The organism is Stenotrophomonas sp. YJH_SMC_94-11 (assembly GCF_059370435.1).
Map to the genome: position 1 here is coordinate 1 of NZ_JCAFTR010000011.1, position 112809 is coordinate 112809.

General features: G+C 67.4%; 101 protein-coding genes, 1 tRNA gene and 1 pseudogene (1 of these 103 only partly in view). 49 read left to right on the forward strand and 54 right to left on the reverse strand.

What is annotated here, in order from left to right:
* Positions 1–301: 301 nt before the first annotated feature.
* Positions 302–1030, reverse strand: coding sequence for a response regulator (locus AC5P74_RS17365; protein ID WP_005418228.1), 729 nt, complete (start codon positions 1028–1030; stop codon positions 302–304).
* A 127-nt stretch (positions 1031–1157) separates the two neighbouring features.
* Here AC5P74_RS17365 and rlmD point away from each other — a divergent pair, with 127 nt between their 5' ends.
* The 9 genes from rlmD to AC5P74_RS17410 all read left to right on the forward strand — a co-directional run bounded on the left by rlmD (position 1158) and on the right by AC5P74_RS17410 (position 8515).
* Complete coding sequence (gene rlmD, locus AC5P74_RS17370; protein WP_005418227.1) at positions 1158–2492, forward strand: 23S rRNA (uracil(1939)-C(5))-methyltransferase RlmD; 1335 nt, start codon at positions 1158–1160, stop codon at positions 2490–2492.
* 34 nt (positions 2493–2526) lie between these two features.
* A complete protein-coding gene (locus AC5P74_RS17375; RefSeq protein ID WP_005418226.1) occupies positions 2527–3012 on the forward strand; it encodes a CYTH domain-containing protein in 486 nt (161 codons plus the stop codon).
* A gap of 113 nt (positions 3013–3125) precedes the next feature.
* Positions 3126–3821, forward strand: coding sequence for a DsbA family oxidoreductase (locus tag AC5P74_RS17380; protein ID WP_346607732.1), 696 nt, complete (start codon positions 3126–3128; stop codon positions 3819–3821).
* 164 nt (positions 3822–3985) lie between these two features.
* Complete coding sequence (nagZ, locus tag AC5P74_RS17385; protein ID WP_005418224.1) at positions 3986–4993, forward strand: beta-N-acetylhexosaminidase; 1008 nt, start codon at positions 3986–3988, stop codon at positions 4991–4993.
* On the forward strand, positions 4993–5547 hold the full coding sequence (locus AC5P74_RS17390) for a hypoxanthine-guanine phosphoribosyltransferase (RefSeq protein WP_053500345.1): 555 nt from the start codon (positions 4993–4995) through the stop codon (positions 5545–5547). Before nagZ ends, AC5P74_RS17390 begins: the two co-directional genes overlap by 1 nt.
* Before the next feature lie 81 nt (positions 5548–5628).
* Positions 5629–6375 carry an S-methyl-5'-thioinosine phosphorylase gene (locus AC5P74_RS17395; RefSeq protein ID WP_346607733.1) on the forward strand — a complete coding sequence of 249 codons (747 nt, stop codon included), beginning with the start codon at positions 5629–5631 and terminating at the stop codon, positions 6373–6375.
* An 88-nt stretch (positions 6376–6463) separates the two neighbouring features.
* Positions 6464–6670, forward strand: coding sequence for a cold-shock protein (locus AC5P74_RS17400; protein ID WP_005410590.1), 207 nt, complete (start codon positions 6464–6466; stop codon positions 6668–6670).
* A 126-nt stretch (positions 6671–6796) separates the two neighbouring features.
* On the forward strand, positions 6797–8065 hold the full coding sequence (locus tag AC5P74_RS17405) for an FAD-dependent oxidoreductase (protein ID WP_053500347.1): 1269 nt from the start codon (positions 6797–6799) through the stop codon (positions 8063–8065).
* Between the two features lie 180 nt (positions 8066–8245).
* Positions 8246–8515, forward strand: a complete 270-nt coding sequence (locus tag AC5P74_RS17410; RefSeq protein ID WP_053500349.1) for a hypothetical protein — start codon at positions 8246–8248, stop codon at positions 8513–8515.
* 23 nt (positions 8516–8538) lie between these two features.
* Here AC5P74_RS17410 and pdeM read toward each other — a convergent pair whose 3' ends face one another.
* Genes pdeM through AC5P74_RS17430 form a run of 4 tightly spaced genes read right to left on the reverse strand, consistent with a single transcriptional unit; the run spans position 8539 to position 14228 of the window.
* Positions 8539–9180, reverse strand: coding sequence for a ligase-associated DNA damage response endonuclease PdeM (gene pdeM / locus AC5P74_RS17415; protein ID WP_346607734.1), 642 nt, complete (start codon positions 9178–9180; stop codon positions 8539–8541).
* Positions 9170–11629, reverse strand: a complete 2460-nt coding sequence (locus AC5P74_RS17420; protein WP_346607735.1) for a ligase-associated DNA damage response DEXH box helicase — start codon at positions 11627–11629, stop codon at positions 9170–9172. The genes pdeM and AC5P74_RS17420 overlap by 11 nt, the downstream gene beginning before the upstream one ends.
* Positions 11626–13233, reverse strand: coding sequence for an ATP-dependent DNA ligase (locus AC5P74_RS17425; protein ID WP_188248850.1), 1608 nt, complete (start codon positions 13231–13233; stop codon positions 11626–11628). Before AC5P74_RS17425 ends, AC5P74_RS17420 begins: the two co-directional genes overlap by 4 nt.
* The gene (locus AC5P74_RS17430; RefSeq protein WP_346607736.1) at positions 13230–14228 is read right to left on the reverse strand and encodes a ligase-associated DNA damage response exonuclease; all 999 of its coding nucleotides are present in this window, start codon (positions 14226–14228) and stop codon (positions 13230–13232) included. The genes AC5P74_RS17425 and AC5P74_RS17430 overlap by 4 nt, the downstream gene beginning before the upstream one ends.
* 113 nt (positions 14229–14341) lie before the next feature.
* Here AC5P74_RS17430 and AC5P74_RS17435 point away from each other — a divergent pair, with 113 nt between their 5' ends.
* Positions 14342–15979 carry an acyl-CoA dehydrogenase family protein gene (locus tag AC5P74_RS17435; RefSeq protein WP_346607737.1) on the forward strand — a complete coding sequence of 546 codons (1638 nt, stop codon included), beginning with the start codon at positions 14342–14344 and terminating at the stop codon, positions 15977–15979.
* A gap of 279 nt (positions 15980–16258) precedes the next feature.
* Here the strand turns inward: AC5P74_RS17435 and AC5P74_RS17440 are convergent, their stop codons facing one another.
* From AC5P74_RS17440 to AC5P74_RS17450, 3 genes are all read right to left on the reverse strand, one after another.
* Positions 16259–16669, reverse strand: a complete 411-nt coding sequence (locus AC5P74_RS17440; RefSeq protein WP_005418205.1) for a hypothetical protein — start codon at positions 16667–16669, stop codon at positions 16259–16261.
* Positions 16670–16823: 154 nt separating this feature from the next.
* Positions 16824–17165: a hypothetical protein gene (locus AC5P74_RS17445; RefSeq protein WP_005418203.1), complete on the reverse strand. Its 342-nt coding sequence runs from the start codon at positions 17163–17165 to the stop codon at positions 16824–16826.
* A 124-nt stretch (positions 17166–17289) separates the two neighbouring features.
* Positions 17290–18465: a thiolase family protein gene (locus tag AC5P74_RS17450; RefSeq protein ID WP_005418201.1), complete on the reverse strand. Its 1176-nt coding sequence runs from the start codon at positions 18463–18465 to the stop codon at positions 17290–17292.
* Between the two features lie 182 nt (positions 18466–18647).
* Here AC5P74_RS17450 and AC5P74_RS17455 point away from each other — a divergent pair, with 182 nt between their 5' ends.
* A complete protein-coding gene (locus AC5P74_RS17455; protein ID WP_495205005.1) occupies positions 18648–21491 on the forward strand; it encodes a S8 family serine peptidase in 2844 nt (947 codons plus the stop codon).
* A gap of 47 nt (positions 21492–21538) precedes the next feature.
* On the opposite strand, the gene AC5P74_RS17460 is transcribed toward AC5P74_RS17455, so the two are convergent.
* A complete protein-coding gene (locus AC5P74_RS17460) occupies positions 21539–22636 on the reverse strand; it encodes a Glu/Leu/Phe/Val dehydrogenase dimerization domain-containing protein (protein WP_004153019.1) in 1098 nt (365 codons plus the stop codon).
* Positions 22637–22913: 277 nt separating this feature from the next.
* On the opposite strand from AC5P74_RS17460, the gene AC5P74_RS17465 reads away from it, so the two are divergent.
* Positions 22914–23990 (forward strand): HDOD domain-containing protein, encoded by a 1077-nt coding sequence (locus AC5P74_RS17465; RefSeq protein WP_065185469.1) that lies wholly within the window; start codon positions 22914–22916, stop codon positions 23988–23990.
* A gap of 3 nt (positions 23991–23993) precedes the next feature.
* Here the strand turns inward: AC5P74_RS17465 and AC5P74_RS17470 are convergent, their stop codons facing one another.
* From AC5P74_RS17470 to AC5P74_RS17480, 3 genes are all read right to left on the reverse strand, one after another.
* Positions 23994–25550 carry a phospholipase D family protein gene (locus AC5P74_RS17470; protein ID WP_346607738.1) on the reverse strand — a complete coding sequence of 519 codons (1557 nt, stop codon included), beginning with the start codon at positions 25548–25550 and terminating at the stop codon, positions 23994–23996.
* 165 nt (positions 25551–25715) lie between these two features.
* Positions 25716–26414 carry an RNA pseudouridine synthase gene (locus AC5P74_RS17475; protein ID WP_206620987.1) on the reverse strand — a complete coding sequence of 233 codons (699 nt, stop codon included), beginning with the start codon at positions 26412–26414 and terminating at the stop codon, positions 25716–25718.
* Positions 26415–26461: 47 nt separating this feature from the next.
* Positions 26462–26962: a M48 metallopeptidase family protein gene (locus AC5P74_RS17480; RefSeq protein WP_053499398.1), complete on the reverse strand. Its 501-nt coding sequence runs from the start codon at positions 26960–26962 to the stop codon at positions 26462–26464.
* 63 nt (positions 26963–27025) lie between these two features.
* Here AC5P74_RS17480 and AC5P74_RS17485 point away from each other — a divergent pair, with 63 nt between their 5' ends.
* Complete coding sequence (locus AC5P74_RS17485; protein ID WP_005418186.1) at positions 27026–27583, forward strand: DUF2058 domain-containing protein; 558 nt, start codon at positions 27026–27028, stop codon at positions 27581–27583.
* 170 nt (positions 27584–27753) lie between these two features.
* Positions 27754–28020 (forward strand): DksA/TraR family C4-type zinc finger protein, encoded by a 267-nt coding sequence (locus tag AC5P74_RS17490; protein ID WP_005418184.1) that lies wholly within the window; start codon positions 27754–27756, stop codon positions 28018–28020.
* Positions 28021–28539: 519 nt separating this feature from the next.
* Here the strand turns inward: AC5P74_RS17490 and AC5P74_RS17495 are convergent.
* Positions 28540–29133: a mechanosensitive ion channel family protein gene (locus AC5P74_RS17495; RefSeq protein ID WP_005418176.1), complete on the reverse strand. Its 594-nt coding sequence runs from the start codon at positions 29131–29133 to the stop codon at positions 28540–28542.
* Positions 29134–29168: 35 nt separating this feature from the next.
* A complete protein-coding gene (locus AC5P74_RS17500; protein WP_206620988.1) occupies positions 29169–29348 on the reverse strand; it encodes a hypothetical protein in 180 nt (59 codons plus the stop codon).
* A gap of 126 nt (positions 29349–29474) precedes the next feature.
* Between AC5P74_RS17500 and AC5P74_RS17505 the strand changes: the two genes are divergently transcribed.
* The 3 genes from AC5P74_RS17505 to AC5P74_RS17515 are packed head-to-tail and all read left to right on the forward strand — an operon-like array spanning position 29475 to position 31476.
* Positions 29475–30053 carry an RNA polymerase sigma factor gene (locus AC5P74_RS17505; protein ID WP_346607739.1) on the forward strand — a complete coding sequence of 193 codons (579 nt, stop codon included), beginning with the start codon at positions 29475–29477 and terminating at the stop codon, positions 30051–30053.
* On the forward strand, positions 30050–30583 hold the full coding sequence (locus AC5P74_RS17510; RefSeq protein WP_495205007.1) for a hypothetical protein: 534 nt from the start codon (positions 30050–30052) through the stop codon (positions 30581–30583). The genes AC5P74_RS17505 and AC5P74_RS17510 overlap by 4 nt, the downstream gene beginning before the upstream one ends.
* 11 nt (positions 30584–30594) lie before the next feature.
* The gene (locus AC5P74_RS17515; protein ID WP_053499406.1) at positions 30595–31476 is read left to right on the forward strand and encodes a DUF4097 family beta strand repeat-containing protein; all 882 of its coding nucleotides are present in this window, start codon (positions 30595–30597) and stop codon (positions 31474–31476) included.
* A gap of 49 nt (positions 31477–31525) precedes the next feature.
* On the opposite strand, the gene AC5P74_RS17520 is transcribed toward AC5P74_RS17515, so the two are convergent.
* From AC5P74_RS17520 to AC5P74_RS17530, 3 genes are all read right to left on the reverse strand, one after another.
* Positions 31526–31708 carry a hypothetical protein gene (locus AC5P74_RS17520; protein WP_005410566.1) on the reverse strand — a complete coding sequence of 61 codons (183 nt, stop codon included), beginning with the start codon at positions 31706–31708 and terminating at the stop codon, positions 31526–31528.
* 11 nt (positions 31709–31719) lie between these two features.
* Positions 31720–32013 carry a YkgJ family cysteine cluster protein gene (locus AC5P74_RS17525; protein WP_080104338.1) on the reverse strand — a complete coding sequence of 98 codons (294 nt, stop codon included), beginning with the start codon at positions 32011–32013 and terminating at the stop codon, positions 31720–31722.
* 229 nt (positions 32014–32242) lie between these two features.
* Positions 32243–33604, reverse strand: coding sequence for an Hsp70 family protein (locus AC5P74_RS17530; protein WP_495205008.1), 1362 nt, complete (start codon positions 33602–33604; stop codon positions 32243–32245).
* A gap of 179 nt (positions 33605–33783) precedes the next feature.
* Between AC5P74_RS17530 and AC5P74_RS17535 the strand changes: the two genes are divergently transcribed.
* Entirely contained in the window at positions 33784–34119 is a 336-nt protein-coding gene (locus tag AC5P74_RS17535; protein WP_010482882.1) for a zinc ribbon domain-containing protein YjdM, read from the forward strand.
* Between the two features lie 7 nt (positions 34120–34126).
* Here the strand turns inward: AC5P74_RS17535 and AC5P74_RS17540 are convergent, their stop codons facing one another.
* Complete coding sequence (locus AC5P74_RS17540) at positions 34127–35278, reverse strand: transglutaminase-like domain-containing protein (protein WP_065179251.1); 1152 nt, start codon at positions 35276–35278, stop codon at positions 34127–34129.
* A gap of 229 nt (positions 35279–35507) precedes the next feature.
* Here AC5P74_RS17540 and AC5P74_RS17545 point away from each other — a divergent pair, with 229 nt between their 5' ends.
* From AC5P74_RS17545 to AC5P74_RS17560, 4 genes are all read left to right on the forward strand, one after another.
* On the forward strand, positions 35508–36110 hold the full coding sequence (locus tag AC5P74_RS17545; RefSeq protein ID WP_329843649.1) for an HD domain-containing protein: 603 nt from the start codon (positions 35508–35510) through the stop codon (positions 36108–36110).
* 49 nt (positions 36111–36159) lie between these two features.
* Positions 36160–36333, forward strand: a complete 174-nt coding sequence (locus AC5P74_RS17550; protein ID WP_049415754.1) for an oxidoreductase-like domain-containing protein — start codon at positions 36160–36162, stop codon at positions 36331–36333.
* Positions 36330–36947, forward strand: coding sequence for a DUF998 domain-containing protein (locus AC5P74_RS17555; protein WP_005418159.1), 618 nt, complete (start codon positions 36330–36332; stop codon positions 36945–36947). The genes AC5P74_RS17550 and AC5P74_RS17555 overlap by 4 nt, the downstream gene beginning before the upstream one ends.
* 78 nt (positions 36948–37025) lie before the next feature.
* Positions 37026–38372, forward strand: a complete 1347-nt coding sequence (locus AC5P74_RS17560; protein WP_346607742.1) for a virulence factor family protein — start codon at positions 37026–37028, stop codon at positions 38370–38372.
* A gap of 82 nt (positions 38373–38454) precedes the next feature.
* On the opposite strand, the gene mprF is transcribed toward AC5P74_RS17560, so the two are convergent.
* Positions 38455–41019, reverse strand: coding sequence for a bifunctional lysylphosphatidylglycerol flippase/synthetase MprF (gene mprF, locus AC5P74_RS17565; protein WP_495205009.1), 2565 nt, complete (start codon positions 41017–41019; stop codon positions 38455–38457).
* A 193-nt stretch (positions 41020–41212) separates the two neighbouring features.
* Here mprF and AC5P74_RS17570 point away from each other — a divergent pair, with 193 nt between their 5' ends.
* On the forward strand, positions 41213–41560 hold the full coding sequence (locus tag AC5P74_RS17570) for a RidA family protein (protein WP_005418155.1): 348 nt from the start codon (positions 41213–41215) through the stop codon (positions 41558–41560).
* 50 nt (positions 41561–41610) lie between these two features.
* Here the strand turns inward: AC5P74_RS17570 and rnfB are convergent, their stop codons facing one another.
* The 9 genes from rnfB to AC5P74_RS17615 form a co-directional block, all read right to left on the reverse strand.
* Complete coding sequence (gene rnfB / locus AC5P74_RS17575) at positions 41611–42024, reverse strand: Rnf electron transport complex subunit RnfB (protein ID WP_005418154.1); 414 nt, start codon at positions 42022–42024, stop codon at positions 41611–41613.
* A 24-nt stretch (positions 42025–42048) separates the two neighbouring features.
* Positions 42049–42639, reverse strand: a complete 591-nt coding sequence (locus AC5P74_RS17580) for an HAD family hydrolase (protein WP_005418147.1) — start codon at positions 42637–42639, stop codon at positions 42049–42051.
* Between the two features lie 78 nt (positions 42640–42717).
* Positions 42718–44796 (reverse strand): methionine--tRNA ligase, encoded by a 2079-nt coding sequence (gene metG / locus AC5P74_RS17585; RefSeq protein WP_329843652.1) that lies wholly within the window; start codon positions 44794–44796, stop codon positions 42718–42720.
* Positions 44797–44895: 99 nt separating this feature from the next.
* Entirely contained in the window at positions 44896–45339 is a 444-nt protein-coding gene (locus AC5P74_RS17590) for a DUF2147 domain-containing protein (protein ID WP_065179246.1), read from the reverse strand.
* Positions 45340–45815: 476 nt separating this feature from the next.
* Positions 45816–46220 carry an SMU1112c/YaeR family gloxylase I-like metalloprotein gene (gene gloA2, locus AC5P74_RS17595; RefSeq protein ID WP_053498965.1) on the reverse strand — a complete coding sequence of 135 codons (405 nt, stop codon included), beginning with the start codon at positions 46218–46220 and terminating at the stop codon, positions 45816–45818.
* A complete protein-coding gene (locus AC5P74_RS17600; RefSeq protein WP_053498963.1) occupies positions 46217–47287 on the reverse strand; it encodes a serine hydrolase domain-containing protein in 1071 nt (356 codons plus the stop codon). The genes gloA2 and AC5P74_RS17600 overlap by 4 nt, the downstream gene beginning before the upstream one ends.
* A 16-nt stretch (positions 47288–47303) precedes the next feature.
* Positions 47304–49244, reverse strand: a complete 1941-nt coding sequence (locus tag AC5P74_RS17605) for a DUF885 domain-containing protein (protein WP_495205010.1) — start codon at positions 49242–49244, stop codon at positions 47304–47306.
* 94 nt (positions 49245–49338) lie between these two features.
* Positions 49339–50127, reverse strand: coding sequence for a queuosine precursor transporter (locus AC5P74_RS17610; protein WP_065185485.1), 789 nt, complete (start codon positions 50125–50127; stop codon positions 49339–49341).
* The gene (locus tag AC5P74_RS17615) at positions 50124–50807 is read right to left on the reverse strand and encodes a DUF502 domain-containing protein (protein ID WP_005418129.1); all 684 of its coding nucleotides are present in this window, start codon (positions 50805–50807) and stop codon (positions 50124–50126) included. The genes AC5P74_RS17610 and AC5P74_RS17615 overlap by 4 nt, the downstream gene beginning before the upstream one ends.
* Positions 50808–50883: 76 nt before the next feature.
* Between AC5P74_RS17615 and AC5P74_RS17620 the strand changes: the two genes are divergently transcribed.
* Positions 50884–52200, forward strand: a complete 1317-nt coding sequence (locus tag AC5P74_RS17620) for a hypothetical protein (protein WP_495205011.1) — start codon at positions 50884–50886, stop codon at positions 52198–52200.
* A 137-nt stretch (positions 52201–52337) separates the two neighbouring features.
* Here the strand turns inward: AC5P74_RS17620 and AC5P74_RS17625 are convergent, their stop codons facing one another.
* The 4 genes from AC5P74_RS17625 to trxA all read right to left on the reverse strand — a co-directional run bounded on the left by AC5P74_RS17625 (position 52338) and on the right by trxA (position 57172).
* Entirely contained in the window at positions 52338–52790 is a 453-nt protein-coding gene (locus AC5P74_RS17625) for a DUF4442 domain-containing protein (RefSeq protein WP_053498955.1), read from the reverse strand.
* Between the two features lie 97 nt (positions 52791–52887).
* Positions 52888–54510 (reverse strand): CHASE2 domain-containing protein, encoded by a 1623-nt coding sequence (locus AC5P74_RS17630; protein WP_171957211.1) that lies wholly within the window; start codon positions 54508–54510, stop codon positions 52888–52890.
* A complete protein-coding gene (locus AC5P74_RS17635; protein WP_495205012.1) occupies positions 54507–56207 on the reverse strand; it encodes a FecR family protein in 1701 nt (566 codons plus the stop codon). Before AC5P74_RS17635 ends, AC5P74_RS17630 begins: the two co-directional genes overlap by 4 nt.
* A 107-nt stretch (positions 56208–56314) precedes the next feature.
* Complete coding sequence (gene trxA, locus AC5P74_RS17640) at positions 56315–57172, reverse strand: thioredoxin (RefSeq protein ID WP_053498949.1); 858 nt, start codon at positions 57170–57172, stop codon at positions 56315–56317.
* A gap of 49 nt (positions 57173–57221) precedes the next feature.
* Between trxA and AC5P74_RS17645 the strand changes: the two genes are divergently transcribed.
* The 9 genes from AC5P74_RS17645 to AC5P74_RS17685 all read left to right on the forward strand — a co-directional run bounded on the left by AC5P74_RS17645 (position 57222) and on the right by AC5P74_RS17685 (position 64321).
* Positions 57222–57401, forward strand: a complete 180-nt coding sequence (locus AC5P74_RS17645; RefSeq protein WP_141750768.1) for a hypothetical protein — start codon at positions 57222–57224, stop codon at positions 57399–57401.
* 28 nt (positions 57402–57429) lie between these two features.
* A complete protein-coding gene (locus AC5P74_RS17650; protein WP_049459673.1) occupies positions 57430–58029 on the forward strand; it encodes a DUF998 domain-containing protein in 600 nt (199 codons plus the stop codon).
* 105 nt (positions 58030–58134) lie between these two features.
* The gene (gene leuS, locus AC5P74_RS17655; protein ID WP_005418117.1) at positions 58135–60777 is read left to right on the forward strand and encodes a leucine--tRNA ligase; all 2643 of its coding nucleotides are present in this window, start codon (positions 58135–58137) and stop codon (positions 60775–60777) included.
* A gap of 137 nt (positions 60778–60914) precedes the next feature.
* Positions 60915–61499, forward strand: coding sequence for an LPS-assembly lipoprotein LptE (locus tag AC5P74_RS17660; protein ID WP_005418114.1), 585 nt, complete (start codon positions 60915–60917; stop codon positions 61497–61499).
* A 12-nt stretch (positions 61500–61511) separates the two neighbouring features.
* Positions 61512–62549 carry a DNA polymerase III subunit delta gene (gene holA, locus AC5P74_RS17665; RefSeq protein WP_049414424.1) on the forward strand — a complete coding sequence of 346 codons (1038 nt, stop codon included), beginning with the start codon at positions 61512–61514 and terminating at the stop codon, positions 62547–62549.
* 3 nt (positions 62550–62552) lie between these two features.
* A complete protein-coding gene (gene nadD / locus AC5P74_RS17670) occupies positions 62553–63218 on the forward strand; it encodes a nicotinate-nucleotide adenylyltransferase (RefSeq protein ID WP_005418110.1) in 666 nt (221 codons plus the stop codon).
* 58 nt (positions 63219–63276) lie between these two features.
* A complete protein-coding gene (gene rsfS / locus AC5P74_RS17675) occupies positions 63277–63687 on the forward strand; it encodes a ribosome silencing factor (protein WP_005418109.1) in 411 nt (136 codons plus the stop codon).
* Positions 63688–63751: 64 nt separating this feature from the next.
* Entirely contained in the window at positions 63752–64222 is a 471-nt protein-coding gene (rlmH, locus tag AC5P74_RS17680) for a 23S rRNA (pseudouridine(1915)-N(3))-methyltransferase RlmH (RefSeq protein WP_005418108.1), read from the forward strand.
* Positions 64223–64244: 22 nt separating this feature from the next.
* Positions 64245–64321, forward strand: a tRNA-Asn gene (locus AC5P74_RS17685).
* 101 nt (positions 64322–64422) lie between these two features.
* Here the strand turns inward: AC5P74_RS17685 and AC5P74_RS17690 are convergent.
* The 4 genes from AC5P74_RS17690 to AC5P74_RS17705 all read right to left on the reverse strand — a co-directional run bounded on the left by AC5P74_RS17690 (position 64423) and on the right by AC5P74_RS17705 (position 70597).
* Positions 64423–65844, reverse strand: coding sequence for a basic amino acid/polyamine antiporter (locus AC5P74_RS17690; RefSeq protein ID WP_053498946.1), 1422 nt, complete (start codon positions 65842–65844; stop codon positions 64423–64425).
* A 164-nt stretch (positions 65845–66008) separates the two neighbouring features.
* Positions 66009–68798, reverse strand: coding sequence for a TonB-dependent receptor (locus AC5P74_RS17695; protein WP_053498944.1), 2790 nt, complete (start codon positions 68796–68798; stop codon positions 66009–66011).
* A 195-nt stretch (positions 68799–68993) separates the two neighbouring features.
* Positions 68994–69644: an energy transducer TonB gene (locus AC5P74_RS17700; RefSeq protein ID WP_070488904.1), complete on the reverse strand. Its 651-nt coding sequence runs from the start codon at positions 69642–69644 to the stop codon at positions 68994–68996.
* Between the two features lie 215 nt (positions 69645–69859).
* Positions 69860–70597: an SIMPL domain-containing protein gene (locus tag AC5P74_RS17705; protein WP_070488908.1), complete on the reverse strand. Its 738-nt coding sequence runs from the start codon at positions 70595–70597 to the stop codon at positions 69860–69862.
* A gap of 130 nt (positions 70598–70727) precedes the next feature.
* Here AC5P74_RS17705 and AC5P74_RS17710 point away from each other — a divergent pair, with 130 nt between their 5' ends.
* The 4 genes from AC5P74_RS17710 to tldD are packed head-to-tail and all read left to right on the forward strand — an operon-like array spanning position 70728 to position 78208.
* Entirely contained in the window at positions 70728–71336 is a 609-nt protein-coding gene (locus AC5P74_RS17710) for a Maf family nucleotide pyrophosphatase (RefSeq protein WP_065179231.1), read from the forward strand.
* Entirely contained in the window at positions 71329–72816 is a 1488-nt protein-coding gene (gene rng / locus AC5P74_RS17715) for a ribonuclease G (RefSeq protein ID WP_005418079.1), read from the forward strand. Before AC5P74_RS17710 ends, rng begins: the two co-directional genes overlap by 8 nt.
* A gap of 30 nt (positions 72817–72846) precedes the next feature.
* Positions 72847–76704 (forward strand): YhdP family protein, encoded by a 3858-nt coding sequence (locus AC5P74_RS17720; RefSeq protein WP_495205013.1) that lies wholly within the window; start codon positions 72847–72849, stop codon positions 76702–76704.
* Positions 76705–76762: 58 nt separating this feature from the next.
* Positions 76763–78208 carry a metalloprotease TldD gene (gene tldD, locus AC5P74_RS17725; protein WP_070488914.1) on the forward strand — a complete coding sequence of 482 codons (1446 nt, stop codon included), beginning with the start codon at positions 76763–76765 and terminating at the stop codon, positions 78206–78208.
* Positions 78209–78249: 41 nt separating this feature from the next.
* Here tldD and yjgA read toward each other — a convergent pair whose 3' ends face one another.
* Entirely contained in the window at positions 78250–78837 is a 588-nt protein-coding gene (gene yjgA, locus AC5P74_RS17730; RefSeq protein WP_005418075.1) for a ribosome biogenesis factor YjgA, read from the reverse strand.
* A gap of 68 nt (positions 78838–78905) precedes the next feature.
* Here yjgA and pmbA point away from each other — a divergent pair, with 68 nt between their 5' ends.
* Positions 78906–80273, forward strand: coding sequence for a metalloprotease PmbA (pmbA, locus tag AC5P74_RS17735; protein WP_070488917.1), 1368 nt, complete (start codon positions 78906–78908; stop codon positions 80271–80273).
* Positions 80274–80360: 87 nt separating this feature from the next.
* Positions 80361–80732: a DUF4870 domain-containing protein gene (locus tag AC5P74_RS17740; protein ID WP_005418071.1), complete on the forward strand. Its 372-nt coding sequence runs from the start codon at positions 80361–80363 to the stop codon at positions 80730–80732.
* A gap of 75 nt (positions 80733–80807) precedes the next feature.
* Here AC5P74_RS17740 and AC5P74_RS17745 read toward each other — a convergent pair whose 3' ends face one another.
* From AC5P74_RS17745 to AC5P74_RS17765, 5 genes are all read right to left on the reverse strand, one after another.
* On the reverse strand, positions 80808–81686 hold the full coding sequence (locus AC5P74_RS17745) for a polyprenyl synthetase family protein (protein WP_053498934.1): 879 nt from the start codon (positions 81684–81686) through the stop codon (positions 80808–80810).
* Positions 81676–81936 carry an exodeoxyribonuclease VII small subunit gene (locus tag AC5P74_RS17750; RefSeq protein WP_005410522.1) on the reverse strand — a complete coding sequence of 87 codons (261 nt, stop codon included), beginning with the start codon at positions 81934–81936 and terminating at the stop codon, positions 81676–81678. The genes AC5P74_RS17745 and AC5P74_RS17750 overlap by 11 nt, the downstream gene beginning before the upstream one ends.
* 36 nt (positions 81937–81972) lie before the next feature.
* Positions 81973–83259 carry a tRNA lysidine(34) synthetase TilS gene (gene tilS, locus AC5P74_RS17755; RefSeq protein WP_495205014.1) on the reverse strand — a complete coding sequence of 429 codons (1287 nt, stop codon included), beginning with the start codon at positions 83257–83259 and terminating at the stop codon, positions 81973–81975.
* A gap of 541 nt (positions 83260–83800) precedes the next feature.
* Complete coding sequence (locus AC5P74_RS17760; protein ID WP_495205015.1) at positions 83801–84346, reverse strand: WG repeat-containing protein; 546 nt, start codon at positions 84344–84346, stop codon at positions 83801–83803.
* Positions 84343–86049 carry an alkaline phosphatase gene (locus AC5P74_RS17765; protein ID WP_495205016.1) on the reverse strand — a complete coding sequence of 569 codons (1707 nt, stop codon included), beginning with the start codon at positions 86047–86049 and terminating at the stop codon, positions 84343–84345. The genes AC5P74_RS17760 and AC5P74_RS17765 overlap by 4 nt, the downstream gene beginning before the upstream one ends.
* 154 nt (positions 86050–86203) lie before the next feature.
* Here AC5P74_RS17765 and AC5P74_RS17770 point away from each other — a divergent pair, with 154 nt between their 5' ends.
* Positions 86204–87538, forward strand: a complete 1335-nt coding sequence (locus tag AC5P74_RS17770) for a dicarboxylate/amino acid:cation symporter (protein ID WP_053497131.1) — start codon at positions 86204–86206, stop codon at positions 87536–87538.
* A 325-nt stretch (positions 87539–87863) separates the two neighbouring features.
* Here the strand turns inward: AC5P74_RS17770 and AC5P74_RS17775 are convergent, their stop codons facing one another.
* Both AC5P74_RS17775 and AC5P74_RS17780 read right to left on the reverse strand, forming a co-directional pair.
* Entirely contained in the window at positions 87864–88637 is a 774-nt protein-coding gene (locus AC5P74_RS17775; protein WP_053497133.1) for a C40 family peptidase, read from the reverse strand.
* Positions 88638–88768: 131 nt separating this feature from the next.
* On the reverse strand, positions 88769–89308 hold the full coding sequence (locus AC5P74_RS17780; RefSeq protein ID WP_005418044.1) for a C40 family peptidase: 540 nt from the start codon (positions 89306–89308) through the stop codon (positions 88769–88771).
* Between the two features lie 111 nt (positions 89309–89419).
* Between AC5P74_RS17780 and AC5P74_RS17785 the strand changes: the two genes are divergently transcribed.
* From AC5P74_RS17785 to AC5P74_RS17815, 7 genes and pseudogenes are all read left to right on the forward strand, one after another.
* Positions 89420–89902, forward strand: coding sequence for an FKBP-type peptidyl-prolyl cis-trans isomerase (locus AC5P74_RS17785; protein ID WP_005418041.1), 483 nt, complete (start codon positions 89420–89422; stop codon positions 89900–89902).
* A 99-nt stretch (positions 89903–90001) separates the two neighbouring features.
* Positions 90002–91246 carry a DUF418 domain-containing protein gene (locus tag AC5P74_RS17790; protein WP_005418032.1) on the forward strand — a complete coding sequence of 415 codons (1245 nt, stop codon included), beginning with the start codon at positions 90002–90004 and terminating at the stop codon, positions 91244–91246.
* A 26-nt stretch (positions 91247–91272) separates the two neighbouring features.
* Positions 91273–91434 (forward strand): annotated as a pseudogene (locus AC5P74_RS17795) (amino acid dehydrogenase); the annotation flags it as partial.
* Positions 91431–92789, forward strand: a complete 1359-nt coding sequence (gene gorA, locus AC5P74_RS17800) for a glutathione-disulfide reductase (RefSeq protein WP_005418027.1) — start codon at positions 91431–91433, stop codon at positions 92787–92789. The pseudogene AC5P74_RS17795 and the gene gorA, both read left to right, overlap by 4 nt.
* Before the next feature lie 160 nt (positions 92790–92949).
* Positions 92950–93870, forward strand: coding sequence for a DMT family transporter (locus AC5P74_RS17805; RefSeq protein WP_053497135.1), 921 nt, complete (start codon positions 92950–92952; stop codon positions 93868–93870).
* Positions 93777–94205 carry an MGMT family protein gene (locus AC5P74_RS17810; protein WP_425604922.1) on the forward strand — a complete coding sequence of 143 codons (429 nt, stop codon included), beginning with the start codon at positions 93777–93779 and terminating at the stop codon, positions 94203–94205. Before AC5P74_RS17805 ends, AC5P74_RS17810 begins: the two co-directional genes overlap by 94 nt.
* A gap of 93 nt (positions 94206–94298) precedes the next feature.
* The gene (locus tag AC5P74_RS17815; RefSeq protein WP_005410509.1) at positions 94299–94973 is read left to right on the forward strand and encodes a rhomboid family intramembrane serine protease; all 675 of its coding nucleotides are present in this window, start codon (positions 94299–94301) and stop codon (positions 94971–94973) included.
* An 89-nt stretch (positions 94974–95062) separates the two neighbouring features.
* Here AC5P74_RS17815 and AC5P74_RS17820 read toward each other — a convergent pair whose 3' ends face one another.
* The 7 genes from AC5P74_RS17820 to AC5P74_RS17850 all read right to left on the reverse strand — a co-directional run bounded on the left by AC5P74_RS17820 (position 95063) and on the right by AC5P74_RS17850 (position 110116).
* The gene (locus AC5P74_RS17820; RefSeq protein WP_053497241.1) at positions 95063–96646 is read right to left on the reverse strand and encodes a phytoene desaturase family protein; all 1584 of its coding nucleotides are present in this window, start codon (positions 96644–96646) and stop codon (positions 95063–95065) included.
* Between the two features lie 73 nt (positions 96647–96719).
* Positions 96720–97214 (reverse strand): VOC family protein, encoded by a 495-nt coding sequence (locus tag AC5P74_RS17825; protein ID WP_053497139.1) that lies wholly within the window; start codon positions 97212–97214, stop codon positions 96720–96722.
* Between the two features lie 123 nt (positions 97215–97337).
* Positions 97338–99347: a M13 family metallopeptidase gene (locus tag AC5P74_RS17830; protein ID WP_005418018.1), complete on the reverse strand. Its 2010-nt coding sequence runs from the start codon at positions 99345–99347 to the stop codon at positions 97338–97340.
* Between the two features lie 216 nt (positions 99348–99563).
* A complete protein-coding gene (locus tag AC5P74_RS17835) occupies positions 99564–101666 on the reverse strand; it encodes a M13 family metallopeptidase (protein WP_346607927.1) in 2103 nt (700 codons plus the stop codon).
* A gap of 172 nt (positions 101667–101838) precedes the next feature.
* The gene (locus AC5P74_RS17840) at positions 101839–103866 is read right to left on the reverse strand and encodes an alpha/beta hydrolase family protein (protein ID WP_053497143.1); all 2028 of its coding nucleotides are present in this window, start codon (positions 103864–103866) and stop codon (positions 101839–101841) included.
* A 94-nt stretch (positions 103867–103960) separates the two neighbouring features.
* A complete protein-coding gene (locus AC5P74_RS17845) occupies positions 103961–106939 on the reverse strand; it encodes a TonB-dependent receptor plug domain-containing protein (RefSeq protein ID WP_014647913.1) in 2979 nt (992 codons plus the stop codon).
* Positions 106940–107326: 387 nt separating this feature from the next.
* The gene (locus AC5P74_RS17850) at positions 107327–110116 is read right to left on the reverse strand and encodes a TonB-dependent receptor plug domain-containing protein (RefSeq protein WP_329842420.1); all 2790 of its coding nucleotides are present in this window, start codon (positions 110114–110116) and stop codon (positions 107327–107329) included.
* A gap of 214 nt (positions 110117–110330) precedes the next feature.
* On the opposite strand from AC5P74_RS17850, the gene apbC reads away from it, so the two are divergent.
* Together apbC and dcd are read left to right on the forward strand one after the other, a co-directional pair.
* Positions 110331–111185, forward strand: a complete 855-nt coding sequence (gene apbC / locus AC5P74_RS17855; protein WP_005418013.1) for an iron-sulfur cluster carrier protein ApbC — start codon at positions 110331–110333, stop codon at positions 111183–111185.
* A gap of 79 nt (positions 111186–111264) precedes the next feature.
* On the forward strand, positions 111265–111837 hold the full coding sequence (dcd, locus tag AC5P74_RS17860; RefSeq protein ID WP_005418012.1) for a dCTP deaminase: 573 nt from the start codon (positions 111265–111267) through the stop codon (positions 111835–111837).
* A 106-nt stretch (positions 111838–111943) separates the two neighbouring features.
* Here dcd and AC5P74_RS17865 read toward each other — a convergent pair whose 3' ends face one another.
* The 3 genes in view from AC5P74_RS17865 to AC5P74_RS17875 are tightly spaced (at most 15 nt apart) and all read right to left on the reverse strand, a layout consistent with a single transcriptional unit that may run on beyond the window.
* Positions 111944–112111: a LiaI-LiaF-like domain-containing protein gene (locus AC5P74_RS17865; protein WP_005418011.1), complete on the reverse strand. Its 168-nt coding sequence runs from the start codon at positions 112109–112111 to the stop codon at positions 111944–111946.
* Between the two features lie 15 nt (positions 112112–112126).
* Positions 112127–112549, reverse strand: coding sequence for an HIT domain-containing protein (locus AC5P74_RS17870; protein WP_049414742.1), 423 nt, complete (start codon positions 112547–112549; stop codon positions 112127–112129).
* Positions 112546–112809, reverse strand: partial view of a dienelactone hydrolase family protein gene (locus tag AC5P74_RS17875; RefSeq protein ID WP_346607929.1) — the 3' end only. Its footprint extends 408 nt past the window's final position; 264 of the gene's 672 nt are visible here — the last part of the coding sequence; its start codon lies beyond the right edge, outside the window; the stop codon is at positions 112546–112548. Before AC5P74_RS17875 ends, AC5P74_RS17870 begins: the two co-directional genes overlap by 4 nt.

Here is a 112809-nt window from a genome sequence, read left to right on the forward strand (position 1 = left end):
GCCCGAGCGACTCGGCCAACTCCACGGCTTGGTGCTTGAACTCATCGGTGTAGCTACGACGGGTGATACGGGACATAAGGGACCTCCAAGTGCGATCAAAGTATCGCTTCTTGGCGTCCGCTGACGGGGGGCCAGATCAGTCAGCCGCATGGATGCGGCTGCCAAGCCCCCATGGACGGGTTTACGGCGTCCCCGCACTCCGATACCGCCCCGCCAACCCACGGGATGCCAGCTTTTGCTTTTGCTGTTACCTTGGCTTGAAGCATCTGCGGGTGCAGGGCGCAGCCCTGCCGAGCAACCCTCAGTGCAGCAGGGCAGCCACCGCGTCGCGGAACCCCGCCTGGGCCTGCCCGGACTCGGGCGCATGATGCAGCTGGCGCACCGCCCGTCCCAACCGTGCCGCCCCCACGAAGCCACAGCTGGCCTGCAATCGGTGCAACTGGCTGCGCAACTGGCGCTCGTCGTGCTGGTCGACCGCCTGCTCGACCGCGTCGCGCACGCCCGGCAACTCGGCCAGGAACAGTTCGCGCAGTGCGATCAGGTGGTTGCGCTGGCCATTGAGCGCTGCCAGGGCTGCGGTCTCGTCCCAGTCCTGTACGGCCAGTTCGACCGCGGCCGGGGCCTGTGCCACGAAGATCCCCGCCGGGCTGTTGACCAGCGCTCGGCGCACGGCCTTCAGCAGCTGGTCGCGGCCCAGTGGCTTGACCAGGGTGTCGCTGAAACCAGCTTCGCGCAGGCGGGCGTGAATGGAGGCATCGCCGTCGGCGGTATGTGCCAGCGCCGGCGTGTCGGGATGTGAACGGCGCAACTCACGCAACAGCTGCGCGCCATTGCCGTCCGGCAGGTTGACGTCGATCAGCCACAGGTCATGCGAGCCGGGCTCGGCACTGGCCAGGGCACTGGCCAGTGAATCTGCGGTGTCCACATCCGCCGGTAACGTTTCCAACGCCGCCTTGAAAAAACCGCGGCTGATGATGTCGTCCTCGACAAGCAGGAAGCGGGGCCGTGCGGCCCGCGGGGTCATCTGCATCAGGGCTGCCTCCATGTCAGCTGTCCCAATCATCAAGCACGGCGGCCACGGGCGCAAGCGGGTCCGGGCCCCATCGGTCAGGATCTGCGACAATACGCCCCCATTTTTGCCCGCAGCCTGTTGCCACGTGGCCCGATCCCGCTCCCGCACCGACCGTACCCCGTTCCAGACCGAGATCCTCGACCTCAGCCATGATGGTCGCGGTGTCGCCCGCCGTGAAGGCGAGGGCGGCAAGGTCACCTTCGTCAGCGGCGCCCTGCCCGGTGAGGTGGTGATGGCTGAACAGACTGCCCGCAGCCGCCATTTCGACGAGGCGCGCACGCTGGAGGTGCTGCAGGCCTCGCCGCAGCGGGTGATCCCCAAGTGCCCCCATTTCGGTACCTGCGCCGGCTGCGTGCTGCAGCACCTGGACGAAGACCAGCAGATCGTCGCCAAGCAGCGCGTGCTGATGGATAACCTGGAGCGGATTGGCCATGTGAAGCCGGGCACCGTACTTGCGCCGCTGGTCGGCGAGAGCTGGGGCTACCGCCGCAAGGGCCGCTTCTCGGTGCGCCGGGTCGAGAAGAAGGACAAGACCCTGGTTGGCTTCCGTGAACAGGATCCGCGTTTCGTCGCCGACCTCAGCCAGTGCCTGACCGTGATTCCGGAGATCGGCACCAAGGTCGAGGCGTTGTCCACCTTCATCGAAACGCTCGATGGCAAGCGTGACATCCCTCAGATCGAATTCATCGCCGGTGACCAGGCCGTGGTCCTGACCGTGCGCCACCTGCAGCCACTCAGCGATGCCGACCGCGCGGCCTGGGCCGCCTTCGGCCAGCAGCATGGCTTCGTGATCTACCTGCAGTCCGGTGGCGTGGACACCGTGCAGCCGCTGGACGGGCAGGGCGTGGCGCTGTCGTTCCGGCTGGCGCCGTGGGATGTCGAGCTGGCGTTCCGCCCGCTGGATTTCATCCAGGTCAATGCCAAGCTCAACGAGAAGATGATCGCCCACGCCCTGGACCTGCTGCAGCCGGGTGAGGACGAGCGCGTGCTGGACCTGTTCTGCGGCCTGGGCAACTTCACCCTGCCGTTGGCCCGCCGTGTGCGTGAAGTGGTGGGTGTGGAAGGCGATGCCGGCCTCGTCGCGCGTGCGCGTGAGAACGCGGAGCGCAACGGCCTGGCGAACGCGCAGTTCTTCAGCGCCGACCTGACCCAGGACCAGCGCAGCACGACGTGGATGCGCCAGGGCTTCGACAAGCTGCTGCTGGATCCGCCGCGCTCGGGCGCGATCGAAGTGCTGCAGCAGCTGCCGCTGAAGCAGTTCAAGCGCATCGTCTACGTCAGCTGCCACCCGGGCTCGCTGGCGCGCGATGCCGGCTATCTGGTCAACGAACAGGGCTTCACCCTGGTCAGCGCCGGTGCCATGGACATGTTCCCGCACACCGCGCACGTGGAAAGCATCGCGGTATTCGAAAAGCGCTGAGCAGCTGTCATCACCCGTGGCGCATAATTGCGCCATGGGCATCGAAATCGAACGCAAATTCCTGGTCAGCAGCGATGGCTGGCGCACCGCCGCGCATCGGGTGATCCCGATGGCGCAGGGCTACATCAACGACATGGGCGCGCTCGACCGCGGCACCCAGAACGCCTCGGTGCGCGTACGCATCGAAGGCGACCACGCCGCGCTGAACCTGAAGTCGCGCACCCTCGGCCATACCCGGCAGGAGTTCGACTACCCGATCCCGGTGGAGGACGCGCGCGCACTGCTGGGGCTGTGTGTCGGCGGCCTGATCGACAAGCGCCGCCATCTGGTCGAACACGCCGGCCTGACCTGGGAAGTGGACGAATTCCTCGGTGACAACGCCGGTCTGGTGGTGGCCGAAGTCGAACTGGAAAGCGCCGATCAGGCCATCGACCTGCCGGACTGGGTCGGCGCCGAAGTGACCGATGACGCCCGCTACTACAACGTTGCCCTGGCCAGCCGCCCGTATTCACAGTGGTGAACCCCCAAAAAGGGGACGGAGGGGATTAAGTCGTCTTTACCCCGCCCGTGCGGAAAGCGACTTAATCCCCTCCGTCCCCTTTTATCGAGGAAGGCGGTCCCCATGTCGTGGACATGAGAATCGACATCTACTCCGACGTGGTCTGCCCCTGGTGCTGGATCGGCAAGCATCGTTTCCAGCAGGGCGTGCAGTTGCTGGGCGCCAATGCGCCTGAACTCGATATCCACTGGCAGCCGTTCCAGCTGGACCCGGATGCGGACGACACCCCGGTGCCGCTGCGCGAGGCCTATGCGCGCAAGTTCGGGGGCGTCGAGCGCACCGAGCAGATCCTCGGCCAGACCCAGACCACCGCGCGCGCGGAGGGGCTGTCGATGGATTTCAACCAGGGCCAGGTGCGGGTGACCACACTGCCGGCGCATCGGGTGTTGTGGCTGGCCGGCCAGCATGGCGTGCAGGATGCGGTGGGTGAAGCGCTGTTCCGCGCCCACTTCGAACATGGCCAGAACCTGGCCGACAACGCTGTACTGGTGAAGGCCGGCGTGGCGGGCGGCCTGGACGGTGGTGAAGTCGCGCAGATGCTGGCCTCCGACCGCGGCCTGGCCGAGGTCGAAGCCAAGCTGGCGCAGGCCCATGCACTGGGCATTTCGTCGGTGCCGACCTTCGTGATCGATGGGAAGTGGGCGATTTCCGGGGCGCAGCCACCCGAGGCGTTCGCCCAGGCCCTGCGGCAGATCGCGGCAGAACAGGGCGCCCCGGCTACCCCGGCTGACGGCGACGAGGCCTGCGGCCCGGACAGCTGCAAGGTCTGACCGGCTCCTCAAAAGGGGACGGAGGGGATTAAGACGTATCCAGCCCCTTGGGGCCGATTGCGCCTTAATCCCCTCCGTCCCCTTTTTCTGACCACTGCGCCTGTCGGCCGGTTCTGCGACAATGCGGCACTGCGCCATGCGGGCGCGCGCTGTGGAGATCGACCATGCTGCTGATCGGCGTTGCCGGCACCGAACTGACCGCCCAGGAACGTGACTGGCTGCAGCACGACGCCGTGGCCGGAGTAGTGCTGTTCAAGCGCAACTTCGCCTCGCGCCAGCAGGTGACCGATCTGAGCGCGGCCATCCGTGCCGCTGCCCCGCGCCCGCAGCTGATCTGCGTGGACCAGGAAGGCGGCCGTGTGCAGCGCTTCCGCGAGGGTTACAGCGATCTTCCGCCGCTGCAGGACATTGGTGCCCTGTACGCCACCGACCCGCAGCGGGCCCTGGCGCTGGCCGAGCAGCATGCCTGGCTGATGGCCAGTGAAGTCCGCGCCAGCGGCCTGGATCTCAGCTTCGCCCCGGTGGTCGACCTTGGCCGCGGCAACCGCGCCATCGGCAACCGCGCCTTCAGTGAAGACCCGCAGGTCGTGGCCGCGTTCACTGCAGCCTATGTGCGCGGCATGCACGCGGTCGGCATGGCCGCCACGCTCAAGCATTTTCCTGGTCACGGCACCGTGCTGGAAGACACCCACGTCGATACCGCGATCGACCCGCGTGCGCTGGACGAGCTGCGCGCGCAGGACCTGGTGCCGTTCCAGGCCGGCATCGCCGCCGGTGCCGATGCGGTGATGATGGCGCACGTGATCTATCCGCAGGTGGCAGCGGAGCCCGCCGGCTATTCCCCACGCTGGATCCAGGACGTCCTGCGCGGCGAACTCGGCTTCCGCGGCGTGGTGTTCTCCGATGACATCGGCATGGCCGCCTCGCACAGCGCCGGCGGCGTGCCGGCACGCGTGCACGCGCACCTGGACGCCGGTTGCGACGTGGTGCTGGTCTGCCATCCGGAACTGGTCGATGAAGCCCTGCATGCGGTGCAGGGACGCTCTCTCAATACTGCTGCGCTGCTGGGCCTGCTCGGCCGCGGCGCGCTCGGCTGGGACGGCCTGCTGGCCGATGCCCGCCATGGCGACACCCAATCCCGTCTGCTTGAAACCCTTGGAAGAACCGTCTGATGCCCAACCTCACCATTTCCCAGGCCCTGGCCCAGGCTGACCTGCTGGTCGACCGCCCCACCATCGACAAGGCCATCGCTGCTATCGCCGACGCCATCGCGCGCGATTACGAGGGCGAGGTGCCGTTGTTCCTGTCGATCATGCATGGTGCGCTGCCGTTCGCCGGCCAGCTGGCGCTGGAACTGGGCGCGCGCGGCCAGGACGTGCAGTTCGATTACCTGCACGCTACCCGTTACCGCGGTGAAACCACCGGCGGCGACCTGGTCTGGAAGCACAAGCCGGCCACCTCGCTGTTCGGCCGCCGCGTGCTGCTGGTCGACGACATCCTCGACGAGGGCTACACCCTGCAGGGCGTTCGCACCTGGTGCCTGGAACAGGGCGCGACCGATGTGCGCATCGCTGCGATGACCGTGAAGAAGCACGACCGTGCGCTGCCCGATGTGACCGCCGACTACGCGGGCATCGAGCTGCCGGACCGCTACGTGTTCGGCTTCGGCATGGACGTCAACGAGACCCTGCGCTGCGTGCCGGCCATCTACGCAATGAAGGAATAACGGCGCGGCCGCCCGCGGCGCGTTTTTTCCATCGCCGGCATCCTCGGGTGCCGGCGTTCGTCTTTTCATGGAGTGCTTCTAATGCAACAGATCGCCCTGGCCGTGATCGGCGGTACCGGTGTCTACAACCTGGCCAAGCTTGACGACGTGCAGACCCACGAGGTCGACACCCGCTTCGGCCGCCCATCGGGCCCGGTGCGCGTGGGCACGCTGCTCGGCCATCGCGTGGCGTTCCTGGCGCGGCATGGCGAGGGGCATTCGCTGCCGCCGCACAAGATCAACTACCGCGCCAACCTGGCTGCGCTGCAGCAGCTGGGCGCGCAGCGGGTGCTGGCATTGAACACGGTGGGTGGCATCAACGAGAACTTCGGTCCGCGCGTGCTCGCCTGCCCGGACCAGATCATCGACTACACCTGGGGCCGCATCAGCACGATCTGTGAAGAAGAAGGCTCCGACGTCGTCCACGTCGATTTCGGCCATCCGTACACGCCGATGCTGCGCAGCAAGATCCTGGCGGCAGCCAAAGTGACCGGTGTCACGGTCCATGACGGTGGCTGCTATGGCGCAACGCAGGGCCCGCGCCTGGAAACCATCGCCGAAATCGCCCGCATGCGCCGCGACGGTTGCGATCTGGTGGGCATGACCGGCATGCCGGAAGCCGCACTGGCGCGGGAGCTGGGGCTGGATTATGCCTGCCTGGCGATCATCGCCAACTGGGCCGCCGGCTGCGGTGATGGCGAGGAGATTACGATGGCCGAAGTGCTGGCCAATGTGCAGGCGGCCAGCAACGGACTTCCGGAACTGGTGGGCGAATTGGCGCGGGGGTGATTGTCTTCCCCGAGCAAGCTTTGCATACTCAGCTTGTGCGCGGGTTCAGCGTACACCACCCATTCATTGCATAAGGTCTCGCATCACCATGCCGAACGGTACCGTCAAGTGGTTCAACGACGCCAAGGGATTTGGCTTCATCTCGCCGGAGGATGGCAGCGCCGACGTGTTCGCGCACTTCTCCGCCATCAACTCCAAGGGCTTCCGCAGCCTGCAGGAAGGCCAGCGTGTCACCTATGACGTGACCCAGGGCCCGAAGGGCGCCCAGGCTTCGAACATCACGCCGGCCGAGTGATCCACTCGACAGTGCGTTGAAAACCCCGCTCCGGCGGGGTTTTTTTTTGCGCTGCGACAAGAATTGCGCTGCCGTGGGCGGAGGCCCCGCTGGGCATCCGGATTTGCGCTCGGGCACAATGCGCCCATGAAGGAACGACTGCGCATCGCCGTGATCGGCTACGGCACCGCTGGACAGGCATTGTCCATCCTGCTCTCCCGTGATGGCCACGAGGTGGAGATCTTCGAACGTGTGCCCACGCCGGGACCGGTTGGCGCCGGTTTCCTGCTGCAGCCCAGCGGCCTGCAGGTGCTGTGGCAGATGGGCCTGCTTGACGCCGTGCGCGCGCATGCCGCGCCGGTGCATCGCCTGTACGGCGATACGCCGTGCGAACGCGCAGTGATGGACATGCGCTACGCCGGCCTGGACGCGCGCCTGCACGGCCTTGGCATGCAGCGCGGCGCCCTGTTTTCGTTGCTGGATGATGCGCGTGCTGGTGCGGGCCAGCTGCATGCCGGCGTCAGCATCGCTGCAGTGGATGCCGAGCAGGGCCGCCTGCGTGACAGCGAAGGGCGCCTGCACGGTGCGTTCGACCTCGTGGTGGCCGCCGATGGTGCGGCCTCGACGCTGCGCGGCACGCTCAAAGACGGTAACGGATTGGATCGCGTGTATCCGTGGGGTGCGCTGTGGTGCCTGTTGCCAGCCGAAGACTGGCCACACCTGCAGGAGCTGCGGCAGCGCTACGTGGCCGCACGCAAGATGATCGGGCTGTTGCCGGTCGGTACGCGGCCCGGTGATGACACGCCGCGCCTGAGCTTTTTCTGGAGCCTGCCACGCGACGATTTCGAACGTTGGCAGGCCGACGGCATGACGCCCTGGCTGGACGAACTGCATGCGCTGTGGCCGCAGGCCAGTGCACGCTTCGCGCATCTGCGTGACGCCGGCCAGCTGGCACGGGCCGTCTACCGCGACGCGGTGATGACGCGCTGGTATCACGGCCGCATGGTGCTGGCCGGCGATGCCGCGCATGCGATGAGCCCACAGCTGGGCCAGGGCGTGAACATGGCGCTGCTCGATGCGCTGGCGCTGCGCGATGCCTTGCGCGCGCATGGTGGCGGTGCCGCGGCATTGCAGGCCTACCAGGCGCAGCGCAGGGCGCACGTTGCGGTCTACCAGCGCTGGAGCCGTTGGCTGACGCCGCTGTTCCAGTCCGATCGCGATGCCTGGGCCAAAGCGCGCGACGTACTGCTCGGCCCGATGGGGCGCCTGCCGGGTGGGCGTGGTCACATGCTGCGTGTGCTCAGCGGTACCCAGCATGGCTGGTTCGGTTCGCTCGCGTTGGATCCGGCTTTCGTCGACGCGCTGGCCACTGCGGCGCAGGTGCCTCGCATCAACGCGATCACGGCCACTGCGTGAAACGCGTCGTCACGTGAATTAACGGTTGCCTCACTGCGCATATGCGAGAAGTAGGTTGCACGCGATTGCGCGTCGCCCGTTTTCCTTTCCGTGATCAACATCGCGCGTGGCCCGGGAGGCGCTGCCGTCGCCGCCTGTTGCGGCCCGGATGTGCCGCCTGTTGTCGAAGAGGAGGGTGCCATGTTGTTCGCGGTCGAGGAGCTGGAATCGGAAATCTGCAAGCTGCGCGGTCTGTTGCAGATGCTGCACGAGGACCAGCCCGACGTACTGGAGGACGTGTTCGAGTTCCATGTCGGCAGCCTGATCAGTCATGCGTCGCCGGAGCACCACACGCGCATCCGCACCTGCGCGCAGGAGATGCTGGCGGCGATCCAGGCCCTGCCGCGGCGCCGGGAAGAGGACACGCCTGAGTTCCAGCTGATGCCGCAGCTGGATATCCGTCCGGCCTGATTCAAGCCAGGGGCAGCACCACTTCAAGCCAGGGGCAGCACCACCAGGCCGTTGTCCACGCAGGCGACCATCTGCTCGCCGGCAGCGGGAACAGGAACGATTCCGGCGGTGAACGCGGAGAAGGCCGGCACGAGCGTCATCCTGTCACGCAGCCAGAATGCGGGGAAGCGCCGTCGCAACGCAGGCAAAGCGATCTGTGGGTGCAGATGCCCGGCGATCACATGCAGCTCCGCATCGGGCACCGGCTCATGCCGAAGCAGGAACGGTGGCAACCGTACCTCGTCGTGTATCTGCACCTGCAGCTCGGCATGCGGCAGCTGCCGGTCATGATTTCCGCGCAGGACATGCACGTCCAGTGCGGCATTGCGTTCGCGCCATGCCAACCATTGCTGGTACCACGCAGCGCGATGCGCCGGGCCATGCAGGATGTCGCCCAGGATCCACAGCTCGCGGCAGGCATGCCTGTCCAGCAGCCCCTGCAGGCGTTGCAGGTCCTTGCCGGTACCGCCGCTGGGCAGCGCGATGCCTGCGCGGCGGAATACATCGGCCTTGCCCAGGTGCAGGTCGGCGAGCAGCAGTGCCTGCCGCGCGGGCCAGTACAGTGCACGCGCGCCAAGCAGAACCAGCGACTCGCCTGCGCGCAGCAGCGGCAGTTCATCGGCCATGCCGACGCTCCAGCTGCTGGGCCGCGCGTTGCACCCGGGTACGCCAGTCTTCGTTGCTGAACTGCCCGCGCAGGCGTTCGGCCCACAGCGGGAAACCCAACGGCGTGAGTGACGCCGGGCGCTGCACCGAGAGGGTCTGCATCCGAATCCTGGCCAGTACCTGTTGCAGCCCTGGCATGTCGAGGCTGTCATTCAGCACTTCCTGTTCCGCCAGCGCCAGCAGCAGGTGATCCGGGTCGTGCTCGCGCAGTACGTCGTAGAGCAGTCCCGCGGATGCCTGCAGCTGGCGCAGTGCCCGTGGCATGCCACCGGGCAGGCTGGGGACCAGCAGGCCGGCGACGCGTGCGATGCCGCGGAACTGGCGACGCGCCAGCTCGCCCAGGTTCACCGCAGCACGCAGATCATCCAGCAGCTGATCGGTGGAGAACAGCGCCCGCCATTGCGCCGCATCCAGATCGATGGCCTGTGCCGGTGCCAGCACCAGGCCGTGATCGTTCACCGCATAGCCGATGCTGTTGCGCTGCCGGCGGGTACAGCGCAGCGCCAGCAGGGCGGCCAGCGCCTCATGCACGTGGCGGCCGGCAAAGGGATAGACGAACAGGAACTGGCCTTCGCGACGACGCACATCCTCCACCAGCAGATGGGTTGGGCCGGGAAGCGCCGACAACCGCTGCTGCAGTGCCAGCAGGGGTGACAGCCAGCGTGACTCGGCGCTGTCGTCAGCACCGGACAGTACCCACTCCAGCTCGCGGCCCAGCGGCATCGACAGCGGCAACTGGCCGCCCTGCCAGCGCGGCACGATCCCCTCACCGCGTCCTCGTGCCAACCGGACGAAGGCAGTCATGTCGCGCAGCTGCACCAGCTCCAGCAGGCGCCCGGCGAACTGGAAGCGGTCGCCACGGCGCAGGCGGCTGGCGAACTGTTCCTCCACGGCGCCCAGGCTGCCGCCGCGCAGGAACTGCACGCGCACGCTGCCATCGCTGCTGATGGTGCCGATCGACAGCCGATGACGCAGCGCCTGGCGACGGTCGTGCATGCGGTACCACCCATCGGCATCACGCACGACCTTGTGGAAATCGGGGTACTGGGCCAGCGCTTGGCCACCCTGCACGACGAATGTGAGCACGGCCTGCCACTGGTCGTCGCCGAGCGACGCGAAGGCATGGGTACGCCGCACCTGCGCCAGCAGGTCGGCGCTGTCGAAGCCGCCCGCCAGGGCGCGGCTGACCGCATGCTGGGCCAGCACATCCAGCGGCAGCGTCGGCGGCCTGCGCGCTTCGACCACGTTCCCGGCCAACGCACGGCGCACGGCGGCGTACTCGGCCAGTTCCAGCGCATGGCTGGGCACGCACAGGATGGAACCGCTGGCACCCGGGCGGTGCCGTGCGCGTCCGGCGCGCTGGCGCAGTCGCGCCACGCCCTTCGGGCTGCCCAGCTGCAGTACCTGCTCAACCTCGGGGAAGTCGACGCCGAGGTCGAGGCTGGAGGTGGCAACCACGCAGCGCAGCGCGCCCGCGCGCAGGCCATCCTCCACCTGCTGGCGCAGCACCGGGTCCAGCGAGCCGTGGTGCAGCGCAAGCGTGTCCGGTTCTTCCGGCCAGACTGCAGCCAGCGCCTGATGCCACAATTCAGCTTGCGCGCGCGTATTGGTGAACAGCAGGCTGCTGCGTGCCTGCATCAGTGCATCCAGCACGCGTGGCAGCTGCGCCAGGCCCAGATGCCCGGCCCAGGGGAAATGTTCGCCAGGGTCCGGCAGCACGCTGCGCACGCTCACTGCGCGAGGGCGTACGCCCTGCACGATCGGTGCATCCGGTTGCCCGGGCAGCAGTACATCGCGCGCCTCATCCAGATTGCCCAGCGTGGCCGACAGTCCCCACAGCTGCGATGCAGGCGCGGCCTGGCGCAACACTGCCAGGTTCAACTGCAGCAGCACACCGCGCTTGTTGCCCAGCAGTTCGTGCCATTCGTCCACCACCATGCAGCGCAGCCGCTGCATGCGCGGCAGCGTATCCGGATAGCTCAGCAGCAGCGCCAGTGATTCCGGCGTGGTCACCAGTACGTCGATGCGGCCCTCGCGCGCCTGGCGCCGCTCGCGGTTGCTGGCGTCACCACTGCGCAGGCCGACACGCCAACCCAGCCCCAGCCCATCGACCACGGTCTGCAGCGCGCGCGCGGTGTCGCTGGCCAACGCGCGCAAGGGGGTCACCCACAGCACCTGCAGCGGGCGGACCGCGCTGGCGCGGCGGGGGGAGGGTGGCGGGTCGATCATGGCCTGCAGCAGCGGCCCGCCGAACATCGCCAGTGTCTTGCCGCTGCCTGTGGGTGTATGCAGCAGCCCGGATTCGCCGGCGAGATAGTGACGCCACATCGCGCGCTGGAACGGCAGTGAGCGCCAGCCTCTGGACGCGAACCAGTCTTCCAGCCGGCGCAGTGCCTGGCTGCGGTTCATCGTGCCAACGCCTGCAGCGTGGCCAACTGATCGGCTTCGCTGGCGGGCTTGTCGTGGCGCCAGCGCAGGATGCGCGGAAAACGCACGGCGATGCCCGACTTGTGCCGGCTGCTGCGGTTGACCGCCTCGAAGCCCAGCTCGAAGACGTGTTCGGCGCGAACGCTGCGCACCGGGCCGAAGCGCTCGCGGGTGTTGGCGCGGATCCAGCGATCAAGCGCGAGGATTTCCTTGTCATCCAGGCCCGAATAGGCCTTGGCGACCGGTACCAGCGTGTCGCCGTCCCAGACGCCGAAGGTGTAGTCGGTGTACAGCGTGCTGCGCCGCCCATGGCCGGCCTGCGCGTACAGGAGCACCGCATCGATGGTGAGCGGATCGACCTTCCATTTCCACCAGTCACCGCGGCGGCGTCCGGCCTGGTAGGGCGAGGCATGCCGTTTCAGCATCAGTCCTTCCACGCCGCGTTCGCGTGCCACGTCGCGCATTGCCGCCGCCTGGAGCCAGTTGTCGGCGTCAACGCCCGGTGAGAGCTGGATCCGTGCATCGCTCAGTGCACCGACGACCTCGGCGAGACGCGCGCGCCGCTGCTGCAGCGGACGTTCGCGCAGGTCTACGCCATCGAGTTCAAGCAGGTCATAGGCGAGCACCCGCACCGGCGTGTTGCGCAGGGTGGCCGCACCGGGTTTTCGGCGCTGGATGCGCGTCTGCAGCGCAGTGAAGGCACGCGGCAGGTCCGCGGCTTCGTCCCAGGCCAGCAGCTCGCCGTCCAGCACGCAGCCATCGGGAAGCGCCATCGCTGCCTGTTCGATCTCGGGGAAGCGGCCATCCAGCCGCTCTTCGCCGCGTGACCACAAGGCGACCTCGCCGCGCCGGCGCAGCAGCTGCAGGCGGATGCCATCCCACTTCCATTCCAGCAGCCAGTCATCGATCGGGCCGAGTCGTTCGGCAGGGGATCCCTCCAGTGGCGAGGCCAGGAAGAACGGATAGGGCTGCTGCCGGTCCAGCGGCAATTCATCCGGCGACAGCAGCTGGGCCAGAACGCCGGGCGAGGGCACCCACTCGCCCAGCATGCGCTGGGCGATGCGTGCGATGTCCAGGCCGGACCACTCGGCCAGTGCCTGCTGCACCAGTCGCTGCGACACGCCAACGCGCAGGGCGCCGGTCAGCAGCTTGTTGAATACCAGGCGTTCGCCGCTGCACAGTTGCTGCCAGCCGGCGACGATCGCCGCGCGACGCACCGCCTCGGGTTGGTTGGCGACCGCCAGCAGGTGCTGTTCGATCCATTCGGCCAGGGGCCGGTCAGGCGAGGGGTGTGGTGGGTCGTCCAACAGCAGGGTCAGCGTTTCGGCCAGGTCACCCACCTGCGCATAGCTGTCTTCCACCAGCCACGGTGGCAACCCTGATTGCTCGGCGATCCACGCGCGCAGTTCGCCACTGGCGGCGATCTTCCTGCGCGCGCCGCCCACCTTGCCACCACTGAGCAGGTACAGCGCCCACGCCGCATCGTGTGCGCCTGCCTGGCGGAAGTAGTCGACCAGCGCTGCGCGCTTGTCCAGCGTGGCAGTGCTGCGGTCCAGGCGTTGGTAGAGCGCTGCGAAGGACTTCATTCCTCGCTCCCGAAATCGGTACGGAAGGCTTCGGCAGCCACGCCGCGCTCGCGCAGGAACGGAATCAACGCATCGGTATTGCCATGGGTGGCGATCACCCGCTGCGCGCCGGTCTGTTGGATCGTCTGCAGCAGTGCTGGCCAATCGGCGTGGTCGGAAATGACGAAGCCTCGATCGACGTTGCGGCGGCGACGGTTGCCGCGCAGTTGCATCCAGCCCGAGGCGAAGCCCAGCTGGTGACGGCCGAAGCGGCGCATCCAGGGCGTGCCCGCAGCCGAGGGCGGAGCCAGGATCAACTGGCCGGCGGCATCGGGCTGGCGGCCCTGTTCGGCCACGGTGAGCGTCTCCAGCATCGGTACGCCGGCCTGCCGGTACACCGCCACGCCATTGGCGATGGCGCCATGCAGCCAGGCCGGCCGATCGTCCAGTGGCCGCAGCTCTGCCAGCACCCGCTGTGCCTTGCCCAGCGCATAGCACAGCAGGATCGCAGCCTCGCCGCGTTGTTCGCATTCGCGGCGCCACGCCACGATTTCGGCGGCGACGGCCGAAGTGTCCGGCCAGCGGTAGATCGGCAGGGCGAAGGTGGCTTCGGTGATGAAGGTATCGCAGGGCACCACTTCGAACGGCGCACAGGTTGGGTCAGGCTCCCGCTTGTAGTCGCCGGAGGCGACCCAGACCTGCCGCCCGTCGTCGATGCGCACCTGCGAAGATCCCAGGACGTGACCGGCTGGATGCAGCGATACCTGTACCCGGCCCAGGCGGAACGGCACGCCCTCGACGTGCGCCTGCACCGGAACATCGCCCAGGCGCCAGCGCAGGATCGGCAGGCTGCCTTCGCTGCAGTGGTACTCGCCCATGCCCGGGCGGGCGTGATCCCCGTGGCCATGCGTGATGACCGCGCGCGCTACCGGTCGCCAGGGATCAATGTGGAAATCGCCGGCGGCGCAGTACAGCCCTTCCGGGCGCAGCACCACCAGATCGTCGTTGGCTGCCATGCGATCACTGTGGCCTGCTGCTCGTGCAGACGGTGAGAACCGGCCTGAACACGGGCTTGGCAAGTCATGCGGCACAATCGGACCGCATACCTCTTGCCGCCAGGATGGACCGGATGAGTGGACCAAGCTTCAGCAGCGACGCGCCCTACGAAACCCATGTGGTGTTGAACCAGCCGCCACCGTTCGCGGGGCGCCAGTTGTGGACTGACGACGTGGCGCTGATGGAAGCCGTGCAACGCGAAGGCGCTGGCAGCTTCGCGCCACGCCTGGCGGTCTATGGCGCGCTGGCCGGCGACGAGCTGTACCGGCTCGGCTTCGATGCCAACCGCGATCGCCCACGCCTGCGCACGCATGATGCGCAGGGTCATCGCATCGATACGGTGGAGTTCCACCCGGCCTATCACCAGTTGATGGAGACGGCGAAATCGCACGGTGTCGCCGGCTTGTCCTGGCATGAACCGCAACCCGGCGCGCATGTCGCGCGTGCGGTGTTGAGCTACCTGCACCACCAGGCCGAGGCCGGCACCAGTTGCCCGTTGACGATGACCCATGCAGCAGTAGCGGTGCTGCACACGCAGCCGCATCTGGCCGAGTGGGCACGCAAGGCCGCAGCGCCGGTCTATGACGCGCGCGACGTGCCGGTGGCTGACAAGGTCGGCATCACCCTGGGCATGGGCATGACCGAGAAGCAGGGCGGCTCGGACGTGCGCTCCAACAGTACGCGCGCCGAACCGATCGATGGTGAGCGCTATCGCCTTGTCGGCCACAAGTGGTTCTTTTCCGCACCGATGTGCGATGGCTTCCTGGTGCTGGCGCAGGCGCCGGGAGGACTGACCTGCCTGCTGATGCCGCGCCGGCTGGCCGACGGTGACCGCAACGCATTCCGGTTGATGCGGTTGAAGGACAAGCTCGGCGACTGGGCCAATGCCTCCAGCGAAGTCGAGTTCTGCGGCGCGCAGGCATGGCGGGTGGGCGAGGAGGGGCGTGGCGTGGCCACCATCATCGGCATGGTGATGATGACCCGCCTGGATTGCATGCTGGGCGCAGCGGCGGAAATGCGCATGGCGTTGGCGCAGGCGTTGCACCACGCACGCCATCGCCGCACCTTCGGCAAGCTGCTGGTCGAGCACCCGTTGATGACCAATGTGCTGGCCGACCTGGCACTGGAATCGGAAGCGGCCACGGTACTTTCGATGCGCATCGCACGCGCGGTGGATCGCGCCGCCGTGGATGCCAACGAAGCTGCGCTGGCACGGGTGGGAACGGCGCTGGGCAAGTACTGGCTGTGCAAGCGCGCGCCGGCCTTCGTCAACGAAGCGCAGGAATGCCTCGGCGGCGCAGGCTATGTGGAGGAATCGATGCTGCCGCGGCTGTACCGGCAGGCGCCGTTGAATTCGATCTGGGAAGGCAGTGGCAACATCCAGTGCCTGGACGTACTGCGCGCGCTGGCACGTGAACCGGAGGCACTGGCGGCGCTGCGCGCCGAGCTGGCAGCGGTGGCCGATCATGATGCGCGCTACGCGGCGGCGCTGCAGCGTTGGGCAGCGGCGCCGGCACCGGATGAGTCGCAGGCGAGGCTGTTCTGCGAGCGCACTGCGCTGCTGTTGCAGGCAGCGTTGATGTTGCGGGCGGGCAGTCCAATGGCTGAAGCGTTCGTGTGCAGCCGGCTGGAAGGGCAGCATGGGCTGGTGTTCGGGACGCTGCCGGCGGGTGTGGATCTGTCGGCAATGCTGGCGCGCGCGCTGCCGTAGGGCGGCCAACGGCGAAGCCCCTCGTGGTGGCCGCTGATACTGATGGGTGGGCCGCGCGGGTAGGTCGCGCAGGGGGCGCCGTGAATACGTCCTTGTAGGCTCGGGCGCGCCATCCATGGCGTTACGCCCCTGCGCAACCTACCCGCGCGGCCTTGGACACTTTCCGTACGCGTCCAGCACGGAATCAACAGAAAGAGCAGAGAGCGAAAAGCAGAAAAGCCGCGGCAGTGCCGCGGCTTTTCCTGTAGCGCCGAGACGATGCCCGGCTGCCGGTAGGCCTTAGTGCTTGGCTTCTTCCTTGGCGGCGTTGGCCTTGGCGTCATTGGCGACATCACGGGCCTTGTCAGCAACCTTCTGTGCGGCGTCCGCAGTGGCGTCGCTGGCATGTGCAGCGGCGTCGGTGGCCGCAACCTTGGCCTTGTCTGCGGCGTTTGCGGTGGCGTCTGCGGCCTTGTCCAGTGCCTGCTGGGTATCGGCGGCGGCCTGCTCGGAAGCGGCAGCAGTCTTGTCGGCAGCGTTGCGGGTGGCTTCGGCGGCCCTGTCCACGGCGTCACGGGCGGCAGCGCCGGCGCTGTCGGCGGCCTGCTGCGCGTCCTGCTTGGCCTGTTCGGCTTCCGGACCCTTGCAGGCGGCCAGGGCCAGCAGCAGGGAGGCGGCCAGCAGCGTGGTGGTGATCGGGCGAATCTTCATGGCGGTCTCCGGTACTGCAATGGATGGGGACGCCAGCCTATTCATGCCGTTGTGAAGACGGGGTCGCGATCCGAGGCGCGCGCAGGCAGCAGGCCAAAGAAAAAGCCGCTGGCGAACCAGCGGCTTTTCCAGAACAGCCTGAAGAAAGAAGTTATTACTTCTTGGCTTCTTCAGCAGCGTCCTTGGCCTGCTCAGCGGTAGCTTCGGCAGCCTTGGCAGCGTCCTTGGCTTCGCCAGCAGCAGCGTCGGTCGCGGCAGCAGCGGTGTTGGCAGCAGCGTCGGTCGCAGCGTCAGCAGCGGTGGCGGCGGTGTTGGCAGCCTGCTGGGCAGCGTCGGCGGTCTGGGCGCCGGCAGCGGCGGCCTGGTCGGCAGCAGCCTGGGCTTCGGTGGCGGCTTCGTTGGCCGAAGCAGCGGCGTCCTGGGCAGCTTCCTGCTTCGAGCAGGCGGCCAGGGCCAGAGCCAGGGACATCGCGACCAGCAGCTTGTTGATGCTCATTGTGTAAATCCTCGTCGTTAGAATTAGGCAACGCGCATGCTGCGCGCCGACAACATGATGACAAGCCAAGATTGGGTGTCAAGCGATCCCGCATTCATTTTTGCGAAATCGTCGTTAAATCTTTTTAAATCAATTCGATGGCGATGGCTGTTGCTTCACCACCACCGATGCACAGGGTGGCAATGCCGCGCTTGCCACCGCGCGTGCGCAGGGCGTTGACCAAGGTCACCACCAGGCGTGCACCGGAGGCACCGATGGGATGGCCCAGTGCGCAGGCCCCGCCATTCACGTTGAGCTTGTCGTGCGGGATGCCCAGTTCACGCATCGGTGCCATCGCCACCACGGCGAAGGCCTCATTGATTTCGAACAGGTCGATCTGGTCCAGCGACCATCCGGTCTTGGCCAGCAGTGTGTGGATCGCGCCGATCGGGGCGGTGGTGAACCATTCCGGTTCCTGCGAATGGGTGGCGTGGCCGACGATGCGCGCCAGCGGGGTAATGCCACGTGCGTTGGCGTCTTCCTCGGTCAGCAGGACCACCGCAGCGGCGCCGTCGGAGATGCTGGAGGAGCTGGCGGCGGTGACGCTGCCGTCCTTCTTGAAGGCCGGGCGCAGGGTCGGGATCTTGGCGATGTCGGAGCGGCCGGGTTGCTCATCGGTGGCGACCTCGACCTCACCCTTGCGGGTGGCCACCTTCACCGCGACGATCTCGTCGGCGAATGCCCCATTGGCCTGTGCGGCCTGTGCGCGCTTGACCGATTCGATCGCGTAGGCGTCCTGTTCCTCGCGGCTGAACTGGTACTTGTCCACGGCGCATTCGGCGAACTCGCCCATGGCCTTGCCGTCGTAGGCGTTGACCAGGCCGTCGTGGGCCATGTGGTCGATCGCCTGGAAGTTGCCGAAACGGTTGCCCGTGCGCGAGTTGGGCAGCAGGTGCGGGGCGTTGGACATCGATTCCATGCCGCCGGCGACCACGATGCTGGCCGAACCGGCCTTGATCAGGTCATGGCCGAGCATGATGGTCTTCATGCCCGAGCCGCACACCTTGTTGAGGGTGGTGGCACCGGTCGACAGCGGAATGCCGGCGGCGATCGCCGCCTGGCGGGCGGGCGCCTGGCCGAGGTTGGCCGGCAGCACGCAGCCCATGAGGACTTCAGAGACGTCGCTGGCCGGCACTCCCGATTGTTCCAGGGCGGCCGCGATGGCGGCCGCGCCGAGGGTCGGGGTCGGCACGCCGTTGAACTGGCCGAGGAAGGAGCCGATGGCGGTGCGCTTGGCGGCGGCGATGACGATGTTGGACATGGCAATCTCGTTGATGCGTAAGCAATGTTCGGAAAGGAGACCGAGGACGTTGGAAGCGCCGCGATTTCCCGGCAGACTGCGTGGGGGTCGACCCAAGTATAGAGGGTCGGGGAGGGCCGCCGCTGGGCGGCACCGCACGCCTGCCGGGATGTAGGCAGGCCAACGTTCATGGGAAGGAATCGATGGAACGCACGATGATGGTGAGGTCGGCGCTGGCGTCGGCGCTGGCGATGGCATTGACGGCATGTGGTGGCGGCGGAGGCGGCGGCAATGTCCGCATAGATCCCCCCCCGACCACCCCGACGCCCCCGACCACGCCCCCGCCGACCACACCGCCTCCGGCCAAGCCGCAGGAGCCGGCCTTCGACGCGCACCTGTCCGTGACCAATGCGCGTGCCGCACAGGCCGCCGGCCTGACCGGGCAGGGGGTGCGCATCGGCATCGTCGATTCGGGCGTGCAGCGCAACGCAGTGGCGCTGAACGGGCGCGTGGCCGCCAACCTCAACTACATCGACCCCGCCCGCAACAACCTGCAGGTGGACGACGTGGTGGGCCACGGCACGGCGGTGGCCAGCCTTGCCGCGGGTGCTTCGGTGGGATCCTGGCCGGGCGGCATCGCCCCCGGCGCACAGATCGTTTCGGCGCGGATCATCGCCGACAAGCCGCCCGTCGATGACGGCAGCGGCAAGGGCAATTCCTTCAGCGGCCCATTGGGCGTGGCGCAGGTCCACCAGGACCTGATCAGCTACAACGTGAAGGTGATGAACAATTCGTGGGGCGGCCTGTACTGGACCGACCTGCCGACCACCGCGCAGGTGGCGGCCGAGTACCGGCCGTTTGTCATCAACCATGGCGGCCTGGTGGTGTTCGCGGCCGGCAACGATGCGCGCCCTGAGCCTAGCAGCCTGGCCGCGCTGCCCAGCCAGCTGGGCGTTGCCGGCTCGCTGCCGGCGGCCGACCTGGAGCGCGGCTGGCTGGTGGCCACTGCGGTGGATCCGTATGCACCGGGCACGCTGGCCAGCTACGCCAATGCCTGCGGCCAGGCTGCGCGCTACTGCCTGGCGGCGCCGGGCAGCGCGGTCTATCCCGATGCCAACGGCGGCAGCTATTACTGGAACTACGGCACGTCCTTTGCCGCCCCGCTGGTTTCCGGCGCCGCCGCCCTGGTCTGGCAGCGCTACCCGTACTTCGACAACAACCTGGTGCGGCAGACCCTGCTGGGCACCGCCAAGGACATCGGTGCGCCCGGCGTGGATGCGGTGTTCGGCTACGGCCTGCTCGACATCTCGCGGGCGATCAAGGGGCCGGGGCGCTTCGACTGGGGCGATGTGGTGGCCAATGTCGATGCGCCATCGAGTGGCTCGCTGTGGAGCAATGACATCGTCGGCAGCGGTGGCCTGGTCAAGCAGGGCGGGGGAACCCTGGTGCTGGGGGGCAACAACAGCTACAGCGGTGCCACCCGCATCGAGCGCGGCATCCTGTCACTGCAGAACGGCAGCGTGATCCGCTCCAACGTGACGATCCTGGCGCAGGCCGATCCGGATTCAACCGGCCTGCAGTTCAATGGCGGTACGCCGCGCGTGATCGGCAATGTGGTCAACGGCAGCAGCGTGTTCCTGACCACCGGCAACACCACCGGCACCATCGAGGGCAACTACACCCAGCAGGCCGGCGCGCAGCTGATGATCGCGCTCGGTGCCAATGCGCTGCAGGTCACCGGCAACGCCACGATCAACGGGGGCGTGCGCGTGCACGGCTTCGTCTCCGGCTATGTGCCGCAGAACGGCAGCCGCCAGGACCTGATCCACGCCGCCGCCGGCCTCAGCGGCACCTTCAGCAGCCCGGCCACCTCCAGCGGCCTGCAGGGCCTGTCGCTGCTGCAGAGCAGCTATGGCTATGACAGCAACAACGCTTGGTTGAACCTGACCCAGGTCAGCGTCACGGCGGCCGCGACCGGGCTCACGGCCTCGGCGCAGTCGGCTGCGCAACGCGTGGACAGTGCGTTCAGCGCACTTGATGGCGATACGACGCTACAGGGCTCGGCCTTCGGTACGGCCGCCGGTGCGCTGCAGTGGACCGGCGGTGGCAGCAAAGGCCTCGAGGCCAGTTTGCAGAGCCTGTCCGGACAGGCGCATGCGCGGGCCGAGTCGGCCACCTTCGACAGCATCGACATGTCACGCCGCGCGATCGCCGAGCGCTTTGATCGCGTGCAGGCGGCGCCGCGCCTGCGCGGGGCCTGGCAGAGCGCGCTCGGCGAAGCCGGGCAGGGCAGTTTCGCCGGCAATGCCGCCGACAGCCGCGGTTGGATGGCCGGCCAGGACCTGCCACTGGGCAGCAATGGGCTGATGGGCGTGGCCTTTGGCGAAACCCGCAGCAATGGTGGCAGCAGCGTCGGTGGTGATCGTGGGCGTGATCGCCAGGCGCAGGCGCAGCTGTATGCCGGCTGGAACCTGGGCCGGGGCTATGCGCTGGCGCAGGTCGGCAGCGGCCAGTTCACCCGGGCGCTGGATCGCCAGTTGCTGCTGGGCGCCGGCGCCTACGGTGTCTCTGCACGTTACGGCGGACGTTTCAGCAGTGCCAGTGTCGAAGGCGGCTATCGTTTCGGCCGCGCGGGTGCGTCGTTCACACCCTACGTGGGCGCCAGCAGCACGCGCGTGGATACCGATGCCTTCAACGAACTGGGCGGGTTCGGCTTCGGCCTGCGTGGCGATGCCAACCGCGTACAGCGCAGCCAGATGCTGGCCGGTATCCGCGGCGAACGTGGCTGGGGGCGCTGGACCCTGCGCGGGCATGCCGAATGGCAGCAGCGGCTCGATGGTGCCGATGCGGACTGGCAGGCCAGTTTCGTCGGCGTTGATGCATGGGCGCCACTGGCGGGCTGGAACGCGCCGCGTGGCAGTGCGCTGTTCGGCGTGGCGCTGGAGTCGTGGTGGGGCCGCAACGGCCGCCTGAGCTTGGGCTTCGACCAACGCGTCGGCGGCGAAGGCGCGCGCCAGGCGGCGTTGCGCTACAGCACCGGGTTCTGAACGGGCGGTCGCGCCGGGTCGAAAGGCCCGGCGCGACATCGGCAGGCTCAGCCGCCGCGCAGGTTGCCCAGGCGCGGGGTGCTGCGACCCAGCGGCATCTTCAGCTTGCCGATCGACAGGATACGGCTTTCGGCGATGCGGTCGGCTGCCCGCTGCGGCGCGATGTTCTCGCGTTGCGACAGTTCGAAGATGCGGGTGAGGTTGTGGTAGATGCTGCGGATCAGGCGCATCGCGCGTTCGCGGTTGTAGCCATCGATCTCCAGCGACACGTTCATCACGCCGCCCGCGTTGACCGCGTAGTCAGGTGCATACAGGATGCCGCGCGCATGCAGTTCATCGCCGATTTCCAGGCTCGACAGCTGGTTGTTGGCGGTACCGCAGATGATCTTCGCCTTGATCCGCGGCAGGGTGTCGGCGTTGATCGCGCCTTCCAGCGCACACGGTGCGAACACATCGGCGTTCACTTCGTGGATCTCGTCTGGCTTGACCGCTTCGGCGCCGAAATCGCTGACCGCGCGATCAACCAGCGCGCTGTCCAGGTCGGTGACATACAGTTTGGCGCCGCGATCGCGCAGCAGCTTGACCAGCTCCATGCCGATGTGGCCCAGGCCCTGCACTGCGATGCTGGTCTTGCCCACTTCCTCATGGCCGAACTTGAAGCGCATCGCCGCCATCAGCGCCTGCAGCGCACCGTAGGCGGTGAACGGGGCCGGATCGCCGGATCCGCCATGGACCTGGTGCACGCCGGTCACGAACTGACTCTCCAGGTAGATGTTCTCCATGTCGTTGACGTCGGTACCGACGTCCTCGGCGGTGATGTAGCGCCCTCCCAGCGAGTCGACATAACGGCCGAAGGCGCGGAACAGTACTTCAGTCTTGTCCACCTTCGGGTCGCCGATGATCACTGCCTTGCCACCACCGACGTTGAGGCCGGCCAGCGCATTCTTGTAGGTCATCGTCCGGCTCAGCCGCAGCACGTCGGCCAGCGCCTCGTCGGTGCTGGCATACGGACGCATGCGCACGCCACCCAGGGCCGGGCCCAGGGTGGTGTTGTGGATGGCGATGATCGCCTGCAGGCCGGCATCGTGGTTGTGGCAGAACACCACTTGTTCGTGGCCGGTGGTGGCGAGGGTTTCGAATAGCATGGCGTCTCCGATGGCGCGATCAGCGGCGAACTGCAGCGAACGGCCAGTGAACGGTAGGGTCCCAAAACAAAAAAAGCGACGTCGTCATGGCTGGGGGACGGGTCGCGCGGCGCCATTCTAGTCCATTCCCCTGGCCGGTGCCGTCGACATCGCATGCCTTCCGGTTAAAGAAGATGAAAGTGCGGCCGATGCTGCGACGACGGCGGGTGGCCGGATTGGCGTGAAGAGGCGGGCGGTCAGTGACGGCAAGGACATTGCAACGACAGGGCGGGCGGCGATGACAGCGGCCTGGTGGCGATCGCTGCGCGGCTGGCTGGCGCGTTCGACCGGGGCGGCACCGTCGCGGCTGGTTGCTGCGTCCCGCCAGGCGGTGGCCGCCGCAGCGGCGAGCCTGCAGGGCGAGGCGCTGCCCCCGGCCGAGATCGCTGCACATCTGCAACGTGGCCTGCATGCGCTGGCCCTGTACCCGCGTCTGGCCGGTGAATCCACGCCGGTGCAGGCCGCAGGGCTGGGCGAGGCGGTGGCGCGCGCGCTGCAGGACCGCAACTGGGCGGCCAGGCAGCTGCCCCGCCGGCCGCAACTGCTGCCGCAGCTGATCCAGACCGTCAACGACGATGCCGCCTCAGCGCGGGTGATGGCCGCGATCATCGGTCAGGACCCGGTACTGACCGGCAACCTGCTGCGCATCGCCAACAGCCCGGCCTACAAGGTGCATGAGCGTCCGGTCGAAAGCCTGCAGCGGGCGGTGACACTGGTGGGTACCGAAGGCGTGCGGCAGATCATCAGCGCGGTACTGGTGCAGCCGGTGATGCAGGTGCAGTGCGAAGTGTTCCCGCAGTTCAGCACGATCATCTGGGAGCACGCATTGCTGGCCTCGCGCGCGGCTGCAGACCACGCACGCACGGTTACCTTCGGTGATGCTTTCGCCGCGCAGTGGCTGGGCCTGGTGCAGGGACTGGGCGCGTCACTGGTAATGCGCCAGCTGCTGCAGGAAGCGCAGGCCCGCGGCGAGGCCGTGGAGCCGGCGTTGGCCCTGCAGATGTTGCAGCAGTGGTCGTTGCCGTTGGCGCAGCGGGTCGCCGCCGCATGGGAGCTGCCTGAGCCGGTTCACCAGGCCCTGGCGGTGGATGCAGAAGGGGCGCTGGCCGACAGCCTGCGCCTGGCCAGCGCCGCCGCAGCGGCCAGCCTGTTGTGCCGCCATGGGCATGCCAGCCAGAGCCGCATGCTGGCGCTGCTGGAGCAGCTGCCTTCAGCGCCGCCGCATGCATTGCGCTGGATCTGGCGGCGCCTGCATGGGCGCAGCGTGGAGACGCTGGATGATGCCGGACAGGACCAGGCCGGCCCGGCGGCCTGAGTACTACAGCTGCGATTCGACCGGCAGCCAGCTGATGGCCCGCGCGGTCCAGCGCTTGCCCAGGCTCGCGCCGGGTTCGGCCTCCACCCAGTGCGGTGGCGGTTCACGCTCCAGCCAGCGTAGCCGGCCTCGGTCGTCCAGCGCCAGCCACCAGCTGTGCCTGGGGTCCGCCAGGCGCAGGTACTCATCGCGCAGCTGCGCCCCCAGCACCGGGTCGTCGAACAGTACGCCCATTTCGGTGTTGAGGTAGGCGGAGCGCGGGTCGAGGTTGAACGAGCCGACGAAGCCGCGGCGGTCGTCGACCACGAACGCCTTGGTGTGCAGGCTCGCGCCGCTGCTGCCGAACATGCCGGCATCGCCGGACTGTCCCTGCGCCTTCAGTTCGTACAGGTGGACGCCCGCTTCGAGCAACGGCACGCGGTAGCTCATGTAGCCGCCGTGCACGGCGGCGACGTCGTTGGCAGCCAGTGAGTTGGTCACCACGCCGACCTGCACGCCCCGCCCGGCCATGGCCGAAAAGCCATCCAGGCCTTCGTTGCCTGGCACGAAGTAGGGTGAGATCAACAACGCTTTGTGCCGGGCGGCCTGCAGCTCGCTGATCAGGGTCGACACCAGCCAGGCAGCGCGATCATCCCTGCGATGCTTCATCGGCGGGTCCGAGACGATGCGCACTGCACTGCTCCAGTGCAATGGCTCGGGACTCGGGCGCTGCCGCTGGCGCGATTCGGCCACGCGCGCAAGGTAGGGCCGCGCCACGTCCCGCTGCGCCTCATGATCCGATTCGCGCACCAGCAGGCGCAGCTGTGCATCGGTATGGAAGGCAAGCGCGGATACCGGAATGGCGGCCTCGCTGTTCCAGTAGTCGTCGAAGATCCGGTTGGCCTGCTCCACGGCAGGGCCGGCGACCAGCAGGTCCAGATCCTGGAAGTTCACATCGGTGCGCGCGCTGAAGTACTCCTCGCCGATGTTGCGGCCGCCGACGATCGCGACGCGGCCATCGGCGATCCAGCTCTTGTTGTGCATGCGGTGGTTCACGCTGAAGAAGCGTTGCACCATCTCCACCACGCGCAGGATGCCGGTCCGGTTGCGGAACGGGTTGTAGAGGCGGATTTCAATGTTGGGGTGCCGGTCCAGCGCCATCATCAGCGCGTCCTTGTCCTTGGCGTTCATGTCGTCGAGCAGGATGCGCACGCGCACACCGCGCTCGGCGGCGTCATGCAGCGCCTTGGCCATCAGGTGGCCGATCAGGTCGTCGTGCCAGATGTAGTACTGCAGGTCCAGGCTGCGGCCAGCGTGCGCGGTGATCATCGCGCGCGCGGCGAAGGCATCCATGCCATCACTGAGGAACGCTACGCCTGACTGCCCGGGATGCGCGTCCTGCAGCGGCACGATCTGCTGGTCGATGCGGGTCTGCGCCGGCTGCAATGGCAGTACATGCGAGGGCGCGCCCTGTGCCTGTGGCGTGAGATGGTCGGCCAGCAGCAGCCCGGACAGGACCAGCAGCAACAGCGCGGCGAGGACGATTGCAGCGACGCGCAACAGGCGTCGCCCCAGGGGCATGGGCAGGCTCATGCCTCGATGGTAGATCCACGCCCTGCGTGAAGGAATGCCTGCAGGATCGATAGGGCGTCAGCGCCCTTGCCTTCGGCAAGGGATCCGACCCCGCGGGCGTCACGGATGGGGGGCGGACCCGTTTCTGCAGGAAAGGGCCCTGACCCGCAGGCCTCAGAACCGCTCGTCGCTGCCCAGGTAACGCCACTGCGCCGGCGGCAGCGGCCCCAATGCCACCCGGCCGATGCGCAGTCGGCGCACGGCCAGCACCTGCAGCCCGGCGGCGGTCACCGCCACGCGCAGGCCCTTGACGGTCAGCCCCTTGCCGGCAAAGCGCAGGCGCTGCTCGCTTTGCCAGCTGACCTTCGCGCCGCCGGATTCCTGCTGCAGCCGCGCCAGCAGCCACGGTCCTCGCTCGGGGCCGCCTTCGGCCACTTCGATCAGGTATTCCTGTTCGGTGCGGCCCAGATTGCGCTGTAGATGGGCCAGCGTGGCCGGATCCTGGCTGACCACCACCAGGCCGCTGTCGCTGGCCGGAAGTGCAGCGGCCAGCTGCAGGCCGTGGAAATGGCGCTGCAACGGACGGATGTCGCTGGCATCAAGTTCGCTGCGGCTGTCACTGCTGACCAGCGCACACAGGGTCTCAGCAGCAACGCCGGCCGGCTTGTGCAGCAGCATGCTGACCCGCTCGGCCTTTTCATCACTGGCCTGCTCGGCCACGACGATCACCACGCTGTCATCGACCGGGCGCTGTGGCTGTTCCACCACTTCGCCGTCGACCGTTACCCAGCCGCCTTCGATATAGCGCCGCGCTTCGCCGCGGGGGATGCCGAGCAGGGCGGACAGGCGTTTGTCGAGACGGATCGGTTCCATGGCGGGCAGGTCGGGCAGGGGGCGCGCAGTGTAGCTGCTGCGGCCGGTCAGCGCTGGCTGCGGTTGGCCAGCTCGGTCAGGTACAGACGGGTATCGAACTCCAGCTGCAGGTAATCCGGTTCCATGTGCTGGCACAGCTGGTAGAAGGCCTTGTTGTGGTCGGCTTCCTTCAGGTGGGCCAGCTCATGCACCACGATCATGCGCAGGAACGCCGCTGGCGCCTGGCGGAATACCGTAGCGATGCGGATCTCGCGGCTGGCCTTGAGGCGGCTGCCGTGCACGCGGGAAATGGCGGTATGCGTACCCAGCGCGTGCTTGATCACTTCCAGGGTGTTGTCGTAGCAGACCTTGTTGAGCGGCACCGACTTGCGCAGGTAGCGATCTTTCAGCGCCTGGGTGTAGTCGTACAGCTGGCGGTCGCTGCGCACCTCGTGCGGGTCGGGATAGCGCTGCTGCAGCCAGGGGCCGAGCTTGCCCTGCGCCAGCAGTTCGCTGACCTGGGCGACCAGGGGTTCGGGGTAGCCGGTGAGGTACTTCAGGACTGCCATGCAGGGGCGGCGGGGCGTCGGTAGAATGGAAGCATCCAAGATTACACGCGGTATGTACCAACCATGGCAAAGCCCAACGCGCTGCAGGAACAATTGCTCAAGGCCGGTCTGGCCAAGAAGTCGCAGGCCAGCGCCGCCGCGCGGGAGCAGGCCAAGGCCCGCCAGGGCAAGGCCGAATCGGCCTCGGCCGAGGTCCAGCGTGAGGCTGAACGTGCCCGTGCCGAGAAGGTCGAGCGTGACCGCGCGCTGGCCGCCGAGCGCAATGCCCAGGCCAGGCAGGCGGAACAGAAGGCACAGGCGAAGCAGATCATCGCGGCCCATGCAGTACCCCACAAGGGCGATGACGAGTATCGCTTCAGCGATGGCGCGGCGATCCGCACCCTGCTGATCGACCCCAAGCTGCGCAAGGCGCTGTCGGTGGGCGTGCTGGTCATCGTCGCCAATGGCGAGGGTTACGCCCTGCTGCCGCGCGCCGCCGCCGAGAAGGTGCGCGAGCGGGCCCCGGAGGCGATCATCGTCGACCACGGCCAGCCGGGCTCGACTGCTGAGATCTCCACCGGCAACGCCGAGGACGACGCCTACTACGCCCAGTTCCAGGTGCCGGACGACCTGATCTGGTAAGCAAAAAGGGGACGGAGGGGATTAAGTCGCGATCGCCCCGATTGGATCCGTTGGCGTTCTGCTCAGCTTGCTGAAGGCGCACCGGGCACGGCTCGGCGCAACACTGGCCTGCTCCTTTGTGGGCGGGTGTATCGTCCCCATATCAGGCGACACACCTGCGGAGGAAGACCATGGCCACCGGTTGGGCGGGAGATGGCGCGGTCCAGGACCAGATCGACGCCACCGTCGACGATGCGATCGCCCGCGCGCGCCGCCAGCTGCGGCAGGGCCCGGGCCTTGAGCACTGTGAGGAATGTGAAGCGCCGATTCCGTTGGCGCGACGTCGTGCTGTGCCGGGAGTTCGCCTGTGCGTGGCGTGCCAGCAGGCGCATGACGAAGAAGAGCAGGCGCATGCCGGTTACAACCGGCGTGGCAGCAAGGACAGCCAGCTGAGGTAAAGGGTGTTCGGCAGGGCTGCGCCCTGCACCCGCCGAAGCCTTCAAGCCAAGGCAACAGCAACAGCAAAAGCAAAAGCTGGCATTCCGTGGGTTGGCAGGGCGGTGTCGGAGTGCGGGGACGCCGTAAACCCGTCCATGGGGGCTTGGCCGCGGCATCCATGCCGCGGACACCCCGCACTCCGACATCGCCCCACCTCTGACAGATTCCGTGCGCTGTTGGCGGGTGCCGACCGTTAGTCGGCACATCTGTCAGATATCGAATGAATTCATTCGTGCCGACCAACGGTCGGCACCCACCAAAGCAGAACGCCGTTCCGACAGTTCGCGGAAAACTGTCGAAGGCGGGGTGGGTCCGGTTGAGGGGGCGTGAGCCGCATGGATGCGGCGACCGAGCTTACATGGACGTACTTGCAGCGTCCCCCTCAACCGGACCCAGCCCGCCAACCCACGGAATGCCCGCCTTTGACGTTGACGTTGCTTCGGCAGGTGCAGGGCGCAGCCCTGCAAAGGAAGACCCCCTCAGCCGTCGCCCTGGATGCCGCCGGGGGCCTGCGCCGGGTCGCGCCAGCGGCGCACCGTGCGCTGGAAAAACAGGTTGTTCGGCAGCTGCAGCACCGTACCCTCATGGCCGTCGCCGGTTTCCTGCAGCGTGGTGTAGATCAGGTTCACGTCGATCACCCGCCCCTTCAGGCCCGGCTTCTCGCCGTTCTCCAGCACTTCGATGTAGTCATGCAGGCGGAACGGGCGAGTGGTGAAGATCAGCAACGTGCAGAAGATGTTGGACAGCACGCTCCAGGCCGCGAAGAAGGCCACTGCGCCCACGGCGGCGAAGCCGGTGAACGCGGTCCACAGCACTGAAGGCTTCGCGCCGAGCAGGCTGAGGATATACAGCAGGGCGCTGAAATAGACCACGAAACTGGTGATCCGGCGCGCGCCCATCACCATTTCAGGTGGCAGCGTGTAGTGCTCGGCAAAGCGCCGGATCAGGCGACGGGCCAGTACCCGCAGCAGCCAGGCGACCAGCAGCACCAGCACGATCTGCAGGGCCACGCCCGCGTAGTTCAGCCATGGGTGGCTCCAGGCCGGCAGGTGATCCTTCAGCGACAACATCATGGGGGCGAAAACAGGTGGCGGGAACGGCCTCGATGTTACCCGGCGCGTGCCGGGGTTTCGACCATCGGCGACCACGCCAGGCAGACCAGCTCCTGTCGATGCTGCTGCAGGCAGGCGCGGCCGTTGTCGGGGCACAACCGCAAGGACAGGCCCGATGCCTGCAGCACGACGCAAGCGACGACTACCAGCAGGGCGGCGCAGGACGGGCTGGACATGGCGGAACTCCCTGGAGGTGTTTTCTCGAATGACCTTCCATGGATGCAGCCATCGTCGAAAAGGTTGCATGGCCTTGATCGGCGATCGGCTCTAAACCTTTTTCCGGGTCGCCGCATCCAAGCGATATGCTCGACACCACCATGCCAGCGCCGCCTGCCGCCCACGCCCCTGTCGACGAGCCCGCCCTGGTGCGGGCGGCCGCCGCCGGTGACACTGCGGCCTACGAACTGCTGTACCGGCGCCATGCGCCGCGCGTGTTCGCCGCACTGTGGCGCCTGTGCGGGGGCCAGCAGGCGCGTGCCGAGGATGCCCTGCAGGAAGCGTTCCTGCAGGCATGGAAGGCGCTGCCGGGGTTCCGGTTCGAAAGCAGCCTGTCGACCTGGTTGCACCGGTTGGGCGTCAACGCTGCACTGATGGAACTGCGCGGGCGCGCCGCCGGGCAGGACCACGACAGTCTGGAGGAGGTCGACGGCGGCCTGCAGGAGCTGGCGGTGCACGACCGTTGTGCCGGTACCGAGCGCGACCTGGAGCGCGCACTCGCGACGCTGCCTCCGAGGGCGCGTGCGGTACTGGTACTGCACGACATCGAAGGCTGGAAGCACCAGGAAATCGCCGAGCAGCTGCAGATGGCCGTCGGCAGTTCAAAGGCACAGCTGCATCGTGCGCGCGGCCTGCTGCGCGCACGGCTGGGAGACATGACATGAGTACACACGAACACGATTCCGATCACGATCTGCTGGCCCGGCTGCGCGCGTTGCCCAGCGAGCGAGATGTTCCCGCCGATGGCTGGGCGCGCCTGTCGGCGCAGCTGCCGCCGCGCGAGCCGCAGGCGGCGCCTGTGCCGGCCGACAACGTGGTGGTGCTGCCAGCGCGTTCGCGGCGTCGCGGGTGGTTGCCGGCCGGCGCTGTCCTGGCGGCCAGCCTGGCGCTGTACGCGGTGGCGCCATGGCGCCACGTGCAGCCGGATGCGCCGATGCCGTCTACCCTGCAGTTGCAGGCTGCGGCGATGACCGAGCAGTACCGGCAGGCGGTGGCCGCGCTGCCCGCAGGCCGGGCACCGGAATGGCAGCCGGCGCTGCACGAACTGGATGAAAGCGCGGCACAGATCCAGGCCGCGCTGGCGCAGGACCCACGTGCGCCTCACCTGCTTGGCCAGCTCAAGCGCACCTATGCGCTGCGGCTGGAACTGACCCGGCAGGCGGCCTATGCCGCCGAGTCCGGCCTGACGACCTGAGGAGACCCCCGATGACACGAACCCTGATGACCTGCTGCGCCGCGCTGTTGCTGCTGCCCGCGGTGGCCCTGGCTGACACCCGGATCGACGAACGCCACAACCTGGCCGCCGGCGGCCGCATCGAACTGAGCAACGTGGCCGGCAAGGTGACCGTGCGTGGCTGGGACCGCAACGACGTGCAGCTCACCGGTACGCTCAGTGATGGCCTGCAGCTGCGCCAGGAAAAGAGTGCCAACCGCGTCCGCTGGGAGATCGAATATCCGCGTCGCAGCAACAACGGCGGCGCAACGCTGGTGCTGAACGTGCCGCGCTCGGTAGAGCTGCTGCTGAGCACGGTCAGTGCCAACCAGGACATCAGCGGCATCGATGTGCGTCGCCTGCAGGCCGACACGGTCAGCGGCAGCCTGAGCGCCTCCGGTCGCAGCGGCGACAGCAAGCTCAATACGGTCAGTGGCGGTGTCAGCGCGCGCCTGCAGACCCCGAAGCTGGATGTGAACACGGTCAGCGGCCGGATCGAAGCCGGTGGCGGCGTGTCCGGTGACATCGGTGCACAGACGGTATCCGGCCGGGTCGAGGTCGATGCCGGGCGGGTGCAGCGGTTGGCGGTGGAAACCGTATCGGGCAGCATCGATCTGTCGGCGGCCGGGCTGGCGCCGGGGGGCCGGATCAATGTCGAATCGGTGAGTGCGTCGGTCAACCTGCGCCTGCCACGCGCGGTTTCGGCGCAGCTGTCGGTGAACAGCTTCAGCGGGTCGATCAACAGCGATGCCGGCCAGGTGGAGCGGCCGCGCTACGGCCCGGGCAGCCATCTTGATACGCGGCTGGGCAGCGGCGACGGTGATATCCGCATCCAGTCGCATTCGGGCAGTGTTCGGGTAAGCCTGGATCGCTGAGCGCGATCCGGCAGGCCGCGGCGGCAGCGCCGCCGCGGTCGGTACGGGGTCAGCTGGCTTTCTTCAGCGCCCAGGTGGTGCCGAGGACTTCGATCTTGCCACCGGCCTTGCGGAACGCTGCCAGGTCCGAAGCGATCGAATCGCTGCTGACCACGGTGCTGGCGGCCGCGCCCTTGCGTTCGCTGCGGATGCTGTTGCTGGCCTTCGCGGGGGTCTTTGCCTTGCGGGGCATGGTTGCTCCTGTCAGGTGGAAGGGGAGGAAAGCGCCCAGGCATCGGCCTGGCGCAGGTAGTCCTGCCGCTCACGGCGGCAGTCACTGCCGCCCATCGAGAACTGGCGGCAGATCGCCGGGCGCTGCGAATAGATCGTGCAGCGCAGGTGATAGGGATCGATCGCCGCACACCAGCCTTCCTCGTTGCGCGCCATCACGGCACGGCCGTGGGTGTCGCGTGACAGGAACTGGCCGGGCACGTGGTCGCCGGGCTGCAGCAACACGGGCAGCCGGCAACAGACCGCGTCACAACGGCGGCAGTCGATGGGTGCATGTGCTGCGTCAGGTTGTAAGGCCTCAGGGGCCTGGCGGGTGCCCAAAGCGGGTCTCGATGGCGGCTCCGGTGGTACGCGGACCATGAACGAGCCAGGAAGGCATGGCCGCTAGGCCCGCAGGGCGGGCCAGGCTGCACCGTGGACACACACCGGCGTGGCCGGTGGAAGGTGCAGCAGGGTTCTAGCCGACCAAGAGTAACTTAGATCGCGTAACGTTTTGTTAATCCTGGCTTGCTGCCGCCAAAGCAAGGCCCTGGACCACGCCCAGCGAGGGCTCGCCGTGGACCATGCGGGCGCCCGGGAAGGCCTCCGCAACGGCCTGGCGCAGATACCCGGCGCGGGACATGCCGCCGGTCAGGAACACCGCGTCCGGGTCGCCGCCGATGTCGCTGCGGACCTGGGCCAGCAGCTCCCGGAGCTGCTCCAGATAACCATGCGCGGCTGCGGCCAGGCCGTCGGCGCTGCTGTCGGCATGCAGGTCGCGGGCGATGTAGTCCAGCGTGCTGCGATGTTCGCTGGCGGCGCTGAGGGCGATCTTGGCGCGCTCGACGTCGCGGTACAGGCGGGCGGTATTGCCGGTGTCCTGCAGGGCCTGCAGGCGCGCGCCCCACGGATTGTCGACATGGTCATACTTGTGCTGGCGGAAGTCGCGCTGACGGGTCATGTCCTGCACGGTGGCCGCTTCCACATAGTGGTGGGCGGGCACGCGGGTGATGCCGCGGCCGAACAGCGGCATGTAGCTGGACAGGCTCAGCGCTAGGTCGATGTCGGTACCGCCGCGGGCGATGCCCCAGGCGCGGTGGATGCGCGGGGCGTCGTCGCCGCCGACTTCGGCGTGGGCGATATCGGTGGTACCGCCGCCGATGTCGACGATCACGGCCTGGTGCCGTTCGCGGCTTTCGGCGTGATAGTGCATGGCCGCCGCGGCCGGTTCCTCGAGGAAATCGATCTGGTCGAAACCGGCCTGGCTGGCGGCTTCGCGCAGGATGTCCAGCGCCTGGTCATTGCCGGCCGCACCGATCGAGCTGCGGAACTGCACCGGACGCCCAAGCAGGGCCGCTCTCAGCGGCTGGCCGAGCTGGGCGCTGGCGGCCAGGCGGATGTGTTCGAGGATGTGCGCGGCGATGCCGGTGATGGTCTGCTTGGCGCGCGGGTGCAGGTTGTAGCCGAGCATCGATTTCGGGCTCTGCACCAGGTTGCCTTCGTGTTCCTCGAAATAGGCTTCCAGCGCTTCGTCACCGTAGACCGCATTCTGCAGCAGGTCGCTGGCACTGCGTTCCTTGCCGGCACGGGCTTCCATCCATTCCCGGCGCAGCGCGCGCAGGGCTTCGCGGCGCAGCGCCTGCGGCGTGCGTTGCTGGCCGGCGGCGCGCGCCGCACGCGCAGCGCTGTCGATCATCTGCTGCAGCTGGTGCTCCTGGCCGTCATCGAGCTGGAAGTCATCCGGGTCGGGCACCACGCCGGGGAAGTACACGCTGGTACGGAACTGCTCGGCGTCGCCGAAGCGGATCGGCAGCAGTTTTCCTTCATGCACGATGGCGGCGGCGGAGTTGCTGGTACCGAAGTCGATGCCGAGGCGCATGGGGAGTTCCGGGGGCGATCAGGGGCCGCGCACTCTGCTGCAGTTCGCCGCTGACTGCAAGGTCCCGCGGTTTCCTGTTCCGGGCCGGGTCAAGGAGGTCGCGGCGTACTGCCCGGAAAATGCCGGGGGAGCCGGGCGGTTACAATGGCAGCTGTTGATTCACTTTGAGGTACTTGCTGATGTCTTCTGCCCCTGCCTGCCCGCAGTGCACCCTGGAAAACACCTACGCCGATGGCGCGCTGTGGATCTGCGCCGACTGCGGCTTCGAATGGACCGCCGAGGAAAGTGCCGGTTCGACCCTGGTCGTGCGTGACAGCAACGGCAATACCCTGCAGGCCGGTGACACCGTCACCGTGATCAAGGACCTGAAGGTGAAGGGCTCCTCGATCCCGCTCAAGCAGGGCACCGTGATCCGCAACATCCGCCTGGTCGAGGACGATGCCGAGCACATCGAAGGCAATTCGGACAAGATCAAGGGCCTGGTCCTGAAGACCTGCTTCCTCAAGAAGGCCTGACCGGCCTTCAGCGCCGGGCCTGCTGCTGTGCGCGCCAGCGGGCCAGGCTGTCCAGCTTGGCCTGGTAGCGCGCCTGCTGCGGCGCCCCGCCCAGTTCCTGTGCACGCAGCAGCTCACGATCGGCGTGCTTGAGCTGGCCCGCCAGGAAATAGACCCGCGCCAGCCCGAAGTGGAACTGGTGCGCGGTGTCGTACAGGCGCACGGCCTGCCGGTAATAGCGGATCGCCTGCTGCAGTTGCCCGGCGCGTTCGGCCTCGGCACCGAGCATGTACTGCGCGAACGGGTCTTCGCGCTGCACCGATTGCAACCGCTGCTCCAGCGCCTGGGCCTGCGCAATCATGCCGAGCTTGCGGTAGAGGGCGCTGGCGTTGGTGAGTGCAGCATCCTGCCGGCCGTCCAGTCGCAGCGCCCTTTCCAGAGCCCGGCGTGCAGCGGCGGTATCGCCCGTGCGGTTTTCCAGCACGCCCAGGTTGTTCCAGGTGGCAGCGAAGCTGCCGTCCTGCGCCAGCGCGGTATCGAAGAAGGTACGTGCGCCCGCCAGGTCGCCGCTGGCCATGCGTTCGGCACCGCGATTGTTGTAGAAGTGCGCCAACGCCCGCGCCTGGCTGATCGGCAGCGGCCCGCGGCGGTCGTACAGCACATTGCGATCCAGATCGACGGTGGCGAAGCGGCCGGCAAAACCGACCCCGGCATTGACGTGGCCTACGCTGTAGACCAGGCCCTGGGCCTGGTCCTGGTACCACGACACCACCTGGCCAACTTCCTGCACGCGCGCCTGGATGCCGGCTTCGCGTGCCAGTGCCACGAACATCAGGGTAAAGGCCAGGCAGTTGGCGCGTCGCTGCTGCCAGATCTCGCTGACAGTAAGGGTCGCGTCGGCGTCGTACTGCAGGTCCATGCCATGGCGGTCGAAGATCATCTCCACCAGCGCCTGCAGGCGCTGCTCGCGCGAATAGCTGCGACGGGTCACCTGGGTGTGCAGCATATCGAGCATGGCCGGTGGAATCGCGAACACCTGCTGCGGTGTTGGAATCGTCGGCGCGGTGGTGCTGGCAGCGACCGCAGGGGCTTCGCTCGCGTCAGGGTTCAGTGCGATCGCGGAGGGTGCCGCCAATGCGGCCAATGCGAGCAGAACGGATCGGGCGGCAGGACGGTACATGACGGCTCCCGGCAGCGGCGGGCGCTCCCGCCTGAGGCGAGTGTAGACCTGTGCGCGCACCCCTGCAGTGACCGCTGGTCGGTCCGCGCGTTCATCCACAGCCGGTGTGGACCAGCGCTCGACAAAGCTGTGGACAACCGCGTTGGGGCCCCGTGCGGAGAGCGTTGTAAGGGTGTGGTGAAAAAATGGCCGGCTTGCCCGCTACCGGCGCAGGCGGGATGATCCGGTCATGGACTTCTCCCCGCTGACGCTCGCTCCGGCGCAGTGGCAGGCGCTGCAGGACAGCTATGCAACGCCACCACGTGCCTACCATCACTTCGGCCACGTGCGTGCGGTGCTGCAGCACTGCCAGGAGGTTGCCGACGGTCCAGGCTGGCAGCAGCCGGCCGAGGTCTACCTGGCCGCGCTCTACCACGATGCGATCTATGTGGCGGGGCGAAAGGACAACGAAGCGCGTTCGGCGCAACTGGCCCTGCAGGCGATCGCACAGGCGCCGGAACTTGCCATGGTCGACGCGGCCCGGGTCGAGCAGCTGATCCTGCTGACTGCCCGCCATGGCGAGCTCGCCCCGGACGATGTCGATGCCGAGGCCGCGTTGTTCCTGGACTGCGACATGGCGATCCTGGCCGCGCCGGAGCCGGTGTTCAGCGCCTATGACTGCGGCGTGGCCGAAGAGTACAAGGGCGTGGTGCCAGGCTTCCTGTATCGCGCCGGCCGCCGCCGTTTCCTGCAGGGCCTGCTGCGTGCACCGCGCATCTTCCTCAGCGAATTCTTCCACCAGCGCCTCGACTCTGCCGCGCGCGACAACCTGCGCCGGCAGCTGGGCCGCTGAACCAGCCCGGTACACTGGGGCCCGTTTCCACCGATTGCCGCTTCCAACCGTGTCCGTCCCTGATCCCGATCCCCGTCCGCTGCCGCCGGAAGAGCCCGGTCCGAACGAATGTTGCGGCAGCGGTTGCCCGCTGTGTGTGCTGGACCTGTATGCCGACGAGCTGCAGCGCTATCGCAAGGCGTTGGCCGAATGGCTGGCGCGGCACCCGGAGGCGTCCACATGAGCCGCGCGCGCCCAGCGGCACTGCTGGCGCTGGCGGCGTTGCTGCTGTTCGTGGCCACCGCGCTGTGGACCCAGTTCGCACGCACCGATCTGGACTGGGTGCGGGCCACGCTCAGCCTCTATCTGCACGGGCCGTGGGGGCTGGCGTTGCGCGCGGCCTACTGCCTGCTGGCATTGGCGATCGCCCTGCTCGGCATCAGCCTCTACCGGGGCAGCGTCGGCCCGCGGCGCAGCGCGGCGGCGCCGCTGCTGTTCACGGTCTCGGCACTGGGCCTGGCCACGGTCGCCATCGGTGACAGCTGGCTGCCGGAAGCGACGCCGCTGCTGGCACCGTTCATCCATGGGCTGGCGGCCAACACGGCGTTCCTGTGTGCCAGCGTCGGCATGCTGCTGCAGGCCTGGTACCTGCGCCGCGAACCGGGTTGGCAGTCCGCCGCGAGCCTGCTCTGGGGCTGGGCCTGGCTGGCGTTCGTACTGTTGTGGCTGCACGTGTTGTGGCGCGCCGGTCCGCCGCGCGGGCTGGGCCAGAAGGTCGTGATCGTGGTGATCGTAGGCTGGCTGCTGTACCTGGCGCTGGCACTGTACCGGCGCAGTCGGCGTACCACGGCCGACTGAATCGCCAACGGCCTGCACCGGTACGTGCCGTGCACGCGGTGGCGGCGTATCGTGTGCGCATTCCATCGGGGATGCGATATGAAGCGTGCAGGGCTGGGCAGGGCAATGGGTGTGGTTCTGGCGCTGGCGACGCTGCCGGCAATGGCGGCGGCCAACGTGCAGCAGTTCAGCCACGGGCGGTTCGAGCAGATTCCGGTGCACATGCCGGCCGGCACGCCGCAGCGGGTGGTGATCTGGTTCCACGCGCCCACCCCAGGGGGTGACACCAGCCGCCTGCCGGTCGAAGCCCTGCGTGCCGACGGCGCCATCGTTGCCGCTGTGGACATCGCGCACCTGCGCGGGGTGCTCAAGCGCGAGGGTGATCCGACCTGCTCGTTCGGCGCCGGTGACGTCGAGAACTTCTCGCGCTGGCTGCAGGCGTCCCTGCATCTGCCCGGCTACCACCTGCCGCTGGTCGGCGGTGACGGCGAGGGTGCCGAGATGGCCTATTCGCTCGCAGCGCAGGCCGACACCCAGGTGTTTGCCGGCCTGCTGACCACCGGCTTCTGCCCGGACCACAACCATGAGCGCATGGTCTGCGGCGATGGTGTGAAGCACAACACGCTGCAGCCCGCCGAACTGAATTTTCCGTGGTTGAGTGCCGCTGGCGATCACGGCTGCAAGGTGGGCGAGGCCAGTCGGTTCGTTCAGCAGGTCGCCATGGCACGCGAATTCAAGCGAACCGCGCGCGGTGATGCCTCACCCGGTCTGGTGGCCGCGGCGCGGGTGATCGGCGCGCAGGCCGGGGTCAGTCTGGCACCGCCGCCGGCCGCGCTGAAAGGCCTGCCGGTGGTGGAAGTACCGGCGACCGGTAGCGGCGATACGCTGGCGGTATTCGTTTCCGGCGATGGTGGCTGGGCCGGCCTGGACAAGGACGTGGCGTCGTCGCTCAACGAGCACGGCGTGGCCGTGGTCGGCATCGACTCGTTGCGCTACTTCTGGAGCGAGCGCACGCCGAAGGGCTTCGCCGCTGACCTGCAGAAGATCATCGACCACTACCGCCAGCAGTGGCACCGCGACAAGGTGATGCTGATCGGTTTCTCGCAGGGTGCCGACGTGCTGCCGGCCACCATCAACCAGCTCGACGCGGGTACCCGAGAGGCGCTGGACCGCATCGTGCTGCTGTCGGTAGGCAGGAAGGCCGACTTCGAATTCCATGTCAGCAACTGGCTGGGCGGCGGCGGCGATGGCCTGCCGATCGCTCCGGAAGTGGCCAGGCTGCCGGCGGAAAGAACCCTGTGCGTATATGGCGACAAGGACGAGGACGCACTGTGCCCGGACCTGCCGGCCAATGACGGCGTGAAGCGGGTGAAGCTGCCGGGCGACCACCATTTCGGCGGTGACTATGATCGGCTGGCCGAGGTGATCCTCAAGGGCGGGGCGTGAACCGGAGAGCGTGCGAACCAACGGTTCGCACCCACCAGGACGAGCCGCGGTAGCGCCGGGCCATGCCCGGCGGATCGCGTCCTCAGTTGCGCCGCGGGTCCAGAGAGATCAGGCGCGTGGCGTCCAGCAGCGCCGCCGGCAGGTGCATGCCGCCGGGCGCAGCGAGATAGCGCGGCCGCCACTGCGGATCGAACTTCGACTTGAAGCGGCGCAGGCCACTGAACCCGTAGAAACGTTCGCCATGCCGCGCCAGCAGGCCGGCCAGCCGGTTCCAGCGGCCAGCCAGACGATGCTGTGCCAGCCCGGAAAGCGGCGCCATGCCCAGCGAGAAACGTGCATAGCCCTGTGCGCGGCCCCACAGGAACAGCTCGATGAAGAGGAAGTCCATCGTGCCCTTCGGTGCTTCGCTGACGTGGCGCATCAGGTCCACCGACAGCTCGGCGCCGGCCGGTGCCTGCCACAGGTTGGCGAAGGCCACGATCTGGCCTTCGGCCTCGACCAGCGCCACCGGGAAGCGCACCAGGTAATCCGGGTCGTAGCTGCCGAGCGAGAAGCCCTTTTCGTCGCCGGCCTTGTCTTCCAGCCATGCGTTGGAGATCGCGTGCAGGCGCGGCAGCAGGCTGGGAATTTCCTCCACGGGCGCCACGCGGAAGGACAGGCCACCCCGCTTGCCCCGGTTCCAGGCCTGGCGCAGGTCGGCGCGCTCGCGCCCTTCCAGGCCGAAATCATGCAGCGGCACCATCGCTTCTTCGCCCAGCTTGACCAGCCCCAGGCCAAGGTCGAGATAGGTCTGCCAGTAAGTCTCGCCGACCTGGTAGAAGACGGGGCGCAGGCCGAGGCGGTCGGCTTCCTCGCGGAAGCGCCAGATCAATGCGCGGGCGACGTCCGGCGGGCCGACCGGGTCGCCCATCGCGATCAGCGAACCCCCATAGCGCTGCATCATCACGAAGCCGAGTTTCGCTTCATCGCGCAGCACTGCCTTGTCCGCGGTCAGCACCAGGCAGGCCTGGGTGTCGGTGGCACCGGCCAGGACCGGCGCCAGCGATTGCAGCGTCGCTTCATCGGCGGCGGGCAGCGGGCTACGCGTGCTGTGCAGCAGCCGCGCCAGGCCGAACATCACCAGCGCGATGGCCACCACCAGCAACGCGCGCAACGCGCGCGGTGCGTTGCCGGAGACCGCGAACTGCCACCACAGCTCGTTCTGGTATTCGACATGGCTGTAGGTGAAGAACAGCAGCCAGGTCACCGCCACCAGCACCAGCCCCAGGTTGCGCAGCCACGGCCACGACCAGGCTTCATCCAGCAGCGCACCCTGGCGGTAGAACTCGCGGCGCGCAGCCCACAGCGCCATCGCCACCAGCACCGCCGAGACGGCGATCAACGGTTGGCCACCGCGCAGCCACAGCGGCAGCGGGGTGACCACGCACACCGCCATCGCCAGCATCCACGCCGCGTGGCTGCGACGGGCCAGGCCCTGCCCGATCAGCAGCAGCGCGACACCACTGAGGCTGCCGATCAGGTGCGAGGTTTCCAGGATCGGCAGCGAGGCATTCACCAGGTGCCGGCGTGGCGTGGGCAGCGTGCCGTCGATGACCAGCGCGGCGCCGATGCTGAACACCGCCAGCGCGATGATCTGCGGCAACCATGGGCGCAGTGCGTTCCAGCCGGCGCGGGTTGCCCCGGCACTGGCCTGCAGCGGCTGGCGCAGCGCGGGCGCAAGGGCGAGCAACGTGGCCAGCACCAGCGGTAGTACGTAATAGGTCACGCGGTAGATCAACGCGGCCGCCAGCACCGCCGCCGGTGCCACCTGGGGCAACAGCTTCAACAGGCTCCATTCGAACACGCCCAGGCCGGCCGGCACGGTCGAGACCAGGCCGGCCAGTACCGCGACGAGGTACAGGCCGACGAAGCCGGGCAGGCCGGTGGGCGTCGAGTCCGGCAGCAGCACATAGAACGCGGCGCTGGCCAGCACCAGCTCGATCACGCTGAGCACGGTGACGCCGAGCATGGTGCGGCGGTCGGGTAGCCACAACGCATGGCCGAACACGCTGAACTGCCGTCCATCGCGGCCGACCAGCAGCACGGTACCCAGATAGGCGAGCAGGGCGATGATGCCGACGATGCGCACGGCATCGGGATTCAGTGGCAATGCCAACGCCGTTGCCGCCGGTTCCATGCAGAGCGCCACGCTGATCAACAGCCACGCACCGAACACGAAACCGAGCGTGCTCATCAGCACCACCTGGCCGATCTGCGCCAGGTCCAGGCCGGCGCCGCGGTAGCCACGCAGGCGCACTGCGCCACCGGTCAACGCGGCAAAGCCCACCGTCTGGCCCAGCGTATGCGCAAGGAAGGCGGTAATGCCGATGCGTGCCGGATGCACGCGGATGCCGCTGCGGCGCAGGCCGATGGCATCGAAGCCGATCAGGCAGGCGTAGCTGGCCAGGCCGAGCATCACGGTGAGCGTGATCTGCAGGCCACTGAGCTGGCGGAACGCCTGGCGGATGGCGCGGTAGCCGTGCTCATCGAATTCACTGGCCAGGCCATGCAGGGCCAGCGAGAGGATCAGCAGGGGAACGGCAATGGTGAGGACCCGCTTCCATGCCGGGGTGGAGGAAGCGGCGGCGGGGTTGGTGGCTGCGGTCATCGGCGCAAGGGTGCGTCAGGAGGGGCGAGTGCGGTGTCAACGCGGGGCGTGGCGCATCGTGCGCCTGTCGCCGCCATTTGACCAGCAGATGTGTCGGAGCCCGGTAGTGACGCGTCGCGCGGGGGACCCGTGCACCCACCGTTGACCGGATTGGAGGACAATGCGGGCCTGATCACCCGCAGGAGCCACGCCCATGATGGAGCGTTACGACGTCGGACCGCGCATGTCCGAAATGACCGTGTACAACAAGGTCGCCTACCTCTCCGGCCAGATTCCGGAAGACACCAGCCAGGACATCACCGGCCAGACCCGGCAGGTGCTGGCGGAGATCGACAAGCTGCTGGCGCTGGTCGCCAGTGATCGCCAGCACGTGCTGCGTGCGGAAGTGTTCCTGGCCGACATCGCCGACTTCGACGGCATGAACAAGGCGTGGGACGAGTGGGTGGTCGAGGGCGCGACCCCGGCCCGCGCAACCTTCGAAGCCAAGCTCGCCCACGCCGAGTGGAAGGTCGAGATCGTGGTGACGGCAGCGGTGCCGTAACTGCGGGATGGGGTCAGATCCCTTTCCTGCGGAAAGGGATCTGACCCCTGTTACAGGCGCACCAGCTCGATGCAATCCACCGGGCACGGGGGGATGCACAGCTCGCAGCCGGTGCACAGGTCGGCAATGACCGTGTGCATGTATTTGGCGCCGCCGACGATGGCGTCCACCGGGCAGGCCTGGATGCACTTGGTGCAGCCGATGCAGTCGGCTTCGACGATCAACGCCACCTGGGCCGCCTTGTGCTCGCCGCGCGAACGATCGAACGGAATCGCCGGTACGCCGAGCACCTGTGCCAGCGCCCGTGCACCGGCGTCGCCACCCGGCGGGCAGCGGTCCACACCGGCCTCGCCACGTGCCATTGCCTGCGCATACGGGCGGCAGCCGTCATAGCCGCATTGCCCGCATTGGGTCTGCGGCAGCAGGCGGTCGAGGCGTTCGGTCAGGGGCGGGATCAGGCTCATGCGTGGCGAAGGCTGCGCGTTGGGTTATTTCAGGGGCTTGCCGCGGAACCAGCGCTCGTGGGCCAGCGCCAGCATCGGCTTGTCTTCGGAACTGTCACCGTAGGCATGGATGCGCACGTAGCGCGACAGATCGAACTGGCGGCGGATGTGCTCGACCTTGCGCGGGCCGCAGTCGCCACCAGCGTAACGGCCGGTCAGGCGGCCGTCCTGGCTTTCCAGCCGGTTGCATATCAGCTGCAGGCCCAGCTGCTCGCACCACGGCCGCAGGTACAGGTCCAGCGAGCCGGACACGATCACGACGGTGTGCTGCTGTTCCTTGTGCCAACGGATCTGCTCCAGCATTTCCGGGCGCACCACGTCGGGCAGGAACTCGCGCGAGAAGCCTGCGGCCAGCGTGGCGATGTCATCGCTGTGGCGGTCACTGAAGGTCAGGCGGGTGACGCGTGCACGGATGCGTTCGGCCGAGATCAGCTTCAACCTGTACGCGGCCAGCCACGGCCCGACTTTCCACCATGCCTGTGCCAGCTGTTCGGCGGTGGCCACGCGGCGCAGGAAGCGGCCATAGGTATCGCAGGTGGTCACGGTGTGGTCGAAGTCGAACAGCGCCAGTTCCATTGCGTTGCTTCCCATCGCGTTGCCTCCCGGGGCCGGAGCTGCCGGCGGGCGTGGCCGTAACCACGCCCGCTGCAGGCATCAGCGAACCGGCATGCCCGGCTGCGCGCCGCTGTCGGCGTCCAGCAGCGCCAGTGCGCCACCGTCGAAGCCGGCCGACAGGATCATGCCTTCGCTCAGGCCGAAGCGCATCTTGCGCGGGGCCAGGTTGGCGATGAACACCACGCTGCGGCCCACCAGCTTCTCCGGTTCGCCGTAGCTGCCACGGATGCCGGAGAAGATCTGGCGCTTGCCCAGCTCGCCGGCGTCCAGTTCGAAGCGCAGCAGCTTGTCCGAACCTTCCACGAACTCGCAGACCAGCACCTTGCCGATGCGCAGGTCGAGCTTGGCGAAATCGTCGATGCCGATGTAGGCCGGGGCGTCGGCGCTCTTTGCTTCGTCCTTGGCCGGGGCCGGGGCCGGGGACGGGGCGGCCGGCTTGGCAGCGGGGGCAGCGGCAGCCGCCGGCTGCAGGGTGTCCTTGGAGGCGTCGATCATGGCGTCAATCTTCTTCGGGTCAATACGGGTGAACAGCGGGGTGTACTCGGTGATGCGGTGTCCCAGCAGCGGTTGCGCCAGCTCGGTCCAGTCGTTCACCGGCGCGGCCAGGAAGGCCTCGGCCTGCGCGGCGGTGGCCGGCAGCACCGGCTTCAGGGCGGTGACCAGCACGCGGAACAGGTTCAGGCCCTGGCTGCACACGGCCTGCAGCTGTGCGTCGGCACCTTCCTGCTTGGCGATGACCCACGGCTTGACGTCGTCGATGTAGCGGTTGGCTTCGTCAGCCAGGGTCATGGTCAGGCGGATCGCTGCGGCCGGGTCATTGCGCTCGTAGGCTTCACGGATCGGCGCCAGGCCATCGACGAAGCGCTGGTATTGCGCCGCATCGGGCAGCTGCGCGGCCAGCTGGCCGTCGAAGCGCTTGCTGATGAAGCCGGCGCAGCGGCTGGCCAGGTTGACGAACTTGCCGACCAGGTCGGCGTTGACGCGGGCGATGAAGTCGCCCAGGTTCAGGTCGAGATCGTCGACGCCACCGCCGGACTTGGCGGCGTAGTAGTAGCGCAGCGCTTCCGGCTCCAGGCCGGCATCGAGGAAGGTACGGGCCATCACGAAGGTGCCGCGCGACTTGCTCATCTTGGCGCCGTCCACGGTCAGGTAGCCGTTGACGTGCAGGCGGGTCGGCGCGCGGTGGCCGGTTCCGTGCAGTACCGCCGGCCAGAACAGGCCATGGAAGTTGACGATGTCCTTGCCGATGAAGTGGTGCAGTTCGGTGGCGGTGCCGGCACGCAGGTGCGCTTCGAAGTCCTCACCGATCCTGCCGCACAGGGTCTGGAAGCTGGACAGGTAGCCGATCGGTGCATCCAGCCAGACATAGAAGTACTTGCCCGGCTGGCCGGGAATCTGGAAGCCGAAGTACGGCGCATCACGCGAGATGTCCCACGCGCGCAGGCCACCTTCGGCATTGAGCCATTCACCCAGCTTGGCCTTCACGCCCGGCAGGGCGACATCGCCGGCCAGCCATTCGCGCAGGAACGCATCGAAGTGGCCCACCTCGAAGAAGAAGTGCTCCGAATCGCGCATTTCCGGCGTGGCACCGGAGATGACCGAACGCGGTTCCTTCAGGTCGGTCGGTGCGTAGGTCGCGCCGCAGACTTCGCAGTTGTCGCCGTACTGATCGGGACTGCCGCAGTTCGGACAGATGCCCTTGACGTAGCGGTCGGGCAGGAACATGCCCTTGGCCGGGTCGTAGAACTGCGCGACCGAACGGCGGCTGATGTGGCCGGCCGCTTCCAGCTTCAGGTAGAACTGCTCGGTCAACGCCTTGTTGGCCGCCGAATTGGTCGAGTCGTAGTGGTCGAAGGCCACGCCGAAGGCGGCGAAGTCACGTTCGTGGCTGGCCTGGATGTTGGCGATGAAGGTTTCCGGGGTGACCCCGGCCTTTTCCGCGGCCAGCATGATCGGTGTGCCGTGGGTGTCATCGGCGCAGACGAACCAGGTCCTGCCGCCGCTCATTCGCCGCGCACGTACCCAGATGTCAGCCTGGATGTAGCCGACCAGGTGGCCCAGGTGCAGCGGGCCGTTGGCGTAGGGCAGGGCGGTGGTGACGAGCGCGGTACGGGTCATGGTCGCGGGTGGATCCGAGGGGAACCGCAGATTATCGCATGCCCGCAACGACGTGACCCGGCCGGGGCCGGGTCACGGGTTGACGGAGGTGCGGGGCGCTTATTCGCGCTGCCAGGTCTGCGCGCGGCAGATGAAGGCGATGCAGCCGGACACGTCCAGCCGGGTGCCGCCGGGCTGCAGTTCCATCTTCGACTTGTAGGTCTTGCCGTTGGCCGGGTCGAGGATGGTGCCGCCGGACCACTTGTTGGCGCCGTCGGCCTTCAGGTTCCAGAGGATGGTCATGCCCTTCACCGGCTTGTTCCTGTTGGCGCCTTCACAGCCGTCACAGACCGGGTTCGGGCCCTTGTCCGAGTGCAGGATGTCGACCACCTTGCCGGTCAGCGTGCCGTTGGGGGCCTGGGTGATCTCGACGATCGACTTCACCTTGCCGGTCTTGTCGTCGATGGTCTTCCAGCGGCCGGCGGCGCCGTCGGCGGCCTGCGCCGAGAGTGCGGCCAGGCACATCGGCAATGCCAGCAGCAGGGTCTTGAAGGTCTTGCGCATGGTCCCCTCCCAGGGTTCATTCCGGCACGGTGCCGGCATGGGTCGACTGTATACCCATTCGGCGGAGTATGGGGAAGGGGGGGGCGTTGCAGGGTTGCGCCCTGCACCTGCGGTAGTGCCGGCCGCTGGCCGGCAACCTCAACGGCAACGGCAACGGCAACGGCAACCGCAACGGCAACCGCAACGGCAACCGCAACGGCAACCGCAACGGCAGCGGCGGGATTCCGTGGGATGGCGGGGCGGTGTGGGTGGGCAGGACACGCCGTAAACCCATCCATGGGGGCTCGATGGCGCCATCCATGGCGCCAACGGTCCTGCCCACCCACACCGCCCCACCTCTGACAGATTTCTGCGGCTGTGGGTAGGTGTCGACCTTGGTCGACACAGATCCATGCCATGCGTGGATGACGTTTCCGGTGGCGGCGATGGGGTCAGACCCCTTTTCCGTCGGAAAAGGGATCTGACCCCCAGGAACGTCAACCGACTTCGTACAGCTCCAGCGGCAGGCCATCCGGGTCGGCGAAGAAGGTGAAGCGGCGGCCGGTGTATTCGTCCACGCGGATCGGTTCGCAGTCCACGCCGTGGCTGGCCAGGCGTTCTATGAACGGCTCCAGCGCAGCGACCCGGAACGCGAGGTGGCGCAGGCCCTGGGCCTCCGGGCGGCTGGGGCGGGGCGGTGGCGAGGGGAACGAGAACAGTTCCAGCTGGCTGCCGTCGGGCAGGGCCAGATCCAGCTTCCAGGAGTCTCGCGCGGCGCGGTGGTTCTCGGCCAGTACGCGCAGGCCGAGGATACGGACGTAGAAGTCTTTTGAACACGCATAATCGCTGCAGATCAGTGCCGCGTGGTGGATGCCCAGCAGGGCGTCGGAACCGGTGTTCATTGCAGGGTGTCCAGCCAGCGCTGGGCGATCTTCTGCGCCAGCGGGTACGGTTCGGGATCGTTGCGATTGGTCAGCACGATCACGGTCAAGTGCTTTTCCGGGTATCGCACGATCACGTTTCGAAAGCCGATGCTTTCGCCACTGTGCCATTGCACCGGGCCGTTCAGGCGCCATCCGAAGCCGTAGTGCGGCACATCCGGTTCGGATGTCGATGTGGCCGGGCTGAACATCGCGCGGCGCGAGGCCTTCGACAGCAGGCGGTCGTCGTACAGCGCCGCATCCCAGCGGGCGAGGTCGTCCAGCGAGGAGTAGATCCCGCCATCGCCGAGCACGGCACTGGTGGCGCTCTGGTCGGTGCGCTGCCAGCGGCCATCGATCCAGCTGTAGCCATAGGCGCGTGCGGCGATGGTATCGATGCCGTCCTGATGGGCCACGGTGTGGGCCATGCCTAGCGGGCGGAAGATGCGCTGTTGCAGGAAGGCTGCGAAATCCAGGCCGGAGGCGCGGCCGACGATCAGTGCCAGCAGCGCATAGCCGCTGTTGCTGTAGTGGTACTGCGTGCCCGGCGCGAAGTTCAGCCGGTCCTGGCGCGACAGCAGGGTCAGCACATCGGCGTCATGCACCTGCCGAGTGTCAGCCGGATCCATCAGGTCTTCGTAGTCGAGCAGGCCGCCGGTGTGCGAGAGCAGCTGGCGGATCGTGATAGCCGCGGCAGCCGGGGGCAGTTCGGGCAGCCACTGCCGGGCAGGTTGATCCAGCCCAAGCCGGCCATCCTCCACCAGCAGCAGCACCGCCGCAGCGGTGAACTGCTTGCTGACCGAGGCCAGCCGGAAGTTGCTGGCCGGGGTGACGGCGGTGCCGTCCTCCACCACCGCCAGGCCGTAGCCACGGCGGAACACCGCTTGCCCGTCGTGCAGCACCAGGACTGCAGCGCCGGGTACCTGGCCGTCGTAGGCCTGCATCAGCCCGTCGATGCCCGCATCCGGTGGTTTCAGCACCGGTGCGGCGATACCCGTTGAAGGCAGCAGGCCCAGCACGACGGCGAACAGGGCGACGGCAGGGCGCATGACGGCTCCGGAGGGGTCAAGGTGAAGGCGTGGGCGTAGTGCTGGCCGGCTGCACCATCCAGCGTTCCATCTTACGGTCAAGCACGTCCAGCGGCATCGAGCCGTCCTTCAGCAGTTCGGCGTGGAAGCGGCGCAGGTCGAAGGCGGCGCCCTGGCGCGCCTTGGCCTTGTCGCGCAGGGCAACGATGGTGGTCAGGCCGGCGACGTTCGACAGTGCCTGGCCGGGCTGGGCCATGATCCGCTCGACTTCGGCACTGGCGTCGTCGCTGCTCATGTCCACGGTCTTCTGCAGGTAGGTGACAGCCTGCTGCTTGCTCCAGCCCTGGGCGTTCACGCCGGTATCGGCTACCACGCGGGCGGCGCGCAGCAGGCGCGAGTACAGGTAGCCGATGCGGTCGTAGGGATCGGTGTAGATGCCCAGGTCCTCGCCCAGCGTTTCGGCGTACAGGCCCCAGCCTTCGACGAAGGCGAGATCGCCACCGAGGCGGCGGAAGCGTGGCAGCTTGGCCAGCTCCTGCTGCAGGCCCAGCTGCACGTGGTGGCCCGGGATCCCTTCGTGCAGGTACTGCACCGGCACGTTCCAGCGCTTGCGGCTGGGCAGGTCGCGGGTGTTGATGTACAGCACGCCCGGTTGCCCGGCCGCCGACGGCTGATAGGCGGCAGCGGCGGCGGTCAGTGCGCGCTCCGGCTCCACCGCACGGACCTCCAGCGGTGCCTTCGGCAAGGTATCCAGCACCTGCGGCAGGCGTGCGCTGACCTGCTGCTGCACCTGGCGGTAGCGGTTGATCAGCGTGTTGGCGTCGCCGTACTGGAACTGGCGGTCGTTGCGCATGCTGCGCAGCAGCTTGGTGGGAGAGCCGCGCAGCTTGGCATCCTTCATCACCGTGGCGATCTGCGCCTGCAGTTCCTGCACGCGCTGTTCGCCCAGCGCATGCAGTTGTGCGGCGGTCTGGTCGCTGGCGGTGGTCTGCACGATCAGGTTGGCGTACCAGGCCTGGCCATCGGGCAATGCGCCCAGGCCGCTGCTGGTGCGTGTGGCCGGCAGGTATTCGGTGGCGATGAAGCCGCGCAGGGCGCGGTAGGCCGGCATGATGCGCAGCTCGATCATGCGCTTGTATTCGGCACTGATGCGCGCCTTGTCCTCAGCCGGGATGGTGTTCGCCATGGTGCGGATCGGCGACCAGAAAATGCTCTCCTCGGCGGTCGGCTTGATCACCGCATCCAGCTGCGGCAGCACTTTTTCCATCAGGTCGCGTGGTTGCACCACGCCGGCCTTCATGCCCTGGCGCATGTTGTCGATGGCCTGGTCGAACAGCTCGGGAATGCCCAGCGAACGGCGTGACCAGGTGTCGTAGTCCTGCACGGTGTTGAATGGCTGCGCGCCCGCACCGGAGCCGAGGATCGCCATGATGCTGCCGATGTTGTAGTACTGGCTGATCGGCATCATCCAGCTCGGGTAGCGCTCGGCGGCCAGCGATGCGCGCGCGTCGCGCACGAAGATCTCGTAGCTGAGCAGGTCCTGGCCCTGCAGGCCGTCACTGCCGAGCTTCTCGACCTTGCCCAGCCATTGCGTGGTGAAGTCGTGCGACTGCTGGCGCCAGGCGGCGGACAGGATGTTGGGCAGCTGGTCGTTGTAGCGGGCCTCGCCTTGGAAGGTCGCCTGCAGCGGATTCAACCGCATCGAGGCATCCCAGTATTCGTCGTACAGGCGCTCCAGCTGCACCTGCTTGGGTACGGCCCGGGCCGGGGCGACCGGGCGGGGCGCGGCGCGGCGCGCCGAGCTGCCACGCGCCGGCGCGGTGGCGCGGGCGGGCCTGGCCTTGGGCTTGGCAGCCTGGCGGGTCTGCGCAGCGGCAGGGCGGCTGGCCTTTTTCTTCGCTGCTTCGGCCGACGGCATGGCACTGAACAGGAACAACGCGGCAATGGCGGCGGCCAGGGCGCGGGTGGGATGCGGCATCAGGAGCTTCCGTGGAACACAGACCGTGGAGCTTGCACGATCCGGCCGCGTACGGCCAGCGTGAAGGCGCAGTCAGCTTTTTGCCGCTGGGGCTTCAGTCAGCCGCGGCCGCGGCGCGCAGGGCGGCGGCCCTGTCGGCGCCCAGGTAGCGGGTGATCGCGCGCCGCATCAGGTACAGCAACGGGATCAATGCGATCGCAAAGCCCATCTTGTAGATGTAGTTGACGCTGCTGACGGCCAGGAACAGCGACGTCGGCCAGTGCTGTGGGCCGAGCACGAAGGCGATCCAGATCACCACGAAGCTGTCCACCACCTGGGAGATCGCGGTGGATCCGGTCGCACGCAGCCACACGTGGCGCTCGCCGGTGGCCTGGCGGATGCGATGGAACACGGCCACGTCGATCAGCTGGCCGAGCAGGAAGGCCACCAGCGAACCGGCGATGGTCCACATGCCCTGGCCGAACACCGCGGCGAATGCCGCCTGGTAGTCCGGCACGCCGTGGCCGTCCATCGAGGTGACCCACCAGCTGGCCGGAGCCAGCGAGATCGCTGCGAAGGCGAACAGGAAGCCATAGGCGATCAGCACCACGGCCAACCACGAGATGAAGCGCACGCCGCGCTTGCCGAAAAACTCGTTGATCGTGTCGGTCATGATGAACACCACCGGCCACAGCAGGGTACCGGCGGTGAAGCTGAGCGAGCCGGTCTGGCCAAACAGGTTCCAGTTCAGCGGATCGATGCCGAGGGTGTCTTCCAGCGCGAAGATCTTCACCCCGATCAGTTCGGCCAGCACGGCGTTGCCGCAGAAGAACGCGGCCAGCACGATGAACAGCAGGACCGCGCGGTCCTGCAGCGGGCGCTCGATCGGCGCCGCGGTTGTCATTCGCTGCGTTCGCCTGCGCGCGTGAACGGAACGCTGGACGGTGCGACGGCACCGCCGGAAATGATGAAGCTCATGGCCTGGTCGACGGTCCAGTCGGTCGGGGTCAGCAGCTCCACCGGCACGATCTCCAGGTAACCCGAGGTCGGGTTCGGTGTGGTTGGCACGTACACCGCGGCCAGTTCACGGTCGGTACCGTGCTCCTTGATCACGCGGGTGACCAGCCCGACCGACTTCATGTCGCGGTGCGGGAAGTCGATCAGCACCACGCGCTGGGTGCTGCCCGGTTCGGTCTGCAACATGTCCAGCAGCTTCTTGGCGCTGTCGTAGATGATGCTGGCCAACGGAATGCGCTTGATCACCGCGCCGACCCAGCGCAGCAGGCGCTGGCCGAGCACACGGCGGCTGGCCACGCCCACCGCCAGGATCACCAGCAGGGTGGCCAGCAGGGCGATGGTGTTCTGGATCCACTCGGCACGGACCCAGCCGAGGTAATGCGGGAAGCTTGTCGCGATCTGCTCGGAAAGCGGCACCACCAATGGGCTGGAAATGCCCGAAAGCAGCACGAACACGAACTTGACCACGACCCAGGTCAGCCAGATCGGCAGCAGGGTCAGCAGGCCGGTCAGGAACAGGCGCTGCAGGGAGGGGCGGGGGACCAGGGCGGGGGCTTCGAGCGACATGCGCGCATTGTAGCGGCCACGGCCGGTCGATTACGCTGGGGGATCGACTGCGGCAACGATGCATGGAAGGGAAGCTGTGTTGAAGATTCTGCGCGGACTGGGCTGGGCCCTGGCAGGACTGCTGGTGCTGGCCATCGTGGTGTGGTGCGCCTCGCGCATGTGGCCGGTGCCGGAATCACGGCTGCAGGCCCAGCAGCGGTTGCAGGCCCGCCTGCCCGCTGATGGCCGCAACGGCTTTGCGCTGCTGTGGACACTCGCGTTCGACGATCTCGACCCGGACCAGCGCGATCAGGCGTTGGCCCGGGATGTACAGCGCTGGGAGGCGGATCCGCGCGGCAATGGCGGCGCCCGTCCGCAGCTGGCAGAAGACCACGTCGAGCTGCATTCACGGCCTTCGGCCAGCTGCGGACCGACCGCCAGTGACTGCCTCGGCCAGGTACGTGCGGACCCGCAGCGCTTCGTCGATGCCCACGCTGGCCACCAGCAGCTGCATGCGCGCCTGGACCAGCTGGCCGATGCGGATCACTTCGTGTCGCCGTTCCGGCCAAAAGGGGAAGGCATCCTGGTGCCGATGCCGGCCTATGGTTTGGTGATCGACGCCACCAGCGCACGCGCGCTGGCGTATGTGCAGGGTGATATCGACGGTGCGCTGCGTGGCAGTTGCCGGGGGCTGCAGCTCGGCCGCCGGCTGGTGACGGGCGGCAGCTACCTGGTGGAGAGCATCATCGGTGCCAGCCTGGTGCAGGCCAATGCCCAGCTGCTGGCCGACATGCTGGTCGAACTGCCGGCCGACCAACCGCTGCCAGCGGAATGCGAGCAGGCGATGAAGCCGATGCTGGCCGCCGAACAGAGCCTGTGCCGTGCGATGCAGGGTGAGTATGCGATGAGCAGGGCTGCGATCGAAACCTCGGCGCAGGAGTTCGGTGGTGTGCTGGTACTCGATCGCAGCAGCACCCTGGCGCGTGCGGCGGGCAACCTGGGCTGGGCCTGTGGTGCGGCGGCGATGACCGCGCTGGAGGGGGATCGTCCGCTGCCGGTACCGGCACCGCCGCAGCATGACTTCGGCTGCCTGTCGAACATCATGGGGTGCGTGCTGGCCGATATCGCGGGCCCGGCCTATCCCGCCTATTCGTCACGGCCCCAGGATGCCGCCGCGATGGTGCGGCTGATCGGTGCGCAACGCTGGCTGCGACAGCAGGCCGAGGACCCTGTGGTTGCGCTGAAGCGCTTGCCTGCCCAGTTCCGCTCGCAGGTGCGGGCACCGCAGTTGTCGGCCGATGGCCGCCGCCTGCAGGTAGCGCGGCGCTCAGCGCCGCGCAGCACCGACGAGAGCCCATGGTTGTCGGTACCGATGGTGGCGGGGGACGCCCCGCCCGCCGCCGCGCGCGACTGAGCAACGGTGGCCAGTGCGCGCTGTCCTCGTCATCCTCGCGGCTGCCTTCGCTCCGCGTCGCACCGCACAGGCATACGCGCATACGCGCGCATCGGAGCCTCCCTGGCAGGGCAGCAGAGTACAGCGCCCGCGCCGGATCAGCGCGCGTGTGGCTTCAACCGCAGATAGACCTGCTTGCGCACCTGGGCGACCACCTCGCCGCTTTCGTCGACGACGTCGTTGCTGAACCAGCGCAGCACCTTCTCGCCGCCCGCTGCTTCGGCACGCAGTTCGGCCAGCAGCGCATCGTCGATGCGGAACGAGGTGCACACCGTGCCCCGGCCAGGCTTGAGGAAATCGATCGCACCGGCCCGGTCCCACACGTAGTAGTCACGGCCGAGGATGTGCAGCAGGCCCAGCATCCAGAACGGGTCGGTCATCGCGAACAGGCTGCCGCCGAAATGCGTGCCGACGTAGTTGCGGTTCCACGGCCGCAGCCGCAGCTCGACGTCGATCTGCCGGTAATCGGGCGTGATGCGGGTGACATGGATGCCGGTGAACAGGAACGGCGGCCACAGGTTGATGCCGAAGCGGAACAGGCGGGCGTTCATGCGGGTCCGGGGCGCGAGGCGAGGCGTCCAGTCTAACCATTCGCATGCGTATGTTGCACCCCGGGCGTGTGTGCAACGGCGGCGTGCATGTCCTGCCTCATGGGCCGTCGATCATGTACCCGTCGCGGCCGTTGGCCTTGGCCTGATAAAGGGCGGTGTCGGCGCCTTCCACGAAATGGTGGGGCTGCAGTTCGCCGTCGGGCACGCGGGTGAATACGCCGATGGTGAGCGTGACGGTATCGTCGCTGCCATCGCCCGGCGCCGGCAATGCGCGCACGCAGGCAATCAGGTCCTCAATCACCTGGCGTGCGCCCTCGGCCGGTGTATCCGGCAGCACCAGCGCGAATTCGTCGCCACCGTAGCGTGCGGCCATGTCGCGCGGGCGGCGCGCATGGGCGCCGATCAGGCGGGCGACATCACGCAGCACGCGGTCGCCGACCTGGTGCCCGTGGCGATCGTTATGGCGCTTGAAGTGGTCGACGTCGATCAACGCCAGGCTCAATGGCTTGCCGCTGCGCCGCGCTGCATCGCATTCCTGCTGCAGCGACTGCTCGAAGCGGAGGCGGTTGCCCAGGCCGGTAAGGGCGTCGCGGTTGGCCTGGCGGTGCCAGGCCGAGATCCGCCACACCGCCCAGACCAGCAGTGCCAGCGTCACGCCCAGCATCGCGCTGGCCGGCGCCCACCACAGGTCACTCGTGCGCAGCAGCAGCCAGCTCAGCAGGGCAGGCATCGGCAACGAACACAGCGCGACCAGCCAGGGCAGGCGCAGGCCGAGCAGGATCACGCACAGCGCCACCAGCACACCGCTGATGGCGTGCTGCCAGGCATGCGGTAGAACATCGATCTGCTTGTGCTGCAGCAGCATCGAGGTGATGTTGGCCTGGTACTCGCTGCCGCTCATCCAGAACTCGCGGGTGGTCGGGGTCAGCAGGCGGGGCGCGATGCCGCTGGCCGTCATGCCAACGACGATGCGGCGGCCATGCAGCATCGCCATGTCCACGTGGCCATCGAGAACGTCCGCATAGGACACCTGTGGCAGCCGCTCGGGGGGGCCGGCGTAGCGCACGCGAACGTAATCGTCGCGACGCCATTGATAGGGCGAGCCCAGTTCCGGGTCGGGATCGGGCAGGCCGCGTACGGCACCGGCAGGCAGGTCGGCCAGTGCCAGGCCCAGTGCCGGCCAGTGCGGCTGGCCGATACCTGCGTGCAGATAGACGCCACGGGCGACGCCGTCGCCATCCACCTCGACATCGGTGTGGCCAATGGCGGCAGCACTGGCAGCGATCTGTGGGATCGGCAGCATTTCCTCGGCCATGCGGTCGCCGGCCGCCGGTGCGGCCAGCACCGGCAGCACCACCCGGCCATTGCGTCGGATGGCGGCCGCCAGCTGATCATCCTGTCGGCTGTCACGGCGATCCGGTTCGGACAGCATCAGGTCCAGCGCGACGCGTTCGGCGCCGGCATCGGTCAGGCGGTCAAGCAGGCGTGCATGCACCGAGCGTGGCCAAGGCCACTGGCCGATGCGCTGCAGGCTGCCTTCGTCGATGGCGACGATCAGCACGCTGGGATCGGGGCGGTACTCCCAGTTGCCGACCAGCGCATCATAGGCCGCCTCGTCCTGCCGCCACAGCCATTGTCCCTGGCTGGCCACGACGGTCAGCACGCCGGCCAGCAGGGCCAGCAGGATCCGCTTCGACCATGGCAGCGGCGAGCGCCTCACAACAACAACCAGAGCAGCAGGGCACCGCCACCCGCGCCGTAGCACAGGCGGCACGGCAGCGGGACCTGCTGGGCAGGCGAGAACGCGCTGGCGTGGCCGTCATCGTCGATGTACTGCACGCGTACATGCAGGGTGCCGCTCCACGGGCGCTTGAAGCTCACCTGCGGATGATCCACGGTTTCGTCGACCAGCGGTGCCTTGAAGTCGCCGCGGCGATCCACCTGCACCCGGTAGCGTTGGCCTTCGCTGCCGGCCTGCCAGCGCAGCGTCAGCTCGCCGTGTGCGGCCTCGGGCGGTTGCAGTGCCGGGTCCACTGGTTCATTGCTCAGCTGCAGCGGCAACGCCTGGCCATAGCGGCCCTGTCGGCCTTCGCCATCGCGCGAAGCCACGCGCCAGTAGTACTGGCCGGGCGGCAGCGGTCGCGTCAGGCGCAGGTCGGTCGCATGGGTGGCCTGCTCCTGCAGGGGCTGCAGGAAGCTGGGCTCGGTGGCGATCTGCAGGACGCTGCTGCGCGCACCGGGGGCCTGGCTCCAGCGGAAACGCGGGCGGTCGCTGTTGATCGTCTGCCCATGCAGCGGCGATACGGTCAGTGGCGGTGGTGGCTGGTCACCGAGCTCGAAATCGGCGCTGGCATCCAGGCCTTCGACCCCCTGGGCGTCGACCGCGCGCAACAGGATGCGCAGCTGGCCAGGCGGCAGGTCGCCGATCGCCAGCCGGGTGTCGGCGGTGGTGGCGGCGAACAGGAGGATCTCCGGCGTTGCCGCCTGCACCACTTCCACCCGGTAATGATCGGCGCCATTGACCGGTTCCCAGGCAAGCAGGGTCGGCAGCGGCGCCAGGCGCAGCGCGTCATTGCGCAGCGCCGGCGCCGGCAGCAGTGCAGAGACCGCAGCGGGCGCCGCATCGGCACTGCTGCTGCGGGTGGCCTGGCCCGGCCGGACCAGGCGCTGGCCATGGGAGTTGCCGACCTGCACCTTGCCCTGCAGGACCTCGGTGGCACCGACGTGCCCGTCATCTCCGGCGCTGACCCGGAACACCGTGCCGCGCACGCTGCTGGTCGCGGTGGGCGCATCGATGATGTAACGCGAGGCGGGACCGCGCGCCGGCGTCACCCGGTTGCTGGCTCGCCCCTGCTGCAGGCGCAGTCGGGTGTCGACCATGCCGGTGTGGCCGTAACGGCTCAGCTGATCCAGGCGCAGGCGCGAGTACTCGCGCAGCTGCAGGCGCGAGGCATCGGCGAATTCCAGGGTGATGCTGGAGTCGCCTTCGGTCTCCACGGTGTCACCGATATGCAGCTGTTCGCCGGCCTGGAGCGCGCGGGTCGCCGTGCCATCGGCGCCTGCCAGCGCGACCTTGCCGCGCACGGACAGCACCCGGGCCGGCGCCGGTTCGGTGCGCAGCCAGCTGATCGGGAAGCGCAGCAGCTGGCCCGGCGGCAACTGGTAGGGGTTGTCGATGCGGTTGTGCTGCTGCAGCTGCTGCCAGCGTACCGAGGGCTTCAGGTAGAGCCCGCCCAGGTCCCACAGGGTATCGCCGGGCCGGACCCGATAGTTCCAGTCCTGAGCGCCGGCAATGGCGGGCATCAGGAAGAGGGCGCAGAGCAGAGCGCCCGTTAAATGCATGGCGAACGACAGAGAGCGGACGACGGTCACAGTTTGCAATCCCGGCAATGCGGGGGTGCAGCTGCAAGACCCCATGGCCCCGACCTCATCCCCCCGAACGGATCGTGGCAACCGCGTGGCCACCAGCGCGGGCATTATTGCCCGCGTTCAGTGCAGGAATTCTGAACGGAGCGGGTTCCCGTTCAGAACAGCAGCGACGCCATCCTGCGGCGGTACTGGCCGACCAGGTCCTCGTCGGAGATCACATTGAAGGCGTCGATCAGGGCCTTGCGCGGCAGGCCTTCCTCGAATCCGCGGTCGATCCGCAGCATTTCCAGGAACTGGGCCAGCGCGGCCTCGTCATGACCGCCGAGCAGCAGTTGCACGCCACGCAGGTGGCGGGCCTTGAGGTCCTTGCCGTCAGCGGCGATGCGTGCCTCCAGCACCTCGGCGGCCGGGGCATCTTTCAGCGCGGCGGCGAAGGCCAGGCGGGCGCGGGCACGCACGGCGCGGTCGTCGGTAGCCAGATTGGCGGGCAAGCCGTCGATCAGGGTGCGTGCCTCGTCCACGCCACCGATCTGCAGCAGGGCCAGGGCCAGGTCGAGCTTCAGTTCATCCTTGTCCGGCTCGGCGGCGATCTGCGCACGCAGCACATCGACCTGCGCCTGCGGATCCAGCGGGGCGTCATCTTCGGGGGCAGCATCGCCCACATCGGCCGGTACGATGCCGTGCTGGGCCAGGAACTCACGCAGCTGGCCTTCCGGAATGGCGCCGGGGAAGCCGTCCACCAGCTGGCCGCCCTTGACCAGGAACACGGTGGGCACCGAGCGGATCTGGAAGGCCGCAGCGATCTGCTGTTCCTTGTCGACATCGACCTTGGCCAGCTCGAACGCACCGTTGTACTCGCCAGCCAGCTTTTCCAGCATCGGGCCCAGGGTCTTGCACGGCCCGCACCAGGTGGCCCAGAAGTCGACCAGCACCGGCGTCTGCAGCGACTTCTGCAGGACTTCGGCCTCGAAGGTCGCAGTGGTGGCGTCGAATACGTAGGTCGTCTCGGTCATGGGGAAAGCATCGCTTGGCATCTGGAGACCGATTCTATGGTGACGATCGATGTCCGTCTCAACCCTGCCGTCACATCGCGCGCGACGGCCTCGGGGGCGTGGCACGCAGCACAGCCCGTGGATCACCCGCTTTCCGGAGCTGACCGGCGTGCTGGCCGAGGTGCGCCGGAAGTACCCGGCCTCGGCCGCGCGCTTGGCGCACTGCGTCACTGCCGCGACAATGCGTTGATCCATTCTTTTCCGGGTGACTGCGCGCAATGTCCATGGTCCGGCTTGATCGTTGGTTGGGACTGCTTGCTGCAGTCGTGTTCGTCCTGGCTGTGTCTGGCTTCGGTGCCGGCCTGGAGGGCTATGCACAGGCCCGCCACCCGGTGGCGCTGCTGGGGGCGCGGGGCGTACCGCATGCGCTGGCCTTCAATCTGCTTGGCTTCGTGCTGCCCGGCGTGCTCGCTGCGGTGGTGGCTGAGCGCCTGCGCCGCAGCCTGCCCGCCACTGCCGGCTGGGCACCGAGGGTCGGCAGCCAGATGCTGCTGCTGGCTGGCCTGGGCTTTGCCGCGATGGGCTTGCTGCCGCTGGACGTGGACGATCTGCATGGGCCCGCCAGCCAGCTGCATGCCAGTGCCTGGATGATCTGGGTGCTGGGCTTCGTCGCCGGAACCCTGTTGCTGGGCACGACACAGCTGCGTCAGGCGCATGGCCGCGCCCTGGGCGCCCTGGCCCTGGGCTGCGGCGTGCTGGCTGCGGTGGCCGCGTTTGCCCTGCAGGGCGTCCTGCCGGCGCCGCTGGCACAACGGCTGGCGTTCGCCTGCTGGGTGGCCTGGCTGGCCGCCGCACTGCCGCTGTCGCGCCAACGCTGAGACGGCTCCCGGGGCATCGCGGCGCCCCCCCCAGGCAGGCAGGATTGGAGACGTTTGCCGCACTGCGGTACGCTGTACCGCTTTGCCGCCGCATCCGCGTGTTCCATGACCAGCGCTGAAACCAACGCCTACGACCCGCAGCAGGTTGAATCCGCCGCCCAGCAGTACTGGGACGCCACCCGTGCCTTCGAGGTCGACGAGACCTCGGACAAGCCGAAGTACTACTGCCTGTCGATGCTTCCGTACCCGTCCGGTGCGCTGCATATGGGCCACGTGCGCAATTACACGATTGGCGACGTGATCAGCCGCTACAAGCGCATGACCGGCCACAACGTGCTGCAGCCGATGGGCTGGGACGCGTTCGGCCTGCCGGCGGAAAACGCCGCGATCAAGAACAAGACCGCGCCGGCAGCGTGGACCTACAAGAACATCGACCACATGCGCAGCCAGCTGAAATCGCTGGGCTATGCCATCGACTGGTCGCGCGAGTTCGCCACCTGCCGTCCGGACTATTACGTCCACGAGCAGCGCATGTTCACCCGCCTGATGCGCAAGGGCCTGGCCTATCGCCGCAACGCGGTGGTGAACTGGGACCCGGTCGACCAGACCGTGCTGGCCAACGAGCAGGTCATCGACGGCCGCGGCTGGCGCTCCGGTGCGTTGGTGGAGAAGCGTGAGATCCCGCAGTGGTTCCTGCGCATCACCGACTACGCCCAGGAACTGCTGGATGGCCTGGACGAGCTGGATGGCTGGCCGGAATCGGTCAAGACCATGCAACGCAACTGGATCGGCCGCTCGGAGGGCCTGGAAATCCAGTTCGACGTGCGCGACGTCGATGGTGGCGTGCTGGATCCGCTGCGCGTGTTCACCACCCGCCCGGACACGGTGATGGGCGTGACCTTCGTGTCGATCGCCGCCGAACACCCGCTGGCGCTGCACGCAGCGAAGAACAACCCGGAACTGGCCGCGATGCTGGCCGACCTGAAGCAGGGCGGTGTATCCGAGGCTGAACTGGAAACCCAGGAAAAGCGCGGCATGGATACCGGCCTGCGCGCGCTGCATCCTGTCACCGGCGAGCCGGTGCCGGTGTGGGTCGCCAACTTCGTGCTGATGGGCTACGGCACCGGCGCGGTGATGGCCGTTCCGGGCCATGACCAGCGCGACAACGAAGTGGCCAACAAGTACGGCCTGCCGATCAAGCAGGTGATCGCGCTGAAGGATGCGCGCACCGACGAAGAGCGCAACTGGGACGGTAGCCGCTGGCAGGACTGGTACAGCGACAAGAGCCGTGCGTTCGAGCTGGTGAACTCGGCCGAGTTCGACGGCCTGGATTTCCAGGGGGCCTTCGAAGCCCTGGCCGAACGTTTCGAGCGCAAGGCCCAGGGCCAGCGCCGCGTCAACTACCGCCTGCGCGACTGGGGCGTGAGCCGCCAGCGCTACTGGGGCTGCCCGATTCCGGTGATCTACTGCGACAAGTGCGGTGCGGTGCCGGTGCCGGAGGAGCAGCTGCCGGTGGTACTGCCGGAGGACGTGGCGTTCTCCGGGACCGGTTCGCCGATCAAGACCGACCCGGAATGGCGCAAGACCACCTGCCCGGAATGCGGTGGCGCCGCCGAGCGCGAGACCGACACCTTCGACACCTTCATGGAGTCGAGCTGGTACTACGCCCGCTACACCTCGCCGGGTGCCCGTGACGCTGTCGACAAGCGCGGCAACTACTGGCTGCCGGTCGATCAGTACATCGGTGGCATCGAGCACGCGATCCTGCACCTGATGTATTTCCGCTTCTATCACAAGCTGCTGCGCGACGCGCGGATGGTGGACAGCAACGAGCCGGCGCGCAACCTGCTGTGCCAGGGCATGGTGATCGCCGAGACCTACTACCGCCCGAATCCGGACGGTTCGAAGGACTGGATCAACCCGGCCGATGTGGAAGTGCAGCGTGACGAGCGCGGCCGCATCACCGGCGCCACCCTGATTGCCGACGGCCAGCCGGTGGTGGTCGGTGGCACCGAGAAGATGTCCAAGTCGAAGAACAACGGCGTGGACCCGCAGGCGATGGTCGGCAAGTACGGCGCCGACACCGTGCGCCTGTTCTCGATGTTCGCCGCGCCGCCGGAGCAGTCGCTGGAGTGGAACGAGGCCGGCGTGGACGGCATGGCGCGCTTCCTGCGCCGCCTGTGGGCCCAGGTGCAGAAGCATGCTGCCGACGGTGCCGCCCCGGCGCTGGACGTTGCAGCACTGGATGCCAACCAGAAGGCGCTGCGCCGCAAGACCCATGAAACCATCGGCAAGGTCGGTGACGACTACGGTCGCCGCCACAGCTTCAATACCGCCATCGCAGCGGTGATGGAGCTGATGAACGCGCTGGCCAGGTTCGAGGACGACAGCGAGCAGGGCCGCGCGGTGCGCCAGGAAGCGCTGCAGGCCGTCGTGCTGCTGCTGAACCCGATCACGCCGCATGCCAGCCACGCCCTCTGGCAGGTGCTGGGCCATGGCGAGACGCTGCTGGAAGACCAGCCGTTCCCGCAGGCCGACAGCAGTGCGCTGGTACGCGATGCCCTGACCCTGGCGGTGCAGGTCAACGGCAAGCTGCGCGGCACCATCGAGGTGGCGGCCGATGCCGCGCGCGAGCAGGTCGAGGCGCTGGCGCTGGCCGAGCCCAACGCGGCCAGGTTCATGGAAGGCCTGACGGTGCGCAAGATCATCATCGTCCCGGGCAAGATCGTGAACATCGTCGCCGCCTGATGTACCTCGCACCGGCCACCCGCGCGGTGGCCGATGCCTTTCCAGAAGCAGGGCCGGGTGCTTGATGGCCCTGCATTCACGCGGCTTCGGGCACGCTGTGTGTTGCCGTGATCGCCCGGCTCCGCCAGACTGTCTCCATGACCCGAATCCTGCTTGCCCTCGTTCTTGTCCTCGGCCTCGCCGGCTGCGGCTTCCATCTGCGCAACAAGCTGATGCTGCCGACCGACACCGCCCCGGTGAAGGTGGTATCCACCGCCCCGTACAGTGAACTGGTCAAGCTGCTCAATCGCAGCCTGCTGGCCTCTGGTGCCAGGCTGGCCGATGAGGACAGCAAGGAACCCAGTACCCAGCTGCAGGTGTTGTCCGAGCGCTGGGGTGACCTCCCGATCGCCATCGACTCGCAGGGTCGTGCGCAGGAGTACAGCCTGCGCTATGCGGTGATCTTCATCTTCCGCCGCGAGGATGGCAGCGAACTGGTCCCGCAGCAGGTGATCGAACTGTCGCGCGACTACGTGTCGCCGCCAACCGACGCCACCGGTACCACCACCGAACGCGAAATCCTGGCCACGGAGCTGCGCCGGGAAATGTCCGCCTCGATCATCCGCCGTATCGACAGCGTGGTCCGCGCCGAGATCGAGAAGGGGGGCAGCCTGTCCGCGCCGAAGGCCAAGCCGATCGAGGGCGCGGTGCCGGCAGAGCCTGCCGCCGCCGTCAAGCACTGAGCGGCAGCGACGATGGAACTGCGTCCGGAGCAGCTGGCCAGCCAGGGCGCTGACACCGCGTTGGCGCCGGTGTACCTGATCGCAGGCCCGGAAACACTGCGCGTACTGGAAGCCGCAGATGCCATCCGCGCGCGTGCGCGCGCCTCGGGCATCGGCGAACGCGAAGTGTTCGATGCCGACGGGCGTGATTTCGACTGGAACCAGCTTGACGCCAGCTTCAATGCGCCAAGCCTGTTCAGCGCCCGCCGCCTGGTCGAGGTGCGCCTGCCCAGCGGCAAGCCGGGCAAGGAGGGCGCCGAGGTCATCAGCCAGTTCTGCGCCAACCCGGCGCCGGACGTGGTGTTGATGATCACCGCCAATGAATGGAGCAAGGCCCACCAGGGCAAGTGGGCCGAGGCGGTCAGCCGCATCGGCGTGCTGTCGGTGGCATGGGCGATCAAGCCGCACGAACTGCCGGACTGGATCGAGCGCCGCTTGCGCGGCAAGGGCCTGCGTGCCGACCCTGCTGCCGTGCAGCGCCTGGCTGAGCGGGTGGAGGGCAATCTGCTGGCCGCCGCCCAGGAAATCGACAAGCTGGCGCTATTGGCCGACGGCCAGCCGTTGGATGTGGAACGGATGGAGTCGCTGGTGGCTGACGCTGCCCGCTACGACGTGTTCCGGTTGGTGGAGGCGACGTTCTCCGGCCAGCCGCCGGCGGTGCTGCGCATGCTGGCCGGCCTGCGCGGTGAAGGGGAGGCGGTGGCCGCATTGATGCCGATCGTGATCCGCGAACTGCTGGCGGGCGCAGGCCTGGCCCGCGTGCAGGCGCGTGGTGGCAACCTGGCCGCTGAAATGAAATCGCGCGGCATCTGGGAATCGCGGCAGGCGCCTTACAAGCGCGCGCTGCAGCGGCACCCGGAAGGCAAGCGCTGGGAGCGCTTCGTGGCCGAGGCGGGGCTGGTCGACCGCATTGCCAAGGGGCGCGCTGACGGCGACGCCTGGCTGGCGCTGGAACGCCTGCTGGTGGCCGTGGCCGAGCCGCGTGCCGTGCGCCTGCTGGCGCGGGCCTGAGTGATGAGCCTGCGGATCTACTACGGGGGCACCTTCGATCCGGTGCACCTCGGGCACCTGGCGATCGCGCGTGCGGCCCGTGATGAACTGCAGGTCGCCGTGCGCATGCTGCCGGCCGCCGATCCGCCGCACCGCGCGGTGCCCGGCGCCACCGCTGAGCAGCGCTGCACGATGTTGTCGCTGGCCATCGGCGACGAGCCGGGGCTGCTGCTGGACCGTCGCGAACTGGATCGTGCCACCCGCTGCCCCGGTCGCCCGTCGTACACCGTCGACACCCTGCGCGAGCTGCGTGGCGAGCTGGGCCCGAGCCGGCCGCTGGCCTGGCTGGTGGGCGCCGACAGCCTGCTGGGGCTGTCCGGCTGGCACGAATGGGAGGCCCTGTTCGATCTGGCCCACTTCGTGGTGGCCGAACGGCCGGGCAGTCCGTTGCAGGCGTCGATCGATGGCGAGCTGGGGCGTGCCCTGCAAGGGCGCTGGGCCGACAATGAGCAGGCCCTGTTCGCCAGCCCGGCCGGGCGCATCCTGCGCCTGCACCACCCACTACGCGGGGAATCGGCCAGCGCAGTGCGCTCGCAGATTGCCGCTGGCGGTCCCTGGCGCGCACTACTGCCCCCGGCCGTGGCCGACTATGTCGCTGCACACGGGCTGTACCGCCCGGCCACGGCGTGAATGGCGCGGCCGCGCCATCCCCGTATAATCGCCCCCACGTTTATCGAGTCGATCCACTTTGAGCAACCAGACCCAGCCCCAGACCATCAAGGTCGATCTGCCCAGCCCGCCGCCGTCCGTGCCGGAACTGCTGGCCAGCGTCCGCCAAGCCACCGAAGACCTGAAGGCCAAGGACCTGGTCGAGATCGACGTGCGCGGCCGGTCCAGCGTTGCCGACTACATGATCGTCGTTTCGGGCACCTCGACCCGCCACGTCAAGTCGATTGCCGATGAAGTCGTGCGCTTCGCCAAGAACATCGACGTGATGCCGCTGGGCGTTGAAGGCGAGCGCGAAGCGGAGTGGGTGCTGGTCGATCTGGGCGACGTGATCGTCCACGTGATGCTGCCGCGCGTGCGTGAGTTCTACGCGCTCGAGCGCCTGTGGACCGTCGGCGACCAGCCGCCGTCCAGCGACGACGAAGTGGCCTGAGCCGCACGTTGATGCATCCCTTCGACGGCGCCGATGGCGCCGTCGACGTTTTGGAGGACCATTGATGAAAGCCCGCCTGATCGCCACCGGTGAACGCGCGCCCAGCTGGGTCGCGCAGGGGTTCGCCGAATACCAGAAGCGGCTGTCGCATTGGCTGCCGTTCGAGCTGGTGGAAATCGAACCCGGCCTGCGCGGCAAGGGGCGCGATCCGCGCCGTGCCACCGAGGATGAAGGCAAGCGGGTCATCGCCGCGCTACCGAAGAACGCTTACGTGGTGGCACTGGACGTGCCGGGGCGGCAGTTGAGTTCCGAGCAGCTGGCGCAACGCCTGGAGCATTGGCGCGGGCAGGGCCGGGACCTGGCGTTCCTGATCGGTGGCCCGGAAGGGCATTCGCCAGAGGTCTCTGCGCTGGCCGACGAAAAGTGGTCGATCGGACCGCTGACGCTGCCGCACATGCTGGTGCGTCTGGTGGTGGCCGAGCAGCTGTATCGGGCTGCCGCAATGATTGCCAATCACCCCTACCATCGCGCGTGAAGAGTGGTTATACTAGTCGTCTGCCCGAATAGCTCAGCCGGTTAGAGCACTTGACTGTTAATCAGGGGGTCGTTGGTTCGAGTCCAACTTCGGGCGCCACCTTGAGAAACCTGCATCGCGAGATGCAGGTTTTTTTTTGCCGTGTTGTGGCGGCGAGCCCATGCTCGGCTGCATTCTCCAAAGCGGGCACGCGCTCGCCGCTACAGCGTGATCCGGCCCTTCCAGAACGCTACCAGCGTGGCAATTGCTACAGCCAGGATCGCGCCGAACAGCGCCCACTCCCAGCGCGTGAAAACCGGCTCGCCGCGCTGGCGCCGGGTCTGCGCAAACAGAACAACGCCGGGCACGTACAGCAGCACCGACAGCAGCAGGTTGTTCAGGCCGCCGGCATACACCAGCCACAGCGCGTAGGCGCTGGCCAGCAGCGCGACCACGAAATCGCGCCAGCGCACGCGTGGCTCACCCGCGTAGGACTGTCCGCGCCAGGCCAGTTGCACGCCGAACGCGGTGGACAGGAAGTAGGGCACCAGGCTCATCGATGCGGCCAGCAGCACCAGGCCGGTGTAGCTGCCCGCATTGAACAGCACCAGCAGCAGGAACAGCTGGATCAGCCCGTTGCTCAACCACAACGCATTGGCCGGCACGCCACGCGCATTCTCGCGTCCCAGGAAGGCGGGCATCGTGCCGTCGCCAGCGGCGGCATACAGCACTTCGGCACACAGCAGCACCCAGGCCAGCAGCGCGCCCAGCACCGAAATGATCGAACCGGCGATGATCACCGTCGCGCCCCATTCGCCGACGATGGCGCGCAGCACGTAGGCCATCGACGGGTTGGGCAGCCCGGCCAGTTCGGCCTGCGACAGCACGCCCATCGACAGCAGGCTGACCAGGACCAGCAGCAGCCAGACCCCCAGGAAACCTATCACCGTGGCACGGCCGACGTCGGCACGGCGCGCGGCACGCCGCGAATAGATGCTGGCGCCTTCGATGCCGATGAACACCCACACGGTGACCAGCATCATGCCGCGCAGTTGCTGGCCGAGGTCGCCGAGCGCAGGCGTGCCGAAGAAGTCGGCGCGGAACACCTCCATGCGGAACGCGCCGGCGGCCAGCACCAGGAACAGTGCGATGGGCAGCAGCTTGGCCACCGTCACCAGGCCGTTGACGATGGCTGCCGTGCGCAGGCCGCGCAGCACCAGCAGGTGGACGGTCCACAACAGTACGGACGAAGCGGCCACGGCGGCTGGCGTGTTGCCTTCGCCGAACACCGGCATGAAATGGCCCAGGCCGCTGAAGATCAGCACGAAGAAGCTGGCATTGCCCAGTACCGAAGCGACCCAGTAGCCCCACGCCGCGGAGAAGCCGATGTAGTTGCCGAAGCCTTCGCGTGCATATGCGTAGATGCCGGTGTCCAGGTCCGGACGGCGGTTGGCCAGGGCCTGGAACACGAAGGCCAGCATCAGCATGCCCGCACCGCTCAGCGCCCAGCCGATCATCGCGGCGGCCGGGCCGGCACTGCGGGCAACGTTCTGCGGCAATGAGAAGATGCCGGCGCCGACCATCGAGCCCACCACCAGTGCAATCAACGCCGGCAGGCCGAGGCGTTGCGATGTCGTGGCCATTGAAATCCCCAGCGGGCCGGATGCCGCGAGCACACCCTAGCCATGTGCTCGTGAACATGGCTGCAAGGCCGGGTGTGCGGGAACCGGCATGGACAACGATCAGCCAGGAAACGACGAAGGCCCGGGCAACAGCCCGGGCCTTCGAAGCAAACACAGCAGCGGGATTACTTGAACGTGTACTTGGCGCCGACAGTGAAGTACCGGCCAATCGCACCACTGAAGTGCAGCGGGTTGTAATTGACTGCACCATAAGTGCTCGGGTCGAGCGGCGCGATGCGGTCAAACACGTTCTGCACCGAAGCGTTCAGCTCGAAGGCTTCGGTGATGTTCCAGCGGCCGGACAGATCGAAGGTGGTGAACGAGGAGATCTTCTCTACCGGCTCGCCATCTTCATAGAAGGCCAGGTAGTCACCGCCGCGGCGGTCCTTGTTCTCCAGCTTGCTGACGTAGTTGGCCACGCCGCTGATGCTCCACGGGCCCTGCTTCCAGGTGGTGCCGAAGTTGATGCGGTCCTTCGGCGTGCCGATGCAGTTGGTCACGTCGCAGTTGCCGTGGGTGCCCACATAGTCGACGGTGGTATCACCCTCGGTGCGCTCGAACTTGAGCACGTGGCTCCACTGCAGGTCCATTTCCAGCTGGCCCGGGCCGATGTCGAAGGTCTGGCGGATGTCGGTGTCGATGCCGCGGACGCGCGAGGAGTTTGCATTCACGTAGGCGGTATTGACGGCCAGGATGGTGCCGCTGTTGGCGACTCCGCCAATGTTGTTGGCATCGCGGAGAACGTTGCCCGCGGCGATGGCGTCGGCCGTGCTGCCCTGCGCGATTTCGTTGGTGCGCTTGATTTCCCACGCATCCACGGTCAGCGAGGTGGTCGAGGTTGGCTGCAGCACGATGCCCACCGAGTAGCTCTTGGACTCTTCCGGCTTCAGGTCCTTGTTCGGCCGCGTGATGATCGCCACCGAGCGCGCGGTGCATTCGTTGGCCGGGTCGATGGCGCAACGCACCGGATCGCGGGCGTTGGAGAAAGCGGCCAGGCCACCGTCACCGTTCTCGGCCGGGTTCGGCGCACGGAAGCCTTCAGCGTAGCTGGCGCGCAGTGCGATCCAGTCGGCCGGGGTCCACTTCACGCCCAGTTTCGGCGTGGCCTTGCCTTCGCCGCTTTCGTACTTGTCGTAGCGGACCGCAGCGCTCAGCTCCAACTGCTCCAGCACCGGTGCGGACAGTTCGGCGTAGCCGGCATACACATTCTGCGTGCCGTCGTAGGCCGAGTAGCCCAGGCCGATGATCTGGCCGATATCGGTGAAGGTCTGCGGCGTCAGGCTGTTGCTCGTCTTGCGCCACTCCGTACCGAAGGCCAGGCCCAGCGGACCGCCCTTGAGATCCATCAGGCTGCGCGAGATGGTGAAGTCGAACATGTCCAGGCTCGACTTGGCACGCGCGCTGATGGTCGGGCTGATGGCATCGTAGACCGACTGCGGCGTCTGCGAGGCATTGTCGCCGATGCGCCAGGTGCCATAGGGGCAGGCCGGATTGCCCAGCACGCAGCGTACTGCGTCATAACGCAGGAAACCCGTGCGCTTGTTGACCAGGTCGGTGCCGGAATGCAGGTAGGCGGTGTCGTAGCTCCAGTCGCCCCAGTTGCCCTTGACACCCACCAGGAAGCGGTTGAACTCATTGGTATTGTCGGTCACGCGCGGGCCCACGTCCCACGCGCTGTAACGCAGGCGGGCCGCGGTGGGCAGCGGGTTGTCCGGATGACCTGCATACAGCTGGGTCGCACCGGCACCGCTGTTGGCGTTGACCGGGCCGCCAGGGTAGCCCCAGCCGCCGGATACGCCGGATGGCGTATTGCTGAAGATCGTTTCCTTCTTCGAGTAACCGATCTCGGTATAGACCTCGCCGCCTTCACCAAACGCGAAGCTGGCGCGGCCGAACACGTTCACGTACTTCTCTTCCGGGCTCAGGTCGCGGTACTGCTGCGCCGGATCCCACAGGCAACCCTGGGCCTGCGCGGTCGCGTCACTCTGCCCGGGAATCGTGGTCAGCCCGGCGCAGCCCGGCAGGGCAACCAGATGGCCGGTGGCATCGAACACCGAACCATTGGGACCCACGCCGCCGGCGGTACCGCCCGACAGGTAGGCGCCGCCCAGGAACTGCGCGTCTGCAGCGTCGTAACCCCAGCGCCGGATATCGCCGGTGCCGATCCACTTGCGGTTCTTGCGGTCGCTGATCTTGATCGCGTCGGTCTTGCCGACGTCCAGGCTGAAGAACGCATTCCAGCCATCGCTGGACAGGTCGCCGGTGCCGGCAGTAAGGGTCGCCTTCTTCGCATCGCCATCGCCGTCACCGGAAATGCCGTAGGAACCGCGCAGGATGGCGCCTTGGAAGTCGCTGCGCAGGATGATGTTGACGACGCCGGCGATGGCGTCGGAGCCATAGATCGCCGAGGCGCCGTCCTTGAGCACTTCCACGCGCTCGACGGCATCGAGCGGGATGGTGCTGAGGTCGGTGAAGACCTTCTGGCCGTCATCGGCCAGGCCGTAGGTGGCCATGCGGCGGCCGTTCAACAGCACCAGCGTCGAGCCGGCGCCCAGGCCACGCAGCGAGATGCCGGCGCCGCCACCGGCGAAGCCGTTGCCGAAGGTCTTGGGAATGGAGCCTGCGCCGTCGGCGGTCAGGGTCTGCAGGTACTCGGCGACCGTGGTCTTGCCGGTGCGGTCGATTTCCTGGCGGGTCACCACCTGCACCGGCGACGGTGTCTCGGTGTTGGTGCGCGGGATGTTGGAGCCGGTGACCGTGATGCGGTCGAGGTTGGTGGCCTGCTCCTGTGCAAAGGCTGAGGAAGAAGCCACGGCGCCGACCAGCAGCAGGGTGCTGCCAGCAAGGATATGGGTGATGGACGATGCCAGGGTGGTGCGGCGGCGGCTGGCGGGCCGTTGGATCGGGTGTTTCACAGCTTCTCTCCTAACTGGAAAACCGTAGCGTTGAGGGCTGTCGCCGGATCGATACCGGGACGCGCCAATCTAGGTTTCCAGCAGGTGACGAAGACGTGAATTTTTGCTTAATCAGTAACGCTTGGCCCTGGCATGTCCGCATTTGCCGGGCAGTGGCAGGGGCCGGCCCGGCGCGCGGCCGGGCCGGTGGGACGCTCAGTCCGGCAGCGAGAACTGCACCGGCACCATGCCGATGGCCGGAACCGCCACGCCGTCACGCTGGGCAGGCTCGAAGCGCCAGTGCTTGAGCACCTGCTGGCGGGCGGCCTGGTCCAGGTTGCGCGAGCCGCTGCTGCGCTCGACGCTGACCGCGACCGGCTGGCCACGGGTGTCCACTTCCACCCGCAACAGCACCGTGCCCTGTTCGTGGTTGCGCAGGGACTGGATCGGATAGGTCGGCGGCGGAGCGCTGCGGTACTGCAGCTGGGCGCCGGCCAACGGGGTGGAAGTGTCGATGCTGGGCGCCAGCTGCGGCGGAGCCGGTTCGGCGGCCGGCAATGCGATGCCCTGGGTCTCTTCCACGGTCGCGGTGGGTGCGGGCAGTGGCGGTACCACCGGCTGCGTCCGGGGCTTCGGTACCACCTGGACGATCTCTTTTGGCGGGACCGGAACCGGCGGCGTCGGCGGTGGCGGGATCTTCTCGATCAGCCGCACCGGCGTCTTTTCACGCGGGGCCTGCACGGCCTGGTAGGTCGCAGGGATGAGCAGCAACAGGAAGGCCAGCAGGTGCAGGGCGATCGCTGCACTCCAGGCGGCGACGCGGGCGGGGTCGAAGTGCGGGGATGCAACGGGATAGGTACGAACCATGATCCACCTCCATGCCAGTGACGAAGTCCTCAACGCACCAGGGTCCGTGGCGGGGTTGCCGCACGCGGCTGGCAGTCCATCAGTAGCGCGGCATGGCGGCCACTGCCTAGAGGCAGGGGCATGCGCGTTGGGCTGGCCTTCAGCCAACGCCGCCGGAATACACGAAAAAGGCGGGCCCCTGCGGGACCCGCCTGTGTCGGCCGTGCCGGGCGCGATCAGCGGCCCAGTTCGAACACCACGTCCAGGTTGACCGAGACGGTCGATTCACCCGGTGCGACCGGGGTGGCCTTGTCCATCGACGCGCCGGCGGCCATGGTGCGCATCATCGGCATCGGGCGGAAACCGCCGTTGCTGTTCTCGGAAATGCTGACGATGCGGCGCACCTGCAGGCCCAGCGACCTGGCATAGGTCTGGGCGCGGGCCTGGGCCTTCTTCAGGGCGGCCAGGCGGGCTTCGTCATAGACCGGTTCGGGCTGGTCGATCTCAAACTGCGGACCGTTGATCTGGTTGGCACCCTGCGCGGCCAGCGCGTCGAGCACCTTGCCGAGCTTGGCGATGTCGCGGACCTTCAGGCTGACCGTGTTGCTGGCCTGGTAGCCGGTGATCTTCGGTGCCTCATTGTCGGCATAGCGGTACTGCGGGTTGAGGCTGACGCCGCTGGTCTGCACGTCGCGCTCGGCGATGCCGGCGGCCTTGATCGCGGCCAGCACCTTGTCCATCTGCTGGGCGTTCTGGCGCATGGCGCTGTTGCCGTCGGCTGCCTGGGTGACCACACCGGCCGACAGGGTGGCGACGTCCGGCACGCGGGTGGCCTCGGCATTGGCCGAGATGTTCAGCAGGGTGCCTTCGGCCGCGGCGGCGATCGACGGCGACGACGGAGCGGCATGAGCAGTCATCGAGGTTCCAAGGGCGAGGGACAGGGCAAGCAGCAGCGGGGTGGCGGTCAGGCGCATGGGATCTCCTTGTTGTGCCGGTGAGGGTGGTGTCGTAGCGATGAACGCGCTGTGAGCCTGATCGGGGTTGTACGCGTTCCGTAACGGGTTGCCGACGATTCAGGTGGCGGCCTCAGGTTATGCTGTGCCGATGCTCTATCTTGCTTCCCGCTCCCCCCGACGCAACCAGCTGCTGGCCCGACTCGGACGCCCCTTCCAGGCCCTTGACCTGGAGGTCGTCGAGCAGCGCGCGGCCACTGAAAGCGCCGAACAGTATGTATGCCGGGTCGCCGCCGACAAGGCGCGCGCCGGACTGGCCCGGGTGCTGGCCGACGACCCGCAGGCGCGGGTGCTTGGTTCGGATACCGAGGTCGTGCTGGATGGCGAGGTCTTCGGCAAGCCGGTCGATGCCGCTGACGCGCGGGCGATGCTGGCGCGGCTGGCCGGGCGCACCCACCAGGTGATGACCGCCGTGGTGGTGGTCGGTGCGGGCGGCCTGGACAGCGAACTGGTCATTTCCGAGGTGACCTTCGCCCCGATCGACGCCGCCGACATCGCCGCCTATGTCGCCACCGGCGAGCCGCTGGACAAGGCCGGTGCCTACGCCATCCAGGGCGGGGCCGAACGCTGGATCGAACATCTTTCCGGCAGCTACTCCGGCGTGATGGGGCTGCCGCTGCTGCATACCGATCGTCTGCTGGCGCGCTGTGGCGTGCCGGTCCCCACTGCCGATGCCGCCAGGGAGGCTGCCGATGTCTGAGGAAATCCTGGTCAATGTGACCCCGCGCGAGACCCGGGTCGCGGTGATCGAAAACGGCATGCTGCAGGAACTGCACATCGAGCGCGGTTGGCGCCGTGGCGTGGTCGGCAACATCTACAAGGGCAAGGTGCAGCGGGTCATGCCCGGCATGCAGGCCGCCTTCGTCGAGGTCGGGCTGGAGCGCGCCGCGTTCCTGCACGCCAACGACGTGGTGCGCCCGGCACCGGTGGCCAGCGCCGACACCGAGAACACCACCCTGCCGCCGCCGGCCAGCGTGCCGATCGTCGAGCTGCTGCGTGACGGCCAGGACATCGTGGTGCAGGTGGTGAAGGACCCGATCGGCACCAAGGGCGCCCGCCTGACCACGCAGATCAGCATTCCCTCGCGCTACATGGTGCTGCTGCCGCAGTCCAAGGTAGTGGGCGTGTCGGCGCGCATCGAGGACGAAACCGAGCGCGCCCGGCTGAAGGCGCTGGTGACCGAACTGTCGGCGCAGCATGGTGGCTACGGTTACATCGTGCGGACCAACGCCGAAGGGCAGCCGGCCGAGGCCATCGCCGAGGACATCGCCTACCTGTCGCGCGTGTGGAACGTGGTCGAGCGCCGCGGCCGCGAAGCGCCGTCGTGCAGCATCATCTATGAAGACCTGAGCCTGCCGCTGCGGTCCGTGCGCGACCTGATCCGCAAGGACGTGGACAAGGTGAAGGTGGACTCGAAGGAGACGTTCGGCCAGTTGCAGGCCTTCGTCGCCAAGTACATGCCGGTGCTGGCCGAAAAGCTGGAGCTGTATTCCGGCGACCGCCCGATCTTCGACATGTTCGGCGTGGAAGACGAGATCGGCCGCGCGCTGGACAAGCAGGTGCCGCTCAAGTCCGGTGGCTACCTGGTGATCGACCAGACCGAGGCGATGACCACCATCGACGTCAATACCGGCTCGTTCCTCGGCCAGCGCAACCTGGAAGAGACGGTGTTCCGCACCAACCTGGAAGCGGCGCAGGCAGTGGCGCGTCAGCTGCGGCTGCGCAACCTGGGCGGCATCATCATCATCGACTTCATCGATATGGATGATGCAGAGCATCGCCGCCAGGTGCTGCGCACGCTGGAAAAGGCGCTGGCCCGCGACCATGCCAAGACCACGGTGTACGACTTCTCGCCGCTGGGCCTGGTGGAGATGACCCGCAAGCGCACGGTGGAAAGCCTGGAGCGCCAGCTGTCGGAGACCTGCCCGCAGTGCAGTGGCCGCGGCAGCATCAAGACCACCGAGACGGTGACCTACGAGATCTTCCGCGAGATCACCCGTGCCGTGCGCCAGTTCGATGCCGCGCGCCTGCTGGTGATCGCATCGACCAAGGTGGTCGCGCGCATCACCGATGAGGAATCCTCGGCGGTGGCCGAGCTGGAAGAGTTCCTCGGCAAGAGCATCCGCTTCCAGGCGGACGAGCAGTACCTGCAGGAGCAATTCGATGTCGTTCTGCTCTGATCCTCGCCGGCTGCAGGCCGGCGGTGGCCGATGAGCGCGCCGCCGCGCCTGCGACTGCGAAGGATCCGCCGTCATTTCATTGCCGCCTGTGCGGTGGGCCTGGTCGGGCTTGCACTGCTGGTGGGTACCTTCAGCCAACTGCTGCCGCTGGCCGAGCGTCATCCCGACAGGATCGCCGCCTGGCTGAGTGAGCGGGCCGGCCAGCCAGTGCGTTTCGAGCAGCTGCAGACGGCTTGGACCCGTCGTGGCCCGCTGCTGCAGCTGAAGGGCCTGCGCATCGGCGCCGGACAGGGCCTGGCGATCGGCGAGGCCGAGGTGCTGGTATCGATGTACAGCGGGCTGCTGCCCGGGCGCTCGCTGACCGAACTGCGCCTGCGTGGCCTGGCGCTGGACCTGCAGCAGGGCGAAGACGGACGCTGGTCGGTGCGCGGGTTGCCGCAATCCGACAACGGGGGGGATCCGCTGGATGCGTTGCGCCGGCTCGGCGAGCTGCAGGTGATCGGCGGCCGCCTGGGCGTGCACGCGCCGGGGATCGGCATCGACACCACGCTGCCGCGCATCGACCTGCGCATGCGGGTCAATGGCGATCGCCTGCGCGTGGGTGTACGCGCCTGGGCGCAGGCCGAAGCGCTGCCGCTGACCGCGGTACTGGACGTGGACCGCATGCGCGGCAACGGCCAGGCCTGGCTGGGTGCCGACCCGGTCGATTTCCATGCCTGGTCGCCCTTGCTGGCGGCCGGCGGCGTGCGCCTGCGCGAGGGCAAGGGCGAGCTGAACCTGTGGCTGACCCTGCGTGATTTCGCGCCGGTCGCGCTGACCACCGATTCGGACCTGCGGGACGTGCGCGTCGACGGTGTACCGATGCCCGGCGTGGCAGCGCCGCAGCTGCAGCTGCAGCGGCTGCAGGCCCGCCTGCGCTGGCAGCGCCAGGCCGATGGCTGGGCGTTGCAGGTGCCGCGCCTGCGCCTGAAGACCGAAGATGGCGCACATCAGCTCGATGGCCTGCAGCTGCAGATTGGCAAACAGCTGCGGGTGAACGCCGGTGCGGTGCAGGCCGGCATCGCACTGCGCGGGCTGGCCCTGAGCAATCTCCTTGAACCGGGTCTGCGTCGCTGGCTGTTCCTGTCCAGGCCGCAGCTGGAGGTGCGCCGATTGCAGCTGGCCGGCGAACGCGATGGCCCGTTGCGGGCACAGGGCGAGCTGCAGTCGCTGGGCTTTGCCAGCGTCGGTGATTCTCCGGGCCTGCGCGGCCTGGGTGGACATTTCGAAGGCGATGCCGATGGCTTCAGCCTGCAGCTGCAGCCGCAACGGCAGCTGCAGTTCGATTGGCCGACCGGCTTTGGCGTGCGGCATGACCTGCATCTGGCCGGACAGGTCGTGGGGTGGCGCGACGAGGGCGGCGGTTGGCGGATCGGAACGCCGGCGATGCGCGTGGAAGGCACCGACTACGCGGCCGACGTGCGCGGCGGCGTCTGGTTCCAGGGCGACGGTACGCGGCCGTGGCTGCAGCTGGCCGCCAAGCTGGACGACGTGCCGATGACGGCGGCCAAGCGCTTCTGGATCCACTCCAAGATGAGCAAGGGCGCCACCGACTGGCTGGACATGGCACTGGCCGGCGGCCAGGTGCGTGGTGGTGTCGGCCTGGTCACCGGTGACCTGGACGACTGGCCGTTCGACAACAATGATGGCCGCTTCGAGGCCACCGGCCACATCACCAATGGCGACATCCGCTTCCAGCACGACTGGCCGCTGATGCGCCAGGTCGACGCCGACATCGCCTTCATCGGCCCTGGCTTCGACATGCGTGGACGGGGTGATCTTGCCGGCGTGGCGGTACAGAAATTCGAAGCGGGCATTCCGGACTTCGGGCATCAGCCGTTGTACGTACGTGCCGACGCGCCGAGCGAGGCCGGCAAGCTGCTGGCGATGCTGCGCCAGAGCCCGTTGCACAAGGATTACGGCGATACGCTGGACAACCTGGCTGCCAGTGGTCCGGCCCATGTGACCTTCGATCTGCTGCAGCCGCTGCATCAGGACGAGGGCGAGGGCCACCTGCAGGGCACGGTCGATCTGGCCGGCGTGAAGCTGGTCGACAAGCGCTTCCAGCTGGCCTTCGACAACATGCGAGGGCAGGCGCGCTACAGCAATGGCGGTTTCGGCGCCGAGGACCTGGCGGTGCGCCACCTCGGCCAGGAAGGACGGCTGAGCCTGCGTGCCGGCGGCTACGTGCACGACAGCACGCGGGCCTTCGAATCGCAGCTGACGGCCCGCCTTGATGCCGGCGTGCTGATCGACCGCGCACCGGAAATGACCTGGCTCAAGCCCTACATCACCGGCACTTCTGCGTGGACCATCGCGGTCAACCTGCCCAAGGTGGCCCCGGGCGCGCCCGCGCCGCCGAGTGAACTGCGGTTGAGTTCGGACCTGGTCGGCACCCGGCTGGACCTGCCGGCACCGCTGGACAAGCCGGCCGCCGAACCGCTGGCGACCACGGTGGCCGCGCAGTTGCCGATGGGCGCCGGCCGCATCGATGTGGCCTTCGGCCAGCGCCTGGCCCTGGCCGCACGCAGCCACAACAACCAGACCGGCGTGCAGGTCACGCTGGGCAGTGATCATGTTGATCGTGAGCCGCCGCCGAGCGGGCTGACGGTCAATGGCCGCAGCGCGACGCTGGATGCGCTGGAGTGGATCGGCCTGGCGCGGGGTGGCGGGGACGACGATGCGATGCCGCTGCGAGCGGTGGACGTCCAGGTTGGCCAGTTGAAGCTGATCGGCGGCGTGTTCGAGCAGACCCGGCTGCAGCTGCACCCGGGCCCACAGGCACTGGATGTGCGGCTGGACGGCCCGTCGCTGGCCGGACGCCTGACCGTCCCCAATGCGGACGGTGGCACGATCAGTGGCCAGCTTGACCGCGTGCACTGGCAGTCACTGCCGGCGGCACCGGGCGCGCCGGTTGCACCGGCGCGGGTACAGGCCGGTGCCAACGACATGGACCCGGCCAAGCTGCCGCCGTTCGCGCTGGACATTGCCGACCTGAAGTTCGGCAAGGTGGTGCTGGGCCAGGCGGTGCTGCGCACGCGACCGTTGGCCAATGGCCTGAACGTGGATGCGCTGCGTTTCCGTGCGCCGGACCAGGAGATCGACATCAGCGGTCGCTGGCTGGGCCGGACCGGTGGTGCCCGTACCGAGTTGACCGCACAGGTGCGCAGCGAGGATCTGGGTGGGTTGATGCAGAATCTTGATTACGGTGGCCAGTTGCGCGGCGGTTCCGGCCAGGCGCAGTTGCAGGCCTCGTGGAGCGGAGGCCCGTCGGACTTCCAGCTGGGCAACCTGCAGGGCAGCCTCGACCTGCACGCGCGCAATGGCCAGCTGCTGGAGCTGGAGCCAGGCGCCGGCCGCGTGCTGGGCCTGCTCAGCGTCGCGCAGCTGCCGCGGCGCCTGATGTTCGACTTCCGCGACTTTTTCTCCAAGGGCTTCGCGTTCAACCAGATCGACGGCAGCATGCAGTTCGGCCAGGGCATGGCGCGCACCGACAAGGTGCTGATCGAAGGCCCGGCGGCCAACATCACCATCCGTGGCCAGGCCGACCTGCGCAACCAGCGGTTCGACCAGACCATCGACGTCAACCCGCGCGCGGGCAACCTGCTGACCGTGGTCGGTGCGGTGGCCGGCGGCCCGGTGGGGGCCGCGCTGGGCGCGGCCACCAATGCGGTATTGTCCAAGCCGCTGGGCGAGATTGGCGCCCGAACCTACAAGGTGACCGGTCCATGGAAGGAGCCGAAGGTGGAAGTGATCGAGCGCAGCCGCGACAAGTCCCCATCACCGCCCGAGCCGGCGTCTGCACCGGCCATTCCGCCGACCGTCACCGACCTGCCGCCCTCGCGCTGAGCGCGGTTCCCTGTTCACGGGGCTTGCCTGAGCGCCCCCGCACCCCCAGATCGAAACCATGACTGATATCGCCCTGACGCTTGCCCAAGACCGCCTGCTTCGCCCCGGCGGCCTGGATACCGCTGGCCTGGAGCGCACCTTCGGCCAGTTGCTCGGCCCCGGTGTCGACTTCGGCGACCTTTATTTCCAGCACGCCCGCCGCGAGAGCTGGAGCGTGGAAGACGGCATCGTCAAGGACGGTGCCCATTCCATCGAGCAGGGTGTGGGCGTACGTGCGATTTCCGGCGAGAAGACCGGATTTGCGTACTCCGATGACATCCATGCCGACGCGCTGCTGGCGGCGGCGCAGTCGGCGCGCGCGATCTCGCGTGAGGGCGGTGCGCAGTCCGGGCGATCGCTGCTGCGCGGCAATGCGCGCGCACTGTACCCGGCGCTGGACCCGATCGATGGTATCGGCAACGAAGCCAAGGTCGAGGTGCTCAAGCGCCTGGATGGTTACCTGCGTGCCGCCGACCCGCGCGTGAGGCAGGTGATGGTGAGCCTGTCCGGCGGCGTCGATACGGTGCTGATCGCCCGCAGCGACGGTGTGCTGGCGGCCGATGTGCGTCCGCTGGTACGCCTGAATGTGCAGGTGATCGTCGAGCACAACGGCCGTCGCGAGTCCGGCTATGCCGGTGGCGGTGGCCGTTATGGCTACGAAGACCTGTTTGCCAGCGCCCGGCCCGAAGCCCTCGCCCAGGAAGCGCTGCGCCAGGCGCTGGTGAACCTGGAAGCAGTGCCGGCGCCGGCCGGCATGATGCCGGTGGTGCTCGGCCCGGGTTGGCCGGGCGTGCTGCTGCACGAAGCGGTCGGGCACGGCCTGGAAGGCGACTTCAACCGCAAGGGCACCAGCGTCTACGCCGGCCGCATCGGCGAGCGTGTGGCGGCACCGGGGGTGACCATCGTCGACGACGGCACCCTCGACGGCCGCCGCGGTTCGTTGAACATCGACGATGAAGGCCACCCCAGCCAGTGCACCACGCTGATCGAGGACGGCATCCTGGTCGGCTACATGCAGGACAGCCTCAATGCGCGGCTGATGGGCATGGCCCCGACCGGCAACGGGCGCCGTGAATCGTTCGCGCACCTGACCATGCCACGCATGACCAACACCTACATGCGCGCCGGCGAGCACGATCCGCAGGAGATGATCCGTTCGGTGAAGAAGGGCCTGTACGCGGTCAACTTCGGCGGTGGCCAGGTCGACATCACCAGTGGCAAGTACGTGTTCTCGGCCACCGAGGCCTACCTGATCGAGGACGGCCGCATCACCACGCCGGTGAAGGGCGCGACCCTGATCGGCAACGGCCCGGAAACCATGCAGAAGGTGCGCATGGTCGGCAATGACCTGGCCCTGGACGAGGGCGTGGGCATCTGCGGCAAGGACGGGCAGAGCGTGCCCGTGGGGGTCGGCCAGCCCTCGCTGTTGATCGAGGGCATCACCGTCGGCGGTACCCAGGCCTGAGCGTGGCGATGGCCACAGCAACCGCCCGGGCCGACGCGGACTCAGTCCTCGTCGGCTTCGCCGGTCCCGATGTGGTCGGTGTCTTCGGCGCCGGCCTTCAGGCCCAGCGCGGCCGGCAGCATCAGGCCGCGCAGCACCTGGAAGATCTCGCGGTAAGCGCGCGGCGGCTTGTTCCTGGCCTTCTCGGCCTGCGCGTTGCGTACCAGCGTGCGCAGCTGCTGGCGGTCCGCCTGCGGATAGTCATCGAGCAGAGCGGCCAGCGCCTTGTCACCCTCGGCCAGCAGGCGGTCGCGCCAGTCTTCCACGCGGTGCATCATCGCCACTTCGCGGCGGCCGGTTTCGCTGTTGGCGTCCAGCGCATCGCGGATCGCATCCAGCGTGGCCTCTTCTTCGCGGCGCATGTGCTTGGCCAGGAACGCCAGTTGGCGCTTGTGGGCGATGTGGGCGGTGATGCGCTTGCACTCGGCGATGTGCGGCAGCAGGTCTTCCGGAATCGGCAGGCGCGCCAGCTGGGCCGGGGTCAGCGACACCAGCTTCTCACCCAGGGCCAGCACGTCGAGTGCATCGCGCCGGTTCTGGCTGCGGCTCTTGTCGTGGAATTCACCGGTTTCTTCGTCGCGTCCGCGCATCGTCCCTACCTGATTTCAAAAAAAGTCGCCCGGCGTGATGCCGGGCCCAACCCGTACAGGATAAAGCATTGAACGTGATCGCCCCTGAAGTGGCCGTCGGCGACGACAGCCTGGCCCGGCTGGAACGGCTGGCCGACCTCTCCCAGCAGCTGCTCGACCGCGCCCGCGCGCTGGGCGCCAGCCAGGCCGAGGTCAGCTGCAGCGAGGACCGGGGCCTGGAGGTCAATGTCCGCCTCGGCGAGGTCGAGACTGTGCAGTCCACCCGTGACCGTGGCATCGCCGTGACCGTCTATTTCGGGCAGCGCAAGGGCAGTGCCAGCACTGGCGACCTGAACGAGGCCAGCCTGGCCGCTACGGTCGAGCAGGCCTGCGCGATTGCCCGGCATACCGAGGATGACCCGGCCGCCGGCCTGGCCGAGGCCGCGCTGATGGCCACCGACTTCCCGGACCTGGATGGCTGGCACCCATGGGCGCTGCAGGCCGATGAGGCGGTGGACCTGGCCCTGGCCTGCGAGGCCGCTGGCCGCGAGGCCGATGCGCAGATCCGCAATTCCGATGGCGCTTCCGTATCGAGCATGCAGAGCCTGTCGGTGTACGCCAATTCGCATGGCTTCTTCGGTCGTGAGCGAGGCACCCACCATTCGGTCGGCTGCGCGCTGATCGCCGGGCAGGGCGACGGCATGCAGCGCGATGGCTGGTATACCAGCGCGCTGGCGCAGGGGGACCTGGAAGACGTGGGTCTGGTCGGCCGCCGCGCCGCCGAGCGCACCGTGGCCCGCCTGCAGCCGCGTTCGTTGGCCACTGGCAGCATGCCGGTGCTGTTCGCCCCGGAAGTGGCGCGCAGCCTGGTCGGCCACCTGCTGTCGGCAGTGTCCGGCGGCGCGTTGTACCGCCAGGCCAGTTTCCTGCTGGACAGCGTCGGCCAGCGCCTGTTCCCGGAGTGGATGCAGATTGACGAACTGCCGCACCTGCGCCGCGGCCTGCGCTCGGCCGCCTTCGACGGCGACGGCGTGGCCACCCGTGCTTCGGCGCTGGTCCGTGACGGCGTGCTGCAGCGCTATGTGCTGGGCAGCTATTCGGCGCGCAAGCTGGGCCTGCAGACCACCGCCAATGCTGGCGGTGTGCACAACCTGCAGCTGGCGGCCAATGCCGGCTCGCTCGAAGAGATCGCCCGACAGATGGGTGACGGCCTGCTGGTGACCGAGCTGATGGGGCAGGGTGTGAACGGGGTGACCGGCGACTATTCGCGCGGCGCCGGCGGCTTCCGTGTCGAGAACGGCGAGATCCAGTACCCGGTGGACGGCGTCACCATCGCCGGCAACCTGCGCGAGATGTTCAGCAGCATCGAGGCGGTCGGCAGCGACGTCGACCCGCGCTCGCACATCCGGACCGGCTCGATCCTGCTGGGGCGGATGACCATTGCCGGTAATGATTGATGGCGTCGATGGCGTAAGCTATGCCCGCCTGACGCAACCAGCTTGGTGCTGGTGGGTCAAGACCACCCAATGAAAAGGAGTTTTGTCGTGAGTGAATTCGATAACGTCCCGCCGCCGCCGGCAACCACCAATGCCCCGGCCGACCAGCGCACCATGGCGCTGGCCGCGCACCTGCTGGGCATCTTCACCTGGTTCATCGGCCCGCTGATCATCTGGCTGATCAACAAGGATGACGCCAGCAAGTCCTTCGTGACAGACCAGGCCAAGGAAGCGCTGAACTTCCAGATCACCATCACCATCGCGATGCTGATCTGCATCGTGCTGACCATCGTGATCATCGGCGGCATCCTGGCGCCGATCGTCGGCATCCTGAACCTGGTGTTCTGCATCATCGCCGCCGTGAAGGCCAACAACGGCGAAGCCTACCGCTACCCGTTCGCGCTGCGCCTGGTCAAGTAATTCCGGCCGCACGCGCAAACAGGAACGCCCGGCATTGCCGGGCGTTCCTGTTTGGCGGCAGCATCACGCCAACGATCAGTGATCGCGTTCCACCGCCAGCGTGGCCAGCGCGCGCAGCGCGTCGGCCTCTTCGCCATGGCCGGCCAACGTAGCCTGCATGCGTGCGGCCAGTTCGCGCAGCTGCGCCTTCGCACCGTCCATGCCGAGCAGCGCGGGGAAGGTGCTCTTGTCCTGAGCCTGGTCCTTGCCGGCGGTCTTGCCCAGCTGTTCGGAACTGGCTTCGACATCGAGGATGTCATCGCGGACCTGGAAGGCCAGGCCGAGCGCGTCGGCGAAGCCGTCCAGCTGGGCCAGCTGTGGTTCGTGGGCCTGGCCGCACAGCGCTCCCATGCGCACCGCTGCACGGATCAGCGCGCCGGTTTTCAGCGCGTGCATGCGGGTCAGTGCCGCCAGCGTCTGCTGCTGGCCGGTGGCATCGATGTCCAGCGCCTGGCCGCCGCACATGCCGGAGGCACCGGAGGCGTGGGCCAGGGTCTGCAGGCAGGCCACGCGCAGCGTGGCGGGCAGTGGCGCATCAGCCAGCAGGCCGAAGGCTCGGGTCTGCAGGGCGTCGCCGGCCAGGATCGCGGTGGCTTCGTCGAAGGCGATGTGGGTGGTCGGCTTGCCGCGGCGCAGCGCGTCATCGTCCATGGCCGGCAGGTCGTCGTGCACCAGCGAATAGGCGTGGATGAGCTCGACGGCCATCGCCGCTGCGTCAAGGCTTTCAGGCTGCGCGCCGAACAGGTGCCCGCTGGCATACACCAGCAGCGGGCGCATGCGCTTGCCACCGCCCAGCACCGAATAGCGCATGGCCTGGTGCAGGCGCTGCGGTGCTTCGGCAGGCGAGGGCAGGGCAGCGTCGAGCTGGCTTTCGATACGGTCGCGCCAGCGCGCGAACAGAACCTCAGCCGTCATGGCTGGGCGGATCGAAAGGTTCGGATGCTTCCGGCTGCGCCGGATCGCTGAGCAGGCGCACGCGCAGTTCGGCCTGTTCCAGCGCCTGCTGGCACTGGCGGTACAGACCGACGCCACGTTCGTAAGCACTGAGCGACGCTTCCAGGCTCAGCTCGCCGGTTTCCATCTGCTCCACCAGCTGCTCCAGCGATTCGAGCGACTGCTCGAACTGGGCGACCGGGGAGGCGTTTTCGGGGGACTTCTTGGCCATGCGGCAAGTGTGGACGGGCTGCGCGCGGGGGTCAATTCACCAGCCGCCGGGACGCCACTGCAGCTGCGCGTCGTGGGCCTGCAACCAGGCCTGCAGGGGAGCTGCGATGACCACGTCGGCGGCGGCAAGCAGCTGGGGGCCATCGAAGATCAGCGGCAGCTGGGCGCGCCGCCAGGGGGCAAGGTGCTCGCGTTGCAGGCAGTCCTTCAGCGCATGCGAATGCGGGCGGCCGGGCAACATGATGCGCTCACCACCCACGCGTGCACGGATCTGAAGCGGGCGTTCGAAGGCCACGGCGCCCTGCAGGCGCAGTTGGCCACCATCGGGCAGCGGCAAGGGGGCATGCCCGTCCCATTCGGCCTGCCATCCGCGGGGCAGCGATGGCAGCTGCGCGGGCAGCAGATAGGCGTGCTCGCGCCATTGCTGGATGGCATGCTCGTGCCAGCGCAGCCGCGCCTGGCGATCGTTGCTGGCCGGCAGCAGTTCGTGCAGACCCTGCTGCAGTACCGTGGCCGGCAGTGGGGCGGCACCGTGGCCGATCACCCAGGCGCGCAGCACGCGCGCGGCACGCCCCGGTGACACCTGGCGCAGCAGCTGCAGCGAAAGCACGCGTGGTGCCACTTCCAGGTGCGCGATCAGCTCGGCGTCTTCCTCGTCCAGCAGAGCACGGGTCTGCCCGCAGTGCATTGCGCTGCCCGCCAATGCTGCAGCCGCATGCGGCCAGCGCTGGCGCAGCAACGGCAGCACCTGCAGGCGCAGGAAGTTGCGATCGGCGTGGTCGTGGCCATTGCTGGGGTCTTCGATCCAGCGCAGCGCGTGCTGCCGCGCGTAGTCGAGCAGTGCGCTGCGTGGCACCGCCAGCAGCGGCCGCCATAGAGGCTGTTCGCCAAGGCGGCTGTGTGCGGACATCGCGGCAAGGCCATCGACGCCGGATCCGCGCAGGGCCCGCAGCAGGAAGGTCTCGGCCTGATCGTCCTGGTGCTGCGCCAGTGCCAGTGTTTCGCCGTCGCGCAGTTCGGCGGCGAACGCTGCACGTCGTGCCTGCCGCGCCGCGCCTTCAAGGCCGAGGCCCGCGCGCTTGTCGACCTGCACGTGATGCACGGCCAGTTCAATGCCCAGTGCCGCGCATTGCTGCTGGCAATGCAGCACCCAGGCGTCCGCATCGGCCTGCAGGCCATGGTGTACGTGCACCGCACGCAGCGCCGTGCCGGAGGCCTGTGCGCAGCGCCACAGCCAGTGCAGCAGCACGGTCGAGTCGACACCGCCGCTGTAACCCACCAGCAGCGGCGCATTCAGCGGAACGAGGGCAGGGAAGGCAGTCACGGCGGCAAGTATAGGGTTGCTCGGCAGGGCTGCGCCCTGCACCCGCTACGATCCAGAGCAACAGCAACAGCAACAGCAACAGCAAAAGCTGGTTTCCTGAGGGTTGGCGGGGTGGGTCCGGTTGCGGGAGACGCCGTTAACCCGTCCATGGGGGCTTGGCCGCGGCATCCATGCCGCGGACACTCCCGCAACCGGACCCACCCCGCCTTCGACAGTCTCCTGCGGTCTGTTGGACATGCCGATGGGGTCAGATCCGTTTTCCGCAGGAAAACGGATCTGACCCCGATTTATTTCGATATCTGACAGATCTGATCCACGCATGGCGTGGATGGTCCAACCGTCACCGGAAATCTGTCGGGGGGGGGGGCGGTGTGGGTGGGCAGGACCGTTGGCGCCATGGATGGCGCCATCGAGCCCCCATGGATGGGTTTACGGCGTGTCCTGACCACCCACACCGCGCCCCCCAACTCACAGAAAACCAGAGCCGCTTTTGATTTTGATTTGGCTTCGGCAGGTGCAGGGCGCAGCCCTGCGGAAAAAACTACTTCACCCGGCGGCCCGAGCGGTCGATGCGGAACCGCTCTCCGCCTTCCATCGGCGTGTGGCCATCGGCATCCGGCATGCCACGCCGGCAGCCGTTGCAGACCTCGGCCACGCCATCCTGGAACGGCCAGGCGAAATCGAAGGTGCCCGGCACCACCTGGCGGAATTCCAGATCGAAGTAGCTCACGCGATTGCCGACGCGGCCGCGCAGCAGGCCTTCCTGCGGCGTTTCCGGGCCGTTGTCCCAGGTAAGCACCGGCAGGCTGTGGCCCGTGCGGTCGACGTAGTGGAAGCCCTGGTCGGCATACACCACGGCCAGGCCGTGGTCGTCGTAGTTCAGGTCCTTCAGCGTATCGGCGCTGATCTTCAGCCGGTGATCGACCACCTCGCAGTTGGGGAGCGGCCAAAACCCGTGTTCGTCGGTCAGCAGCTTGCATGCCGGTGCCTGTGCCTGTGCATTGGCACTGACCAGCACGCCAAGCATTGCCAGCGACCGCGCAAAGCGGCCGCTGGCAGGGGCAGGGCGGGCCTGCGGCGCGATCACTTGGCCTCGGCCTTGCGTTCGAAGGCCGTCGGTGCCGGCAACTGCACAGGGACGCCCTTGTCATCGCAGGTGCCGGCCTGGCACAGGCGCTCGCGCAGGGCTGGGGTGGCCTGCACGATCATGTGGTAGATCGCGTTCTGTTCCAGCGTGCCGCGGATCGCCTTGCTGCCCGGGCCACGTGCCCAGATGCCGACGTCCTCACCACCATGCGATTCGGACTTCATCGGCACCAGCGCTTCCTGCATGTAGTCCGGATGCTCGGTGTCGACCTCGCGCAGGTTCGGGCGACCGTTGGCCGGTTCGAAGCTGCTTGGGTTGTGCGGGTAACGCTTCGGCCCGGCCGGCTGCTGGTTGCTGCTGCCGGTGTGGCCTGGGCCGTTGGCGTAGCTCAGCGTGGTGTACGGCTGGCCGGTGCCGTCCAGGGCGTAGTCCAGCTTGCCGGCGCCGTCTTCGCCGCCCTTGTCCTTCACCTTGCCCAGGATCGGGTTGCCGCGTGCCGGGTAGCCGACGAAGTTCAGCGTGTGCGAGTGGTCGGCGGTGACGATGATCAGGGTGTCGTCGGCCGAGGTCAGCTCGTTGGCCACGCGCACCGCATCGGACAGCGCCACGGTCTCGGTCAGTGCACGGTAGGCATTGCCGCTGTGGTTGGCGTGGTCGATGCGCGCGCCTTCGATCATCAGCACGTAGCCTTCCGGGTGCCTGGAAAGGTTCTTGATCGCTGCAGCCGTCAGTTCGGCCAGGCTCGGCTCACCGCCCGGATCCTGCGGGCGCTCGTACTCGTAGCGCATGTGGTCCGGTTCGAACAGGCCAAGGATGGCCGGCGCATTGGCGGCCGCGGCCAGCTGCTTGCTGTTCCAGACATAGGCACCCTGCGGATGCGCCTGCTGCCATTCCTGGACCAGGCTGCGGCCGTCCAGGCGCTGGCCGACCTTGTCGTCGTATTCCGGGTCGCGCTCTTCCACGGTGGTGAACTCACCACGGCCGCCACCAAGGGCGACAAGCGGGCCGCGCCCATAGCGCAAGGTCGACAGCAGCTGCTGGGCGATGTCCTTGCAGCCGGCCGCCTTGGCCGCTTCAGTCAGGTCGGTGTCGTTTTCCCAGTTGCGCTCGGGCGAGTGCGCGTAGGTGGCAGCCGGGGTGGCATGGGTCAGGCGTGCGGTGGAGACCACGCCGGTGGCCAGGCCGGCGCTGTCGGCCAGCTGCAGCCAGGTCAGCAGGCCCTTGGACAGGCTGTCGGCACAGTCGGTGCGGCTTCCGGCACTGACGCCGATCGCGCCCATGTGGGTCTTCACGCCGGTGGTGATGGCGGTCATGGTGCCGGCCGAATCAGGCGTCTGCGAATCGGTGTTGTAGGTCTTGCTGAACGCCGTGGCCGGGAAGCGTTCCCAGGACAGCAGGTTCTCCTCGCCGGAGCCGCCCTTGCGCTGGCCCTCGTAGATGCGCGAGGCGGCCACAGTGGTCAGGCTCATGCCGTCGCCGAGGAACAGGATGACGTTCTTGGCCTTGCCGGACATCGCACCATTGGCCGCAGCCTGGGCGGCCCCGCTGCGGTACCACCACTGCGGGGTCTCGCCGGCCGGATGGGCGACGGGATCGACGGCGACCTTCAGGCCGGCCGGGGCGGACGCGGGGGCGGAGCTGGCGCAGGCGCCCAGCAGAAGGGTGGTGGCGCAGGCGGCCAACAGGGAGACGGAACGACGCATGGACGCTGGGATCTCACAAACTGTAACGGGACATTCATTATGCCCGCCCCAGCAAGGCACGCCGATGACACACTGATTTGCCGGCCGGGCGGTCGTTCTGCGGGCTGCCTTGGGCTATCGTGCCAGCATCCCTTCCTTCCCCTCTGGATTGCCTATGAAGCTGGTCTCTGCCTGGCTGCGGATTCCGTTCTGGCAGCGCGTGGTCGGTGGCTTCGTGCTCGGCGCGCTGGCCGGCTGGGCGCTCGGCCCGGCCGCGGAAACGTGGTTTGGCCCGCTCGGTGAGCTGTACGTCACCCTGATCAAGATGATCGCCGTGCCGCTGGTGTTCTTCGCGGTCATCAACGCGATCTCGTCGCTGCACGGGCAGAAGTCCGTGGCCGCGCTCAGTGGGCGCACCTTCCTGTGGTTCGTGATTACCGCTGCGCTGGCAGTGTGTGTCGGCCTGGCCGTGGGTACGGTGCTGCAGCCCGGCGCGGGTGGCCTGCAGTTGTCGATGGCCAGCAACTACGTGCCGCGCGAAGTGCCCAGCGTGGTGCAGGTGCTGCTGGACGTGGTGCCTGCCAATGTCTTCTATGCGCTGTCCGGCATCGGCACCAAGGTCAACGCGGCCGGCGAGACCGTGCTGGCTGCGGGTCGCGGCTCGATCCTGCCGGTGATCTTCTTCGCCGGCCTGGTGGGCTTTGCCATCGTCAAGCTGGGCGAGAAGGTGACCGAGGCGCGCAAGCTGGTTGGCCAGATGAGCGACATCATGATCCAGGTGACCCGCTTCGTGCTGGAAGTCACCCCGATCGGCACCTTCGGCCTGATCGCAGGCCTGGTCGGCAGCTATGGGTTCGAGAAGCTGCTGCCGCTGGGCCATTTCGTGCTGGCGTTGTACGTGGCCTGTGCGCTGCACATCGTGGTTGTCTACAGCGCGCTGCTGCTGGCGCACGGCCTGAACCCGCTGAAGTTCTTCCGTGGCGCCGCACCGGGCATGCAGGTTGCGTTCGTCAGCTCGTCCAGCTTCGCTGCGATGCCGGTGGCGCTGCGTTCGATCACCCACAACCTGGGCGTGAACAAGGACTACGGTTCGTTCGCGGTGCCGCTGGGCGCCAGCATCAAGATGGACGGCTGCGGCGCGATCTATCCGGCGCTGTGCGCGGTGTTCATTTCGCAGTACAGCGGCGTGCCGCTGACCCCGGAGCAGTACGTGGTGGTGCTGATCGCCTCGGTGCTGGGCAGCTTCGGCACCGCCGGCGTGCCGGGTACTGCGGTGATCATGGCCACGGTGGTGCTGAGCGCAGCCAATCTGCCGCTGGAGACCATCGGCTACCTGTATGCCATCGACCGCATCCTGGACATGATGCGCACGATGACGAATGTGACCGGCCAGATGCTGGTACCGGTGCTCGTGGCCAAGGAGACCGGGTTGCTCGACCAGGCGGTGTATGACAATCCGTCCAGCAATGTGGGCGTGGACGATCCCGACCCGACACCACCGCAGCGCTGAGGTGTGTGGTGAATTGAAAGGCCCGCCCTGACCGGCGGGCCTTTTGTTTGGGAGATGCCCGACGCGGTGCCGGCCAAGGGGGGCCCGGGGTGGATCCACACTGAGCGAGGATGAAGGCAGTGCCGACCAACGGTCGGCCCCCACCGGCAAGCCCCGCCCCGATCGGCGGAACCCTGGAGCAGAGCCACGGTAGATCCACGCCATGCGTGGATGAAGGTGGTGCCGACCACGCTCGGCAGCTACCCATCAATTGCATGGGCTCAATAAAAAAAGCCGCTGCAGGGCAGCGGCTTCTCGCATCAGGCGGCGCCGTAGCGCCAGCGGGTCAGAGGTCGACCCGGCGGGCCTGCATGAACTTGTTGCCCCAGTAGCCACTGAGCAGGGTGTCCACGCGGACGTCCTTGCCGGAGCTCGGTGCGTGCAGGAAGCGGCCGTCGCCGACATAGATGCCGACGTGGTCGACGCGACCCTTGCGGCCGAAGAAGACCAGGTCACCTGCGGCCAGCGCGGTGCGGTCGTTGATCAGTTCGGCGTTGTCATCGTGGGCCATCTCGCGCGAGACGCGCGGCAGCTCGATGCCCAGGGCCGAACGGAACACATAACCGACCAGGCCGCTGCAGTCGAAACCGCTGTCCGGGTTGCTGCCACCCCAACGGTACGGGGTGCCCAGCAGGGTCATCGCGCGGCGCAGCAGCGACTGCACCTTGCCGTTGTCGGCGGCGGTACCGACAACGCTGCCATTGGCGGCGCTGCTGGTGTCGTAATTGGCGAGCAGGCGGCTGAGGTCGCCGGCCACCACGGCCGAGCGGTCCATCAGCGGAATGGTGTCGTTGGCGGCCAGGTGCGGCAGCAGGGCGGCCAGCGTGGCGCTGGCGGCGGCATCGACGCGGCTGCGCTGCGGAGCGGCAGCCTCGGCCTTGGCGGCCGGTCGGGCGGCGCTCTCGGCCACCGGGGCCGGGGGCACATCGGAACGGTTCGGAGCGGTCTGCGACCAGGCCGGAAGGCTGGTCAGGCACAGTGCCAGGCCAAGCAACAACGGGCGGGCACTGCGTGAAGATACGGAAGTCTGGCCTTCGCTTTTCAGGTCGTCAGTCGTCACGCGTCGGTCACAGGAAAAAAACGATGGGGCATCATGCCCTGTAAAAGCGCCGATGAGTTAAAAATTCCGTTAGTAAAACGTTATTGCGGCAGTGATTTACGTCACAGTTTTGAACATATCGCCTGTTCATTTTAGCGAAGGACGCGTTTCGCCCCCGTGTAGTGGTCTTTCCAGTAGGGGCCGCTGAGCGAGTCGAGGCGTACCGTCCCGCCGGTACTCGGCGCGTGCACGAAACGCCCCTCACCTACATAGATGCCGACATGGGTGACGCTGCCTCGGCTGCCGAAGAACACCAGATCGCCGGTGGCCAGGCGCTGCGGATCGATCTTCGGGCCCTGTACCGCGGCCAGGTCGCGCGAGGTGCGCGGCAGTCGCAGGTCCAGCATTTCGCGATAGACATAGGCGACCAGGCCGCTGCAGTCGAAGCCCGAATCCGGGGTATTGCCGCCATAGCGGTAGGGCGTGCCGACCAGGCTGATGGCCCGCATCAGCACCGAGTTGGCGGCCTCGGGGTTGTCCGGCACGGTCTTCGGCCAGTTCGCCGTCGGCGGCGGCGGCGCCGGGCGGGTGGCCTTGCCGCCTCCACAGGCGGTCATCAACACGGGCAGGGCCAGCAACAGGGCCGGGGCGAGAAACCGGCGCGGGCCGGACGAAACTGGCGTGATGTGCATGATCTCCGGATAATGCGCCACCTTGGATTGGCCGTCATGATGGCGGCGTCCCCGCCGGGCGACAACCCGCCCCAACCCGCCTGCCTCCGGCAGATCCAGACAGAGTTGCGCATGAAGATCGAAAAAGACCGCGTTGTCCGCTTCCACTACACCGTTTCCGAAGTCGGCCAGGAGCCGATCGAGTCGTCCAAGGACCGCGGCGAGCCGCTGGCGATCCTGATCGGCCACGGCAACATCATCCCGGGCCTGGAAAACGCCATGATGGACAAGGAAGCCGGCGCGACCTTCAACGTCGACGTCAAGGCGGCCGATGCCTACGGCGAGCGTCGTGAAGGCCTGTCCCAGCGCGTGCCGAAGAAGCACTTCGGCAACACCAAGCTGGCCCCGGGCCAGCAGGTCGTGCTGCAGACCAACTTCGGCCCGCGTGCGGTGACCGTGCAGAAGGTCGGCATGAGCGTCGTCGACGTCGACCTGAACCACCCGATGGCCGGCAAGGATCTGCACTTCGATGTCGAGATCGTCGACGTGCGCGAAGCCGGCAAGGAAGAGATCGACCACGGCCACGTCCACGGCGACGGTGGTCACCAGCACTGATCGCAGCGCGATCGTGATGGATGCAGCGGCCCGCTTCGGCGGGCCGTTGCGTTTCTGGAACACGGCGCGGCCATCCATGGCGTACGGGCCGGCGGCATAATGGCGGACCTGCCTGACGGACGCCCCGTGAACGCCGCTTCTCCTTCCCTGCAGCCGGTCGCTTCCGGCGAACGCATCGCCGTGCTGGACGTGCTGCGCGGTGCCGCGCTGCTGGGCATCCTGCTGATGAACATCGAGGCCTTCAGCGGACCGCTGGACCTGGCCTTCACCGGCATCGACGTGCATTGGCAGGGCATCGACTACTGGGCCGATGCCTTTGTGTACGTGTTCGTGCAGGGCAAGTTCTTCACCCTGTTCTCGCTGCTGTTCGGCGCCGGCTTCGCGGTGATGGCGCAGCGCGCTGAGGCCGCCGGGCGCGACTTCACCCCGTTCTATCTGCGCCGCAGCGCTGGCTTGCTGCTGATCGGCCTGTGCCACGCGCTGCTGGTCTGGTCCGGCGACATCCTGGTGATGTACGCGTTGGTCTCGTTGCCGTTGCTGGCCTGCCGCGAGGCGCCGCGCAGCTGGCTGCCGTGGATGGGCGTGACCGTCTATCTGGGCGGCGTTGCGCTGATGCTGCTGGTGGGCGCGATGGTGTCGATGGCTTCGACCGAAGAGGTGCGGGGCATGCTTGCCGAGGCGCAGCAGAGCATCGACCTGCAGCGGCAGGTGTACGGGCAGGGCAGCTGGGCGCAGGCCACTGTGCAGCGCCTGAGCGAGTTCGGCACCTCGATGGGCGCGCTGCTGATCACCGGCCCGGAAGTGCTGGGCATGTTCCTGATCGGCAGCTGGTTCGCCGGCAGCGGCGCGTTGGCGACGCCGGAGCGCTTTCCGCGGCTGTACGCGGTGCTGCGTTGGGGGGCACTGCCGCTGGGCCTTGTGGTCACGCTGCTGGGTGTTGCCTGGAAGCCCTATCTGGCGCCGGGTGCCTACGGCCTGCCGGCGACGGCGGCGATGGCGCTGGTGACGATCGGTGGCCTGCCGATGTGCCTGGGTTACCTCGCGTGGATCGTGCATTGGCGTGCGCGGTTGGCCTGGCTGGCACCGGTCGGGCGCATGGCGCTGACCCACTATCTTGGCCAGTCGCTGCTGTGTACCTGGACCTTCTACCAGTATGGCCTGGGCAGGTTCGAGACGATGCCGCGCAGCGTGCAGCTGTTGTTCGCGCTGCTGCTGTTTGCCGCGCAGGTGGTCTTCTCGCACCTGTGGCTGCGCCATTTCCGCTTCGGCCCGATCGAGTGGATATGGCGTGCGATGACCTATCGGCAGTGGCCATCGATGCGGCGCGGGACGGAGCAGGGGTGAGCGATGGGCACGCATGCGCTGTGCCGATCGGCCGCGCGCCCGCGCATCCTCACGTCTGGCTTGCAGCGGGGCATGGCATGCTCGGCATCAGCATGAGCGCCGGCACCGGCCAGCTGATCGCCGATCTCGTCTGCGGCCGCACGCCAGCGATCGATCCTGCCCCTTACCGACCCGAGCGATTCCGATGAGCACTGCACCTTATGATTACGACCTGATCGTCCTTGGCGGCGGCTCCGCCGGCCTGGCCGGCGCCATCCGCGCAGCACAGCATGGCAAGCGCGTGGCGATGCTGGAACCGGGCGAACTGGGCGGAACCTGTGTCAATGTTGGCTGCGTGCCGAAGAAGGCGATGTGGCTGGCGGCCGACCTGCACGAGCGCATCGGCCTGGCCAATGCGATGGGCTTCGATGTCGAGGCACGCCCGGCGCTGTCGTGGAAGGAGCTGGTGATCCATCGCCAGGCCTACATCACCAACATCCACACCAGCTACCGCAAGCGCCTGGATGAAACCGGCGTGGTGCGCATCCCTGCGCGCGGCCGTCTGCTCGATGCGCATACCGTGGCCTGCAGTGACGGCGTGCATTACAGCGCCGAGCACATCCTGATCGCCACCGGCGCGCATCCGCTGCGCCCGGATATTCCCGGCGCTGAACTGGGCCTGGTTTCCGATGACTTCTTCGATCTGCGTGCGGCACCGGCCGAGGTGGCGATCATCGGTGGCGGTTACATCGCGGTGGAGCTGGCCGGCCTGCTGCAGGCACTGGGCAGCAAGGTCAGCCTGCTGGTGCGCGGCCAGCGGCTGCTGGATCGCTTCGATTACGAGCTGACCGATCAGCTGGCCGAGAACCTGAAGCAGCAGGGCGTGCGCATCCATTTCGGCTATCGCCTGCGCGAACTGCAGCGCGATGGCGAACGCGTACGTGCGTTCGGTCATGATGGCCCGCTCGACAGCGTGTTCGATGCAGTGTTCTTCGCCACCGGCCGGCGCGGCAACAGTCGCGACCTGGGCCTGGAAGCGCTCGGCATCGGCATCGGCGAGCACCAGCAGGTGGAGGTGGACGAATGGCAGACCACCTCTGTGCCGAGCGTGCACGCGGTGGGCGACATCGCTGGCAAGGTCGGCCTGACGCCGGTGGCGGTGGCCGCTTCACGGCGGCTGATGGACCGCCTGTTCGGTGGACGTCCGCAATCGAAGATGGATTACGAGAACGTGGCCAGCGTGGTGTTCTCGCACCCGCCGCTGGGTGCAGTGGGCATGAGCGAAGAAGAAGCGCGCGCGCGTTTTGACCAGGTGAGCGTTTACCACAGCCGTTTCCGCCCGATGCTGCAGGCGCTGGCCAACGGCACCCAGCGCAGCCTGTTCAAGATGGTGTGCGCGGGCCCGGAAGAACGGGTTGTTGGCATCCATCTGCTGGGTGAAGCGGCCGACGAGATCCTGCAGGGCTTCGCGGTGGCGGTGAAGATGGGCGCGACCAAGGCCCAGTTCGACGACACCGTGGCGATCCACCCGACCTCGGCCGAGGAAGTGGTGCTGATGCGCTGACCTGGGCGGTTGTAGCGCCGAGCCTATGCTCGGCTGCTTTTCGCCCCGCCTTGGCGGAGTCGGGCGCGGGCTCGACGCTACAGGACAGCAGGCGCCCCCATGCGACAATGGACGCCCCCACGTCTTACCGGGCCGCTCTGCGCGGCCCGCCGTCGTCCTGATGTCCAGCCCCGCCTCCCGTATCGCCACCGCTTCCCCGCGCATTGCGCTGGGGGGTATCGGCCTGGCCGCGATCGGCGCCATTGCTGCTTCCGGCAAGGCCATCATCGTCAAGCTCGGCCTCCGTCATGGCGTCGATGCCACCTCGCTGCTCGCCCTGCGCATGCTGATGGCGCTGCCGCTGTTCGTGCTGATGGCACTGTGGGCTGCGCGCCGGGCAGAGCCGCTGTCCTGGGCCGACCGCGCCCGCGTGCTGTGGCTGGGCTTCACCGGCTACTACCTGTCCAGCCTGCTCGATTTCCAGGGCCTGCAGTACATCAGCGTGACCCTGGAGCGGCTGATTCTTTACTTGAACCCGACCCTGGTGTTGCTGATCAACGTGCTGCTGGCACGGCAGCGGCCGGGCCGCTGGCAGATCGGCGCGCTGGTGCTGAGCTATCTGGGCGTGCTGCTGGCCTTTGGCCACGATCTGCAGCGCGAAGGTGGGCAGATCATCGTCGGCAGCCTGCTGGTGCTGGGCAGTGCGCTCAGCTACGCGCTGTACCTGTTCGGCAGCGGGCAGGTGGTGGCACGCATCGGCGCGGTGCGGCTGACCGCCTACGCCAGCTGCGTGGCCAGCGTGCTGGTGCTGCTGCACTTCGCGGTGACCCATCCGCTGCCACTGCTGTGGCAGGCACCGGCGCCGGTGCAGTGGCTGTCGCTGGTCAATGCCACCGTGTGCACGGTGCTGCCGGTGCTGGCGATCATGCTGGCGGTGCAGCGCGTGGGTTCGTCGCTGGCCGCGCAGGTCGGTATGCTGGGCCCTGTTTCCACCATCGTGATGAGCCTATGGCTGCTCGACGAACCGATGGGGCCGGCACAGATCGCCGGCACCGTGCTGGTGCTGATCGGCGTTCTGCTGGTGACCCGCCTGCGGCGCTGACGCCGGAGCAGGCGCGTGCGCGCATCCTGGCGGTGATCCGCGCGATCCCGGCGGGGCAGGTGATGGGCTACGGCCAGGTGGCGATGCGCGCGGGCCTGCCCGGGCGTGCGCGCCTGACCGCGCGCATCCTGGGCCAGAACGACGACCCGGACCTGCCCTGGCACCGCGTGCTGCGCTCGGATGGGCGCATCGCCATGGAAGAAGGGTCGGCGGGCTGGCGCGAGCAGTCGCAGCGGCTGCGTGCCGAGGGCGTGGTGGTTGAGAACGGCCGGGTGCGGATGCCCACGACCGATCCGGCGGTTGCGCTGGATGCTGCCGTTTGGGGCCCGGGCTGAGCATCGCTGGCGACTGAACAGGCCGGACCTGCCGGTCGCCAACAAGGCGCGGTGCTGCGGCTATGATGGAGGCCGTTCCATGCCGGTGCTCCCATGTTCCCGCGTCTGCCAACCGTCACCAAGGCCCTGCTGATCGCCAACGCGATCCTGTTCCTGCTGCAGCAGCCGTTCCTGCTTGGCATGCAGACCTTCGAGCCGTTCATGCTGCAACCGCTGCAGCAGGGCTTCGATGCGTTCTCGCCGGGCGGCAACTTCCAGCCGTGGCAGCTGCTGACCTATGGCTTCCTGCATGGCAGCTTCGGCCACCTGTTCTTCAACATGCTGGCGGTCTTCATGTTCGGTGCGCCACTGGAGCAGACCTGGGGCGAGAAGCGCTTCCTGCTGTACTACCTGGTCTGCGTGGCCGGTGCCGGTGTCTGCCAGCTGCTGGTGGGTACGCTGCTGGAGAACCCGGCCACGGTGCTGGGGGCCTCTGGCGGCGTGTTCGGCCTGCTGCTGGCCTACGGCATGCTGTTCCCGAACCAGCGGGTGATGCTGCTGTTCCCACCGATCCCGATGAAGGCGCGCACCTTCGTAATCCTGTTCGGCGTGGGCGAACTGGTGCTGGGCATGACCGGCTGGCAGCCGGGCGTGGCCCACTTCGCGCACCTCGGCGGCATGCTGTTCGGCTGGTTGCTGATCCGCTACTGGCGAGGGCAGCCGCCGTTCAACAAGCGCCGACCGCCCGGCCCACCGAAGCGCCCGAACCATCTGCGCAGCGTCAAATGATCCGAAGGATCATTTGACGCTGTAGGTGCCGACCGTTGGTCGGCAGCCTTCTCCCACGCGGGTAGGTGCCAACCTTGGGTGGCACGCCTTCAGAGATCCTGCAACACTACCTGCGCCGCATTGTGACCTGGCGCGCCGGTCACGCCGCCCCCGGGATGTGTTCCCGACCCGCACAGATACAGGCCGGGCAGGGCACCACGATAGCCAGCCTGGCCAACCATCGGCCGTGCCGAGAACAACTGGTTGGCACTGAGCGCTCCGTGGAAGATGTCGCCGCCGATCAAGCCGAAGGTGCGCTCCAGATCCAGCGGTGACAGCACCTGGCGGCCCAGTACGCTGCCAGCGAAACCCGGCGCATACCGTTCAACGGTGGCGATCATCAGATCGGCCACCGTTTCACGATGATCATCCCAGTGACGCCCGCCGGGCAGCACGGGCGCCACGTGCTGGCAGAACAGGCTGGCCACATGCTGCCCGGGCGGCGCCAGCGAATCGTCCAGCGTGCTGGGAATGAGCATTTCCACGATCGGTTCGCGTGACCAGCCATTGCGACGCGCATCCAGCCAGGCACGGTCCATGTAATCCAGGCTGGGGGCCATGATGATCCCGGCGCTGAGGTGATCGCCGGGACCGGGCAGAGCGCGGAAGTCCGGCAGCTGCGACAGCGCGACATTCATCCGGAACGTGCCCGAACCGCAGCGCCAGTTCGCCATGCGTTCGCGCGTTGCGTCCGGTACCTGCTCCGGTGCCAGCATCTGCTCGTACAGCAGCTTTGGATTGACGTTGGCGATCATCGCGCGTGCGCGCAGGATTTCGCCGTTGGCCAGCGCCACGCCCACGACACGACCCTGCTCGATCAGCAGGCGTTGCACACCGGCATCCACGCGCAGCTCAGCCCCGGCCTCCCGCGCGGCAGTGGCGATGGCCTGGCTGATCGCGCCCATGCCACCGATCGCATGGCCCCACGCACCTTTCATGCCATTGCACTGGCCGAACACGTGGTGCAGCAGTACGTAGGCACTGCCTGGTGTATACGGGCTTGCGTAGTTGCCGACGATGCCATCGAAGCCGAACAGCGCCTTGATCGGCTCGCTTTCGAACCAGCGGTCCAGGTACTCGGCGGCCGACAGCGTGAACAGGTCCAGCAGTTCCTGGCGACGCGGCGCATCCAGCGTTGCCAGTTCGCGGCCGAGCTTCCCCATCTGCCATAGTGCGGGCAGCGCACGCCAACCACCCGCCACGCCCAAGTCCGGGGGCGCGCGCAGGGCCCAGGCACGCAGCACATCAGCGAAGATCTCCAGGCGCGCTTCGTATTCGGGTAGCCGCTGTGCATCCCGCTCGGAAAACTTCGCGACCTCGGCCTGGGTGCGGCCCGGTGCGGACAGCAGGTAGCGGCCGTCCGGCAATGGCAGGAAGTTGTTGGCCGGGCGATTGATGATGCGCAGCCCATGCGCATGCAGCTGCAGGTCGTCGATCACCTTCGGCTGCAGCAATGACACCGTGTAGGACGCCACCGAGTTGCGGAACCCGGGGTGGAATTCCTCGGTGACCGCCGCGCCGCCGAGAACGCCACGACGTTCCAGCACCAGCACCTTCTTGCCAGCGCGTGCGAGATAGGCCGCGCAGACCAGGCCGTTGTGGCCACCACCGATGATGATCGCATCCCAGGACATCAGCACCTCGGAAAAAGGGGACGGAGGGAATTAAGTCGCAATCCGCATCTGCGCACAGGGGGGAAGAAACGACTTAATCCCCTCCGTCCCCTTTTTTGATTGCCGCTTCGATGGTGGCGATGTCGATCTTCTTCATCGGCATCATCGCATTGAAGGCGCGCTTGGCCAGTGCCTTGTCCTGGCTGGTCACCGCTTCGATCAACATGCGTGGGCTGATCTGCCAGGAAATGCCCCATCGGTCCTTGCACCAACCGCACTGGCTCTCCTGTCCGCCGTTGCTGACGATGGCGTCCCACAAGCGGTCAGTCTCGGCCTGGTCCTCGGTCTGGATCTGGAAGGAGAAGGCTTCGCTGTGCTTGAACGCGGTGCCGCCGTTGAGGCCGACGCAGGGGATGCCGCAGACCGTGAATTCGACGGTCAGTATGTTGCCCTCCCTGCCGTCCGGGTAGTCGCCCGGGGCGTGGTGGACAGCGGTCACCGCGCTGTCGGGAAAGGTGTTGGCATAGAAGGTGGCGGCCTCGAGCGCGCCGTTGTCGTACCAGAGGCAGATCGTGTTCTTGTGTGCCATGTCCGGCTCCACGTTGGACGAAGCCGCAGCGATAGCACGCCCGGTGTTAACCCGGGATCGTGCTGCACCCGCAAAAAAAGGGCGCCCGAAGGCGCCCTTTGCACTACCAGTGCGGCAGCAGGCTCAGCGCCAGACCTTGATCTGGTCGGCTTCGCTGCGCTGCATCGGCTGCCCGGCCTTGCAACTGAAGGTGGCACCGAACGCCGGCAGGTTGGCCAGCGTGCCGTTGCTGCGCCACAGGCCCGGTGCGCGGATGTCGGCGGTCAGGCGGCGTGCGGCCTCGTTCGGCGACAGCTGCTGTGCCCACAGCGTCGACCAGGCGCGGAAGAAGCCCTGCTGCTGTGCCTGCTTGGCCTTGGGCTCCTGCGCGGCATACGCCGCCCATGCCAGTTCCAGGCCGGCGATGTCGGCCAGGTTTTCTTCCTGGGTGAGCGTGCCGTTGACCTTGGCACCCTTTACGCCCGGGAAGTCGTAGGCGCTGTACTGCGCGGCCACGCGATTGCCGAGCAGGGTCCAGGCGGTCTTGTCGGCCGGGGTCCACCAGCTGCGCAGCTCACCCTTGGCATCGACCAGCGCGCCCTTGGCATCGATCGCACGGGTCAGCTCATGGCCGACCAGGCCACCGAAGCTGCCGAACTTGTCGGCGGCGTCGGCCTTGGCATTGAACACCGGGCCCTGCAGGATCGCGGCGGTGACGATCAGGCGGTTCTGCGCCAGGTCGTAGGCCAGCGACGGCTGCTGCGGCAGCACGTCCCAGCGGCGGTCGGCATTGCCCTTGCCGATGCGCTTCATTTCCTCGCGGTGGCGCCAGGTCGAAGCAATCAGCATGTTGCCACCAAACGAGCCGCGCCCCATCGGCTGCACGCTGTAGTCCAGGTCGCGCAGCGGCGTGCCGATCTCGATCTTCAGCGCAGCCAGCTTGGCTTGCGCTTCAGCCTTGGCTTCGGCGCTCATCCAGCTGTTGTTCTTGACCGCTTCGATCTGCACTTCGCGCAGCTTGTCGACGATCCACGCCGCCTGGCGACGATCTTCGGCGGACAGGTAGCGCGCGGCATATTCGCGGCCGACCATCGGGCCGGCGGCCACGTTGATAGCATCGAGCACGCTTTCCCAGCGCTGCGGTGGCAGGGTTTCGCCGCGCAGCACGCGGCCACGGAATTCGAACTCGGCGTCGCGGTAGGCCTTGGACAGGTACGGCGCCATCGAATCGCCCACGCGCCAGCGCAGGTAGGCCTTCCACTGGTCCGGCTTGAGCTTGGTGACCATGCCATCGAGCTGCTTGAACAGTCCCGGATCGGCCAGCGAGACCAGGTCGTCATCCACGCCCTGTGCCTTCAGGAAAGCGTCCAGCTGCAGATTGCGGTAGCGGCTGTTGAGCTCCTTGGTGGAGATCGGCGCGTAGTTGTTGAACGGGTTGTTGATGCCGGCCAGCGACTGCGCGTTGCGCGCCAGTTCGGTCTCCAGCGCGATCACCGCCTGCGATTCGGCATCCAGCTTGGCCGCCGGGGTGCCGGTCAGCGCCAGGATCTGCTTGACGTAGTTGCGGTAGCGGCCCATCAGCGCCACGGTGTCGGCGTCGGTGCGGGTATAGAACGCAGGATCCGGCAGGCCCATGCCGCCCTGCATGAAGTAACCGATGTGGCGGTCCAGTGCCTTCAGGTCGACGTCGGGGCCGAAGTTGAAGGCGACCGGGATCCCCACCTGGTGCAGCGCGGCGATCGACGCCGGCACATCCTTGGCCTTCTTGATGGCGTTGATGCGGGTCAGCAGCGGGGCGATCGGATTGGAACCGTCCGCCTCCACGGCGGCTTCGTCAAGGCCACTGGCCCAGAAGTCACCCAGCAGCTTCTGCACATTGCCCTGCGGCGACTTCATCGCGGCGTCGAGCAGGTCGCGCTGCTGCTGGCGGCTGCGGTCGACCAGCTGGCCGAGCGCGGTAGTGGCACCGGTCTGCGGCACCGGGTTGGCCTTCAGCCAGCCTGCATTGGTGGCGTCGTAGAAGTCGCTGCACTGGGCGCTGACGGCCGGGGCGCGTGCGGCCTTCTTCTTGGCGGCGGCAAACGCATCGTGGGTCGGGACCAGAGTCGCCAGGCTGATGCCCAGGGCGATGGCAAGCGGACGGAAGTTGGGCATGTGGAACGAATCCGTGATGGATTGAGGGCGCGCGCACTATAGCAAGCCGGGCATGGGCGCGGCATGCACGCATCACGGTGGCTCCGCCGAGCCGTGCGCCGACCAAGGTCGGCATCTTCCAACGGCGTGGGCCATGCGTGGATGACGGGCGCTGTGAACAACAAAGGCCCGGGAATTCCCGGGCCCTTGCAGGTACGCCGCAACGTCAGCCGTTGCTTACCAGATCACCACCTGCTGCTCGCCGGTGCGGGCCATCGGCGAACCGGCCTTGCACTGGAACGCGGCGGCGAAGGTCGGCAGGTTCGACGGCGCACCCATGGCCCGGAACTGCGCCGGGGCGTGCGGGTCGGTGGCCAGGCGGACCTTGGCGTTTTCCGGGGTGTACTTGGTGCGCCACACGGTGGCCCAGTTGAAGAAGAAGCGCTGGTCTCGGGTGAAGCCATCGACCTTCGCATCTTCCTTGCCGGCGGAGGCCTTCTGCAGGGCGTCGTAGGCGGTCGCCAGGCCACCCAGGTCGGCGATGTTCTCGCCCAGGGTCAGGTGGCCGTTCACGGCCTGGCCGTCGACCTTGTACTGGTCGAACTGCTTGACCAGCTTGCCGGTCAGGCCTTCGAAGTTCTTCTTGTCGGCCGGGGTCCACCAGTCTTCCATGTTGCCGGTCGGCCCGAAGCGCGCACCCTGGTCGTCGTAGCCGTGGGTCATCTCATGACCGATCACCGCACCGATGCCGCCGTAGTTCAGCGCGTCGTCGGCCTTCGGATCGAAGAACGGCGGCTGCAGGATGGCGGCCGGGAACACGATCTCGTTCTGCAGCGGGTTGTAGTAGGCGTTGACGGTCTGCGGGGTCATGCCCCACTCGGTCTTGTCCACCGGCTTGCCGATCTTGGACAGGTTGAACTTGTAGTTGAACTCGTTGGCCGCGCGCACGTTGCCGAGGAAGCTGTCGCGCTGGGTCTGCAGGCCCGACCAGTCGCGCCACTTGTCCGGGTAACCGATCTTCGGGGTGAAGGTCTCCCACTTGGCGATGGCCTTGGCCTTGGTTTCCTCGCTCATCCAGCTCAGGCCCTGGATGCGGTCCTTCAGCGCGGCGGCCAGGTTCTTCACCAGTTCTTCCATCTTCGCCTTGGCTTCCGGCGAGAAGGCAACCTTCACGTACAGCTGGCCGAAGGCTTCACCGGCATCATTCTCGATGGTGCCCAGCACGCGCTTCCAGCGCGGCTTCTGTTCCTTCTGGCCGTTGAGGGTCTTGCCGTAGAACTCGTAGTTCTCCTGCACGAAGGCGTCAGCCAGGTACGGCGAGGCGCTGTCCACGGTGTGGAAGCGCAGGTAGGCGCGCCACACCGACGGATCGGTATCGCCCAGCGCCTTGCTCACTTCCTCATGGAACGCCGGCATGGCCAGCGAGAACTTCTCCGGCGCGGCCACGCCCTGCGACTTGAAGAACTCGGTCCAGCTGAAGTTTGGGGTCAGCTTGTCGGCGTCGGCCAGGGTGACCGGGTTGTAGTACAGCTCGACGTTGCGCGACAGCTCGACGCGCGACTTGGAGGCCTTGGCCAGGCGGGTTTCGAACTTGACCACGTCCTCGGCCTGCTTGGCCGCGTCGGCCGCGGCGACGCCGGACAGCTCCAGCACCTTGGCCACGTGTGCCTGGTAGGCCTTCAGCTTGTCGGCGTTCTTGGCATCGGTGTAATAGGTGGTATCCGGCAGGCCCAGGCCGCCCTGGCTGGCGTAGGCCATGTTCATGGCCGAGTTCTTGAAGTCCGCTTCGGCACCGAAGCCGAACAGGACGTTGTCACCCTTGGCGGCGCTGGTGCGCAGGTAGTTGGCGATCGCCGCCTTGTCCTGCAGGCCGTCGATCGCCGCCAGGTCGGCCTTCAGCGGCTCGATGCCCTGCGCGTTGATCTTGGCTTCGTCCATGCCGGTCGCCCACAGGTCGCCGACGATCTTCTCGATGTGGTTCGGGTTCTTGACCTGCGCGACCTGTTCGGCCAGCTGGTGCTGCACGGCCACCGAACGCTCGTCGAGGATGGTGAACGCGCCCCAGCTGGTGCGGTCGCCCGGGATTTCGTTGGCGGCCAGCCACTTGCTGTTGACGTAGTCGCCAAAGGCGGTGCAGGCGTCCTTGGTGGTGTCTAGGTCGCTCGGCTGGAAGGCGTTGTAGGCCGGCAGCTTGCTCTCGTCCAGCTTATAGGTGGTGGCTTCGGCGGTGGCCGGGGCGGGGGTCGCGGCATCCTTGGCCGGGGTTTCGTTCTTGCCGCAGCCGGCCAGCACGGCCGACACGGCCAGGCTGAGCAGGACGATCTTGGGAGTGCGCGTCATCACTATTCTTGGCCTCCAGGCCGAGTGAGTCAGGGAGAAGCCGCAGGTACGGCCGTGGGCCGAACGATACGCCGCCGGCCTGGCCTGCAAGGGTGTCGAAGGTCATGTCCGGGCGCAAGGGCCAGAACGTGCAAGGGCGCCCCGTGGGCGCCCTTGCAGGAAGCGGTGCGGCTTACAGGCCGCCGCCGCCGCAGCCCTTGCCCAGGTAGTCGTCGATCAGCCTGAGCTGGTCACCCATGATCGCGCGGGTCCAGGCGGGACCATGCGCGTAGTCGGCGATGGCGTGGAACTCGACCGGCTGCCCCGAACCCCTGGCCTTGTTCACGAACCACTCCGACTGCTCGATCGGCACCGTGCGGTCGCGGTCACCGTGGTAGACCATCAATGGAATCTTCATTTCACCGGCCTTGTCGACCGGGTTGAGGCCGGCCACGGTCGGCGCCTGGGCCTGGCGGAAGAACGGGTTGGTATAGAAGCGCGACCAGATCTTCTTGATGTCCGAAACGCCGGCACCGGCGATGGCGCACTTGTACAGGCCATTGGGACGCACCGAAGCCGCGAACGCCGAGTAGCCGCCATAGGAGAAGCCGAACATGGCGATGTGGCCGGGCTGGGCGATCTTCTGGTCGATCATCCACTGCGCGCCATCGTCCTTGTCGTCCTGCATCTTCTGGCCCCATTCGGCATCACCGGCCATCCACAGCTTGCGGCCCCAGTCGGCCGAGCCGCGGAACTGCGGGCGCAGGACCGCCATGCAGCGTGATGCCATCAGCGGTACCCACATCGAGCCGTCGAAGTCCATGCCATCGCGCGCCCACGGGCCGCCGTGCGGATGCACCACGGCTTTCCACGGGCCGGCACCGCACAGCTCGGTGCTGGGCGTGGTCAGGAATGCCGGAATGTCCAGCCCGTCGCGTGCCTTGTAGTAGACCAGCCGGGTGGTGCCCAGCGCGGCTGGCTGGATCTGCGGATAGGTCTTGGCCAGCAGGGTCAGCTTGCCGTCGTGCAGCAGGTGATACTCGGGCGGGTTGGAAGGGCCGGAGGTAGCCACCAGCACATTGGAAAGATCGGCGGTGTAGTCGACGATGCGGTAGCTCAGGCCTGTATCGTAGTTGGCGGTGTAGCGCTGGCCGTTCGCGGTATCGACCATCGCCAGCGGCTCCTGGCGGATGCCAAGCGCCTGGCGCAGCCCCTGGTCCAGGGCCTTCATGCGCGGAGAGGTCCACTGGATGTCGTCGCCGCGCGGACCGGCGTAGCCGATTCCCATGATCTCGCCGAAGGGTACCGCACCGCTGCGGTGGCGGTTGATCAGCATCGAGCCGGCGTTGAACAGTTTGTGCTCGAACAGCACTTCCTTCTGCTTGCGCGCGCTGATGTCGTACTCATACACGATCGCCTTGTCGCGGCCGACATTGCTGAGCACGAAGGCGATGTTCGGGTCGTCGGCAAAGCCGATCACCTGGTTGACGTCGCGGTTCTTCACATAGGAGCGAAAGTGCTCTTCCCAGGTACCGGTGGCGGGCGACCGGAACTCGGTGGCGACGTAGGCACCGGTGCCGTCGACATCCTGGCGCAGGCGTGCGCGCAGCTCGCTGTCGAGGTCGGTGATGTAGCCGGCCACGCGCTCTTCGGTCTTCTGGATGCGCTGCGAGGTGAAGTTGCGCAGGTCGACCTTGTAGACGTCACCGGAGCTGCTGCCACTGCCGTTGACCACCAGGATGTGGTCCGGATCGTTGGGCAGGGTGTCCAGTACCGTGGCGTTGGCCAGTGCCTGCTCGAGCTCTTCATTGCGACTGGAGGCGCGCGGCGGCGTGATCGGCTCCTTCCACTGCTTGCCTTCGATGTCGGTGATGAAGAACTTGCTGACGAAGGTCTTGGTCACCCGGTCGGCGCGCAGGTCGTAGGGTTGCCACAGCACGACGGCCAGCTGTCCGTTCTTGATGAACGACACGCTCTGGAACTTCATGCGGTTGGCGCCGATCACCGTTGGTGGCTTGTCCAGTGCATCGGTCCGCCAAACCACGATCACGCGCTCCTCGCCATCGGCGCGAAGGCCGGCGATGTGTTTTCCGTCTGGTGACAACGACAGGCTGGAGATGGCCGGGAAGGCGGCCATCTGTTCGATGGTGGGCGCCACAGGCTTGGCGTGCAGCAACGGTGAAAGGCTGGCCAGGGCCGCCAGCAGCAGGGCTCGCTTCATTGCAACCTCGGAATGCGTTGGCACCGGCCTGCGGAGAATCCGGTGCCTGAAATGGAACCGCCGCCCCGAAGGGCGGCGGTTGCAGGGAGCAGGATCAGAACGAACGCGTGATGTTCAGGAAGTAGCTGCGACCGAAGTAGTCGAAGCCGCTGTACAGCAGCGCGTTGCCGACGGTGCTGTAGACACCCTGGGAGATGGTCGGCGGCTTGCGGTCGGCGAAGTTGCGCACGCCACCGGTGACCGACCACTTGTCCGCTTCATACTTCACCGAGATGGCCTGCAGGAAGTAGTTCGGGGTGTACAGCTTGTACGCCGAGGTGGCCGGATCGAAGTCACCCGGGTTGCGCTCCTCGTAGTACGCGTAGCTGTCCATCTTGTCGATCCAGTCCAGGCCGTAACGCACCTGCCAGTTCTTCCACTTGTAGCTCAGGTCCAGCGAGGCGGTGTTTTCCGGACGCGACAGCATGCCGTTGTAGTCCACCAGCGGATCGTCGGAGAAGACCTTGCTGGCCTGTTCCAGGTAGTGGGTGAACTGCAGCGTGGTGCGCAGGGTGCCCGGGCCGATTTCGCGGACATAGCGGGTGGTGAAGTCCAGGCCACGGACCTTGTCGGTGGACAGGTTGATGAAGCCGTTGGTCACCACCAGCTGGTTGTTGACCGGGTTGCGAGCCACCAGGCGGCACAGACCCGAACCGGAGGAGAAGTCGGCACTGCCGCTGTCGTAGCAGCGCGACAGGATGTTCGCACCGCCCGCGCTGTCGACGCCGTTCTTCACTTCGATGTCGAAGTAGTCGGCGGCGAAGGACAGGTCACCGAAGCCGCTGCCGAATTCCGGCTGGATCACCACGCCCAGGGTCTTGGCCTTGGAGGTTTCGGCTTCCAGGCCGGCCTCGGCACCACCCTGGGTGACCACGGTCACGCCCTGGGTGGCCAGGTAGTCCGGTGCCAGGCCCAGCGATGCGCAGTTCTGGTAACGCGGCGAGCTCGGGTTGCGATCACCATACTCGTTGCAGGGGTCGGCACTGCTGCTCAGGAAGCCGGTGGTGCCGCCCAGGAACTGTTCGAACAGCGCCGGTGCGCGGTAGGAGGTGCCGTACGACGCACGGAACGACAGCCACTTCACCGGGGTCCACAGCGCGCCGATCTTGTAGGTCTCATCCGAGCCGTAGGACTTGTAGTCGGTGTAGCGGCCGGACAGGTTGACCGTCAGTTCCTCGGCAGCGGTGACGCCGGACAGCAGCGGCAGTTCCAGTTCGCCGTAGGCTTCGAACACCGAGTCCGAACCGCGGGTCGGAGTGGCGTTGGTCAGGTTGTACAGGTCGGCATTGATCGAGTACGGCGACGGGGTGTCGTCGATGCGTGCCTTGCGGTACTCGACGCCGAATGCACCACCGGCCGAACCGTACGGCATGTCGAACAGCGGGCCGTTGACGTTGAAGTTGACCGTCGTTTCCTTGTACAGCGTGTTGCCGGTGACCGGCACGAACACCCAGTCCTTCCAGTCCTGCGGCAGCTTGCCACCGATGGTGTTGGTGTTCAGCGCCGGCGCGGCGATGCAGCCGTTGGAACCGTCCCGGCAGACATAGCCACCGGCACCGTTGGAGACCACGTCCAGGCTCTGGCGCAGGCGGCTGGTCAGGAAGCTCTCGAAGGTGTAGTCGGCGTCGCTGCGCGAGTGCATGACGTTGAAGTCATAGTTCCACTCCGAGCTCAGGTGGCCACGCAGGCCGGCATTGAAGCGCAGGAAGTCGACGTTCTGCTTGTTGGTGTCGTTGCCGAAACCGATGAACGCACGCACGCCCAGGTTCTTGCCGCTGGTCTGGTCGGTCGGAGCACCGGCAACGCTGTCACGCAGGTTGGCCGGGATCAGCGGGCTGCCCACGGCATAGTCCAGGGTCAGCTGGCGATAGCCGGTCTGGGTCGACTTGCGCTTGTTGCCCAGGAACTCGTAGTACAGCTCGGCATCGCCCAGTGCGTTGAGGTCGAAGCCACCCTGCAGGTACAGGGTGTGGGTCTTGGTCGGCGAGATCAGCGACTGGTTGCGCATGGCCGGATCGAAGGTGTCGCGGGTGTTCAGGTCCACGCCTTCGTAGCCCACCAGGCCGGTGGTGATGGCCGCATTCGGGCGCCAGCGGTTGAAGCGGGTGCCGGCGCCGCCCGGGGCCGCAACACCGGTACGGGTGTTGGTGCCGATGGTGTTCAGCGTGGTGCCGCCGGCATCGAGCGACCAGCACTTCGGCTTGCCGGTCAGCGGGTCGATGAAGTCGCCGCTGCCCCAATAGTCGCCCGCGTCGATGTCGCGGTACATGTCGGTCGGGCAGCCACCGGCCCAGCTGCGGTCGGCCAGGGTCAGCTCGTTGCGGGTGTAGTACTCATAGGAGCCGGAGAAGTGCGAGCGCTCGCCGGTGGCACCGAACATGATGGAGTAACGGCGCTCTTCACCGCCGCCGCCATCGGTGGCGTTGTGCTGTGCTTCGAAGCTGACGCCATCGACCTTCTTCTTGGTGATGATGTTGATTACGCCGGCAACGGCGTCGGAGCCGTAGATCGAGGACGCACCGTCCTTCAGGATTTCGACGCGGTCGACGATCGAGTTCGGCAGCACGTTCAGGTCGGTCGAGCCCACCGAGCCGCGGGTACCGGCCGGCGACACGCGGCGGCCATTGAGCAGGATCAGGGTGCGGGTCGGGCCGAGGCCGCGCAGGCCCAGGGTGTTGGCGCCCGGGCCACCGTCGGTGACGTAGCCGCCATAGGCGTTGTTGATCTGCGCCGCACCGGCGGTGACCGCGGTGCTCTGCAGGGCCGCCGTGGTCGAATTGAAGCCGGCCAGGGTGGTTTCTTCACGGGTGACGACCTGCACCGGCGAGACCGAGTTGAACACGTCGCGGCTGATGCGCGAGCCGGTGACGGTCACCGTATCCAGATTGGTGGCCTTGGACTTGGATGCCTCTTCGGTGGTCTGCGTCGAGCCCGAGGCGTCCTGTGCGATCGCCGGGGCAGCCGCAGCGAGCAGCACGGCGGAGGCGAGGGCGAAGCTCAGCGGGTGCTTGCTGAGCGACTTGCGATTGATCATCTGAAATCCCCTTGAATCGAATGATTGCGTCGTACACCGGGACAGGTCCTTGTCGGCGTCTCCGTGTGCCCCTTGCCCGGGGTCGGCAGCGTGCTGCCACCCGGCGCTGGTACCGGCTTCACGTGCCGATGACCCGAGATTAACACGACATTAACCGAGCCTGTCAAACGTTCACGAGGGAGTCATGAAGCTGTGGGTGATGGGCGCGCCTTGCAGTGACAGGAGCGCCCATTTCTCCTTCATCTCATTGATATGTATTGATTTATTTCGGTTCATGTCAAACGTGTCTGAACCGTGAACGGGATGTGGCCGTGCTGTGCGACGGACAAAAAAAGGCCCCGCCGAAGCGGGGCCTGGTCCAGACACGCGGTCCGGAATACGACGGGATTAGAAGTCGTACTTGACCTGGGCCGAGATCTGACGGCCGTAGACGCTGTAGAAGCCGTCGTTGAACGGGGTCGATTCGTTGCCCGGGTAGTTGTAGCGCTGGCCTTCCGGCAGCTTGTTGAACACGTTGTTGACCATCAGCGACAGGGTCAGATCGTCCTGTGCCTGGTAGTTCAGGCTCATGTTGTACGTGGTGTACGAGCCCCACTTGCCGGCCTTGGCGCCGGAGGAGTGGACGTAGTCATAGCTGCGGCCGGTGTAGGCCAGGTAGTTCGGGGTGCTGCCGACGTAGTTGGCGTACAGGGTGGTGGTGAACTTGGAGATGGCCCAGCCCACCGACACATCGCCGCGCACCTTGGCGAAGTTGTCGTAGTACCACATGTTGTACGGATCGCTCAGCAGGTCCAGCTTCTGCGCACCCGGCAGGGCCACCACTTCACGCTTGAGCATGTTGGTGTAGTTGCCGGAGAACATCAGCGAACCGAAGCGGCCCAGGTCCTGCTGGTACTTGGCGCCGAGGGTCACCGCTTCCAGGTTCTGGCTGGCCACGTTGAGCTTCGGGGTGTACACGCGGGCCAGGTTGCCACCGGCGTCGCGGGACACCCAGTCGGTCACGTTCTGGCAGCTGGCCGAGGTGTTGTTCGGCAGGCCGTTGCGGCACTGGTACTCGGCCAGCAGCAGCTGGTCGGTGCTCAGGGTCTTGACCTCGTTCTTGATCTTCCAGTTGTAGTAGTCGACCGACAGCGAGAAGTTGCTCACCGGGGCCCACACCACGCCCGCGCTCCACACGTCGGCGGTGATCGGCTTCAGGTCCGGGTTGCCGGACTTTTCGCTGTACACCGAGGTGGTCTTGTAGAACGAGCAGGCTTCGTCACGCAGCGCGTAGCCCATCTGGCTGCAGCGGTAGTAGTCGTTCTGGCCGGAGGCGAACGAGCCGCTCATGCCCTGGAAGGCATCGGACAGGGTCGGCGCACGGAATGCGGTGCCGTACTTGCCGCGCAGCAGCAGGCTCTCAACCGGGCGGTATTCCAGGCCGATGCTGTAGGTGGCCTTGTCAACGGTCTTGTCGGCGATCTTGAAGGCGTCGTAGCGGCCCGAGGCGCTGATGGTCAGCGACTCGAACACCGGCATGCGCAGTTCGCTGGTCACCGCGTAGTTGCTGCGGTGGCCGGCACCGGCCACGGCGGTGGCGCCCCAGGCGTTACCATCGACGAAGGCCTGGTCGGGCGAGTAATCCCAACCTTCGCTGCCACCTTCCAGCACCACGGCCAGGCCGGCGTCGCCGCCCGGCAGGGAGAACAGCGACCCGTTGGTCACCTGCACGCGACCCAGGTTCTGCCAGGTCTTGCTGCGGTGGGTGCCATAGCCGGTGAAGCTGGCGAACTGGTCCGGGGTGATCGGCGAGTAGAACGCGGCGTAGTCCGGGTTGTAGATGCCGAAGCCATCAGCGGTGGTACCCAGGCGCGGGCCCAGCACGGTGTCGCCGAAGAAGCCTTCGATCTTGTCCTTCCAGCGCGCGAAGCGGTTCTGGTCCAGGCGGTATTCGCCGCGGGTGAAGCTGGCGCTGTAGTCCCAGTCGCCGACCATGCCCTTGCCACCCAGGGTGACCTGGTAGGAACGGCTCTCATCGGAGTTCAGGATGTTGTTGTAGTGGCCCGGGCCGATTTCTTCCGGTGCGAAGGCGCGCTGCAGGTTCACGACCTTGCCCAGGCCCTGGTCGTAGAAGCCGCCCATCACCGACTTGGTGCCCCACCACAGGGCGCTGGAGCCGGAGGTGAACTCGGTCTTTTCCTTGCTGTACAGCACGTCGGCGAACAGCTGGAAGTTGTCGTTCACGTCGAAGGTCATCGACGAGTAGAACTGGCCGCTGTTCTTGCCGTTCTTCAGGGTCTTGTAGCCGGCGCTGTACACCGAGCCGCACGATTCGCCCGATGCACGCTTGCCGACGGTGGTGGTGCCGTCGTACAGGCCTGCCACGTTGCCGCAGCGGGTCGGGTCCATCATGTACAGCTTGTTGTCGGCGTTGCCGATGACGGCAAAGTCGTTCGACGGCAGCTGCGCGGTGTAACCGACCGGGTTGTTCTGCCTGGTGATGTCACGCTGGTAGCCCCAGATCGGGCTGCCGTTTTCGATCTGCACGTTGACCAGCGCGTGGAAGCGGTCGTCGAACGCGTTGAAGCCCTTGGCGGCGCTGAAGCGGATGTTGCTGCCACCACCTTCGGTGTAGGTGCCGCCACGGATCGACATCGTGCCGCCGTCCATGCGTTCCTTCAGGATGATGTTGACCACGCCGGCGATCGCGTCCGAGCCGTACAGCGACGACTGGCCGCCCGGCAGGACTTCGATGCGCTCGACGATGTCGATCGGAATGCCGCTGATGTTGTTGAACGACTCGCTACCGTTGTACAGCGCCGGATACGAGAGCATCGGGCGGCCGTTGATCAGGTACTTGGTGTAGCCCGGATTCAGGCCGAACATGCCGGCGGCTTCGGCGCCCTGGGTGAACGCACCCGAGGTCTGGCCACCCTGCAGGCCGCCGGTGGTCAGCGATGACTGCTGCAGCACTTCAGCCACACTGCTGAAGCCGCGGGTCTGGATGTCTTCGGCGGTGATGGACATCACCGGGGTCTGGGTTTCGACCTGGGTCTGCGGGATCAGCGAACCGGTGACGGTGATCTTGTCCAGGTTGGTCGCCTTGTCCTGGGCCATTGCCGGGGCGGCGGCCATCAGAGCGGAAATCAGGGCGACGGCGAGCGTGTTGCGACGTGCGGTATTGCTGACGTGTTTCATGTAGTTCCAATGGAGAGCAAAAAACAAAAACGGCACTGCGCATGCGCCATCGCGCGGGCCGGAACAGCGGGCTCCGCAGCTCAAAACAGTGCTGATCGAACGTAACATGAACTTAACAATCTGTGCACGAATCCGTCGCAATCCTGAATTTCAGTCAGGTTACGTCCAGCTTGTATGATGCTGGGTTATCCCCCTGACTCCGCCGGTGCTCGTTGTGAACAGTTCTCCCCGCCGTCCCCATGCCAGCCAGGTCCAGAAGGGACTTACGCCGCATGCCCGCATCCGCAATGTCATCGCGGTCGGTTCGGGCAAGGGCGGCGTCGGCAAGTCCACCACCTCGGTGAACCTGGCCGTGGCGCTGCAGCAGCTCGGTGCGCGGGTGGGCGTGCTCGACGCCGACATCTACGGCCCCAGCGTGCCGGCCATGCTGGGGCTGTCCGGCCGCCCGGAAAGCCCGGACAACAAGAGCATCGAGCCGCTGCGTGCGTTCGGCGTGGACACCATGTCGATCGGCTACCTGATCGAAGAAGACACCCCGATGATCTGGCGCGGCCCGATGGCCACCTCGGCGATGACCCAGCTGTTCAACGATACCCTGTGGGACGACCTGGATTTCCTGCTGATCGACCTGCCGCCCGGCACGGGTGACATCCAGCTGACCCTGACCCAGAAGATTCCGCTGGCCGGTGCAGTGATCGTCACCACGCCGCAGGACATCGCCACGCTGGATGCGAAGAAGGCGCTGAAGATGTTCGAGAAGGTCGAGGTGCCGGTGCTGGGCATCGTCGAGAACATGGCGGTGCACACGTGCAGCAGCTGCGGGCACATCGAGCACCTGTTCGGCGAGGGCGGCGGCGAGCGCATGGCCGCGCAGTACGGCGTGCCGCTGCTGGGGTCGCTGCCGCTGCAGATCGGCATCCGCGAGCAGGGCGATGCAGGCACGCCGATCACCGTGGCCCAGCCGGATTCGGCACCGGCCCAGGCCTACCGCCATGCCGCGCAGCGCCTGATCGAGGAAGTCGGCAAGCGCCCGCGGGCCTCGATCCCGATCCTGTCCTCGCTGCTGTAAGTGCCGGGGCAGGGGCCGCCGGCGCAGGCCGGCCCCCTGCTAGAATCCTCGCGCCCCCTCGTACCCCCCAGGACAAAGCATGAGCATCAAGAGTGACCGTTGGATCCGCCGCATGTCCGAGCAGCACGGCATGATCGAGCCGTTCGAGGCCGGGCAGGTCAAGCAGGCCAACGGCCAGCGCATCGTCAGCTATGGCACGTCCAGCTATGGCTATGACGTGCGCTGCTCGCGCGAGTTCAAGGTGTTCACCAACATCAACTCGACGATCGTCGATCCCAAGCACTTCGATCCGGGCAGCTTCGTGGATATCGTCGGCGATGAGTGCATCATCCCGCCGAACAGCTTCGCGCTGGCGCGTACCGTGGAGTACTTCCGCATTCCGCGCGATACCCTGGTGGTGTGCCTGGGCAAGAGCACCTACGCGCGCTGCGGCATCATCGTCAACGTGACGCCGCTGGAGCCGGAATGGGAAGGCCACGTCACCCTGGAATTCAGCAACACCACGCCGCTGCCGGCGCGCATCTACGCCAACGAAGGCGTGGCGCAGATGCTGTTCTTCCAGGCGGCCGCCGATGACATCTGCGAGACGTCGTACCGCGACCGTGGCGGCAAGTACCAGGGCCAGACCGGCGTGACCCTGCCGCGGACCTGAAGATTGCAGGCGATCGGTAGCGCCGAGCCCTGCTCGGCTTCAAGGCAGGGCAGCCGAGCATGGCCCGGCTCCACATGAAGGAAGGCGGCGCAATGCGCCGCCTTCCTTATTTGCCGCGACCGAACAGCATCGCGATGCCGACACCCACCAGGGCCACCGGCCACCAGGTCAGCAGCAGCTTGGACAGGTTCAGGTGCGTCCAGCCGAGATTGCTGGCGAGCATGAACAGGCCGATCAGGATCAGCAGGACGGCGGCAACGAGGTTGAATCGCATCGGGTCGGCGAAGGCTCAGGACAGGGCCGGATATCCTAGCCGTTCCTTCCAGTAGGCGACATGCTGGTCCAGCGCCGCCGGCTCGTAGCGGTGCGCCGGGCCGCTGCCCCAGACCGGGCCCGGCCAGGCCGGATCACCGTCATGGCGGCCGATCACATGGAAGTGCAGCTGGCGCACGATATTGCCCAGCGCCCCGATGTTGATCTTTTCCACCCCGTCGGAGCCCTTCAGGGCCTTGCAGGCGCGGTTGAGCTCGGTGCGCAGCTTGTCCTGCTGCTCGCCGTCCAGCTCGATCCACTCGGTGACCCCGGCCAGGCGCGGTACCAGCACCAGCCAGGGGAATCGTTCGTCGTTCATCAGCCGCACTTGCGACAACGGTCCTTCCGCCACCAGCACGCTATCGGTGGCCAGGCGTGAATCGAGTTCGAATTCGCTCATCCAAGATGCTCCGAGAAGAAGTCCAGGGTGCGTTGCAGCGCCAGGGCGGCGCTGTCTGGATCATACGCATGTCCGACCTCCCGGTTGAAGGCATGATCGGCCGGATAGACGTAGGTGGCCATCTGCGGCAGCTTCTCGCGGTGGGCCTGCACGGCTTCCGGCGGGATGCTGCGGTCCTGGGCGCCGAAGTGGAAGATCACCGGCGCCTTGGGTGTCTCATCGAGGAACTGGACGTTGCGCGCACCGTAGTAGCTGACCGA

Coding starts and splice junctions, on each gene's coding strand:
- AC5P74_RS17365 (WP_005418228.1), bottom strand. CDS start 1,030: ATGCAGATGACCCCGCGGGCCGCACGGCCCCGCTTCCTGCTTGTCGAG.
- AC5P74_RS17375 (WP_005418226.1), top strand. CDS start 2,527: ATGGGCATCGAAATCGAACGCAAATTCCTGGTCAGCAGCGATGGCTGG.
- AC5P74_RS17380 (WP_346607732.1), top strand. CDS start 3,126: ATGAGAATCGACATCTACTCCGACGTGGTCTGCCCCTGGTGCTGGATC.
- nagZ (WP_005418224.1), top strand. CDS start 3,986: ATGCTGCTGATCGGCGTTGCCGGCACCGAACTGACCGCCCAGGAACGT.
- AC5P74_RS17390 (WP_053500345.1), top strand. CDS start 4,993: ATGCCCAACCTCACCATTTCCCAGGCCCTGGCCCAGGCTGACCTGCTG.
- AC5P74_RS17395 (WP_346607733.1), top strand. CDS start 5,629: ATGCAACAGATCGCCCTGGCCGTGATCGGCGGTACCGGTGTCTACAAC.
- AC5P74_RS17400 (WP_005410590.1), top strand. CDS start 6,464: ATGCCGAACGGTACCGTCAAGTGGTTCAACGACGCCAAGGGATTTGGC.
- AC5P74_RS17405 (WP_053500347.1), top strand. CDS start 6,797: ATGAAGGAACGACTGCGCATCGCCGTGATCGGCTACGGCACCGCTGGA.
- AC5P74_RS17410 (WP_053500349.1), top strand. CDS start 8,246: ATGTTGTTCGCGGTCGAGGAGCTGGAATCGGAAATCTGCAAGCTGCGC.
- pdeM (WP_346607734.1), bottom strand. CDS start 9,180: ATGGCCGATGAACTGCCGCTGCTGCGCGCAGGCGAGTCGCTGGTTCTG.
- AC5P74_RS17420 (WP_346607735.1), bottom strand. CDS start 11,629: ATGAACCGCAGCCAGGCACTGCGCCGGCTGGAAGACTGGTTCGCGTCC.
- AC5P74_RS17425 (WP_188248850.1), bottom strand. CDS start 13,233: ATGAAGTCCTTCGCAGCGCTCTACCAACGCCTGGACCGCAGCACTGCC.
- AC5P74_RS17430 (WP_346607736.1), bottom strand. CDS start 14,228: ATGGCAGCCAACGACGATCTGGTGGTGCTGCGCCCGGAAGGGCTGTAC.
- AC5P74_RS17435 (WP_346607737.1), top strand. CDS start 14,342: ATGAGTGGACCAAGCTTCAGCAGCGACGCGCCCTACGAAACCCATGTG.
- AC5P74_RS17440 (WP_005418205.1), bottom strand. CDS start 16,669: ATGAAGATTCGCCCGATCACCACCACGCTGCTGGCCGCCTCCCTGCTG.
- AC5P74_RS17445 (WP_005418203.1), bottom strand. CDS start 17,165: ATGAGCATCAACAAGCTGCTGGTCGCGATGTCCCTGGCTCTGGCCCTG.
- AC5P74_RS17450 (WP_005418201.1), bottom strand. CDS start 18,465: ATGTCCAACATCGTCATCGCCGCCGCCAAGCGCACCGCCATCGGCTCC.
- AC5P74_RS17455 (WP_495205005.1), top strand. CDS start 18,648: ATGGAACGCACGATGATGGTGAGGTCGGCGCTGGCGTCGGCGCTGGCG.
- AC5P74_RS17460 (WP_004153019.1), bottom strand. CDS start 22,636: ATGCTATTCGAAACCCTCGCCACCACCGGCCACGAACAAGTGGTGTTC.
- AC5P74_RS17465 (WP_065185469.1), top strand. CDS start 22,914: ATGACAGCGGCCTGGTGGCGATCGCTGCGCGGCTGGCTGGCGCGTTCG.
- AC5P74_RS17470 (WP_346607738.1), bottom strand. CDS start 25,550: ATGCCCCTGGGGCGACGCCTGTTGCGCGTCGCTGCAATCGTCCTCGCC.
- AC5P74_RS17475 (WP_206620987.1), bottom strand. CDS start 26,414: ATGGAACCGATCCGTCTCGACAAACGCCTGTCCGCCCTGCTCGGCATC.
- AC5P74_RS17480 (WP_053499398.1), bottom strand. CDS start 26,962: ATGGCAGTCCTGAAGTACCTCACCGGCTACCCCGAACCCCTGGTCGCC.
- AC5P74_RS17485 (WP_005418186.1), top strand. CDS start 27,026: ATGGCAAAGCCCAACGCGCTGCAGGAACAATTGCTCAAGGCCGGTCTG.
- AC5P74_RS17490 (WP_005418184.1), top strand. CDS start 27,754: ATGGCCACCGGTTGGGCGGGAGATGGCGCGGTCCAGGACCAGATCGAC.
- AC5P74_RS17495 (WP_005418176.1), bottom strand. CDS start 29,133: ATGATGTTGTCGCTGAAGGATCACCTGCCGGCCTGGAGCCACCCATGG.
- AC5P74_RS17500 (WP_206620988.1), bottom strand. CDS start 29,348: ATGTCCAGCCCGTCCTGCGCCGCCCTGCTGGTAGTCGTCGCTTGCGTC.
- AC5P74_RS17505 (WP_346607739.1), top strand. CDS start 29,475: ATGCTCGACACCACCATGCCAGCGCCGCCTGCCGCCCACGCCCCTGTC.
- AC5P74_RS17510 (WP_495205007.1), top strand. CDS start 30,050: ATGAGTACACACGAACACGATTCCGATCACGATCTGCTGGCCCGGCTG.
- AC5P74_RS17515 (WP_053499406.1), top strand. CDS start 30,595: ATGACACGAACCCTGATGACCTGCTGCGCCGCGCTGTTGCTGCTGCCC.
- AC5P74_RS17520 (WP_005410566.1), bottom strand. CDS start 31,708: ATGCCCCGCAAGGCAAAGACCCCCGCGAAGGCCAGCAACAGCATCCGC.
- AC5P74_RS17530 (WP_495205008.1), bottom strand. CDS start 33,604: ATGCGCCTCGGCATCGACTTCGGTACCAGCAACTCCGCCGCCGCCATC.
- AC5P74_RS17535 (WP_010482882.1), top strand. CDS start 33,784: ATGTCTTCTGCCCCTGCCTGCCCGCAGTGCACCCTGGAAAACACCTAC.
- AC5P74_RS17540 (WP_065179251.1), bottom strand. CDS start 35,278: ATGTACCGTCCTGCCGCCCGATCCGTTCTGCTCGCATTGGCCGCATTG.
- AC5P74_RS17545 (WP_329843649.1), top strand. CDS start 35,508: ATGGACTTCTCCCCGCTGACGCTCGCTCCGGCGCAGTGGCAGGCGCTG.
- AC5P74_RS17555 (WP_005418159.1), top strand. CDS start 36,330: ATGAGCCGCGCGCGCCCAGCGGCACTGCTGGCGCTGGCGGCGTTGCTG.
- AC5P74_RS17560 (WP_346607742.1), top strand. CDS start 37,026: ATGAAGCGTGCAGGGCTGGGCAGGGCAATGGGTGTGGTTCTGGCGCTG.
- mprF (WP_495205009.1), bottom strand. CDS start 41,019: ATGACCGCAGCCACCAACCCCGCCGCCGCTTCCTCCACCCCGGCATGG.
- AC5P74_RS17570 (WP_005418155.1), top strand. CDS start 41,213: ATGATGGAGCGTTACGACGTCGGACCGCGCATGTCCGAAATGACCGTG.
- rnfB (WP_005418154.1), bottom strand. CDS start 42,024: ATGAGCCTGATCCCGCCCCTGACCGAACGCCTCGACCGCCTGCTGCCG.
- AC5P74_RS17580 (WP_005418147.1), bottom strand. CDS start 42,639: ATGGAACTGGCGCTGTTCGACTTCGACCACACCGTGACCACCTGCGAT.
- metG (WP_329843652.1), bottom strand. CDS start 44,796: ATGACCCGTACCGCGCTCGTCACCACCGCCCTGCCCTACGCCAACGGC.
- AC5P74_RS17590 (WP_065179246.1), bottom strand. CDS start 45,339: ATGCGCAAGACCTTCAAGACCCTGCTGCTGGCATTGCCGATGTGCCTG.
- gloA2 (WP_053498965.1), bottom strand. CDS start 46,220: ATGAACACCGGTTCCGACGCCCTGCTGGGCATCCACCACGCGGCACTG.
- AC5P74_RS17600 (WP_053498963.1), bottom strand. CDS start 47,287: ATGCGCCCTGCCGTCGCCCTGTTCGCCGTCGTGCTGGGCCTGCTGCCT.
- AC5P74_RS17605 (WP_495205010.1), bottom strand. CDS start 49,244: ATGCCGCATCCCACCCGCGCCCTGGCCGCCGCCATTGCCGCGTTGTTC.
- AC5P74_RS17610 (WP_065185485.1), bottom strand. CDS start 50,127: ATGACAACCGCGGCGCCGATCGAGCGCCCGCTGCAGGACCGCGCGGTC.
- AC5P74_RS17615 (WP_005418129.1), bottom strand. CDS start 50,807: ATGTCGCTCGAAGCCCCCGCCCTGGTCCCCCGCCCCTCCCTGCAGCGC.
- AC5P74_RS17625 (WP_053498955.1), bottom strand. CDS start 52,790: ATGAACGCCCGCCTGTTCCGCTTCGGCATCAACCTGTGGCCGCCGTTC.
- AC5P74_RS17635 (WP_495205012.1), bottom strand. CDS start 56,207: ATGGGGTCTTGCAGCTGCACCCCCGCATTGCCGGGATTGCAAACTGTG.
- trxA (WP_053498949.1), bottom strand. CDS start 57,172: ATGACCGAGACGACCTACGTATTCGACGCCACCACTGCGACCTTCGAG.
- AC5P74_RS17645 (WP_141750768.1), top strand. CDS start 57,222: ATGTCCGTCTCAACCCTGCCGTCACATCGCGCGCGACGGCCTCGGGGG.
- AC5P74_RS17650 (WP_049459673.1), top strand. CDS start 57,430: ATGTCCATGGTCCGGCTTGATCGTTGGTTGGGACTGCTTGCTGCAGTC.
- leuS (WP_005418117.1), top strand. CDS start 58,135: ATGACCAGCGCTGAAACCAACGCCTACGACCCGCAGCAGGTTGAATCC.
- AC5P74_RS17660 (WP_005418114.1), top strand. CDS start 60,915: ATGACCCGAATCCTGCTTGCCCTCGTTCTTGTCCTCGGCCTCGCCGGC.
- holA (WP_049414424.1), top strand. CDS start 61,512: ATGGAACTGCGTCCGGAGCAGCTGGCCAGCCAGGGCGCTGACACCGCG.
- nadD (WP_005418110.1), top strand. CDS start 62,553: ATGAGCCTGCGGATCTACTACGGGGGCACCTTCGATCCGGTGCACCTC.
- rlmH (WP_005418108.1), top strand. CDS start 63,752: ATGAAAGCCCGCCTGATCGCCACCGGTGAACGCGCGCCCAGCTGGGTC.
- AC5P74_RS17690 (WP_053498946.1), bottom strand. CDS start 65,844: ATGGCCACGACATCGCAACGCCTCGGCCTGCCGGCGTTGATTGCACTG.
- AC5P74_RS17700 (WP_070488904.1), bottom strand. CDS start 69,644: ATGGTTCGTACCTATCCCGTTGCATCCCCGCACTTCGACCCCGCCCGC.
- AC5P74_RS17705 (WP_070488908.1), bottom strand. CDS start 70,597: ATGCGCCTGACCGCCACCCCGCTGCTGCTTGCCCTGTCCCTCGCCCTT.
- AC5P74_RS17710 (WP_065179231.1), top strand. CDS start 70,728: ATGCTCTATCTTGCTTCCCGCTCCCCCCGACGCAACCAGCTGCTGGCC.
- rng (WP_005418079.1), top strand. CDS start 71,329: ATGTCTGAGGAAATCCTGGTCAATGTGACCCCGCGCGAGACCCGGGTC.
- AC5P74_RS17720 (WP_495205013.1), top strand. CDS start 72,847: ATGAGCGCGCCGCCGCGCCTGCGACTGCGAAGGATCCGCCGTCATTTC.
- tldD (WP_070488914.1), top strand. CDS start 76,763: ATGACTGATATCGCCCTGACGCTTGCCCAAGACCGCCTGCTTCGCCCC.
- yjgA (WP_005418075.1), bottom strand. CDS start 78,837: ATGCGCGGACGCGACGAAGAAACCGGTGAATTCCACGACAAGAGCCGC.
- AC5P74_RS17745 (WP_053498934.1), bottom strand. CDS start 81,686: ATGACGGCTGAGGTTCTGTTCGCGCGCTGGCGCGACCGTATCGAAAGC.
- AC5P74_RS17750 (WP_005410522.1), bottom strand. CDS start 81,936: ATGGCCAAGAAGTCCCCCGAAAACGCCTCCCCGGTCGCCCAGTTCGAG.
- AC5P74_RS17765 (WP_495205016.1), bottom strand. CDS start 86,049: ATGCGTCGTTCCGTCTCCCTGTTGGCCGCCTGCGCCACCACCCTTCTG.
- AC5P74_RS17770 (WP_053497131.1), top strand. CDS start 86,204: ATGAAGCTGGTCTCTGCCTGGCTGCGGATTCCGTTCTGGCAGCGCGTG.
- AC5P74_RS17780 (WP_005418044.1), bottom strand. CDS start 89,308: ATGCACATCACGCCAGTTTCGTCCGGCCCGCGCCGGTTTCTCGCCCCG.
- AC5P74_RS17785 (WP_005418041.1), top strand. CDS start 89,420: ATGAAGATCGAAAAAGACCGCGTTGTCCGCTTCCACTACACCGTTTCC.
- AC5P74_RS17790 (WP_005418032.1), top strand. CDS start 90,002: ATGGCGGACCTGCCTGACGGACGCCCCGTGAACGCCGCTTCTCCTTCC.
- gorA (WP_005418027.1), top strand. CDS start 91,431: ATGAGCACTGCACCTTATGATTACGACCTGATCGTCCTTGGCGGCGGC.
- AC5P74_RS17805 (WP_053497135.1), top strand. CDS start 92,950: ATGTCCAGCCCCGCCTCCCGTATCGCCACCGCTTCCCCGCGCATTGCG.
- AC5P74_RS17810 (WP_425604922.1), top strand. CDS start 93,777: ATGGCTGCTCGACGAACCGATGGGGCCGGCACAGATCGCCGGCACCGT.
- AC5P74_RS17815 (WP_005410509.1), top strand. CDS start 94,299: ATGTTCCCGCGTCTGCCAACCGTCACCAAGGCCCTGCTGATCGCCAAC.
- AC5P74_RS17820 (WP_053497241.1), bottom strand. CDS start 96,646: ATGTCCTGGGATGCGATCATCATCGGTGGTGGCCACAACGGCCTGGTC.
- AC5P74_RS17825 (WP_053497139.1), bottom strand. CDS start 97,214: ATGGCACACAAGAACACGATCTGCCTCTGGTACGACAACGGCGCGCTC.
- AC5P74_RS17830 (WP_005418018.1), bottom strand. CDS start 99,347: ATGCCCAACTTCCGTCCGCTTGCCATCGCCCTGGGCATCAGCCTGGCG.
- AC5P74_RS17835 (WP_346607927.1), bottom strand. CDS start 101,666: ATGACGCGCACTCCCAAGATCGTCCTGCTCAGCCTGGCCGTGTCGGCC.
- AC5P74_RS17840 (WP_053497143.1), bottom strand. CDS start 103,866: ATGAAGCGAGCCCTGCTGCTGGCGGCCCTGGCCAGCCTTTCACCGTTG.
- AC5P74_RS17845 (WP_014647913.1), bottom strand. CDS start 106,939: ATGATCAATCGCAAGTCGCTCAGCAAGCACCCGCTGAGCTTCGCCCTC.
- AC5P74_RS17850 (WP_329842420.1), bottom strand. CDS start 110,116: ATGAAACACGTCAGCAATACCGCACGTCGCAACACGCTCGCCGTCGCC.
- dcd (WP_005418012.1), top strand. CDS start 111,265: ATGAGCATCAAGAGTGACCGTTGGATCCGCCGCATGTCCGAGCAGCAC.
- AC5P74_RS17865 (WP_005418011.1), bottom strand. CDS start 112,111: ATGCGATTCAACCTCGTTGCCGCCGTCCTGCTGATCCTGATCGGCCTG.
- AC5P74_RS17870 (WP_049414742.1), bottom strand. CDS start 112,549: ATGAGCGAATTCGAACTCGATTCACGCCTGGCCACCGATAGCGTGCTG.